Origin of the sequence: Janthinobacterium sp. 17J80-10 (genome assembly GCF_004114795.1) — a bacterium.
Classification (GTDB): domain Bacteria; phylum Pseudomonadota; class Gammaproteobacteria; order Burkholderiales; family Burkholderiaceae_D; genus Paucimonas.
On sequence record NZ_CP035311.1, the window covers coordinates 629,688 to 743,048 of the forward strand.

Sequence of the window (113,361 nt, forward strand, 5' to 3'; positions counted from 1 at the left end):
ATGATGTAGTCAAGAAGTTCGCCAAGCTGATCGATGTCGATCCGTGGATGCTGAACCCGTATTTTGCCAAGTGCGGCCAGATCGACTTTCATGAGCGCACCGGCGAGGAATGCCTGGCCGCCAGTGTCGACAGCGTGCTGGCCAAGATCCGCAAGAAATATAAAGAATACGGCATCAAGGAAACGCCTTTCGTCATTGTCAAGGCCGATGCCGGCACGTATGGCATGGGCATCATGACGGTGCGTGACGCTTCCGAAGTCAAGGATCTGAACCGCAAGCAGCGCAACAAGATGGCGGTGGTCAAGGAAGGCCTGCAGGTTTCCGACGTCATCATCCAGGAAGGCGTGCATACGTTCGAGCATATCAATGACGCCGTGGCCGAGCCGGTGGTCTACATGATCGACCGCTATGTGGTCGGCGGCTTCTATCGCGTGCACGCCGAACGCGGCATCGATGAAAACCTCAATGCGCCGGGGGCGCACTTTGTGCCGCTGGCGTTCGCCCAGCAACATGCCTTGCCGGACCTGAAGGCCAAGCCTGGCACCACCGCCCCGAACCGCTTCTACATGTATGGCGTGGTGGCGCGTCTGGCGCTCCTGGCAGCTTCGCTGGAGATGGAAAAGACCGACCCGAACCCGGAAATTTATTAATGAAAATTGCTTTCCTCGCCGACCACCTGTCGAGTTTCAAGACGTACAAGGATTCGACCTATGCCATGATGGCCGAGGCGGCATCGCGCGGTCATGAGATCCATGCATTCGAGCAGGCCGACATGGCGCTCGAAGCCGGCAAGGTTTCGGCCAATGCAGCGCGGATTGCATTGACCGGGGATGCCGTCGACTGGTACCGGGCCGAGCCGAAAATTGCGCAGCCGCTGGCCGCCTTTGATGTGGTGGTGCTGCGCAAGGACCCGCCTTTCGACATGGAGTACGTGTACGCCACCCAGTTGCTGGAACTGGCGGAGCAGCAGGGCGCGCGCATCGTCAACCGGCCCGCTGCGGTGCGCGACCATAACGAGAAGCTGGCGATTGCGCAATTTCCGCAATTTCTCTCGCCGACGCTGGTCACCAGCGACATGGCGCGCCTGCGCGCTTTCCATGGCGAACACCAGGACATCATCCTGAAGCCGCTCGACGGCATGGGCGGCGCCGGGGTTTTCCGGGTCCGCGACGATGGCCTGAACTTGGGCGCAATTACCGAGACCCTGACCCGGCACGGTAGTGTCACCATCATGGCGCAGCGCTATATCCCCGAGATCGCCAAGGGCGACAAGCGCATCCTGCTGATTGGCGGCGCAGTGGTGCCATTCAGCCTGGCGCGCATCCCTCAGGCCGGGGAAGTGCGCGGCAACCTCGCCGCCGGCGGCACCGGTGTGGCGCAGCCATTGTCGGCGCGCGACCAGGAAATTGCCGAGGCGCTGGCGCCGGTGCTTTCACAACGGGGCTTGTTGCTGGTAGGATTGGATGTGATCGGCGATTATTTGACTGAAGTGAACGTGACCAGCCCCACCTGTTTCCAGGAAATCCGCCAGCAAACCGGATTCAATGTGGCAGGCATGTTCATCGATGCGCTGGAGCAGCGCGGCTGATGGCCGCGCCGGCGCCAGACCGCCCCCTGTCTTGACCAAACACTTATGGTAGGTATTCTTCTTCTGACGCATGCGCCGCTGGGGCAGGCATTCATTGCCGCGGCCACGCACGTGTTTCGCGCGCGCCCGGAGCGCCTGGAGGCAATTGATGTCGTGCCGGACCAGGACACGGCGGAAGTGCGGCGCCTTGCTGCCGAGGCGATCGCCCGCTTGAATGATGGCAGCGGCGTACTGGTGATCACCGATGTCATGGGGGGGACACCGTCGAACTGTACACTGCCGTTATGTGAGCCCGGCCTGGTGGAAGTCATCGCCGGCATCAGTTTGCCAATGCTGCTGCGCGCGCTGACCTATCGCAGCGATACGCTGGACGTGGTTGTGGAAATGGCATTGGCGGGGGGGCAGGGAGGCGCAGTGCGGGTGGATAATCGCGTACGGCTGTCGCCAACCTAGTGCAATTGCAGCAAAGAGTCGTTAAGGTGAGGGTGGTGCGTGCGGCCAGCTGATCGAGATGGCCGCGGTACCCGATAAATTAAAATTAGAGTCGACATGATCCAGAAAGAAATCGAAATCATCAACAAGCTCGGCCTGCACGCGCGCGCATCGGCCAAGCTGACGCAGCTGGCGGCAAAATACAAGAGCGAAGTCTGGATGAGCCGCAATGCCCGGCGCGTCAACGCCAAGTCGATCATGGGCGTGATGATGCTTGCCGCCGGCAAGGGTTCGGTGGTGACGCTGGAAACTGACGGGGCTGATGAACAGGAATGCCTCGACGCCCTGGTGGTCCTGATCAACGACAAGTTCGGGGAAGGCGAGTAGTTTAAAAATATGGCTTCGTTTACCCTCCATGGCATTCCGGTTTCGCGTGGCATCGCGATTGGCCGCGCGCATCTGCTTGCGCCGGCTGCGCTCGACGTCAAGCATTACCTGATCGCCGAGGAGCAGGTGGAAGCTGAAGTCACCCGCCTGCAGGATGCGCTGGCCACCGTGCACAAGGAATTGCAGACCATCTGGAACGAGCTGCCCAAGGATTCGCCTGCCGAACTGGGTGCCTTCCTGGATGTGCATGCGCTGATCCTGTCGGATCCGATGATTGCGGAAGTGCCGCTCAATATCATCCGCAGCCGCCATTACAACGCTGAGTGGGCGCTGGTGACGCAGATTGATGAATTGTCGGCGCAGTTCGACGAAATCGGCGATGCTTACCTGCGCGAGCGCAAGGCCGATATCCAGCAGGTCGGCGAACGCGTGCTGAAGGTCCTGACCGGCACGGCGGTGGATTTGCCCAAGCCGCAAGGCGACGAATCGGCGGCCAAGATGATCGTGGTCGCACACGACATTTCGCCTGCGGATATGCTGCATTTCAAGAATGGTGCCTTCGCCGGATTCGTTACCGACGTCGGCGGCCAGAATTCGCACACCGCCATCGTCGCCAGGAGCCTCGATATCCCTGCAGCGGTCGGCATGTTCAATGCCTCGGCGCTGATTGCGCAGGATGACTGGGTCATCGTCGATGGCGATGCCGGCGTGGTCATCGTCGATCCGCCGCAGGTGGTGCTGGACCAGTACCGCGACCGCCAGACCAAGCTGCTGCGCGAGCGCAAGAAGCTCAGCAAGCTGAAAAAGACGCCGGCGGTCACCCGCGATGGCACCGAGATTACCTTGTTGGCCAATATCGAGTTGCCCGACGATTGTGCCGCCGCCATGGAAGCGGGCGCGTCCGGTATTGGCCTGTTTCGATCCGAATTCCTGTTCATGGGACGCTCCGCGTTCGTCACCAAGCTGCCGAGCGAGGATGAGCAATACGAATCCTATCGCAAGGCCGTGTCGATCATGAAGGGGCGGCCGGTGACCATCCGCACGCTCGACATCGGCGCCGACAAGCCGCTCGATGCCGCCGAGCAGACTGCGTTGAATCCGGCGCTGGGCTTGCGCGCGATCCGCTATTGCCTGGCCGAGCCGCAAATTTTCCTGATGCAGTTGCGCGCCATCCTGCGCGCCTCGGCCCATGGCCCGGTCAAGATTCTCGTGCCGATGCTTGCGCATGCCTTCGAGATTGACCAGACCCTGGCCATGATCGCCCAGGCCAAGCAGCAGTTGCGCGACGCCGGCAAGAAATTTGATGAAGCTATCGAAGTCGGCGCCATGATCGAGATCCCGGCCGCTGCCCTGGCGCTGCCGATGTTCATCAAGCGCATGGATTTCCTGTCCATCGGCACCAATGACCTGATCCAGTACACCCTGGCGATCGACCGTGTCGACCATGAAGTCGCGCACCTGTACAACCCGCTGCATCCTGCCGTGCTGTATCTGCTGTCGTCCATTATCGCCGCCGGCGCCCGCGAAGGCATTCCGGTGGCTGTGTGCGGCGAAATGGCCGGCGACACCAAGCTGACGCGCCTCTTGCTCGGCATGGGCTTGCGTGAATTCTCCATGCATCCCACCCAGCTGTTGCCGGTCAAAAATGAAATCCTCAACAGCGACCTGACGATCCTCGGCATGCAAACCCGCCGCATCCTGCGCACGACCGACCCGGTGGCGATCACCGAGGCGGTAGCGCAACTGGGCACGCTTTAGGCTTAACTGACTGCCGCATTCCTCTGCGGCAGTTTTCGTGGAGCTGTATGACGGCACAATAAAAATGGCAATTTGGCAATTCAGTGTTGCAAATGTGCTATTTTCACGTTTTGTCGCCACTAGGCTTGCCGCCCTCCATGCCCACAATTTACGCATTAAAGCCAAAATTCCAGCAAATTCTGCGTCCGCTGACTAGCTGGCTGTATCGGCTGGGCATCAGTGCCAATGGCGTGACGGTCTTTGCATGTACTGCTTCCGCAGCCTACGGTGCCTGGATGGCGCTGCTGCCTGGCAGCCGCTGGCCTTTCCTCGCGCTGCCGCTGTTCATGCTGGTGCGCATGGCACTGAACGCCATCGATGGCATGCTGGCGCGGGAATTCGGACAGCAAAGCCGACTGGGCGCAATCCTTAACGAGACCGGCGACGTTGTTGCGGATACGTGCCTGTTTGCACCGTTCGCCTTGCTTGCAGGCGTAAATTCAGGCATAGTGGCGTTAGTTGTATTTTTGTCAATTTTAACGGAATTCATTGGCGTGCTGGGCCAGGTCACTGGCGGCGGTCGCCGCTACGACGGTCCGCTGGGTAAGAGCGACCGCGCGTTTCTGTTTGGCGCCTTGGGCTTGCTGATCGGCGCCGGGGCGCCGGCTCTGTCATTCCTGAATCCGGTATTGGTGCTTGCCGCTGTGCTGCTGGCCTGGACCTGTATCAACCGCGTGCGCCAGGCACTGCGACACGCGCCATCCTGAAGGGGAAACACAAGCCATGTTGAACCTGCTGCAACTTGCTTTTGGCGGCATCGTCGCCGTTTTGCTGATGGCCTCATTCGTTACCTTTGCGCTGATCCGCACGAATCCGGGGAAAAATTACATCGAACTCAAGCTGCGCATCCAGACCTGGTGGTGGCTGGTGGCGATCCTGTTTCTTGCCCTGACCTTCAATCGCACGGTCGCGGTCGTGCTGATGGCAATTGCCAGCTTCATGGCCTTCAAGGAATTCCTCTCGATCGCACCGACCCGGCGCGCCGACAGCAGCGTGCTGTTGCTGGCATACCTGTCGATCCCGCTGCAGTACCTGTGGGTCGGCATGGCCTGGTATGGCATGTTCATCATCTTCATTCCCGTGTATGTCTTTTTGCTGCTGCCCATGCGCATGGTGATGATCGGCGAGACCCAGGGATATTTGCGTGCTGCGGGCACGATCCAGTGGGGCTTGATGACCACGGTCTTCAGTCTGAGCCATATGGCTTACCTGCTGGAGTTGCCGCAACGGCAGGGCACGCATGGCATGATCAGCGGCGAGATGCTGGTGTTTTACCTGCTGCTGCTTACGCAAGGCAACGACATCGCACAATACTTGTGGGGCAAGATGCTGGGCAAGAACAAGGTCATTCCCAAGGTCAGTCCCAACAAGACGGCAGAAGGCTTACTGGGCGGGATGTTTACCACGACTGTCCTCGCCTGGGCGCTGGCGCCCTGGTTTACCCCGATGAGCCCGCTGCATGCGCTATTGTCCGGCGTACTGATTAGCCTGTTCGGCTTCATCGGCGACGTGGTGATTTCCGCGGTCAAGCGCGACATCGGCATCAAGGACGCCGGCAGCTTGCTGCCTGGGCACGGCGGCATACTCGACCGTCTCGATTCCCTGACCTACACCGCGCCGCTGTTTTTTCACTTCATTTATTACCTGTACTACTAAGCATGGGTAACCTGTTCCGTGCCGGCTTGCGCATGCTGTTTGCAGTATGTATCGCCTATCCTGTGGTGCTGCTGTGGCTGGGCATTAACGTGCGCCACCGCGAGCGCCTGCCCTTGAAGGGGCCGGCCATTGTCGCCGCCAACCATAACAGCCACCTCGATATCCTGACCTTGCTATCGCTGTTTCCCTTGCTGGCCATACCGCGCGTGCAGCCGGCGGCAGCGGCCGATTATTTTTTCAAGAACCGCTGGCTGAAATGGTTTTCCCTCAACGTGGTCGGCATCATTCCAGTGGTGCGTGGCGGCGGCGTGACGGGCGATCCGCTGGAAGCCTGCTACCGCGCGCTGGAAGCAGGCAAGGTCCTGGTAATTTTCCCGGAAGGCACGCGTGGTGAGCCGGAGCAGATGGCGGAGCTGAAGTCCGGCATCTGGTATCTCTCCAAGCGCTTTCCGCAGGCGCCAGTTGTGCCGGTGTACATGCACGGCCTGGGAAAATCGATGCCGAAGGGGAGCTGGATTCCCGTGCCGTTTTTCGTCAGTGTCGCCGTCGGCCGCCACCTGCACTGGAACGAAGGCAAGGATGTCTTCATGGCGTCCTTGCGTGAGCGCTTGCAGCAATTAAAACAAAAAACCCACGTCATTTGCGAGGAACCATGACCACATCCCCCCCGAACGTCCGTGCATGTCAGGAAAGCCATTTCACCTCCTTTGACGCCACCCCTCTGTTCTATCGCCACTGGCCGGCGCGCGGCAATGCTGGAGAAAAAAAGGCCGTCGTGCTGTTCCATCGCGGCCATGAGCATGGCGCGCGCATGGCGCATCTGGTCGATGAGCTGGATCTGCCCGATTGCGCCTTCTTCGCCTGGGACGCGCGCGGCCTGGGGCGCTCCCCCGGCGAGCGCGGCTATGCCGACAACTTCGGCGCGCTGGTCAAGGATGTCGATGCTTTCGTGCGCCATATCGCCCGCGCCTATGACATCCCGGTGGAAAACATCACAGTGGTTGCGCAAAGCGTCGGCGCGGTGGTGGTGTCGGCCTGGGTGCACGATTACGCGCCAAAGATTCGCGGCATGGTGCTGGCCTCGCCGGCGTTCAAGGTCAAGCTGTACGTACCTTTCGCGCGGCAGGGACTGGCGTTGCTGCAGAAATTCCGCAAGAAGTTCTTCGTCAATTCCTACGTCAAGGCGAAGTTCCTCACGCATGACCCCGCGCGCATCGCTTCCTACAACAGCGATCCGCTGATCACGCGGCCGATTGCCGTCAATATCCTGCTGGGACTCTACGATACCGCCGAGCGCGTGATCGCCGATGCCGGGGCGATCCATGTGCCGACCCAGCTGCTGATTTCCGGCGCCGACTGGGTGGTGCACCACAAGCCGCAGCACACGTTCTTTGAGCGTCTGGGCAGCACGGTCAAGGAGTGCCACGTGCTTGACGGCTTTTTCCATGACACCCTGGGCGAGAAGGACCGGCATCTTGCGGTTGCCAAGGCGCGCGACTTCGTCCAGCGCTTGTATGCCGCGCCACATGCCATGCCGCATCTTGGCGACGCCGATCGCAGCGGCCCTGCCAAAGAATTGCACAAGCGCCTGATTAATCCGCCATCGTCGCTGGCAGCCCGTGCCTATTGGGCCATGTCTCGCTTCTGGATCGGTGTGGGCGGCAAGCTTTCCACCGGCATGGGCGTGAGCGTGGCCACCGGCTTCGATTCCGGCAGCACGCTCGATTATGTCTATCGCAACCGCAGTCAGGGCCTAACACCCATCGGCAAGCTCATCGACCGCATCTATCTCGACAGTATCGGATGGCGCGGCATCCGCATCCGCAAGCAGCATCTGGAACTGGTGATCGGCAAGGCAATCGAGGCGCTGAAAGCCAATGGCAAGCCGGTGGCCATCACCGACATTGCTGCCGGCCATGGCCGCTATATCCTCGAGGCGCTGAGCGACCGGCCCCAGCAGGTCGACAGCATCCTGCTGCGCGATTACAGTGACATCAATGTCGATGCCGGCCGCCGCCTGATCGCCGAAAAAGGCTTGCAGCAGTGCGCGCAATTCCAGCAGGGCGACGCTTTCGACCGCCAGTCGCTGGCGGCAATTACCCCGCGGCCGACGCTGGCGGTGGTGTCGGGGCTGTACGAACTCTTCCCCAGCAATGACCTGATCCGTGCCTCGCTGGCCGGCCTGGCCGACACTACCGATGCCGGCAGTTACCTGGTCTATACCAACCAGCCCTGGCATCCGCAGCTGGAGCTGATCGCGCGCTCGCTGACAAGTCATCGCCAAGGCGAGCCCTGGGTCATGCGTTGCCGTACCCAGGCCGAGATGGACCAGCTGGTGGAACAGGCCGGCTTTGAAAAGCTCGATCAGTACACTGACGAGTGGGGCATATTTACTGTGTCATTGGCGCGCAAGAAAGCGGCTTGATGACGTCGCTTGCAAATGGCGCAGGCAGCACCGCCACTGCCGAGGCCGGCGCCACTGCCGAGGCCAGCGCGGTGGCGCCGGCCTCGGCAGTGGCGCGCCCCTGGCGGCGTGCGTTGGCCTGGCTGGCGTTTCTCGGGCCTTTCTTTTTTATTAGCTATGGCTTCGCCAACTGGTGGGCCGGCCAGCTGGCGCAGGTGGAATCGGTGGTATTCGGCTGGGAGCTGCATATCCCATTCCTCGATTGGACCATCCTGCCCTACATGTCCATCGATGCCTTTTATGCGGTCTCGCTGTTCGTGTGCGCCACCCGCGCCGAACTGGATGCCCATGCGCGGCGCCTGTTTGCCGCCACCCTGATTTCAGTTGCCTGCTTTTTGCTGTTTCCCTTGCAATTCAGCTTCGCGCGGCCCGAGACCAGCGGCTTCAACGGCATGCTGTTTGATATCCTGACCGGCTTCGACAAGCCCTTCAACCAGGCGCCGTCGCTGCACATCAGCCTGCTCTTATTGCTATGGGTGGTCTATGCGCGCCACCTGCGCGGCGCAGTCTTGTGGCTCTTGCATGTCTGGTTCGCACTGATTGGCATTTCCGTGTTTACCACCTTCCAGCATCACGTCATCGACGGCTTTACCGGTTTTGCGGTTGGCGTCATCTGCCTGTACCTGTTTCCCGATGCGCCGCTGGCATGGTCGCGTCATGGCAGCGAGGACGCGGGCGTGCGCCGCCGGCTACAGCGTTATTACCTGACCGGCGCCGCGCTATGCCTGGCGCTGGCGTATGGCTTGCGCGGATGGGCTTGGCTGCTGCTGTGGCCGGGCGCAGCACTATTTCTGGTGGGCCTGGCCTACGTGCATTTCGGTCCTGCAGTCTTTCAGAAGCGCGACGGCTGCCAGAGCCGGGCTGCGCGTATTTTGCTGGCGCCGTACCGGGTTGGCGCCTGGCTGTCGTCGCGGTGGTTCACGCGCGCCGGTGCGCCGAGCGCCGAAGTGGCGCCCGGCATCTGGATCGGCCGTGCACCGGGCGGGGCCGACTGGCGGCATTTCCAGCCGGCCGGTATGCTCGACCTCACAGCGGAATTTCATGCCGGCGCCAATGCCGCGCGCCTGCATCATCGCAACGTGCCGATGCTGGACCTGGTGGCGCCCACGCAAAGCGAGTTGCGCCGTGCGGTGGCCGCGCTCGACGAGCTGCATGCGCGCAATGCACCCGTGCTGGTGCATTGCGCGCTGGGCTATTCGCGCAGCGCGTTGGTCGTCGCCGCCTGGTTGCTGCGGCGCAATCTGGTGCAATCGCCAGCGCAGGCTATCGCCAGAGTGCGCGCGACACGGCCGCAGATCGTTTTGAATCCGGCGTTCGAGCAGGCGCTGGCGGAGTTCGCCCGTGGATGATGCGGGCGCACGCGAAGCAGCGACTCTGACGGCATCCGCATCGCAGGTGCCGGACGAAACGGTGAGTGCCGGCGTGCTGAGCGCTTTTCTGCGAGCCGGCAGGGTGGTCGATCATGCATCTTCGCTATTGTTGCTGGCATTGACGCTGTTGTCTTTGGCGCAACCGGTCGGCACTGTGCATCTGGCCTTCCTGGGAATTGCGCTGGCACTTGCCATGGCCGAAAAATACTATGCCTGGCGTGTTGCCCTGGATGACCGGCTGTTTGAGGTTTTGCTGCGTCATGCGGGGCAGGCGCAGCAATTCGATGCCGCGCTGGCGCACATGCTAGGCCGGCAGGCGCCGGTTGGCGGGCGTTCCCTGCAGGGGCGCTGTCAGGGCGCGCGCCGCCTGCTGCTGCGCCAAGCGCTGTGCCTGGGTGGGCAAGTGGTCGCGACTGCAGTCATCTTTCTGCTGCAAATCGCAAAAATGATGCCGCCGGCTTGACAGTGTGGTTTGACGGCAGCAGCCGACTTGGTTATTCTTACGAGGTGGCGCCGATTTGATATCAGCTTGCGGGCGCATGATAAATACGGCTAAAGCGTGCTTGGTACAAGTTCGAATTTAGCCCGACGCGCATGGCGCTTTCGGGCTTTTTTATTATCTAAAAATGACATCCATCGGAATCGTCTCGCCGCAGTCGATGCAGTTCAGTGAGCCGCTGCCGCTTCAGGGGGGCTCGTCGCTCTCCGGCTATACGCTGGTGTATGAAACCTACGGCAAGCTCAATGCCGACCGGTCCAATGCCGTGCTGGTTTGCCATGCCCTGAATGCCTCGCACCACGTGGCGGGTTATTACCTGAACGACAAGGGCGAAAAGGTCATTGGCTGGTGGGACAACATGGTCGGCCCCGGCAAGCCGCTTGACACCGACAAGTTCTTTGTCATCGGCGTCAACAACCTCGGTTCCTGTTTCGGCTCGACCGGCCCCATGCACATCAATCCGTCCACCGGCAAGCCTTATGGCGCCAGCTTTCCCGTCGTGACGGTGGAAGACTGGGTCGATGCCCAGGCACGCCTGGCCGATGCGCTCGGCATCGAGCAGTTCGCAGCCGTCATGGGCGGCTCGCTGGGCGGCATGCAGGCGCTGGCCTGGAGCCTGCGCTACCCCAAGCGCGTGCGCCATTGCGTGGTGATCGCCTCGACGCCGAAGCTGTCGGCGCAGAACATCGCCTTCAACGATGTCGCGCGCCAGGCAATCCTGACCGATCCCGATTTCCACGGCGGCGACTTCTATGCGCACGGCGTGGTCCCCAAGCGCGGCTTGCGGGTGGCGCGCATGATCGGCCACATTACCTACCTGTCAGACGACGACATGGCGGAAAAATTCGGCCGTGACCTGCGCTCGGACAAATACCAGTTCGATTTCGGCATCGATTTCGAGATCGAATCCTACCTGCGCTACCAGGGCGACAAGTTTTCCGAATACTTCGACGCCAATACTTACCTGTTGATCACCAAGGCGCTGGATTACTTCGATCCCGCGCGCGAATTCGATGGCGACCTGGCGCGCACGCTGGCCTCTACCCAAGCACAGTTCCTGCTGGTGTCGTTCACCACGGACTGGCGTTTTTCACCGGCACGCAGCCGCGAGATGGTGCGGGCCCTGGTCAACAACAAGCGCCGGGTTTCCTATGCCGAGATCGATGCGCCGCACGGCCACGACGCCTTCCTGCTGGAAGACGCACGCTACCTGCGCACGGTGCATACGTATTACGACAGGGTGTGGCAGGAAATCGCCGCCGGAGGTGCCGCATGAATTTTGATGAATTGCGCCGCGAGCGCCCCGACCTGGCCTTCATCGCCCACTGGGTGGCGCCGGCCTCGCATGTACTCGACCTGGGTTGCGGCGATGGCGTCATGCTCGACCATTTGCGCAGCGATAAGGGTTGCAACGGCTATGGCATCGAAATCGATGACGACAAGATCCCGGTCTGTATCGCCCGCGGCGTCTCGGTGATCCAGCAAGACCTTGAAGCGGGTCTGGCCATGTTCGATGACAACGCTTTCGACGTGGTGCTGTGCCTGTCGGCGTTGCAAATGATGAAGGATGTCGAGGGCGTGCTGCGCGAAATTACCCGCGTCGGCCGCGAAGCTATCGTGTCCTTTCCCAACTTCGCCCATTGGCCGCACCGCCTGTCCCTGATCCGCGGCCGCATGCCGGTATCGAAGTCGCTGCCGTACGAATGGTATGACACGCCCAATATGCGGTTTGCCACGATCGGCGATTTTGCGGAACTTGCCAACAAGGTGGGGCTCGAAGTGCTTGAATTTATCGCGTTGCATGAAGGTAAGCCTATTGCCTTTTTGCCAAACTGGCGCGGCAGCCTGGCGGTATTCCGCCTGCGTAAAAAGAACGATTAAGATCCCTTCATGAGCCAGCCTCCCGTTACCCTCCCGAACCCGCCGGCCCAGGATCATTCCGGCGCGCATAATCCAGGCGCAGCGATTGCGGCCGAAGAGGGCATGAAGTCCAAGGCGCGCATTCGTGACGCGTTCCTGCAACCGTCGGCCTGGACGCTCTTTTTCTTCGGCTTCGCTTCCGGGCTGCCCTTCCTGCTGGTGGCCGGCACGCTGGCCTACTGGTTGAGGGAAAACGGCATTACGTTGAAGGACATCACCATGATCGCCAGCGCGGGCATGGCCTATTCCTTCAAGTTCCTGTGGGCCCCGCTGGTCGACCGCCTGCGGCTGCCGCTGCTGGGCCGGCTTGGGCAGCGCCGCAGCTGGCTGCTGCTGGCGCAGGTCGCGGTGATGGTCGGGCTGGGCGCAATGGCTTCCGTGACGCCCTCGCAACTGGGGCTTTTCGTCGGTCTGACGCTGCTGGTGGCGTTTGCCGGCGCCACCCTGGATATTGTGGTGGATGCCTATCGCATCGAGATTGCTCCGGTCGAAGCGCAAGGCGCGCTGGTGGCCACCTATTCGCTGGGCTACCGGATTGCGCTGATCGTCTCCGGTGCGCTGGCGCTGGTGCTGGCCGACCATACCATCTGGCCCAACGTCTACCGGGCGATGGCCCTGTTCATGCTCGTGCCGATCGTGGCGAACCTGCTGGCGCGCGAGCCGGAAGTGCTGCGCGAACATGCGCAAAGCTGGGCCCAGGGCATGCGCGAGGGCGTGGTCGAGCCGTTTGCCGATTTCTTTCGCCGCTTCGGCGGGCGGGTGGGGCTTTGCATCCTGCTCTTCATCCTGCTTTTCAAGATTTCCGACCAGGCCCTGGTCGGGGGCATCATGGGACCGTTCTACCTGGACCAGGGCTTCACCAAGACGCAAATCGCCACCATTTCCAAGGTCTACGGCATCTGGGTGGGCATCGGCGGCGCCTTCCTCGGCGGCGTCGCGGTCGTGCGCTGGGGAGTCGAACGCGCGCTCCTGGCGGGTATCGTCCTGGGAGCACTCTCCAACCTGCTGTACCTTGGGCTGATCGGCGCCAACGGCGACGTGGCCATGCTGACCTTCGTGATTTCCGGTGAAAACCTGGCGCAGGGCGTGCTGGGCACCACTGCCGTGGCCTACCTCTCGGCGCTGGTGAACCAGCGTTATACGGCTACCCAATATGCGCTGTTCAGCTCGCTCATTACCCTGCCGGGCAAGGCGCTGGGATTTTATTCGGGCCGCATCGTCGAGGCCGTGGGGTACGCCCCCTACTTCTGGATCACAACGCTGGCAATCGTGCCTGCGATTGGCCTGTACTTCTGGCTGCGGCCGCGGGTCAGGCTGGATGGCGAAGCCGGCGCAAGTTGAGGAGTCATTGACATGATTACCCGGTTCCCGATTGACCGTTTCGCCAGTGCATTGGCGCTGCTGTGCCTGTTGGGTGTGGCTGCGCCGGGGCAGGCGCAGCCAGCCGCAGAAGAAAGCAAGGAAGAGGGCGTAAAGGTCGGCAAGATGTCTTCGCTGCGCAACCTGGTGCCGGAAGAACAGCTCGAAGCCGCCGCCACCCAGCAATACACCGCCATGAAGCAGCAGGCACAGCAACAGAATGCCCTGGCGCCGGATAGTCACCCCCAAGTACGGCGCCTGCGCGCCATCGCCGGCAAGCTGGTGCCGCAAGCCTTGCGCTGGAATCCCCGTGCCGCCGACTGGAAATGGGAAGTTAACCTGATCGGCTCGAAGGATGTGAATGCCTTTTGCATGCCGGGAGGAAAAATCGCTTTTTATACCGGCTTGCTGGAACGCTTGCAGTTGACCGACGACGAAGTGGCCATCGTCATGGGCCATGAAATCGCCCATGCCCTGCGCGAGCATGGCCGCGAGCGCGCTGCCAAGTCGGGATTGGCCAATGCCGGCGCCAAGCTGGCCGGCATTGGCTTGTCGGCGCTGCTTGGCATCGATGCTAACCTGACCACGGCTGCCACCGGCCTTGGGGCGAGCCTGACGATGCTGAAGTTTTCGCGCGACGATGAAACCGAGGCCGACGTGGTCGGGCTCGACATTGCTGCCCGCGCCGGCTATGACCCGCGCGCCGGCGTCGCCCTGTGGCACAAGATGGCCCAGCTCAGCCAGAGTGCCCCGCCACAATGGCTTTCTTCCCATCCGGCCGGCCAGAACCGCATCGCCGAGATGCAGAAGCATCTGCCGGCAGTCTTGCCGCTGTATTCCCGGGCAAAGGGTGTGGCGCAGCAGTCACTGCCGCCGTACCGCAGCAACGTCAAGGGCATCGCGCCTGTTTCCTGACAAGTTACTTCCGCAGCCGTCATGTTTTTGCGCCCCGGTCGGATGCAATGGAAGAGCCGGTCTCATGTCAATAGCGCAATTAATTATTGCCTTGGGGAAAATTAAGTCTCGGCGTATACTTCCCCTGACTTCAAGGCTATTCAGCCCCTGCCGCATTTGCCCAGTAAATTTTCCTTGTCATTTTCCCTATTGAGCATAATCGCAATGAAGATGGCTCCTCTAACCCAGAAATATTAAAAATGACTAATTTCCTGGCAATCCTGTCAGGCGGCGGCGTGATTCTGCTTATCGTTGCTTTTTTTCTGGTCGCAGGCAATTTCGCTGGCGCGTACTTATCGGCGCGACACCAGCATTTATTTCGCAACGCGCTATTCGTCGTGACTGCCATGGCGGTGCTCAGATTTCCGCTACAGGTAAATGGCGATGTATTGCTCGACCAGCGCGGCGCAATTCTTGCGGTAGCGGCAATATTTGGTGGTGGTCCTGCACTCGCGGCCACCGCGGCGGCGATGCTGGCATATCGCGCCTATCTGGGCGGTAGTGCCATGCTGGCCGGCTTGCTCGGCATTGTCTTCACTTTCCTTGTTTGCGGGGCCTTGAATTATTGGTGGCGTCGGCGAACCGGCACGCGCGCAGCCAGCATAGGCCTGATCGCCGTGGCCGGCGTCATGGCCGGCGTATGTTCGGCGTTGACGTTGTTGCTTGTGCCGCCGGTGGCAGGGGCATGGGCATTGTTTCAGCAGGAAGGGGCTAGCATGTTCCTGGTGCAAGTTGTTTCGACTTGCCTGTTCGGCTTCCTGTTGAAACTGCATGTCGAGCGTCAGCACAGCAGCGAAGTGCTTGCAGAGAAAAACATTGCCTTGCGCAACACGCTTGAACAAGCGATTGGCGCGCTGTCGATGGCCATGATGCATCGCGATCCCGGCGTGGCCAGCCATGAGAAGCGGGTTGCAGAATTGGCAGCGGCAATCGGCACCGAACTGGGCTTTGAGGGCGAGCGCCTGAAAGGACTGAAGCTGGCGGCATTGATACATGACATTGGCAAAATCCAGTTGCCCGCAGAGATATTGATGCGCCCACGCAAGCTTTCCGAGGAAGAGTTCAGCCTGGTCCAGCTGCATGCAGAAAATGGCTATCAGATTCTGAAAGAGATTGAATTTCCCTGGCCTTTGGCCGAAATCATCCGTCAGCATCACGAGGATTACGACGGTGGCGGTTATCCACGGGGGTTGGCGGGGGCGCAAATTCTGCTCGAAGCGCGCATTATCCGGGTGGCCGACAGCATGGAGGCCATGCTGTCGCACAGGCCGTTCCGCCGGGCCTACGATGTCGAATATGCAGCCGCGCGCCTGCAAGTGGGGGAACAGACATTGTATGATCCCGAGGTGGTGAAAGCTTGTCTGCGACTCGTTCGCGACCAGGGTTTTCCCGTGTCTTGTAATGAGCAAGCTGCCTGACCATGGATCAGTTACTGACCGCCATTGTGGGTTTGGACGATGCCGCTGCCGTCAGTTTGATCATGCATTCGCCGGGCGAAACGATTTCGCCGGATACGACGATGGGCGAGGCCGCCATGGCGCTGGACCGCCAGCAAAGCAGTAGCCTTCTGGTGATGCAGGCAGGCGAGATGGTGGGGATACTGACATTGCGCGACATGACGGGGGCATTTTGCAATGGCCATGGACCCGGTGAGCCGGTTCGCCAGTTCATGTCGCGCCAGCTGATTACGGTCGAGGAATCGACCAGCCTGGGCGCGGCAGCCTCGCTGATGGCCGAACGCGGTATCCGTCATCTGCCGGTGCTGGATGCGCGCGGCAAACTGGCCGGCGTGGTCAGCGGGAGCGATTTCCGCCGCTTGTCCGAAGCAGCCATCCGTGCCAGGGCGCTACAGGCAGGAAAACTGGAAAAAGCGCTTGAAGAGACGCTGGCGGCATTGTCAGCGGTACTGGAGCAGCGCGATCCCTATACCGCCGGCCACCAGAAGCATGTGGCCATGCTGGCAGTAATGATTGGCAAGGAACTCGGATTTGATCAAGGCCAATTGCATGCCCTTAGCCTGGCTTGTATTGTGCACGACCTTGGCAAAATCCAGGTGCCGGTCGAGATCCTGACCAAGCCGGCGCGCCTGAGCACAGCAGAATTTGCGCTGATCAAGCAGCATCCTCTGGTCGGCTACAACATCTTGAAGACGATCGATTTTCCCTGGCCAATCGCCGATATCGTCGTGCAGCATCATGAGGCGCTGGATGGCAGTGGTTATCCCTATGGCTTGAAGGGAGATCAGATCCTGCCGGAAGCCCGGGTGTTGACGGTCGCGGACATTGTCGAGTCGATGTCTTCAGACCGGCCGTACCGTGCCGCGTTGGGAATCGAGGCAGCAATCACGGAAATCACCCGCTTGCGCGGTAGCAAACTCGATGGCGATGTGGTCGATGCCTGTGTGCGGGTCTTGCGGCGTGGGGAATTTTCGCCTAACTTGCTCGGATTCGATACGCCGCAATATTAGACCGGCGCCTGAATGGGCCAGTCGTAATGCAGGATGAGCGGCGCATGGTCGGAAAAACGCGCTTCCTTGTAGATTGCCGCCGCCTTGCCGCTGGCGCCAATGGCGGGCGTGGTGACATGATAGTCGATGCGCCAGCCGACATTGTTGGCCCAGGCCTGGCCGCGGTTGCTCCACCAGGTATAGGCCTCGGCGGTTGTTTCCGGGTGCAGCAGGCGGTAGGCATCCACCCAGCCCGCTTCATCGAACACGCGCGACAGCCAGGCCCGCTCTTCCGGCAGGAAGCCGGAATTTTTCTGGTTGCTCTTCCAGTTTTTCAGGTCGATTTCCTTGTGCGCGATATTCCAGTCGCCACAGATGACCACTTCGCGCCCTTGCGCGCGCAGAGCCGCCAGGTGCGGCAGGAATACTTCCATGAAGCGGAACTTGGCTTCTTGCCGCTCCGGGCTTGATGAACCGGACGGGCAATATACGGACACGATCGAAAGATTGCCGAAATCGCATTGGACGTAGCGTCCCTCGGCATCGAACTCCGGATTGCCGAAACCGGTGATGACCGCATCCGGTTGCGTGCGGCTATAGACCCCGGTGCCTGAATAGCCTTTTTTCTCCGCATAATGGAAATGACCAAAATATCCCGGCGGATTCAGGAATGTGTCGGTCATGTCGCCCGCTTGCGCCTTCAATTCCTGCACACAGACGAAATCGGCTTGCTGCGCCGCCATCCACTCGAAAAACCCTTTTTTGGCTGCTGAGCGGATGCCATTCAGGTTGGCGGAAATAATCTTGATCATTGGAAATAATGCGCTTGGCAAGGCAAATAGGAACAGGCCGACAGCATACCTCATTGCAACAGTTCCCCGCAGGCACGCGCTTTGCATTCCACCCTGTATGGGACGCCTATATGCATTTACAATGCCGCTGTGCCGCCTTACCAGGCGGGTAAAAACGACAGAATTCGTCACTTCACACGGTTATCGAGGATATTTTGAACAATTTACGTCAGCAATTTATTGAATTCGCAGTTTCTGCAGGGGTGCTCAAGTTTGGTGAATTCATCACCAAGGCGGGCCGCACGTCGCCGTATTTTTTCAATGCCGGGCTGTTCAATGACGGCGCCAACCTTGGGCGGCTGGCCGATTTTTATGCGCAAACCCTGCTGGATTCCGGCATCGAATTCGACATGCTGTTTGGTCCGGCTTACAAGGGCATCACGCTGGCGTCGGCGACGGCAGTCGCCCTCGCCGCCAAAGGGCGCAATGTGCCGTTCGCCTTCAACCGCAAGGAAGCCAAGGACCATGGCGAAGGCGGCACCATTGTCGGCGCCAAGCTGCAGGGGCGGGTGGTGATCATCGACGACGTGATTTCGGCGGGCACGTCGGTGCGCGAATCGGTTGAAATGATCCGCGCCGCCGGCGCCACGCCCTGCGCAGTATTGATCGCCTTGGACCGCATGGAACGCGCCGGCAAGGATGATGCATTGTCGGCGCATTCGGCAGTACAGGAGGTGAGCCACCTGTACAACATGCCGGTAGTGTCGATCGGTAACCTGGCGGACTTGATGGAATTTATTTCGGGTGCCGGAGCCGACCCGCAGCAGGCACAGTACAAGGAGGCGATTGCCGCGTATCGCCAGCGCTACGGTGTGAACTAAAAACCTGATGATTTAACAATTGTTCATCATCTGGCCAGGAGCGTTGTTGCAAAATAAGCCATTCACAGGGGGGGTAATGCATAAAAATATCAAGAAGCTGGCCGGAATGTGTGCGTTGGCGGCGATGCCGCTCCTGGCGCACGCGGAAATCTATATTTGCAAGGATGCCAGCGGCAAGACGCTGACTTCTGATCGGCCGATCATGGAATGCCAGGATCGCAAGACCCGGGTGCTTGGCAAGAACGGCATGACCGCGCGTGAAATTGCGCCGCCCCTGACCGAGGAACAGCAGCGTCAGAAAGCGGCGGAAGATGAAAAGCGCAAGGCAGCGTCGGCCGTCGCAGAGGAGCAAAAGCGCCAGGACCGTGCGCTGCTGGCGCGCTACAGCAAGGAAGCCGATATCGAGGTGGCGCGCCAGCGTGCCCTGGAGTCGGTCACCGAGCAGGTCAAGCGCGAGGAAGCATCGATTGTCGCCACGGATAAAAACCTGCAGAAGGCGCGCTTAGAAGCCGCCGCACAGCCCAAGGGCAAAGTGCCGTCGAGCTTGCAGCGCAAGATCGACGATCTCGGGCAGGAAATCAGCGACAGTAAAAAATTGATCGCGGAACGTCAGGACGAGGCAAGCCAGATCAATGCCCGCTTTGACCAGGCGGTCAAGCGCTTCCGTGAATTGAAAAATGGCGGCGTAGCAAAGCTGGAGACAAGATAATACGGGAATGCTGCGGCACTCCCGGCAAGAAAAAAGCGGAGCGCCAGGCTCCGCTTTTTATTGCGCCTCACCGGGCGCTCAGGCGGTCAGCTTTTTCTTCAGCAATTCCGTCAATTGCGCCGGATTGGCCTTGCCGCGCGACGCCTTCATGGCTTGACCGATCAGGGCGTTGAAGGCCTTTTCCTTGCCCGCCCGGAATTCCTCGACCGATTTGACATTGGCAGCCAACACCTCATCAACAATTTTTTCCAGCGCGCCGGCATCGGAAATCTGCTTCAAACCCTTGGCTTCGATGATGGCATCGACGGCAGCCGGGTCGTCCGATGGCGCTTCCCACATTGCCGCGAAAATTTCCTTCGCAATTTTGTTGGAAATGGTGCCATCGGCGATACGCTGCAGCAGCAAGGCCAGTTGTTCGGCCTTCACCGGTGCCGCGGAAATATCCACGCCTTCGCGATTCAGTGTCGATGCCACGTCGCCCATGAGCCAGTTGGCGGCAGGCTTGGCCTGTTCGCGGCCAGTCTTGGCGACGACGGCTTCGAAATAGGTCGCCATTGCTTTCGACTGCGTCAGTACGGCGGCGTCATATTCCGGCAGGGCGTAATCGCGCGCAAAGCGCTCGCGCATGGCACCTGGCAATTCCGGCAAGGCGGCTTTGACGCGCGCGATCCAGTCTTGCGCAATCACCAGCGGTGGCAGGTCGGGGTCCGGGAAGTAGCGGTAATCCTGCGCATCTTCCTTGCTGCGCATGGAGCGGGTTTCCTTCCTGTCCGGATCGTACAGGCGGGTTTCCTGCACCACGCGGCCGCCATCCTCGATCAGCTCGATCTGGCGCCGTACCTCGTAATTGATGGCTTCTTCAAGAAAGCGGAACGAGTTCAGGTTCTTGATCTCGCAGCGGGTGCCGTATTCTTGTTGTCCGACCGGACGCACCGAAACGTTGGCGTCGCAGCGAAACGAGCCTTCCTGCATGTTGCCGTCGCAAATGCCCAGCCAGGTCACCAGCGCGTGCAACGCCTTGGCATAGGCGACCGCTTCAGCGGCGCTGCGCATGTCGGGTTCGGTAACGATTTCCAGCAAGGGGGTGCCGGCGCGGTTCAGGTCGATGCCGGTCATGCCATGGTAATCCTCGTGCAGCGACTTGCCGGCGTCTTCTTCCAGATGGGCGCGGGTCAGCGCCACGCTCTTCAATTCGGCCTTGCCATCCTTTTCCAGTACGAAGGAGACGCGTCCGCCTTGCACTACCGGGATTTCAAACTGGCTGATCTGGTAGCCCTTGGGCAGGTCGGGGTAAAAGTAGTTTTTACGCGCAAACACCGATTGCGGCGCAATCACTGCGTCCACCGCCAGGCCAAACTGGATGGCGCGTTCGACGGCGCCCTTGTTCATGACCGGCAAGACGCCCGGCAAAGCCAGGTCCACCGGACAGGCTTGCGTATTGGCGTCGGCACCGAAGGCGATCGGCGCGCCGCTGAAAATCTTGCTCTGGGTGGTCAACTGCGCATGCGTTTCCATCCCGATTACGACTTCCCACTGCATATGGTTTCCTCGCTGTATTCGCTCTGTCTGTATTTTTGGGCTTACACGCCGTCCGGACGGCGCGCGTGCCAGTCGGTCGCCAGCTGGTACTGATGGGCGACGTTGAGCAGCCTGGCTTCATCAAAGTAATTGCCGATCAGCTGCAGGCCGACCGGGCGTTTGCCATTCTTGTCGCCCTGGCCGAAGCCGCAGGGAATCGACATGCCTGGCAAGCCGGCCAGGCTGGTCGAGAGCGTAAAGATATCGGCCAGGTAGTTGGCCACCGGGTCGTCGGCTTTGTCGCCCAAGTCCCATGCCACGGTCGGCGCCACTGGCCCCATGATGACGTCGCAGGCCTGGAAGGCTTGCTGGAAATCCTGCGCGATCAGGCGGCGGATCTTTTGCGCCTGCAGGTAGTAGGCATCGTAGTAGCCGTGCGACAGCACGTAGGCACCCACCAGGATGCGCCGCTTGACCTCGTCGCCGAAGCCTTCGGCGCGGGTCTTGCAATACATGTCGGAGAGGTCCTTGTAGTCTTTTGCACGATGGCCGTAACGCACGCCATCGAAGCGCGACAGATTGCTGGATGCTTCGGCCGGGGCGATCACGTAATACACGGGAATCGACAGCTCGGTCTTGGGCAGGCTGATGTCGACCAGGGTGGCGCCCAGCTTTTCGTATTCCTTCAACGCGGCGCGCACGGATTGCTCGACGTCGGCGGCCAGGCCGGCGCCAAAATATTCGCGCGGCACGCCGATTCTCAGGCCCGCCAGCGGTTGGTTCAGGTTGCGGGTGTAGTCTTCGTCAGCACGGGAAATGCTGGTGGAATCGCGTTCGTCGAAGCCGGCCATGGCGTTCAGGAGCAGAGCGCAATCTTCGGCGGTCTGCGCCATGGGGCCGCCCTGGTCGAGCGAGGACGCGAAGGCAATCATGCCGAAGCGCGACACGCGGCCATAAGTCGGCTTGATGCCGGTGACGCCGCAGAGCGCGGCCGGCTGGCGGATCGAGCCGCCGGTGTCGGTGGCGGTGGCGCCGGGCGCCAGGCGCGCGGCAATGGCCGCCGCCGAGCCGCCCGACGAGCCGCCCGGAATCGCCGCTTTGTCCCAGGGGTTTTTAGCCGGGCCAAAGTACGAGTTTTCATTGGACGAGCCCATGGCGAACTCGTCGCAGTTCAGCTTGCCCAGCGTGACCGTGCCGGCCGCGTTGAACCGTTCCACCACCGTGGCGTCGAAGGGGCTGACATAATTTTCCAGCATTTTCGAGCCGGCGGTCGAGCGCCAGCCGCGCGTGACGAAAATATCCTTGTGGGCGATCGGAATGCCGGTCAGCGCAGTGGCGTTGCCGGCTGCCAGCCGGGCGTCGGCAGACTTTGCTTGTTGCAATGTCAACTCTTCATCGACGTGCAGGTAGGCATTCAGGTCGCTTTGCCTGATCCGTGCCAGATACAGGCTGGCCAGCTCGCTGGCCGAAATATCGCGGGCTTGCAGGAGCGCCGAGAGTTGTTTGATGGTTTTGGTATGCATGGGTCGGTCGTTGGCGGTTGCGGCTTATTCGATCACTTTAGGCACGAGGTACAAGCCGTCCTGGGTCGCTGGGGCCACTTGCTGATAGTCGTCGCGGCGGTTGGGCTCGGTGACCACATCTTCGCGCAGGCGCAGCGCCAGGTCTTGCTGGAGGGCAGCAATCGGGTGGTTGAGCGGCTCGACACCGGTCGTATCAATGGTTTTCATCTGTTCCACGAGGGAAAAAATGCCATTGAGCTTGTCGAGCGTGGCATGGGCCTCGGTATCGGTCAGTTCCAGTTGCGCCAGCTTGGCAAGGCGCTTTACGTCGGAGAATTCAAGTGACATGGTCGGAATGTGGTAAGCCTGGTAAGAAGTCTTGCCGAAGGCATTTTTCAAAAAGCAAAGAGCGTGGCAATCCAGCAAAAAACTTGCCTAAACTGTGCGTTTTCCGCACATTTTTGGTTTTTCCACGCGCTAATTCAAGCCAGATTATAAGGTAGAATGTCGGGCTAATACGCGATCGGTGTCGCTTGCCGACGGGCATCAGGTCGCAGACGGCCCGCCAAAGCGGCGTGGCGTCGATGCGATTTTCCGGATTTAATTTTATTAATTTGTTGCGCGCACTTTGCTTGCGCGTCAGGGCGAATACATGTTTGGATTTTTACGCGGCTACTTTTCGAACGACCTGGCCATCGATCTGGGCACGGCCAACACATTAATTTATGTGCGTAACATGGGCATCGTGCTCGACGAGCCGTCCGTAGTGGCGATTCGCCAGCAAGGCGGCCCGAACGGCAAGAAAACCATCCAGGCCGTGGGCAAGGAAGCCAAGCAAATGCTGGGCAAGGTGCCGGGCAACATTGAAGCGATCCGCCCCATGAAGGATGGCGTGATCGCCGACTTCACCGTCACCGAGCAGATGCTGAAGCAGTTCATCCGCATGGTGCACGACTCCAAGCTGTTCAAGCCTAGCCCGCGCATCATCATTTGCGTGCCGTGCGGCTCGACCCAGGTCGAACGCCGCGCCATCCGCGAATCGGCCCTCGGCGCCGGCGCCTCGCAGGTCTACCTGATCGAGGAACCGATGGCGGCGGCAATCGGCGCGGGTCTGCCGGTGTCGGAAGCGACCGGTTCGATGGTGGTCGATATCGGCGGCGGCACGACCGAAGTGGGCATCATTTCGCTGGGCGGCATGGTCTACAAGGGTTCGGTGCGCGTCGGCGGCGACAAGTTCGATGAAGCCATCGTCAACTACATCCGCCGCAACTACGGCATGCTGATCGGCGAGCAAACCGCCGAGGCGATCAAGAAAGAGATCGGTTCGGCCTTCCCGGGCTCCGAAGTCAAGGAAATGGAAGTCAAGGGCCGCAACCTGTCCGAAGGCATTCCGCGCTCCTTCACCATTTCGTCCAACGAGATCCTCGAAGCCTTGACCGACCCGCTGAACAACATCGTTTCCGCCGTCAAGAACGCGCTGGAGCAGACGCCGCCGGAACTGGGGGCCGATATTGCCGAGAAAGGCATGATGCTGACGGGCGGTGGCGCCCTTTTGCGCGACCTCGACCGCCTGCTGATGGAAGAGACCGGCCTGCCGGTGATCGTCGCCGAAGACCCGCTGACGTGCGTGGTGCGTGGCTCGGGCATGGCGCTCGAGCGCATGGACAAGCTCGGCTCGATCTTCTCTTACGAGTAAGGCGGCAGTACGTTGATCGAGGCGCCGCGCAAAACTTTATTCGCGGCAACTTGTCCAAGACGTGTCGGAAATGTCAGGCGGGTGCGTCCCGCCTGTTTTATTGTAAGTCCGTTAGATTGTCGTTTCTCTAATCCGTAGATGGAATACAGCCCACCGCCACTGTTCAAGCAAGGCGCCTCCGCGCGCGCCAAGGTGGTGATCTTTTCCCTGATTGCCATTGTCTTGCTGGTGGCCGATGCGCACTGGCAGACGCTCGGCGCGATCCGCCAGGTGGTTGGTACCGCCCTTTACCCGTTGCAGCGCCTGGCCATGATGCCACGCGATGCCGCATATGGCGTGGGGGAGTATTTTTCTTCTCTTTCCCGCACCCAGGAAGAGAACCGGCAATTGCAGCGCCAGCAGGTACTCAATTCCCAGACCCTGCAGCAGGTACAGTTAATGGCCGCAGAAAACGCCCACCTGCGCCGCCTGCTCGGTGCCAGCGAGCGGCTGGCCGTAAAGTCCCTGATGGCGGAAATCCTCTATGATGCGCGCGACCCTTTCACGCGCAAGATCGTGCTCGACCGTGGTTCGCAACAGGGCGTCAAGGCCGGCCAGCCCGTCATCGACGATACCGGCGTGGTCGGGCAGGTAACGCGGGTATTTCCCTTTACCTCCGAAGTCACGCTGTTGACCGACAAGGACCAGGCCATACCCGTGCAGGTCGTGCGTAGCGGCTTGCGCAGCGTTGCCTATGGTCGCGGCCAGTCGGGAGCGCTCGATCTGCGCTTCATGCCTGCCAATGCCGATATCCGCAAGGGCGACGTGCTGGTGACTTCCGGCATTGACGGCATTTATCCGGCGGGCCTCGCGGTTGCGCGGGTGTCGCAAGTCGAGCAAAAATCCTCGGACGCCTTTGCCAAGATCGTTTGCCAGCCGGCTGCAGGCATCGACAGCAACCGCCAGTTGCTGATCCTGCTGACCGAATTCCAGATGCCCGTGCGCGAGCCGGCGACCACGCCGACGCCGGCATCGTCCAAGGGCGAGGTGAAATCCGCTGCAAAAGCTGAAGTCAAGCCGGTGCCCGGCCAGCCCGCCCCGGCAACGTCGACGCCGCCGGCAACCCCGGCAGCAATCTCGCCCAGGACGCCGCCGGCAGTACCGGCTGTCAAGCCTGGGGCAGTTGCGCCGGCTGGACCAAACAACCCCGCGCGGCCTGCGGCACCGACGCCAGTCGTCAAACCTGCGGCAGTCGTCAAACCGGCGCCGGCACAGCCCGCGCCCGCGCCCGCGCCGGTCAAAGCGCCACTGCCAGTGGAACCCCGACCATGAACCAGCCGCATTACATCCTGTTGCCGGCCAATCCGCTCTTTATCTTCCTGAGCCTGGTGGTAGCCTTTCTGTTGAATATGTTGCCCTGGGGTACATGGATCGGCGTGCCGGACTTTGTAGCATTGGTGCTGGTGTTCTGGAGCATTCATCAGCCGCGCCGCGTTGGTATTGGGGTGGCATTTTTCATGGGCATCCTGATGGATGTACACGACGCCACCCTGCTTGGCGAGAATGCGCTGTCGTATACCTTGCTGTCCTATTTCGCGATCATGATCCATCGCCGCGTGCTGTGGTTCCCGATCGGCATCCAGGCTTTGCACGTGTTGCCCCTGCTGCTGCTGATGCAGATCGTGCAAGTGGTGGTGCGCGGGATCGTCAGCCAGCAGCTTCCAGGATGGTTTTATTTCGTGGAAAGCCTGGTGGCGACCCTGTTGTGGCCGGTGGTAAGCTGGCTGTTGCTGGCGCCACAGCGCCGCGCCGTCAACCGCGACGACACGCGTCCGATCTGAACGACGATGCTTGCTTGCCCATTCCGCCACGTCGGCATATTGCATGGTCACTGCGGTTCCGGCCGCATGTATTGGCATGACTGAATTTAAGAATACCGAACGCGAACTGCATTTTTTCCGCCTGCGCCTGTCGGTGGTCGGTGTGTTCGTGTTCATTTGTTTCGGCCTTCTGTTTACACGCCTGGTCTGGCTGCAGGTATTCCGGCACAGCGACTATGTCGCCCAGGCCGAAGACAATCGGATCTCGGTGGTGCCGGTGGTGCCCAATCGCGGCCTGATCATCGACCGCAACGGCGTCGTCCTGGCGCGTAACTTTTCCGCCTATACGCTTGAAATTACGCCCTCCAAACTTGGCGCGCCGCTGGAAAAGGTCATCGATGAATTGTCGGCGCTGGTCGATATCCAGCCCAAGGATCGCAAACGCTTCAAGCGACTGCAGGAAGAAAGCAAGAATTTCGCCAGTGTGCCGATCCGCACCCGCCTGACCGACGAGGAAGTTGCGCGCTTTACTGCGCAGCGCTATCGCTTTCCCGGTGTCGAGATCCAGGCACGCCTGTTCCGCCAGTATCCGATGGGCGCAACCGCATCGCATCTGATCGGCTACATTGGCCGCATCAGCCAGCGCGACGCCCAGAAGATCGAGGAATTGCCTGATGAAGAAGCCGCCAACTATGCCGGCACCGATTACATCGGCAAGGAGGGCGTGGAAAAGAAGTATGAACAGATCCTGCATGGCAGGACCGGTGACGAAGAAGTCGAAGTCACCGCCGGCGGGCGTGCGGTTCGCACGCTCAAGCGCAATGCGGCCACGCCTGGCCACAATCTGATCTTGTCGATCGATATCGAATTGCAGAAAATCATCGAAGAAGCTTTCGGCGACAGGCGCGGCGCGCTGGTGGCCATCGAGCCGGCAACGGGCGATATCCTCGCCTATGTATCCATGCCGACGTTCGACCCCAACCTGTTCGTTGACGGCATCGACACGCAGAGCTGGGATGAGCTGAACACCTCGGTCAACAAGCCGCTGTTGAACCGACCGCTGATCGGCACCTATCCGCCAGGGTCAACCTTCAAGCCTTACATGGCGCTGGCGGCGCTGGAACTGGGCAAGCGCACGCCCAACCAGGCCATCTCCGATCCGGGCTATTACTGGTTCGGCAACCACAGATTCCGCGACGACAAGGTGGGCGGCCACGGCATGGTCGACATGTACAAGTCGATTGTCCAGTCGTGCAATACGTACTATTACATGCTGTCCTCGGACCTTGGGATCGAGGCAATCCATGATTTCATGAAGCCGTTCGGCTTTGGCCAGCTCACCGGTATCGACCTGGAAAACGAGCGGCGCGGCGTGCTGCCTTCGCCTGCCTGGAAGCGCGCCAGCTACAAGCGGCCCGAGCAACAGAAGTGGTACGCGGGCGAAACGGTATCGATCGGCATTGGCCAGGGGTACAACTCATTCACGCCGCTGCAATTGGCGCACGCCATGGCCAATCTCGCCAACAATGGTGTCGTCATGCGCCCGCATCTGGTCAAGGTGATCGAAGACAGCGTGAGCAAGGAGCGCAAGCCGACCGTGCGCGGCGAAAGCTACCGGATTCCGCTCAAGCAGGAAAACATTGACTTCATCAAGCACGCGATGGCCGGCGTGCCGAAGGAAGGCACTTCCGCGCGCGCATTCGCCGGGGCCGGATACGTCTCGGCAGGTAAAACCGGCACGGCGCAGGCCATCGGCATGAAAGCCAACGAAAAATACAATGCGACCAAGATGGCGGAATTCCACCGCGACCACTCGCTGTACATCGCCTTTGCGCCTTACGACCAGCCGAAGATCGCGCTGGCGGTGATTGTCGAGAATGCCGGCTTCGGCTCGGCTGCCGCTGCGCCGATCGCGCGCCGGGCCATCGATTACTATCTGCTTGGCAAGCGTCCAAACGAGACGGACAAGCAGGCCGACATCAAGGCCAGCGAACCGCAAGTCGACCCGCATGGCCACGTCAGCGGAGACTGATTCCTTATGTATTCCCCCGATTTCTCCGGCAAAAAAAGCATTTGGGCCACGCTCAAGCCCTACGTGAACGTTTTCGATGGCACGCTGCTGCTGCTCGTTTGCCTGATCCTGGCTGTCAGCACGGTCAACATGGTGTCTGCCGGCTCCGGCTTTCCGGGCCGTCTGGAAGACCATTTGCGCAATATCGCCCTGTCTTTCGTCATCATCTGGCTCGCCGCGCTGGTGCCGCCGCAAATGCTGATGCGGCTGGCCGCGCCGATTTACGCGGTTGGCGTCGCGCTCCTGGTTGGGGTGGCGCTCTTCGGCATTATCAAGCTGGGGGCGCGGCGCTGGATCAATGTCGGCGTGGTGATCCAGCCATCCGAAATCATGAAGATCGCCATGCCGCTGATGCTGGCCTGGTGGTTCCAGAAGCGCGAAGGCACGATCTCGTGGCAGGAGTTCATGGTCGCCGGGGTGTTGCTGGCCATTCCCGCGGCACTGATCATCCGGCAGCCCGATCTGGGCACGGGCACCCTGGTGACGGCCGCGGGCTTTTACGTCATTTTCCTGGCAGGCCTGTCATGGAAAGTCCTGGGGGGGCTGTTCATTGCCGGCGCATCTTTCATGCCGATCGCCTGGAACATGTTGCATGACTACCAGCGTCATCGCGTCATGACCCTGATCGATCCGACCACCGACCCGCTCGGCAAGGGCTTCCACATCATCCAGTCGATGATTGCCATTGGTTCCGGCGGCATGACAGGCAAAGGCTGGATGAACGGCACGCAGGGGCATTTGCAATTCATCCCGGAACGTACTACCGACTTCGTCTTTGCCGTGTATTCCGAAGAATTCGGCCTGATGGGCAATATGCTCTTGCTGGTGCTCTACCTGCTGCTGATCGGCCGGGGTCTGCTGATTGCCGCCAACGCACCCACGCTGTTTTCCCGCCTGCTGGCGGGCGCGCTATCGCTGATGTTCTTTACCTACGCCTTCGTCAACATGGGCATGGTCAGTGGCATTCTGCCGGTGGTCGGCGTGCCGTTGCCCTTCATGAGCTATGGCGGCACGGCATTCGTGACGCTTGGCCTCGCGGTGGGCATATTGATGAGCATTCATCGTCACCGCAAGCTCATGCAGAGTTGATTGCCTGTCATGGCTTTGCCATGACAGCGCATGTGCCATACAATCTCCCTTGCTATATGGCAAAAAAGCCAGGTCCGGCGCGTCTCGCGTGCTGCGGCCTGGCGTTATCAATGCGGCCTGCGGCTGACGCGCTCCTGCGGATGGGCGTCAGGTTCCGGCATTACGATCAGATCAGGGAGAGCGCCATGCCGGCGAATCGAATCAGGAATGCCGTCGCGCGACGGCAAATTGCGAATGTATTGCCGGGGATGCTGTGTGCATTGGTCCTGGCAGCCTGCGGCAGCTTGCCGCAGACGCCTGCAGATCAAAGTGGCGCAAAGACGGCGCCGACAGCGGCGTCGAAGCGGCCGGGATTGCCGCCGGCCGGCTCGGGGCGGGGCGGTTATTATCAGGACGATGGCCCCGGCGACGCCGAGCCGGAGGGCTTGCTGGCAACGCCCGATGCCGAGCCAAAGGTGGAGCCGTATGCTAAAAGCGGTAATCGCCCGTATGTCGTGTTCGGCAAGACTTACACCCCGTTTCTCGACGAACGGCCATTTCGTCAGCGTGGGCGGGGCAGCTGGTACGGCAAGAAATTCCACGGCCAGCGCACTTCGTCCGGCGAGCCGTACGATATGTACAAGATGACGGCGGCACATCCGACCCTGCCAATTCCATCCTATGCACGCGTGACCAATGTTGCCAACGGCCGCCAGGTGATCGTGCGCGTCAATGACCGCGGACCGTTCCATTCGAGCCGGATCATGGATCTTTCCTATACTGCGGCACTCAAACTCGGCTATCTGCAGCACGGCAGCGCTGAACTGGAAATCGAGCGCCTGCTGCCGGAAGAGGTTGAGCGCATGTCAGTCAGCCGGCCGCCAAAATCCGCTGCAGCGCCCGATGCCGTGCGCGACACGCTGCAGGCGGCCGCGCCTGCAGCGCAACCAGTGGCTGTGCAGGCTGTGCAGAAACCCGAAGTGGCGGTGTTTTCCGTGCCAGTCGCAAATGCCGTGACTTCCGCTACCGCTTCCGCGACGTCTGCGGGCGAGTCAGGCAATGCCGTGGCGGCCGGCGCGCCCGTACCGGGTGGATTCTATCTGCAACTGGGCGCCTATTCGCAAGCGGAAAGCGCGGAAAGCGCCCGCGCGCGCCTGCAGAAACAATGGGACGGCACGTTGCCGTCGATTGAAGTCCAGCCGGGCGGCGCCGTGTTTCGTCTCATGAGCGGGCCTTTCGCCAGTCGCGACGAGGCAGACGCCATTGCCCAGAAGCTCATTGAAACGGGCTCGGTCAAGTCCCTGGTGGTGCGGCGCTAGGCTTCCTTGAGTTGCAGGGCGCGTTCGTAAAGCGCATTTTTTTTCTGTCCGGTGATCTGCGCCGCCAGCGCGGCAGCCTGCTTGACCGGGCACTCAGCCAGCAAGATCTTCAGGATGCGCTCCGCCTCGGCTGCGCCTTCCTCGGGCGCGTGCGGTGCGCCTTCCAGCAGCAGCACAAACTCCCCCTTTTGCCGATGGCTGTCCGCATCAAGCCAGGCCAGCGCCTGGCCCAGCGGGCAGCGGTGGATTTCCTCGAACAGCTTGGTCAGCTCGCGCGCCAGCACGACCTGGCGCGCCGGACCAAAGATTGCCGCCAGTGCCGTCACGGTATCGACGATGCGGTGCGGCGCTTCGTACAGCACCACGGTTGCGGTTTCGTGGCGCAGGCTTTCCAGCACGGTATCGCGCTGCTTCGCCTTGGCCGGCAGGAAACCGATGAAATGAAAGCGGTCGTTGACAAGGCCGCTGGCCGCCAGCGCCGCCAGCACTGCCGAAGCGCCGGGCAGCGGCATCACCCGCAGGCCGGCCGCGCGTACGGCATCGACAATGCGCGCGCCGGGGTCGGAAACGGCGGGTGTGCCGGCGTCCGACACCAGGGCGATGCGCTGGCCCGCCTGCAGGCGGACGATCAGCTTGTCGGCAATCTCGCGTTCATTATGTTCGTGTGCCGCCAGCAAGGTCTTGGACAGGCCGTAACGCGCCAGCAGTTGTGCAGTATTGCGGGTGTCTTCGCAAGCGACGGCATCGGCAAGGGCAAGTACATTGAGTGCGCGCAAGCTGATGTCGCCGACATTCCCGATTGGTGTTGCCACCACATATAATGTGGCGCCCGGGTAAGTTTGCCGGGCGATTTCATCCTGCAGGGGCAGGGCGGCAGCCGGGTCGCTGGCATGGTTCAGGTTGTTCGATGGGGTGCTCATGAGGAGACGCTATGTTGGACAAGGCGGTAAAAACGGTGTTGCTGGGGCTGGTGTGCGGATTGTGCGCGCCTGCGCTCGCAAATACAACTACAAATGCTGCGGCCGCGTCCGATGATGGGGCCGCCGCGCCTGCCAGAACCCGCATTGCCATCGTCTTGCCGACCTTGTCCGATACCTTCAGCACGGCGGCGCAGGCGCTGCGTGCCGGCTTCATGGCGGCGCATGAGCGTGAGCCGGACGGCATCGAGGTGACTCTGGTCGAGAGCGCCGATGGCGCCCAGAATGCGCTGTCGGCCTACGAGAGTGCGCTGGCGCAGAATGATATCGTGGTCGGTCCGCTGGCACGCGCTGACGTCGCGGCGATTGCCCGGAGCGGCAAGGTGGCCAAGCCGACACTGACTTTGGCGCCGGCTGATGCCGACATTGCGCTGCCGGCGCAGGCGCTGGCAATCGGTCTGTCGATCGAGGATGAGGCGCGCCAGCTGGCCACGTGGGCCGGCGCCGGCCGAAAGCAGGCCAAGGCGGTCGTGATTGCCGGTGGCGTTGCCTGGCAGCGCCGCGCTGCCCGTGCCTTTGCCGCGCAATGGCAGGAGCTGGGGCTGGAGGCGCTGCCGGTCGAGATTGCCAGCAGCAGCGGCTACCTCAGCGCCGCCGGCCTGGAGCAAGTGAGAAAGCGCCTGATGGAGGAAAAGCCCGCAGTCGTGTTTTTCGGCCTGGATGCCTTTCAGGCGCAGCAGATGCAACTGGCGCTGCCAAAGGGCTTGGCGCCGGCGCCGCATACCTATGGCACGTCGCAGCTCAATCCCTGGAACGCCGCCGACTGGCGCAGCGCCGAGAAGCGCATCGAAATGAATGGCGTGCGCCTCCTCGATCTTCCCTGGCTGCTGCAACCGGATCATCCGGCGGTCATGGTCTACCCGCGTCCCGTGATGGAGGCCGACCGGCGTGCCAACCCGGACCTTGATCGCCTGTATGCGCTTGGAATCGATGCCTACCGCGTCGCGCGTGAAATCGCCGCGCATCGCACAGCCTTCGAACTCGATGGCGTCACCGGACGCCTGTCCGTCAATTTCGCTGCGGGCAATTACCGCTTGCGCCGCGCCGCCCAACCCGCCGCCTACCAGGATGGCATGGTGGCGCCGCTGCCGCGCATGCCCTGAAGGAGGCTGCGTGAATACGCCGGAGGTGCCCAGACGTTCCCAGACTTCCATGCAGGTGTCGGGCCAGGCCGGCGAAGATGCCGCGCTGGCGCACTTGTCGCGGCAGGGCTTGACGCTGGTGACGCGCAATTTCCGCTGCAAGGCCGGCGAAATCGATCTCATCATGCGCGAGCAGGATTGCCTGGTATTCATCGAGGTGCGCCAGCGCGCAAGCCGCGACTTTGGCGGCGCGGCGGCCAGCGTGACTCCCGCCAAGCAGCGCCGCCTGCTGCGCGCCACACAGTATTTCCTGTTGCGTTACAAGACGCTGCCGCCTTGCCGTATCGATGTGGTCGCGATCGACGGTGGCAACCTCACCTGGCTGAAAAACGCTATCGAAGCCTGAGGTGATGCCGACGGCTGCGCAAATGCGAAATGCAAGTCCGTTCATCAACACTTATAATCCCCCACCATGAGCAATCGTATACTCGGGCACTTCCAGGAAAGCGCCGAACTGAAAATCCAGGCCGCCTCGGCATTGGTGCAACCAATTGCACAAGCTGTGGAACTTATGTTTGCGGCATTGTCTAATGGAAACAAGATACTCGCGTGCGGCAACGGCGGCGCGTCGGCCCACGCCCAGTATTTCGCAGCTGCCTTGGTGGGCCGCTTCGAGCGCGAACGCCTGCCCTTGCCGGCGATGGCACTTGGCGCAGATGCCGCAGTCTTGACGGCGGTGGGCAATGATGCCGGCTTCCACGAGGTCTACAGCAAGCAGGTGCAGGCCTTCGGCCAGCCAGGCGATGTGTTGCTGGTGATATCCGGCAGCGGTGACATGGCCAACCTCAGCGCCGCAGTCGATACCGCTCTCGAACGCGAAATGCGGGTGGTCGCGCTGACCGGCAGGGATGGCGGCGCCATCGGCAAGCAAATCAGCGATGCCGATGTGCATATCTGCGTGCCGCATGAGCGCGCCGCGCGGGTGCTGGAAGTGCATTTACTGACGATTCACTGTTTATGCGACGGTATTGACGTCGCGCTTTTTGGAGGAGATACGGATGATTGAATGGAAAGCGATGCGACGGCCACTGGCCGCAGCCCTGTTGTGCGGCATGGTGGCCACCGGTTTGCAAGGCTGCCTGGCATTGGCTGCGGGCGGCACGGTGGTGGGCACGCTGTCGGCAACCGATCGCCGCACGCTGGGCGCGCAGACCGAGGATCGCGGCATCATGCTGAAGGGTGAGACCCGGATCGGCAAGCTGGTAGGGGATGCCGGTCATGTCAACGTCAACAGCTTCAACCGCAAGGTGCTCCTGACTGGCGAAGTGCGCGATGCGCAGATGCGGGATGCCGCCGAGCGCGAAATCGCTGCGGTGGAAGGCGTTGCCGCGGTGGTCAACGAACTGGAAATCGCTGCCCTGTCCAGCCTGACTTCGCGCTCCAACGATTCCCTCATCACCGGCAAGGTCAAGGCCTCCTTCGTCGACGCCAAGGATTTGTTTGCCAATTCCTTCAAGGTCGTCACCGAGCGCGGCACTGTCTACCTGATGGGCCGGGTGACTGAACGTGAAGCCACGCGTGCAGCCCAGGTTGCTGCCGGGGTGTCAGGCGTGCGCAAGGTAATCAAGGTGTTCGATTACATCAGCGAAGACGAACTCAAACAGATGTCGATGTCGAACCAGCCGCAAACAAGATAATCCGGCGGTCCGTAGCAAGGAGCGAGCATGCGTCGTAGATTTCTCAGGCATTTCATTGTCGGCGTCTTGGCGCTGGCTGGCAGCGCCGGCGTGTCGGCCGCTGCGCCGGCACCGGTGCAGGCAGCCGGGCAAGTGAAGGTGGTTTACCACCTGGTGGAAGGCAATAGCCAGGCGCAGCGCGCTTTGGGCAATATCCGCAACCATTTGCGTGCCGCCCCCCAGGACAGGATTGTCGTCGTCGCGCATGGCGAAGGCATCCGCTTCCTGCTCAAAGAGGCCGTGGATCGCAATGGCAAGCCTTTTGACGATGATGTGGCGGCGCTGGCTGCCCGGGGCGTCGAGTTCCGTGTCTGCCGCAACACGCTGGCCTCGCACGACGTGTCTGCCGAGCGCCTGTTGCCGCAAGCCAGCCTGGTGGAATCCGGCGTGGCGGAAGTTGCGCGGTTGCAGGCTCAGGAAGGCTTCGTTTACCTGCGTCCCTAGCCGGCTGGCAAGCACGGGCGGAACGACACCGCTATAATCAGCCGTTCCCGCCGATTTCCGCACTCAACGATCATGCAAACCCATTCCCCAAGCCCATTGCCAAAAGTTGTCTGGATCAAGCTGCTTGCCGGATTGATAGTGGTTGCCCTGGCGGTGGCCGGATATTTTGCATTTTTCAGTCAGCACAAAGCGCCGGATGTTACTTTTGTCGATTTGCAGGGCAACAAGCTGAGCACGCAAGAGTTGCGCGGCAAAGTCGTCATGGTGAATTTCTGGGCCACCAGTTGCACGACTTGCGTCAAGGAAATGCCGCAAATGGTCGAGACCTATAAAAAATACCAGGGCCGCGGCCTGGAATTCGTCGCCGTGGCAATGAGTTACGATCCACCCAACTACGTCGTCAACTTTGTCCAGACCCGCCAGTTGCCTTTCAAGGTTGCATTGGATGTCGAGGGCAAGCTGGCCAAGTCCTTTGGCGATGTGCAACTGACTCCCACCACGTTCGTGATCGACAAGGATGGGCATATCGTCAAGCGCTACCTTGGTGAACCTGACTGGAAGGGCTTGCATGCCCTGCTCGAGCAGTCGCTCACCTGAAGTCTTGCAAGGGTGACGGCGTATGCGCCGTATGCCTTCCAGCCTTGCCGCGCAGTCAACGATGTTGACCGCGCGGCAAGGCTGTTTACTGCATCAATAAAAACATAGAACCTTCTGGCAACAATGCTACAATGAACATTATCAATTTAACATTTTCGCAGTGAAATGTTAATTCGTTATCTTACTCGCCGCGAGTGATCAAGCACGCATGACTGGCGCCACCCCCTCCCTACCCAACAGTGCCAGTTTCCGGCAGAGATTACTTGCTGGCATGACTGTGCTGGGCTTGCTGGTGGCGGGAGCGTTGGCCTGGAAAATTTACGCTTCGGATGCGGAGCGGCAGCGGATCGCCAAGGCGCAGACGCAAAGTCTGGTCAAGGCCGTCGAAGAGCATGTCCTGCATACGATCCAGCTGGCGGATATTTCCCTGAATGGTTTTGCCAATGCCATCAAGGCAATGCCGTCCAGCCAGCGTGGATCCGCAACGGTCGTCGGCGCGCTGCTGGCAGCCAATGGGGCAAGTTTTTCTGCCAAATTCCAGGTCCTTTTTATCGATGCCGACGGCATCGCCTTGGCTGCCTCCGATCCGGTGCTTGTGCACAGCACCTCACACGCCCATCGCGATTATTTTCAGTTTCACCGCAGGCGCGACGCCGGCAATGGCCTGTATGTCGGCAAGCCGGTGATTGCCAGGGAGGATGGTCGACGCGTATTTTTTCTGAGCCGCCGCGTAGAATCGGCTGAAGGAAAGTTCGTTGGCGTGATTGTGGCGCGCATGGATGCCAGCCGTCTTGCCGCCGTGTTCGACAGCATGCGTTCCAGCCAGTATGCCTCGGTGGTGCTGGCGCACAGGGGCGGCGCCATCATTGCCCGCGCACCGCACTTCGAGCAAACCTTTGCCGCCGGCGTCGCCCAGACCGATCTGTTCGAGCGCACGGCGGGGGCGCCTGCCGGCAGCGGTATATCCTCGGGAACGCTGGATGGCCAGACGCGGTTTTACAGCTATCGCGCGCTCGAAGACATGCCGCTACTGGTGTCGGTCAGTATTGCCAGCCGCGAGTGGGAAGAAGCCTTGCGGCGCGATGTACGGATCGGCCTGGCTGGACTGGTACTGATGGCGGCGCTGATGTTTGGTGGCGGAACCCTCGCGGTGCGTTCGTATGCCCGCCTGGAGCGCAGTGAAAACAGTTATCGCAGACTATATTCATCACTGCGCGATGGGGTCGTGCTCATCGATTGCGCCGATTGCATCGCCGAATGCAATGATGCGTTCCTGGAAATTGTCGGCTATGACGCACAAGACATTATCGGCAGCGACTTTTTGCCGTGGTCGCCCGACCAGTGGCGCACGGGCGGAGCGCGCAAAGAGCAGGATTTGAACACGCTGGATCAGTATGAAAAGGAATGCCGGCGCAAAACTGGCGAAACGATTTACCTGAACATCAAGCTATGGCCGATCAATTACAGTGTCGGTGGCAACGCCCTCATGATGCTGGCGCTGGTGCGCGACGTTACCGACCAAAAGCGTACGCAGAACGCCTTGCGCCAGGCGCATGACGATCTGGAGGTCAAGGTGCTGCAGCGTACTGCGGCGCTGGTACGCACCAATGAAAAGCTCAAGACGGAAATCTCCGAGCGCAAGCTGGTCGAGGAAGAGCTGCGCAAATCCAAGGACGTGTTGCAGCAGTTGAGTGCGCACCAGGAGCGCATCAAGGAGATCGAGCGCAAGCGCATTGCACGGGAAATTCACGACGATCTGGGGCAAAGCCTGCTCGCCTTGCGCATCGACGTCTCGATGATGCACGCGCGTACGGCAGAAACGCATCCGAAGCTGCATCGCAAAGCCAACACGGTGCTGGAAAACATCGACGGCGCCATCCGCTCGGTCAAGTCCATCATCAACAACCTGCGTCCGGCCACGCTGGAGCTAGGCCTCGACGCTGCCATCGAGTGGCAGGTCAAGGAGTTCGAGCGCATCAGCGGGATTCGCTGCCATCTCACCCTCGATACCACGGGTATTTGCTTTGATCGCGATGACGAACGCGCGCTGGCACTATTTCGTATTTTGCAGGAGTCGCTGACCAATATTGCCCGGCACGCCCAGGCAAGCGCGGTCACCGTTATGTTACGCGTTACCGGCAGCCGCCTGTGCCTGCGCGTGACCGACAACGGGATCGGAATACAGCCGGCTGCCGGCGCCAAGCCGAATGCATTCGGCTTGGTGGGCATGCGCGAGCGCATCCATTCGCTCGGCGGTGCGCTGGATATTGAAAGCGGTGCCGGTCACGGCACGGTCATCACGGTATACCTGGAAATCAGAAAAGACCTCGTTGCTCGAACGAGTTGACCCGGATTGCTCAGTGGCGTCCGCGCATGCGGCGCGTGGTATCTCCCGGCCAGTCCTCGTCCCCCGCTGCGGAAATATCTTCTTCGACGTCTTCGCCAAATTGTTCCAGTCCATGGCTGTAGACGGCCGAGCCGATGCTGATGAACCGATAGAATTCATCCTCGCTCAAACGGTCCGAGACATCAGCCAGCATTTGTGCCATGAGATCGGAAATGCTCAACAGGTCGGTCTGGGTGCTTTGATGGTTCCTGCGCATCATGAGCGCAAGTATCTGCGACTTGTTCATGGTGTCTCCTCGGGCTCGGGTAAATTATTAGTATAGGAGCCATTCTGGATCAGGCAAGCAGAACGAAGTTTGATGTTCGACGAATTCCGGCGACGGCTATTTGGAATTGTTTTAAAGTAACAATTTTTGGAGGAAAACCGATCGTCCTGGCTGGCTCCCCACGCCGGATAGCGAAGCGGGCAGGGTGGAATTTCAGGCCGGCATGCGGCATGTGACGGCTACGCGCTGACTTGGCATTGCATCGGCTGGCGCTGCGCCAGGTAATGTCGCAATATCGCCTGCTCGACTTTCACACGCTCATTCGGCCTGCAGGTATAGCGCAACGACAGCGTCGCTTGCTTGACGTCGTTCAGTTGCAGGATCACTTTTGGCTCAGCCGAGGGCAAGTCCACCATTTCGCGCGATTCGATGCGCTGGAGGTGGGCATCGGCTTCTGCCATCCAGGCCGCACAGACTTCATGTGCGGCTTTCAGCAGCGCCTGTTCGAGGGCGATCAGGTCTTCCGCCGGATCGGCCACGACTTTCAGCAGGTGCACGACATAGGCGCCCGTGGCCGTCAGGTTGCGCAAGGGCTTGACCAGGAGGAGCGAGTGCGGCAGCGTCACGGTACGGCTGGTGACCTGGCTGCCTTCCTGCGCTTCCGACAGCGTGGTGGTGAGCAGGTCCGTGTCGATCACGCGTCCTGAAATGCCGTCGAGCTCAATGAAGTCGCCTACCCGGTACAGGCGCGACACTGTCAGGAAGGCCGAGCCGAGCAGGTTGGCCAGGAATTCCTTGCTGATGATGAGCATCGCGCCGGCCACAGCCGCCAGCGACAGCGCCGCGCCGGCAATCTTGGATGCCCAGATCGTGCCGACCACGATCACCGCCGCGAGCAATACCAGGTTTTTCAGCAACACGAAGTTGCCGCGCCGGCGCGCCAGCTCCACGCTGTCGCCGGCATACAGGCGGGCATGCTTCTGGATCAGTTTCATCACAAAGATCGTGATGAACAGGGTGACGAGAGTGGCGATGATGCGCCCCATTTCGTAGCGGCCGAGGAATTCAAATTCAGTCATGTGTTTTTTCAGGGGCGGATGGCGCCATGGATTGCCGTTTCAAGTGGTTGACCAGGAGTTTTGCCGCAACCGGCAATGCGTCGAAGGAGCGCACGCAGATTTTCAGTTCACGCCTGGCCCAGGGCTCGGTCAGGGGAATGGCGCGCAGGCGCAAGGTCCTGGTATATGTTTTGGCAACGCCTTCCGGCAGGATGCCGATGCCCAGGCCCGACCCCACCATCAGGCACAGGGCGTCATAGCTGGTCACCTGGATGCTGAAGCGCACCAGGCGCCCAAGCTCGCTGGCGGCATTTTGCAACTGCAGGTTGATGGTGCTGCCGGTATGTAAGCCCACATAATCGTACTCGAGCGTATCGGCAAACGAAATAGTCTTGCGCGCCGCCAGCGGATGGTCGGCCGGGGTGATCAGCACCAGCTTGTCTTCATGGTAGGGAAAGACTTCCAGCTGATGGCCATGCGGCTGCATGATGAAGATGCCGATATCGGCGGCGTTTTCGGCGACTGCCTTGGTGACGGCCGTGCTGATTTTCTCTTCCAGGTTGACCTGGATTTGCGGATATTCGGCCAGGAAGGATTTGATCTCGCCCGGCAGAAACTGGGTGATCGCGGAAATATTGGCGAAGATCCGCACATGCCCGCGCATGCCGCTGGCGTATTCCTGCATCTGCACCGCGATGTCATCGAGTTCGTGCAGGGCGCGCCGCGCCAGTCCCAGCAGGGCAATGCCGGCCGCGGTCGGCTCGATGCCCTTGTTGGTGCGGTTCAAAAGTTGCGTGCGCAGTTGGGATTCGAGTTCGCTGATCCGCTTGCTGACGGCAGCCGCGGCGATGTGCTCGCGTTCGGCGGCCGCCGCGATGGTGCCTTCTTCCAGCACGGCGATAAACAATTGCAATGAAATTGGATCAAGTCGCAGCATGGCGCGCAATTCCCGATGGAGTTCATATTGCTGCAGCACAACGCATGCAGCACGACAGCTGGAGGCAGGGTAGCGCCGAGTAACGATCACGGTCATGCCCACAGCGCATTATGCCATCGAGTAAGTTTCATTATGGTACCGACGCTAGTGTCCAAAGGCCATTGCCAGTTTCTGAAAGGCCGTGACCAGGGGCGTCGCTGCATCGTTGCGGCTGGCCAGCATCAATTGCATGACGGCCGAGGCACCCGAGATCGGCCGGTAACAAACGCCCTTGATGCGGATGCACTTGAACGACTCGGGCAGGATCGAGATGCCGCAGCCTGCGGCGACCAGGCCGATGATGATCGACGGCTCGCGCGCTTCCATGGCGATCTTTGGCGAAAAGCCGGCTTCGCGACACAGGCGCAGGATTTGCGGATACGTGCCGGTGCCGACATCTTGCAGGAACATCACAAATGCTTCTTCCGCCAGGTCGCTGATCGTGATCGTCGCCTTTCGGGCGAGGCGGTGATTGACTGGCGCAACCAGGGTCAGCGGATCGTGCTGCAGGGTGGTCAGGCTGATCCCTCGCGGAATTTCGGCGGCCGGCGGGCGGATGAAGCCGATATCGAGCTGACGCTGGTCCATGGCGTCGATCTGCCGCATCGTCACCATTTCCTTCAGGGTGAGCGTGACATTCGGAAATTGCTTGCGGTACGCGTTGATCACGCTGGGAAAAAGCGGCATGAACAGCGTCGACGGTGTAAAGCCGATGCGCAATTCGCCAATCTCGCCGCGTTCGGCCCGCCGCGCCGTGTCGGTGGCGGCTTCGGCCAGCGCCAGGATGCGGCGCGCGTCTTGCAAAAACAGTTTGCCGGCTTCGGTCAGGCGCACCCACCGGCGCGACCGGTCCAGCAGCCGGGCGCCGACTTCCTGCTCCAGCGCCTGGATTTGCTGGCTCAGGGGCGGCTGGCCGATGTGCAGCCGCTCGGCGGCGCGGGTGAAGTGCAACTCTTCCGCGACCGCGACGAAATAGCGTAAATGGCGCAGTTCCATTTTTCTGTTATCTGTTTTAAATATAAAGAGTGCTTCTAATATATATTGGACTGAATGAGACGGCAAATCTACGATGGCGGTGTCGCACCTCAAAACACCAAGGAAACACATGGAAGTCCCCTCCATCGCCATGCCATCGGCACGCATTCGCGCCGGCACGCGGGAATTTCGGAAATCCAACCGTGCCATGTTCCTTGGGGGCTTTTCAACGTTTGCCTTGCTGTATTGTGTGCAACCCCTGCTGCCGTTGTTTGCGCGGGAGTTTGCGCTGTCGCCGATGCAAAGCAGTTGGGCCTTGTCGGCGTCCACCGGCGCGCTGGCAATCTGTCTGCTGGCTGCCAGCGCGGCATCGGACCGCATCGGCCGCAGGGGCCTGATGTGCCTGGCGTTGATCGTGTCTGCCGTGCTCAATATCGCCTGCGCCCTGGTGCACGACTTTGCGCAACTGCTGGTGCTGCGGGCACTGTTGGGGCTGACGCTGGCCGGTGTGCCGGCCGTGGCGCTGGCCTATCTTGGCGAAGAAATCGACCCGCCTTCGCTCGGCTATGCCATCGGCTTGTATATCGCCGGTACGGCCCTGGGCGGCATGACCGGCAGGGTCGCCACAGCCTTTCTGAGCGACTATCTGTCATGGCGCGCCGCGATGGCCATCATCGGCTGTGCGACATTGCTGGCGGCGGCCGAATTCTGGCGCAGCCTGCCGCCGTCGAGGCATTTCAAGCCGGGCGTACTGAACCCGCAAGCGCTCCTGAGTGGCGCGCGCCAGCATTTTCAGGATGGCGGGCTGCCATGGTTTTTTTGCCTGGCGTTCCTGTTGATGGGCTGCTTCGTCAGCCTCTACAACTATCTCGGCTTTCGCCTGGCGGATGCGCATTTCGGCTTGAGCCACAGCGAGGTCAGTCTGATTTTCGCGCTCTATCTGATGGGCATGTTCAGCTCGGTCTGGATGGGCAGGCTCGCTGACCGCTTTGGCCGGCGCAGTGTATTGTGGACCGTGATTGCCGTCATGCTGGCAGGCTTGCTGCTGACCCTGTCCGATTCGCTGGCGCTGATCGTTGCCGGCATCGCGTTGTTTACCTTCGGTTTCTTTGGCGGCCATTCCATCGCCAGCAGCTGGGTAGGGCGGCGCGCCAGGGCGCCGGCAGCGCTGGCGTCGGCCCTGTACCTGTCCTTCTATTATCTTGGGTCGAGCCTGGTGGGGTCGTTTTCCGGCTTCATGTGGCAAAGCCGGGGCTGGGATGGCGTGGTCGCAGTGCTGTCAGCGTGCCTGGCCCTGTCATTGCTGGTGGCCTTGCGCCTGCGCAAGCTGGCGCCGCTCGCTGCCTGATGTGCCATCGCGTTTCGCGATGGCAGCCTCGCAAATGATTGCTTTTTCCGACACGCGCGCATTCGTATGATGCATCTATCGTAACCGGGCATTACCTGCCTGGGCTTGATGGGACATCGACAATTCGCCATGACTGAGCAAACCAATCCAAGCAACAATACGCCGGCACCATTGCAGGGCGTCAAGGTCGTCGAGATCGGCACGCTGATCGCCGGCCCGTATGCCGCCAGCCTCCTGGCCCAGTTCGGCGCGGAAGTGATCAAGATCGAGTCCCCCACCGATGGCGATCCGTTGCGCAAGTGGCGCAAGCTGCACAACGGCACATCGCTCTGGTGGTATTCGCAAAGCCGCAACAAGAAATCCGTCACGCTCAACCTGAAGTCGGCAGAGGGCCAGCAGATCGTGCGCGACCTGGTCAAGGATGCCGACATCGTGATCGAGAATTTCCGTCCGGGCACCCTGGAAGGCTGGGGGCTGGGCTGGGAACAGCTCTCCAAGATCAACCCTTCCCTGATCATGGTGCGCGTCTCCGGCTATGGCCAGACGGGCCCGTATCACAAGCGCCCCGGCTTCGCGGCAATCGCCGAATCGATGGGCGGCCTGCGCGGCCTGGTCGGTTATCCGGACCGTCCGCCGGTGCGCGTGGGCGTGAGCATCGGCGACACCCTGGCGTCCTTGTATGGTGTGATCGGTGCGATGATGGCCATGCACCACCTGAAGGTCAATGGCGGCACCGGCCAGTTCATCGACGTGGCCCTGTACGAAGCCGTGTTCGGCGTGATGGAAAGCCTGATTCCGGAATATTCCGCTTTCGGCTATGTGCGCGAGCGCACCGGCTCCAGCCTGCCCGGCATTGCCCCCTCGAATACCTACCTGTGTCGCGATGGTCGTTACGTCATCATTGCCGGCAATGGCGATGGCATTTTCAAGCGCCTCATGCAGGCCATGGGCCGCGCCGACCTGGCGGAAGATCCTGCCCTGGCGCGCAACGACGGCCGCGTGCAGCAGGTCGACATGCTCGACCAGGCTATTTCCGACTGGACTGGCCGGCACGATCTGGAAGAGGTTTTGCAAGTGCTGGAAGCCGCGGATGTGCCGAGCGGGCGCGTGTTTGATGCCGCCGATATCCACAAGGATCCGCATTACCGCGCGCGCGACATGATCCAGCCCTTCACTCTGCCGGACGGCAAGGAAGTCGAGTTGCCGGGCGTGGTGCCCAAGCTGTCGGCGACACCGGGCAAGACCAACTGGGTGGGGCCGGAACTGGGCCAGCATACCGACGAGGTCCTGAAGTCGCTCGGCAAGAGCGCCGAGGAAATTGCCGCGCTGCGCGCCCAGGGCGTCATCTGATCTGGTGACGGCATCCATCGCACAAAACGCACAATAGGAAACACCATGTTGTCTGCACATCTGCCCAAGCGGGTCCAAATCAACGACGTCGCCGTGCGCGACGGCTTCCAGAGCGAGCCGGCCTTCGTGCCGACCGAGGAAAAGATCAGGCTGATCGACCGCCTGTCGCTAACCGGCCTGGCCAAGATCGAGGTGACATCCTTCGTCTCGCCCAAGGCTATTCCCAATCTGCGCGACGCCGCCGAAGTCATGCAGGGCATCACACGCGTTGCCGGCGTCACCTACGTTGCGCTGGTGCCCAATGAACGCGGCTGCGAGCGCGCGCTGGAAGCGAAGGTCGATGAAATCAACCTGGTGATGTCGATCGGCGAAACCCATAACCTGGCCAACATGCGCATGACCTGCGAACAGTCGCTGGAACAGTTCCGCGGCGTCATGCGCCTGCTGCAGGGCAGCGCCATGCGCGTCAATGGCACCGTGGCGACTGCCTTCGGCTGCCCCTTCGACGGCGAGCAGCCGGTGTACCGCGCACTGTGGGCGGCGGAGCAGTATCTCGGCATGGGCATGCACAGCATCACGCTGGCCGACACTACCGGCATGGCGCATCCCAGGCAGGTCGAGCAAACCACGCGCGCCTTTCGCGATGCCTTCCCGGAGGTGCCGCTGACCCTGCATTTCCACAATACCCGCGGCATGGGCCTGGCCAATGCGCTGGCTGGCGCAGTTGCCGGCGCCACCAGCTTCGACGCTTCGCTGGGCGGCATCGGCGGCTGTCCCTTTGCGCCCGGCGCCACCGGTAATATCTGCACCGAAGACCTGGTGCACATGTTCGAGTCCTGCGGCGTGGCCACCGGGGTAGACCTGGATGCCTTGCTGGCGATAGCGCGCGATCTGCCGGCCATCGTCGGCCACGACGTGCCGGGGCAGGTGATGCGAAGCGGCAAGCGCACTGAGCTGTCTGCGCGCCCGCAAGCTTAAGACGGATAAACACATACGAGGATGAGACAAATGCAACTGCGCGACCCTTCCCTGCTGCGGCAGCAGGCATACATCGGCGGCGAATGGCGTGATGCCGCTTCTGGCGCCACCCTGGCCGTGACCAATCCGGCCGACGGCAGTGCGCTGGGCAGCGTGCCCGACATGGGGCAGGCCGAAACCCGCGAGGCGATCGCTGCTGCCGAACGTGCCTTGCCGGCATGGCGCGCGAAAACAGGCAAGGAACGCGGCGCCATCCTGCGCCGCTGGTACGACCTGATCCTGCAAAATACCGATGACCTGGCGTTGCTGATGACGCTGGAGCAAGGCAAGCCGCTGGCCGAAGCGCGCGGCGAAATCGCCTATGCGCTGTCATTCGTCGAATGGTTCGCCGAAGAAGCCAAGCGCGTCTATGGCGACGTTTTGCCATCCACCCGCGGCGACCAGCGCCTGCTGGCGTTTCGCCAGCCGATCGGCGTGTGCGCGGCGATCACCGCCTGGAATTTCCCCAGTGCCCTGGTGACCCGGAAAGTCACGCCGGCGCTGGCTGCCGGTTGCACGGTGGTGCTCAAGCCCGCGGAACTCACGCCCTATTCGGCGCTGGCGCTGGCGGCGCTGGCCGAACAAGCTGGCCTGCCGCCAGGCGTCTTCAATATCGTCACCGGCAACCCCGTGGCAATCGGCGGCGAACTGACGTCCAATCCGACGGTGCGCAAGCTGACCTTTACCGGGTCGACCCCGACCGGCCGCCTGCTGATGCAGCAAAGCGCAGCGAACATCAAGAAGCTGTCGCTGGAGCTGGGCGGCAATGCGCCCTTCATCGTGTTCGACGATGCTGACCTGGATGCCGCCCTCGAGGGGCTGATGCAGTCCAAGTTCCGCAACGCCGGCCAGACCTGCGTCTGCGCCAACCGCGTCTATGTGCACGAGGCCGTGTATGACGACTTTGCCGCGCGCCTGGCCAGGCGTGTGGCTACTCTCCGCGTCGGCAACGGTCTTGAAGACGGCGTCGAGCAGGGGCCGCTGATCGATGGCCGCGCCTTGCAGAAAGTGCAGCGCCTGGTGGGCGATGCAGTTGAGAAGGGTGCGCAGCTGCATGTCGGGGGCAACCCGCATGCGCTGGGTGGCACCTACTTCGAGCCGAGCGTGATCGGCCCGGTCACCCCGGCCATGGAAATCGCCCGGGAAGAAATTTTCGGCCCGGTGGTGGCGCTGTTTCGCTTCCGCAGCGAAGCCGAAGTCATCGCCATGGCCAATGACACCGAATCCGGCCTGGCCGCCTACTTCTACAGCGAAAACCTGGCGCGCGTCTGGCGCATGATGGAAGCGCTGGAATACGGCATGGTCGGCGTCAACACCGGCATGATTTCCAACGAGGTCGGGCCGTTCGGCGGCATCAAGGAATCCGGCCTGGGACGCGAGGGATCCAAGTACGGCATCGAGGAATTCATGGAGCTGAAATACGCCTGCCTGTCGGGCAATTTCACAGCCGCCGCATAAGCCGGCGCACAAGCACCAGACGGAGACAAGCACGACCATGACACAAGCAGCAAGCAATCCTTCCGAAACCTTCGATTACGTCATCGTCGGTTCGGGCGCCGCCGGCGCCATCCTCGCCAATCGCCTGTCCGAAGATGGCAAGGCGACTGTCTGCCTGCTGGAAGCAGGCTCGGCCGACTGGCATCCCTATATCCACATTCCGGCCGGCTTCATCAAGACGCTGTTCAATCCGGCATGGACCTGGCAGTTCCAGAGCGAACCCACCGACATGACCAACGGTCGCCGCATTCCGCTGCCGCAGGGGCGCGTTCTGGGCGGCTCGACCTCGATCAACGGCCTGGTGTACAACCGCGGCCAGCGCAACGATTTCGACCAGTGGGCGCAACTGGGCAACGCCGGCTGGAGTTATGCCGAAGTGCTGCCGTATTTCAAGCGCACGGAACGCCGCAGCGGCGGTGACGACCGCTACCGCGGGCGCACCGGCGCATTGCCGATCTCCGACATCGAATGGATCCATCCGATCAGCGAAGCCTTCATTGCCGGCGCCGAGTCACTGGGCATCCCGCGCAACCCGGATTACAACGGCGCCGAACAGGCTGGCGTCGGCTATTACCAGCGCACCATCCAGGGCCGCTGGCGCATGAGCACTTCGCGCACCTTCCTGTGGCCGGCACGCTCGCGCAGCAACCTGTCCATCAAGACCAATGCGCAGGCGATCCAGATTCTGCTGGACGGCAAGCGCGCCACCGGCGTGCGTTACATGAAGAACCGCGAACTCGCCAGCGCCCGTGACGTGCTGGCGCGGCGCGAAGTGATCATCTGCGCCGGCGCCATCAACACCCCCAAGCTGCTGCAGCTCTCCGGCATCGGTCCGGAAGCGCTGCTGCGCGACATCGGCGTGCCGGTGCGTCATCACTTGCCCGGCGTCGGCGCCAACCTGAGCGACCATTTCTCGGTGCGCCTGGTGGCGCGCGTCAAGAACATCGGCACCATGAACGAAATGGTCAGCGGCCTCGGCCTGGGTGGCCAGATTGCCCGCTGGCTGCTGGGGCGTCCCAACATCCTGGCGCTGAGTCCGTCGCTGGTGCATTTCTTCTGGAAATCGAAAGAGGGCCTGGCGCTGCCCGACCTGCAAGGCGTGTTTTCGCCGGCCAGCTACAAGGAAGGTTATGTCGGCATGCTCGACAGCTTTCCCGGCATGACGGCCGGGGTCTGGCAGCACCGGCCAGACAGCCGCGGCTATGTGCACGCGCGTTCGGCCGACGTCTTTGCCGACCCGCTTATCCAGGCGAACTATCTGCAGGACCCGCGTGACCGCGAAGTGCTGGTCAACGGCATCCGCCTGGCGCGGCGCCTGTTGCAGAGCCCGGCGCTGGCGCAGTACGTCGAATGCGAAACGCTGCCGGGGCCGGACAAGGTCGGCGACGATGAGTTGCTCGACTTTGCGCGGCGCTATGGCGTGTCTTCCTATCATTTGAACGGCACCGCGCGCATGGGACCGGCTGAGGATCCCATGGCGGTGGTGGATGCACAGTTGCGCGTGCACGGGCTGACAGGCTTGCGCGTGGCGGATTCGTCGGTCATGCCGACTATTCCCTCGGCCAATATCTGCGCCGCGACCATGATGATCGCGGAAAAGGCGGCGGACATGATCCGCGGCCGCGCTGCCCTGGCCGCAGAAGCGCTTCCGGTGGCAGCGTAGGGGACAACCGATTTAACCAGGCAGACCGGGATGCCTGCCGCAGCATTGCTGCAGGTGCAATCCGGCAATCAATCAGGCAATAACCACTTCATGGAGATGAACATGCAATTCAAACGTAAAGCAGTGGCGCTGGCAGTCGCAGCGACAACCGCCATGGGCGCAGCGGCGCCGGCCCTGGCCCAGATTTCCGGCGACACCGTCAAGATCGGCATGATCACCGACATGTCGGGCGTGTATGCCGACATTTCCGGCCAGGGCGGCATCGAAGCCATCAAGATGGCGATTGCCGACATGGGTGGCGCCATCAATGGCAAGAAAATCGAGATGGTCTATGCCGACCACTTGCAAAAGGCCGACATCGGCTCCAGCAAGGCGCGCGAATGGGTCGACCGCGACGGCGTCGACTTGCTCATGGCCGGCTCCAATTCCGCCGTCATGCTGGCGGTCGGCAAGATCGCCGCAGAAAAGAAAAAGGTCTTCCTCATCCCCGCCACCGGCACCGGCCGCATCACCAATGAGGATTGCAATCCCTACATGGTGCACTACGGTTACGACACCGTGGCAGCAGCACGCGGCACCAGTTCGGCGGTGGTCAAGCAGGGCGGCAAGAGCTGGTATTACCTGACGGCCGACTATGTCTTCGGCATGTCGCTCGAAGGCGATTCCGCCAAGGTGGTCAAGGCCAATGGCGGCACCGTGATCGGCGCGGCGCGCCATCCCCTGAATGCGTCGGACTTCTCGTCCTTCCTGATGCAGGCGCAGGCTTCCAAGGCGCAGGTGCTGGGCTTTGCCAATGCCAGCAATGACCTCGTCAGCGCCATCAAGGGCGCCAACGAATTCGGCGTGAACAAGACCATGAAGATGGCGGTGTTGCTGATGTTCATCACCGACGTGCATGCGCTGGGGCTGCAGCAGACCCAGGGCCTGTACTCGACCGACAGCTGGTACTGGGACCAGAGCCCGGAATCGCGCGCCTGGTCCAAGCGTTACTTTGCCGTGATGAAGCGCATGCCCACCGCCCTGCATGCCTCGACCTACTCGGCTGCGATGACGTACCTGAAAGCGGTCAAGACGCTGGGCACGGACGACAGCGACAAGGTCATGGCGTACCTGAAGAAAAACCCGGTCAACGACATGTACACCAGCAATGCGATGATCCGCGAGGATGGCCGCCTGATGAGCGACCTGAAGCTGATCCAGGTGAAGACGCCAGCGGAATCGAAGGCGCCGTGGGATTACTACAAGATCGTGCAGACGATTCCCGCAGCCGACGCCTTCACCACCAAGGCCGAATCCAAGTGCGCCATGTGGAAGTAATGCCGGCATGGCGTCGCGCCTGCGTCGCCCCATGAAAAATGGCACCCGCGGGGTGCCATTTTTTTCGTTCGGCCGGCCGGTGCTCGCGGGCAGGGCTGGTTATCTTCAATGCAGCTTCTTGGGGTGCAGCAGTTCCAGCAAATCGGTCTGGCCATGGATCGTTTCGCCCTTGCCCAGCGTGCGTACGAAGTTGGCCAGGCGGTCATCCTTGATGAAGCTGGCCGACGATTCCGCTTCCAGCAATCTCGCCGGATCCTGTGGCCGCGCCACGGCGAAGCCTTGCACGTAATCGACGCCGATTTCCGCCAGCGTTTGCACCGTGGCATGGTCTTCCGCCCACTCGGCAATGGTTTTCATGCCAAGGTTCATCGCCAGGTTGACGATCGCTTCCACGATGGCCACGTTGGTCGGGTGCTCGTTCATGTTGACGACGAAGCTGCCGTCGATTTTCAGTACGTCGGCAGGCAATTCCTTCAGGTAGGAGAAGGATGTATAGCCGGCGCCGAAATCATCCAGTGCGACCTTGACGCCGTAGCTGCGCACCTTGTCGATGAAGCGCCGCGTATTGTTGAGATCGTGCAGCGCGACGCTTTCGGTAATCTCGACGCACAGGCGTCCGGCGGCGCGGGGGTTATCCGCCAGCATGGCATACGCATCCTGCACGAAGCGCTCGTCGTTGAGCGATGCGCCGCTCAGGTTCATGCAGACAAAGCGGGTGCGGCTCAAGCGGTCGTAATGGCGGTCGATCCAGTCCAGCGTTGTGGACATCACCCAGCGGTCCACCACGCCGGTGCGGCCGCTGTTTTCGGCTGCCCCGATGATGCGGCCGGCCGGGATGATGCTGCCGTCGGCATTGCGCATGCGCAGCAGCACTTCGAAATTGAGCGACTCGTGCGGCGTTTTCAGCGACATGATCGGTTGCATTTCGAGGAACAGTCCTTCCAGCAGGCTGTTGCCGGAAAGGCGCTCGACCAGTTTCAGCTCGGCTTCGCGGTCATGGAACGCCTTGGCGTTTTTCTCGTACACCACCAGGCCTTCGTTATGGCCGCCCTTGGCTTCGCGGCAGGCGCGGTCGGCGTTGGCCAGGGCATCCTTGATCTGGGTGCCGGCGCTGATGTCGATCAGGCCGATGGAAACGCCGACCTGGAATGCCTTGTCGCCGATGCGGTAGGGTTCGGTGCTGACCGCGCCGATGATGCCGCGGCAAGTCCAGGCCGCCGGCTGCATGGTGGTGTTGGGCATGACGATGACGAATTCGTCGCCGCCGACCCGGCCGATAAGCTGGGTGCCGGTCAGCATGCCGGAAATGCGCTCGCACACCTGGCGCAGCACCTGGTCGCCGGTGGTGTGGCCATACAGGTCGTTGATCAGCTTGAAGCGGTCGAGATCGAGATACGCCAGTGCCAGCGGCTTGCCGTCAGCCAGTTGCGTGGTCGCGGATTCGTACATTTGCTCGATGCCGCGGCGGTTGTAGACACGGGTCAGGGGATCGTTCAGGGCCATGAAGCGCAAGTTCTCGTCCGCCTTGGATTTTTCCGTGACATCCTGCAGCCATCCCTCGATCTTGCCACGCGACAGGGCGGCCTTGACCAGGTAGCGCTTCTGCTCGCCATCGGTGCCCTGCGCACGGCTCCTGATTTCCAGCTCGGCGCCATGGCCCACATGCACCTGGTCGAGCAATTGGCTCCAGGCGCCGTGGTCAAAATATTGTCCCCACTGGTTGTATTGTGGCGCCATCACGTCGTATCCCAGCATGGCTAACAGCGCCGGGTTGGCGTTGAGGAACCGCCCCTGCAAGTCGAGGGTGAACAGGCCGATCGGCATGGCTTCATAGTTGTGGCGCAGTTCCGCCTGCGCTTCCAGCCGTTCCTGGTGCTCGCTGCGCATTTGCGCTGCCAGCGCAAGCGAGGCCAGCAGGCTTGAGGACAGCGCGGCTGTGACACTGTTGACGGTGCCGAGCATGCCTTTCCAGCCGAACGCCGCCGCCAGCACTTCGTACAGGCTCGCGCCCAGGGTGATGGCAATCGAGGCGCTGTACCAGATCGCCACCGGCGAGCGGGCGATCAGCAGGATGCGGATGAGCAGGAACACCAGCAACGGCACGCCGACCAGGGTGCTGATCCAGAACACCGGCAAAAATTTTGCATAGGGCATGATCAGCGCCAGCGGCAACAGCAACACGCAAATCCATTGCATGCCCTGCATCAGCCAGGCGTAACCCACCCTGGGTAAATCATCCCGGAACAGCGCCTTGAACAGGCTGACGGTCGCAATGAAATACACGGTGATGGTCAGCAGGCGGCTTTGCTGCATCCACTCGGGCGGAATGGTTTGCCCAAGCCACTGGAAATCCCATCCCGCCGAAAGCGCGCCGACCCGGAGATTGACCAGCAGCCAGGCCGAGAACAGCAGGTAAGTGCCGTCGCGGTTGAGCAAGGCGGTGACGAGCATGAACAGCGCCAGGACAATCATGCCGCCTTCGAGCAGTCCCGAGTGGCGGTGGAAGGCCAGCATATTGGCATTCAATTGGGCCGCAGGCCATTGCGCCACCGTCAGGCGCGCCGGCCCCACGAAACTGGCCTGGCATAGTACGCGCGAAGATTGCAGCGATGCATCGAGGCCCAGCGCGAAGCCGGCCTTCGCGCCTGCCAGCGCGCCTTGCACCTGGTTGCGGTCGGCGCGCCCGAGTTCCTGCAGGTTGTCGGCATCCCAGCAAGCGGTCTTTTGCGCATGCCGCGACGGCAGTTCGATCGCCACGGCAGGTGCGCCAGGCGTACGTTTCAAATCGAATGCAAACCAGAAGGGCGTCTCTGCCAGTTTAGTGTCAAACATGGCGGTTTCCGCCTTGCCGTCCAGGCGGGCGAGCGCTTGTTGCGGTGTCAGTTCGGCGCCGGCATCGGCGATAACCCGAAACGCCAGCGCCGTGGCGTTACCGGCAGCAGGGTAATGTGACTTCCATGCGAATGCCGCCGTCACCGACAGCAAGGCGATCAGGATCGGCAGCGCGTACGCCGCAAAGTAATACAGGATTTTGTCCAGCGCAGCCTGGACGTAGCGGTGTCGGTGCGACAGCGCTTTGAAAGCGGTAGTCATGGTTGTGGGTCCCCATCTCTACCGCATCTTAGCTTAATTTCACACTTTATTTCTGTGATGTAACATTTTGGTGCGTATATTTAGTGGCCTGCTAGCAACACTGTTTATATTGGAACAGGCCAATGCCGCATCCTCACTTACTGCAGTTGCGACACATGCTTGTTGCCGATGTCGATGTCCGGGTGGCGCGTGTGGAAAATAAAATTGGTCAAGGGGTGTTTCGCCAGGTTCCAGCGTTCTTCCGCTGTGGCGACTTCAAATGACAGCACGCGGTGAGGCATGTTATTGGCGTGCCGCAGCGGGATATATCCCATGCCTGGATACACTTCGGAAAACAGCAGGCGGTCATACTGGCGGTCGATCGGTGAGCGGCCGGCAATGACCATCCAGTCGATGCCGTTTTCCACGCAATACAGGAAGTACGCCTTGAACAGCACGGTCTTGACGTTGCGGCCGATCTTCTGCTCGGTGACGCCAAGCCGGGTGGCTTCGGCCAGCGACTTGTTTTGCAGCCAGGCCGGCAATTCGACGGACTGTTCCAGGCTCAACGGGTTGTACCAGTTGGTCTGGATGCGCATGGTGCCGAGCGGCGAGCCGTCGAGCTTGGACTCGGCCAGCAGGATGGCAACGCCGCTGTCGCGGTCGTTCGGTTCGGCCATCTTGAGCGATTCGGCGAAACTGGGAACATGACGGGCATAGGCGGCGTAGCGGATTTGCAGTGCCTTGCTCAATTCTTCCTGCGTCTGCACCAGCCGCACTGTGAAGGGCAGGCGCTCTTCCGCGGTGGGTGCCGGGCGCGAGAGCGGCGCCTGCAAGGTGCGGTACTCGATATGGTGCGGAGAAAGGAGGGATGTATCCAGTTGGGTATCCATGGCGCGGTTCCTGGGGAAGCAGTGGTTAATGCAATGCATCGTAGCCCGTGCTTACCTCTTTGATAATTTGGAAAAGAGCAAGTAAACCCAGTCAGTTTCGGGGTTCGTGCCAGGCACTGGCGGCGGCGGGAGAAATTCAGCCTTTGCGCATGGCTAGCGCAATGCCGGCCAGGGTCATGCCGATTGCGGCGGCTTCGCGGCCACCGAGCGGCTCACCCAGCGCCAGCGCGGCTGCACCTACACCGATGACCGGCGTCAGCAGGGTGGCGACGGATGCGGTGGCTGGCGGCAATCGGCGTAGCGCCGCGAACCACGTCAGGTAACACACCGCCATGGGTACAATGGTCATGTAAATCATTACGCCGATGCCGGCGGGGCTGATGGCACCAAAATCTGGCTTTTCGACCAGCAGGCCGTACATCAGCATCGGTGCGCAACCCAAGGCCAGTTGCCAGGCCAGGCTGGTCAGGGGGGGCAACGCCAGCGGCGCCACTGCGACCGTTCCCAGGGCGAACAGGATGGCGGCACCCAAGGCAAACAGGACGCCCGGCAGCTTGTCGACGCCGAGCGCCAGTTCATGGCCGCCGAACAGCAGGCCAACGCCGCCAATACACAGGGCCAGTCCGCCAAGGCTGGTTGCACTGGGGCGCTTGCCGAGTAGAGGCCAGGCCAATAGAGTCGCCCAGACCGGCATGGTATAGACCAGCAGCGCTGCTTGGCCGGCGTGCAGCCAGCGCATCGACAATGTCGAGAACCCCATCCACGCGAATACATTGATAAAGGCGCTGACAACGAGCCGGATGATTTGCGCGCGGGGCACGTGCAGGGATTGCCCAAGACAAGCCGCAATACAGGCGATCGCCATGGCTGCGATCACGCCAGCGCAACCCCGGGCAAACAGCGGAGGCCATTCGGTCAGGAGAAATTTCATCGCTGGCCAGTTCACCCCCCAGCCAATGGAGGTGATGGCAAGGCAGATCAAGCCAATCGAACGGGGTTGCAGCTTGGGCAAATTCAGGCCATGCGAATTAGTGAACGGAAAGGTGTGTGCTGAAACATTGCAGCATAGCAGGCGCTGTTCGCATATGGTAACCGGTGGCGAGGATGTTTTCCAATTTTAATGCCTTTGTCTTGGGATGCTGCTGTGCGCAAGCCCTGGATGCTTGCGATTTTTTGAACACGCCAGGAACTTATTTGCATACTTTCCCTACGAAAGACATAGGCAAGGAATCTCTCTCCTGCGAGGTGCTTGATGGTTCGATCTGAATATGAGGCGTACAAACTCGAAATCCTGGTCGAAGCCGCGTGCCGTTATACGCTGGTGATGGATCTGCTGTCCCTGATACATGACATGCGCAATGGCGAGCCGATCAACTTTGCTGAATCGGAATTGATCAACACCGCCAGCGTTGCCGCACTTCTCGCCCGCGCAGAACGTCTCAGCCAGGGCATCGACAGAACCTAGCCCCGCCTCTTCACCCGTTGCACCATTTCACAAGCCGCGGCAAGCCTGCTAGACTTGAATACGTGAAATAAATGCGTGAAAAGCCAACCGGCTGCGATTCGGCTGACCGTTGCCTTGCGTGCGCGTGCCGCCAAAATGAACCAGGGAGGATGGATTGACTTCAGGCGTGAATTTCGACGGCATCGATGAGCGGTTCTTTGTACATGGCCGTATGGAGATCCTTGCCCTTCTGAACGAGTTTATTTATCGACACGAACCATTTCACGTGCATTTCGGCGTCGCCGAGCGCATCGTCACGCACCTGCTGGAGGCGCGCGATCAAGCCCTGGTATTCGAAGTCGCCGAGGTTGCGGCGGCCAATCAGCGTCTGGCGTCAGCATCGTCCTGCACCTTTCTTGCCTGCCCGGATGGCATTCGGGTGCAGTTTGCCGCAGGGCCGGCACAGCCAGTGTCCTGGGGCGGCAGCGCCGCGTTCAGTGTGCCGCTTCCCTCCCGCCTGGCGCGGCTGCAGCGGCAAGAGAGTTTTCGCGTGGTCTTGCCGCATGCTCAGGCGCCGCAGGTATCGTTGCATGCAAGCGATGGCACTCTGCTGGGTGCGTGGCCCTTGCACGATCTTAGCGCAGGCGGAATCAGCGTGGCGCTCAACAGCCAGGTCGAACTGGGACTGGCGCCGCAGGTCGCGCGCGTGCACCTGGTTCTTGACGGCCATGGCATCATCGACAGTGCGGTGAATTTGCGCCACGCAACCGCTCTGACGCAGGGGCGCGGCGGCATGGCATTTCGCATCGGGCTGGGTTTCTCGGGTATGCCGGATGCAATGCGGGTGGCGATCCAGCGTTACATCATCGATGTCGAGCATGCGCGCCGCAACGCTCACGTGTCCTTTGGCACGGAGGGCTGACATGCTGCCCTCACTGAGCGACGACCAGATCGAGGACCGCTATTTCCTGCGCGGCCGCATGGAAATCCTCAGCGTTCTCAATGACCTCATTCATTACCGCGAGCCCGTGACCGTGTATTTCAATGGTGGCCGTGATTTTTTTCAGACCATTCTGCTGGAGGCGCGCGCCGATGCGCTGGTGTTTGACCTGAGCGGCGACCCGGAAGCCAATCGGCGCCTGCCGGCCAGTTCCACCTGCCTGTTCGTGTCCCACCTTAATGGCATTCGCGTGCAGTTCATCGGGGCCCAGCCAGAGCGTTTATCGTGGGGTGGCAGCGAGGCGTTCCGGGTGCCACTGCCGGAGCGCCTGGTGCGCGTGCAGCGGCGCGAGAGTTACCGCATCCTGCTGCCGGTCGCCAAGCCCCTGATGGCCAGGCTGTTTGCCGAGGATAACGGCGCGGTCGGCGAATGGCCGGCACACGACTTGAGCGTGGGCGGCGTGGGCCTTGCCGTAATTGGCCAGCCGCCAGTCGAGGCGGGTCAGGTAATTGCCCGCCTGGCCCTGAAGCTGCCCTTGCCCGTCACAATCGATTGCGCCGCGCAGGTGCGTCATGTCACGCAGATCGCCGAGCGTCAGGAGGGGGATCGCTATCGCATCGGCTTGTCGTTTGTTGATTTGGCGCCGGCCGCCAGCGTGGCGATACAGCGCTATATTACGCGGATCGAGCATGAACGACGCGGCCTGGACACTGGCGGCGTGGGCGGCTGAATCACGCCGCACGCAGTTCCCAGCAATCGGTTGGCGTGCTCGCCTGGCTGGTTTTGACCAACCACTCTTTCTCAAGCAACACCAGTTCCGTTTCCAGCGCCGCGCTCGTATGAGTGTGGACATTTGCCGCGACATCGCCCGGCATGCGTTGCCGGAACGCCCGTTGAAACCATGTCAGCACCGCCGGGCAGTGCACTCCCGAACTCAGGTCCACGACAAACAAATGAAATACATCCTTGCGGTAAGCCAGCGAGGCTTCGCTGAGTATCGCGGCGACTGCCGGCGCAGTTTGCTCGACTTCGTATTCCATCCCTATTTTCTGCTCGTAAGCATGCTCTTCCCTGAAATTTTCCAGCATTTTTTTCAACGTCACCAGCCATCCTTCCCAGCACAAGAGCGCCGGGTCTGTCGCGCCGGACAAGTTGCCGCCGGAGCGTGCTTCCTTCATCATTTTCATGTGGCCTTCCGATGATTCGACCCAGTCCTGTACCGCCGGCAGCCATTCGCCGAACTTGCCGCGACTTTTGAGCAGAGCATGCTCGACCACTTGCTCCAGTCGTTGGCGCTCCAGTGCCGAGGCGAGTGTGGCGCCGAGGTACAGTATGCGCCCGTCGAGCACCTGCCGAGCCGGTTCCAGCCGCATCTTGCCCAACTCCAGCCGGCAGTCCGGCGCCACGCCCATGACAAGGTGGTCCGGGGCGGCAACGCCGATGCGGCGGCAAGTCTCGTGTACTAGCATCCATAGAGACGGCGCATCGTGCGCCGTGACCGGCTTGCCGGTCCGGGTCTTGCTGAAGCCGCGCCACAGGCGCCAGGCCGCAAGCACATGCGGCGGCACGCGGATGACCGCAATAATGCCGATGATGACGGCCAGTTGCAGCCCGACAGTGTCATTGCCCCACCAGATATGCGGAACGAACCAGACCGTCATGGCAGCAATCAGGCCGCGTGTCATGACCATCGCCAGCGTGAGCAGAAGGCCGATTGCGCCGAGCCATGAGGCATTGCGCAAGATCCTTTCCTGCCAGCGCGGTGGCCAACCGGGCAAGCTTGCCGTGAGTAGCATGAATTTCGGGATGAGCATCAAGAGGCCCAGCGCCAGCCAATGCGTGAATGTCGCCGGTGCGTAAAGCGCGCACATGCCGGCGCTACTGGCCTGGCAGACATCGGCGAGCGAATGCACTTGGCCCGGATTGGAGCGGAGCCAGTCCAACTCCAACTTGTGCAAGGCTTCGCCGGCCCAGTACCATGCCAACAGCGGAATTGGTACCATCAGCGCAAGATAACGAAAAGGGCTGAAGGGGACTGGCTTGTGAATGGCAGAGCGCGAATAATCCTTGCGCGGATCGACTTCCCGGGCATCTAACATGGCTTTATCCCTGGCATCTCATGTCACCGCGCTGTTTTTGCCGCATCGGCCTGCTGCTGTGGTTCACGCGCCAGGTGCCGCTTCATGAATGCAAACGTCCGTTCCTGCGCTTCCTGGGTGGCGGCAGCGTCGAAGCTGAAGGTCATGCGGTCGCCACGGAAAGTCATGGTCGACCTGCCGCTGACTTCGGCAAGATCCCAGCCATGCACAGCCTGTGGAAAGACATACCATTCAACTGGCGCGCCGCCGGCTTGCAATTCCTGCAGATGAGGCACGCAGTCATAGGCCGGCGTGTAGCTGTCTTCGCCACCCATCAGCAATAGCAACGGCGTATCGATGTCGGGCCGCAGGAAGTCGAGTTCCCGCTTGGCATAGCGGGCTGACATATAGCATAAGGGATACCAGGCGACACTGGCGGCATAGCGTTGTTGGGCCGTATACGGATCAGAAGACTTTTTAGAGGCCAGCATCAGCGCGATCGTGCCGCCCTGGGAAAATCCTGCGACGGTAATGCGCTGCGGATCGACTTGCGGGACCTTGCTCAAATAGTCGAGCGCATCGTAGGCGTCCTTGAGGCGCCGTGCCATGGAAACCTTCAGGGGCGCAACGCAGTTGGTGAGATGGCCGCGCATGCTGTCCAGCACCATCACCGCATAGCCTTGCGCAAGGCCGGCCTCGACCCGCTTGCGCATCCTGTCGCCGATTCTGCCGCCGCAATCCGGCAGCAGCACCAGCGCCGGGAAAGGCCCTTGCCCGGCCGGCTTGAACACCGCGTTGCCCGGTGTGCCGAACATGCCCAGTTTGCCCGCCTCGTTTTCGAAGTGCAAATCGTCTCCGGTGGCCCGCACTTCCTGCGCCTGCTCCCGGAAGTATTCGTCGAACTCATGGGCTGCAGTCGCGCTTGCCGCTGGCTGCAGATGCCGCTGCTCCTGCCAGGATCCGCCATCGCCATAGAATACCCAGCGGCCATCTGCCTTGTGCAGGCGAGCGCGCGCCGGGATGGCACCGGCCTCTGTCTGGACTTCGCCGCGGATATGGGCAAAGTCGCCGTCTTGGCGCAGTTCCTTGACTTGCCACTCGTAGCGCCGCGTATGTGGAAACAATTTGCGCATGGCAGCAAGATCCTTTTGGTTGGTTACCCGAAAGGCGGGATGGTGCAGCGCGAGCGCGGCTTCCAAATCATTGCCGGCCCAGGCGGCGCCATTGGCATCCAGCAGTTGCCGGATCTCCGCCGGAACAGGGACATTGGCCCTGGGATACATGTGCAGCTTGTGCGTACCCTCGGTGTCGAAAGACATCGCCAGCGCGCGGCTGGCTGGGGCGAGCAGTTCCTTCCAGGGACTGGCCTGCGGGTTGACAGTCATCCAGCCATAGCCGCTGCTGGCACGCTTGGGAAACGCGGGCGGGGTGATGACTGCCTTGTTTTCAGCGCCATCCTTGCCCAGGACGAGCCAGTCGTCGCCATTTTTTGGCCAGTCATCGCGATAGGTCGAGGACTTTCTGGTGATCACGCCTTCAAATCCGATATCGGCAAGCGGCGCGCCATCACGCCGCAAGGCGATGTGCCACTGCCGGGCGATGCTGCGGCGAATATCGATATCTGCAAGAAATTTGGGAAAGCCGATGGCCTTGCCTGATTCCACCGCCAGCCAGTCGGATTCCGGCATGGCGAGGATGTGCCAGATGTTTTCCCCATCCTTGCTCGCCAGTATGCTCAGCTGCGCCATCCTGTAAGGGCTTTGCGGCGCGCCCATGCCTTGCCAGTCGGCGACCGACACCCTCACGTAGGGACGCTCAGGCAGGGTGTACCCTGCTGGCAGGTGGCGCCGGTACGTATCCAGGTCGCGCGGCGTGAAATCGGCCACGACATGCGCTGCCCGCTGGTACAGGCTGGCTTCCTCGTATTTCTGGTTGCCTCGCAATTTCCACTGGCCCGCTTCCCGCACCAGTGTTGACCCCGCCTGCAACGGCAGCAACTGCAAGTCCGGCGCCAGTACGCCTTTCTCGGAAAAGCCATAGGCGCTCACTTCCACATGGTCGGGATAGGTGCGGAACTCGACTGGCCTAACATCAACTTTGCCCAGGTGCTGCCGGTTTTTTTTCAGGTGGGCGAGAAACGCTGTGCGATCCATGCCCTGGTGAAGAAAGTCCTTTGACAGCAATTGCGCCACTGCGTTGGCATCCGGACTGGCGTAGGCATGGCCAAGCTCGCGCAGCAACCGGCCGATGTCGTCCGGCACGGCAATTGCCGCCGGGGCGCTGCGGCGGGTCGGCAATTGATTTGCATCGAATTTTATTTGCGTCAAAGTTACGCCGCCAATGACGAGCAGCGTGCCGAGCACCGCCAGCGTGCGCCGGCTGAAAGGCAAGGCATGCCGACGGCCATTCAGCAAGGTCCCTATCGGCGTGTAGCGTACCAGGAGATGGTAGCTCAGCAGGCACACTGTCGTTGTGGCTGCCATGTTGATGGCCATCTTGGTCAGGGCGCCATACGGCGCGTCGTACAGCAGCACGCCAAAGCCGACCGTGGCCGTCATGTGCACCAGATACACCCAGTACGAACTGTCTGCAATATAGGCCAGGAAGCGGTTTTGCGCCGGCAGGTAGCGCATGAACAGGCCGATCAGGGCGAAACTCCACAGCCAGCTGGCACAGTGATACAGGAAGGCCATTCCGGCCCAGGCGTAGGGTGCCGCATGCGCTTGCTTGAGCAGGACATCGTAGACGCCCATGGCGACAATGAAGAAAGCCAGTCCTGCCGCCAGGTAGCGCCAGCAATGCTGCATATACGATGCCAGCAGCCTGTCCTGTTGCCGGTACAGGTAGTAGCCGAAGACGAAGAACAGGCCGTTGTGGATCAGCTCGGTGGCGCGCGGCAGCAGGGAGCCGTCCGGCGCGACGATGCCATTCCAGTAAAATGCGCCGGTTGCCGCCAGCGGCAGCGTCAAAACCAGAAACCCCCACCAGCGCGATGCCAGGAAGTACCACGTCGCGGCGATGCGGTCTCTTGCGCGGGCGGGGATATGCCGCGCTGCCAGGCAGCACAGGGCGGTGAGGGCGCAAAACCACAGCAGGTAATACAAGAACCACAAATGCATGGTATTGAGCAGCGGGCCATCGGGAAGCTGCGGCGGCTGGCCCTCGGCGTCGAGCGGCATCAAGGCCAGATACTGCATGATGAGGGCGCCGGTGCCGATGTAGACCAATGGCCAGAACACCAGAAAGGGCAGGCCGATGCGGCGCAGGCGGTGCTTGAGCATGCCGCCGTAGTCGCGCCGCGCCACCAGCAGCGCGACAAAAAAGCCTGCCAGGATGAAAAACACCGGCATGCGGAAAGTGTGGATGACGGCCATCGCCAGGTTGGCCGCGGGCGTGGTTTCCGGATCGCGCCAGGGCAGCGGGGATATGCCGACCATGTGATTGACGGCGACATGCAGCACAACGCCGAGCCACATCATGATCGCCCGCAGGTTGTCGAGCGAATGGAAACGTTGTGCCGTGGTCATGGATCAGCCTCACTTGTATTGTCTTGCATTTGTGCCAATGAGTTTAAACGTTCACGTTAAGTGACGGTCAAGGATTGCAAGACGGGAGCGATGGAGTGTTGTTGCGATGCTACTCTGGCAATCGGTGCGGTGAGCCTTTGTTTAGCCCGGAGAAGAAAGTCGGACGGCGTGCGGCTGGCTTTTCGAGGCAAAATCGATTGACGAAAAAAACGCCGGCTTAAAGCCGGCGTTTTTTATTTTTCCATCATCACACTTTATTTTTCCATCGTCACCCCGGCGCCATGCGCCTGCTGGTCTGCGTGGTAGCTCGAACGCACCATCGCGCCTACAGCCGCATGCACGAAGCCCATCTTGTAGGCTTCATCTTCGAACATCTTGAAGGTATCCGGATGCACATAGCGGCGCACCGGCAAATGGTCTCCTGACGGCATCAGGTACTGGCCGATGGTCAGCATGTCGACGCCGTGCGTGCGCAGGTCGCGCATGACTTGCAGGATTTCGTCGTCGGTCTCGCCGAGACCCACCATGATGCCCGACTTTGTCGGGATTTCCGGATGCAGTTCCTTGAAACGCTTGAGCAGGTTCAGCGAGTATTCGTAATCCGAACCGGGGCGCGCTTCCTTGTACAGGCGCGGCACGGTTTCCAGGTTATGGTTCATCACATCCGGCGGTGCTGCCTTGAGGATTTCCAGGGCGCGGTCCATGCGGCCGCGAAAATCCGGCGTCAGGATCTCGATGCGAGTGTTCGGCGACAGTTCGCGCACGCGGCGGATGCATTCGGCGAAGTGGCCGGCGCCGCCATCGCGCAAGTCGTCCCGATCCACCGACGTGATGACGACGTAATTGAGCTTCAGGGCCGCAATCGTCTTGGCCAGGTTTTCCGGCTCGTTGACGTCGAGCGGATCCGGGCGGCCATGGCCGACGTCGCAGAAAGGGCAGCGCCGGGTACACTTGTCTCCCATGATCATGAAGGTCGCCGTGCCCTTGCCGAAGCATTCGCCGATGTTGGGGCAGGAGGCTTCCTCGCACACTGTCACCAGCTTGTTGGCGCGCAGGATATCCTTGATTTCATAGAAGCGCGTGGTCGGCGACCCTGCCTTGACGCGGATCCAGTCGGGTTTCGGCAGGCGTTCTGCCGGCACGATCTTGATCGGGATGCGCGCGGTCTTGCCGGCGCCTTTTTGCTTCTCGTTCGGGTTGTAGGCGGGCGCGGCTTGCGCGTCGTTCTTGTCGTTTGCGTTGCTCGGATTGCTGTCCATGATGTGAACCACGCTGCAGATGGTGATTCCGGCAGGGTTGTTGCCGGAGGCGCCATCGCGGGCGTGCCTATCCTTTCAATCGTTCCAGTAGGTTGTGAGTGAGTGCTGACTGTACTTCGGCCAGGGGCGCGGCAACACCCAGGGTTTTCATGTCCACGGTTTTCAATCCCGCATAGCCGCAGGGATTAATCCAGGAAAAAGGCGCCAGGTCCATGTCGACGTTCAGCGCCAGTCCATGGTAAGTGCAGCCGCTGGCGCGTACCTTCAAGCCCAGCGCGGCAATCTTGGCGCCTTGCCAGGGGCCTTGGGCGACATAGATGCCGGGCGCGCCCGCCTTGCGTTCGCCATCGAGATTATACGCCGCCAGGGTATCGATGACGGCTTGTTCGATGGCGTGCACCAGTTCGCGCGCATACAGGCGGCCACCGCGGCCGCGCTTCAGATCCAGCAGGAGGTAGGCAATCGCCTGGCCGGGGCCGTGATACGTCACCTCGCCGCCGCGGTCGGTCTGTACCAGTGCAATGCCGTGGGCATTCAGGACATGCGCCGGATCGGCACCCAGGCCCAGCGTATATACCGGCGGATGTTCGACAATCCATAATTCGTCGGGCGTTTCGGCATCGCGCCCATCGGTGAAGGCGCGCATGGCGGCAAAGCTTGGCGCATAGTCAACCAGGCCGAGATGGCGCACCAGCACTACAGCACCACCTTGACCATCGGGTGCGAGGACAGTGCGCGGTAGAGGTTGTCGAGCTGTTCACGGCTGGTGGCGCGCACGGTCACAGTCAGCGCAAGGTAATTGCCCTTCGAGGAAGGGCGCATTTCCATTTTGCCGGCGTGGAAACTCGGGTCGTGCAGGGTGACGACTTCCACCATGGTCTGGGCAAAGGCATCTTGCATTGCGCCCATGATCTTGATGGGGAAGTCGCTCGGGTACTCGATCAGGCTGTCGGTTGGCTGCGGCATGGCATTTCTACAATCTATGGTCGTTCCGCAGCTATTTTACGCCGTTCTTACTGCAGCCACAGGCGCATGGCATCCCATGCACGGCCGAATATGCCGGCCTGGCTGATTTGTTCCAGCGCGAGCACCGGCAACTCGGCGACCGGCTTGCCATCGACCACCATTTTCAGGGTCGCGACCTGGGCATTCAGGTCGATTGGTGCCACCAGCGGGTCCTTGCGTTCCAGTACCGGCTTCATCTTGGCGGCGGCGCCCTTGGGTACCGTCACATAGACGTCGTGGTTAAAGCCGATTTTCAGCTGGTTTTTCGACCCTTTCCAGACTTGCGGCGTATCCACCGCCTGGCCCTTGGCGTACAGCTTGACGGTGTCGAAGTTCTGGAAACCCCAGTTGAGGATCTTCTGGCTTTCCTGCGCGCGCATCTGGTCGGAAGTGGTGCCGATCATGATCGAGACCAGGCGGCGGTCGCCGCCCACGCCCGGGCGCTTGGCCGTGGAAATCAGGCTGTAGCCGGCGGCTTCGGTATGGCCGGTCTTCATGCCGTCGACGGACGGGTCGAGCCACAGCAGGCGGTTGCGGTTGGGTTGGGTAATCTTGTTATAGGTATAACTCTTGGTCGAGTAAATCTTGTAGAGCTCGGGGAAGTCATTGATCAGGCGCGTGGCCAGGATCGACAGGTCGCGCGCGGTCGAATAATTGTCGGGGCTCGGCAGGCCGTGCGCGTTGGCAAAGCGAGTCGATTTCATGCCCATCTTCTGCGCTTCCTGGTTCATCAGGGCAACGAAGGTTTCTTCGGTTCCGGAGACTGCCTCCGCCAGGGCGACGGCGGCGTCGTTGCCGGACTGGACGATCAAGCCATACAGCAGGTCGTTGATCTTCACGGGCGTGGCCGGGTCGATGAACATTTTCGAGCTGCTCGGATCGACTTTCCAGGCGCGCACCGACACGTTTATGCTCTGGTTCAGGTCGAGCCGCTTGTCGCGGATCGCGGCGAATGCCAGGTAGGCCGTCATGATCTTGGTCAGCGATGCGGGCTCGATGCGCAAATCCGGTTCATGGGTGGCGACGACCTGGTTGCTGGTGGCGTCGAGCAGCAGCCAGGACTTGGCGGCCAGGGTCGGTGCCGGCAGGCTTTGGGCGAAGGAGGGGGCAGCAAATAGCAGGCTGGCGGCGCAGGCCGCAAATAGTTTTTTCATGGGTAGGGCGTTCAAACGAAAGGGAAGTAACAGCGGGGAATGCTGCATTATAGCCCCCCGCGCTTAGGTGAAAATGAAGCCGGACGCGGTTTGGTCTAGCGGTGCCACATTTCGACCACGAAATTCTTGATATGTTGCAATTTTCTGTGGAAAAAATGGTCGCAGCCGGGAATCACGATCACCGGCAAGTCTTGCGGGCGGGCCCAGTCGAGGACGTCACTTAACGGAATGGTATCGTCCTGTTCGCCATGGATGACAATGGTATTGGCCGGGACTTCGGGCACTGGCCACTTGCCGGCGGCAGTGCCGGTCAGGACCAGCCGTTCGGCCGGGCGGCCCTGGGCGGCGAGGCGCTGCTGCAATTGCGCCTGCACCAGTGTGCCAAAGGAAAAACCTGCCAGCGCCACCGGCAAGCCCGGGTACTGCGCCAGCACATGATTCAATAACAATTCCATGTCGTCGGTTTCGCCGCGGCCTTCGTCATGCACGCCGGCGGAGGCGCCGACGCCACGGAAGTTCATGCGCACGGCGACATAGCCGATGCCGGTGAAGGTGCGCGCCAGCGTGGTGGTCACCTTGTTATCCATGGCGCCGCCGAACAGCGGATGCGGATGCGCGACCAGCGCGATGCCGCGCGGGGCAGGATAATGATCTGCATCTGGCAGCTCCAGCACGCATTGCAGCGGGCCGGCGCCACCGGCCAGGGTAAACGGCTGATGGCGCGCGCTCATATCTTCAGGCGCTCGACGACCTTGCCGCCGACGAGGTGTTCGTCAATGATTTCATCGATGTCGTGGGTGTCGACATAGGTGTACCAGGTGCCTTCCGGGTAGACCACTAGGACCGGACCTTCCTCGCAGCGGTCGAGGCACCCTGCCTTGTTGATGCGCACCTGCCCCTCGCCTGACAGGCCCAAGTCCTTGATGCGGCGCTTGGCATGCTCCTGCGCCTGCTGGGCGCCCTTGTCAAAGCAGCATGGACGGCCTTCCTCGCGATGGTTCAGGCAAAAGAATACGTGGTGCTGATAATACGGTTTGTCGCTCATGGCGCGAAAGCTCCTGGCTGGCGTGAGCCGTACATGATACACCGCCCTCACTTGCGTTTCATGCGGTGCGTGGGATGCAGCAGGAACCAGAGCGCAAAGGCTGGCCACATCAGGGAGAGGAATTGTGCGGCGCCGTTAAAATTGAGGAATTTCCCCTGTACCCAGCTTTGCAGGGTGGCGGCGAAATACGGATTGCCCGGCAAGAGATTGACGAACAACAGGCTCACCGCCAGCATCAGCACGGCAATGCGCCGTTGCGCCACCGCCGGCGCAAAGGACAAGCCGAACAGCATGACGCCGCCGAACATCAGGCCGCCCAGTGCGCCCGGCGTCAGCCAGCTGAAAGCGTTGGCCGGGTTGAACAGCAGGGCATTGGCGAGTGTCTTGAAAGCCAGCGTCGCCGCCACCAGCAGCAGCGCCAGCGGCGCGCGCGGCGCCGCTGGCTTGAGCATCACCAGCAGCAGCAGCACTGCGCCAGTCATGCCGCAAGCCGTAATCGCCGTCTCTGCCAGCCAGTATTGCTCGACCGTGAGCTCGATGCCGGCGCGCAGCACGGCGGCCAGGTCGAAGGATTCGTCCAGCCATGCGCTGATCCATTCCGACAGGATGGGCGAGAGCTGGCCGTGGCCAAACAGGTAGGCCTGCGGATAGATTTGCGCCAGCGGCCAGAGCCCGGCAACGATCAGGCCCCGACCGGCGTCATCAAAGAACCAGTGCCGGCGCAGGCTTAAAAACCGGCTTTGCTCGAGAAAGGTCGGGGTCAGGAATACACCGGCGATGCCGCCGGCCAGACTCCCGGCAACGTTGGTATAGAGGTCGAGGTTGGACGACACCCGCGAGGGCAGGAAGGTCTGCGCCGCTTCCATCGAGCCCGACAGCAGCACGCCGGCGGTCAGCGCCAGCAAGATGGCCCAGGTGCTGCGTACATGCGGATAGGCGGCAAAGGCAACCAGGATGCCGAAGGGAATGTAGCCGACGACATTGGTCAGGGCATCGAACACTGTCCAGTAATGCGGCAGCGGGCCAAATAGAAATGCGTAGGGCAGGATGCCGTTGTCGCGCCAGCCGGCAAACGGAAACAGGCTGGCATAGACGATCAAGAGGAGATACATCAGCAGGCCGACCCGGGCGAAGGTCGAGGCTGCTGGCGGATGCTCCCGGGTGACAGACATGCCCGGCCTCAGCGCTTCAGGGGCTGGGTAGCCAGCCATGCCAGCATGTCGGCGATTGCGGCATCGCTGGCGCCGGCCAGCGCACGGGCGGCGCCGGCAGCGTCGTTGCTCGCCGCCGGCTGGCGCACGGCAAAATTCTTTTGCGCCACCAGCGTGCGGCCGTGATAGAGCGTGGCGCGCAGCGCGATGCTGCCGTAACTCTTCTCTGGCGACTCGAACACGTGGGTAAAATCGTCCGCCTCGATTTTCAGTAGCGCGAGGTTGCTGGCGCCATCGACAGCGGACACTGCCACGCCACCCGCCTGGACGATGCGTGCCTTCAGGCGCTGGCCAAACAGGTCGGCCGGCTGCATGATCCAGCGCTGCTGCGCATAGGCGCGCGGTTGCTGGGCATCTGCATACAGCAGACGGTAAAACATCAGCGGGCTGTCGAGCCAGGCCGCAGGCGTGATTTCGGCCACGCTGACGGCAATCGGCCGCTGCGCCGCCGGTGCCGTGGCGGCGGCAGGGCCAAGGGTGGGCAGGGGGCCAAGGTCGTACAGGTTGGCCGGCGACTGGCGGCCGCTTTGCACGGTGCAGCCGGCAAGCAGCAAAGCGCCGCACAGGAATGGCAAAAAGAGGTGGCGTACGAAGGTTTTTTTCATGGCGGGCGCAATGGGCATGGTCTTCAATTGTTTTCCGGCGCGACAAAACCGGATTCGCCCGGTCCGGGCGCGCGGCCGCTGACGCCGAACAGAATGCTTTGGGGCTGTTCGCGGAAAGTATCGATGGTGCGATTGAGTGCGCGCAGGGTCGAGCGGGCATCGTGTGCCAGCGGCAACGCTTCGGTTTCGATCCGGTTGGCGACAGCGCCGACCTGGTCGATGGTCGTGGCCAGTCGGGTGACCGTGCCATCCGGCCCCTGCAGGCTCGTCGTCAGGGTATTCAGGTTATTGCTCAAGGCGCTGACGTCGCGCGACAAGGCATTGATCGAGGCCAGCGTCTGGCTGGTCTGGTCAGCCAGCGCCGGCATTTTGGCCAGCGTCGGTTGCAGCTGGCGCGGGATGGTCTCAATCTGCTTTGCTGCCTCGCCGACGGACTGGAAAGCCGACAGGATCATTTTTTCGTTTTCCGGCGTCAGCATGCCATTGATGCGGCGGGTCAGCTCTTCGGCATGCGTGAGGATTTCCATGCCCTTGCTTTGCAGGGTGTCGAACAGGCTGGGGCGCATTTCGATGCGCGCCACCTGCTTGTCCGAACTGTGCAGACGCACGGGCTTGCTGCCGTCGTCATCGAGTTGCACATAGGCGATGCCGGTCACGCCCTGGTAGCCCAGCGTGCCGTAGGTCGATTGCGTCACAGGCGTGTCGGCCTGCACCCGCATGCGCACCAGGATCTGGCCGGGCACGTTGGGGTCGAAGTCGATGCTCTCGACCTTGCCCACATCCAGGCCGCGGTAGCGCACGGCAGCCTGCGGATTGAGTCCGGGAACCGACAGCTTGGTGGCGATCTCGTAGGGGATCGTTTCGGTTTCGTCGCGCCCCAGCCACATGGCGATTGCCACAGCGGCCGCCAGCAGCGCAAGCGTGAACAATCCAGCCAGTAAGGCATGTGCCTTGTTTTCCATAATCTCGCCTCGCTCTAACCGTTATGGGCGCGCTGTTTTGCCGCGCACCTGTTCGAGTGCACGCAGGCTGCGCTCACCCCAGAAATAATCCTCGATGAAGGGATGCTTTACTGCCATCACTTCCTCGCGCGTGCCGTCGGCAATCACGTGCTTGTCTGCCAGCACCGCGATGCGCGTCGATAGCGCATACAGCGTATCGAGGTCGTGCGTGATCATCACCACCGTCAGCGGCATCGACTTGTGCAGCGCGCGGATCAGTTCGACGAAGCTGTCCGACATGGCAGGGTCGAGGCCGGCGGTCGGTTCGTCAAGAAAGAGCAATTCAGGCTCCAGCGCCAGTGCGCGCGCCAGCGATACCCGCTTGACCATGCCGCCGGACAGGTCGGCCGGCATCTTGGTTGCTTCCGCTGGCGTGATGCCGACCTGGTGCAGCTTGAACAGGGCAGCGTCGCGGATCAGCGATTCCGGCAGCGTGCGCAATTCGCGCATCGGCAGCGCCACGTTGTCGAAGGCCGACAGCGCCGAAAACAGCGCGCCGTGCTGGAACAGCATGCCCCAGCGCTGGCGCAACTGTTCCAGGCGCGCGGCGTCGCCGTTTTGCATATTCTCGCCAAAGACTTCGACCGTGCCGCGCGCAGGCCGGTTCAGGCCGATGATCTGCCGCACCAGCGTGGTCTTGCCAGTGCCGGAGCCGCCTACCAGCGAAAGAATTTCACCGGCCTGCACCTCCAGGTTCAGGTCCTGATGCACGACATGGCTGCCAAAGCGGGTCCACAGGTTGCGCACCCGGATCACTGGTTCGGCGCCCGGCGGCGTTGCGGTAGGCGGATGCCCCTGCATCAGATCAGGCCCACGTCACTGAAGACGATGGCGAACACGGCATCGGCCACGATGACGATGGTAATTGCCGTGACCACCGAGATGGTGGTGCCCTGGCCCAGGCTTTCGGTATTGGGTTTGATGCGCAAGCCGAAATGGCAAGCCACCAGCGCAATCAGGATGCCGAATACCCAGCCCTTGCCCAGGCCAATCCAGTAATTCGCCAGCGGCACGGCGTCCGGCAGGCGCTGCACGAAATAGGCCGGCGACAGGTTCAGCTCCAGCTCTGCGGCGACCATGCCGCCGGTCAGGGCCATCGCATCGGTCCAGATCACCAGCAGCGGCATGGCCACAGACAGCGCCATGACTTTGGGCAGAATCAGGCGGAAACCGTGCGGCAGGCCCATGACCAGCATGGCATCGAGCTCTTCGGTAACGCGCATGACGCCCAGCTGGGCGGTAATCGCCGAGCCGGAGCGGCCAGCCACGAGGATCGCCGCCAGCAAGGGGCCGAGTTCGCGCACCACGCTCATGCCGAGGATATTGACGAGGTAAATGTCGCCGCCGAAAGTGCGTAATTGCTGCGCCGACAGGTATGACAGCACCACACCGATCAGGAAGCCGACCAGCGCCGTGATGCCCAGCGCCTGGTAGCCGGCGTGGTAAACGTTGGCCGAAATCTCCTTCCACGGTGCGCGACGCGGGCGCCGCAAAAGGGTGCCGATGTCCAGCACAAGTTGCCCCAGCAGCGCCAGAAATCCGAGAACATGGTCGAACAGTCCGCGCCATGCCTTCAGCAGCTCTGCCAGCGGCAGCAGGGATTTGTTGGCAGGTACTGGCAAGGCCAGCGTACCAGCCTCCTGCAGGCGGTCGAAATAGGCCTGGTGTCGCGGCGAGATGGCCAGGCCTGGAGGCACCTTGTTTCCCCAGGCATTCCATAGCCATTGCGCGCCGATATGGTCGAGCGCAGTCAGCCCCGACAAATCCCAGGCGCAAGCCTGCGGGGCAGCGTGTGCCTTCGATAAAGATGTTTGCAGGGCAGGTAATACGCCGGCTTGCGCCAATGCATGGACTTGCCATGCGCCACGGGCGCAAAGGCGAGAGGCATCGCTGGGATCCGGGGTCAATACCGGGTTTTCGAACGGGGGCATGCCTTGAGTGTAAGGGAGAATGGCAAAAACGTCATCTTGGGCAATATTTGTTACTAAATTTCGTTAAGGCAAGACTTTGCGCAGTGCTGTTTCGCCAATACCAATTTGTTGCATTAAAGTAAAGATTTTTTACCAAGCATTCAGGTAGTTGTGGTAACGTAATATGGCAAGTTGTATACAAGACAGATTATTTCCTGATTGCAAGGAAATGGCGGAGACATGGACAAGAGCGTGCTGCTGGTCGAAGACAATCCGGATGAAATCCTGCTCGCCAGGCGTGCATTCGCGCGGGCAGGCCTGGGGGAGAATCTGCGGATTGCCGAAGGCGGTGAAGCGGCGTGCCGTCTGCTGCTGCAAGACGGTGGCGATGCGTTGCCGGCACTGGTGCTGCTTGACTGGCAAATGCCGGGGATGGATGGGCTGGCGGTATTGCGTGCATTGCGCCAGGCGCGCCCGCAATCTGCAGGTGCTGCCCTTCCGCCCGTCGTGATCCTGTCTTCATCGGACGATCCGGGCGATATTGCCGCAGCCTATGCCGCCGGTGCCAACAGTTATTTGCGCAAGCCAGTCGATTTCGAAATTTTCGCGCAGCTGGTGAGCGATCTGCATCGCTACTGGCTCACGCATAACGTTTTGCCGGTGGCGCAGGTACGCACATGAAACGCACTCTGCTGCGCGTGCTGCTGGTCGAGGATGCGGACGACGATGCGCAATTGCTGTTGCGCCTGTTGCGCAAGGAAGGGTACGTTCCCGACTACCTGCGCGTAGACAATCGCCGCGACATGAGCGAGGCGCTGGCAAATTCGAACTGGGATCTGATCATTTCCGATTATGCGATGCCGGGCTTTACCGCGCATGACGCGCTGGACGTCTACAAGCATGCGGTGCTCGATATTCCGTTCATTATTGTTTCCGGCCATATCGACGACGTTTCCGCTGTGGCGGCGATGCGCGCCGGCGCCCACGACTATCTTTTGAAAGATAATCTTGCCCGGCTGGCGCCCGTCATTGCCCGCGAGCTTGATGAAGTGCGTGTGCGCATTGCCAAGCGCCGCGCCGAGCAGGAGCTGCGGTTTCATGCCTGCCATGATCCGCTGACGGGCCTGCTGAACCGCCGCGAGTTCGAGCGCGCCCTGGAGCATGCCTTGCGCGTGGCCGAGCGCGACTTGTCGCAGCACGTGCTGTGCTATCTCGATCTTGACCAGTTCAAGCTGGTCAATGACACCTGCGGCCATGTGGCCGGCGACGAACTGCTGCGCCAGTTGAGCGCCAGCTTAAGCCAGCGCATTCGTGCAGCCGATACGCTCGCGCGCCTGGGCGGCGACGAGTTCGGCTTGCTGCTGTCGAATTGCCCGCTCGACGACGCAATCAAGATGGTTGCCACACTACAGGAGTTGATCCGCGACTTCCGTTTCCAGTGGCGCGACGCCGTGTTTCAGATCGGCTGCAGCATCGGCATCACCCCGATCGGCGCCGACACGGCCGACGCCGGCGAGGCCATGAGCGCGGCCGATGTCGCCTGTTACGTCGCCAAGGAACAGGGCCGCAACCGCTACCACGTCTACCAGACCGACGATCGCGAGCTGGCGCAGCGGCGTCGGGAAATGCAATGGATTTCGTGCATCAGCGCGGCGCTGGAAAAAAATGGCCTGGCGCTGTATCAGCAGCCGATATACCGCATCGGGCAGGACGCTGCGCCGGTACTGGCTGGCCACGAAATCCTCTTGCGCATGGTGGATGAAGACGGCACGCTGATCCCGCCCAATGTTTTCATTCCGGCGGCCGAGCGCTTCAAGCTGATGGCGCTGGTCGACCGCTGGGTCGTGCACCGACTTTTTTCCGCCATCGCAGCCGGCCGGCTGCAGTGCGATCTTGGCGGCGATGACATGCCCTTGTTCATCAACATATCGGCCGCGACGGTCAATGACGCCGCTTTTTTCGATTACTTCCATCAGCAATTGGTGGAGTTCGCCATCCCGCCCCGCAAAGTGTGCCTGGAAATCACCGAATCTGCCGTGATCGCCAATCTTGCGGGCACGACGCCGCTGTTCGCACGTTTGCGCGAAATTGGCTGCCGGTTTGCCCTCGATGACTTCGGCAGCGGCCTGTCATCGTTCGGCTACCTGCGCCACCTGCCGGTGGATTTCGTCAAGATCGATGGCGGTTTCGTACGCAACATCGCCAGCAATCCGGTCGACCTGGCGATGGTCGAAGCGATCAACAAGATCAGCCACGTCATGGGTTTGCAGACGGTCGCCGAGTTTGTCGAATGCGACGAGGTGCTGCAAATGCTGGTGGCGCTGGGCATCGAATATGCGCAAGGCTATCTGCTGGGGCGCCCGCAAGTCGTTGTGGATGCCGGTGCATGAGCGTGCTTACGCCTGCTCCGCTCTATGGCCGCCGCCAGGCGATCGCCCGGCTCACCCATGCCTGCCGCCAGGTCAATCCGTCGCGGCCGGTATGGTTATTGGCAGAAGGCCCTGCCGGCATCGGCAAGACCAGCCTGGTGGGTTTTGTCAGGGTGGCGTTGCAACTGGCACCGACCCAGTTCGGCGCGGGCAAGTTCGAGCAATTCCACCGCCAGACGCCGTACGGCGCGCTGATCGTTGCCCTGCGCACGCTGCTGCAGGCGGTGATGGTCTTGCCGGAGCCGCAGCGTGTGGAATGGCGCGACATCCTGCGCGGCAACGCAGATACGCAGCTGGCGCCGCTCGCCGAAGTCTTGCCGGAACTTTCTTTCTTGCTCGGGCCGTTGCCGGTGCCTGCGGCATTGCCGCCGAAAGAAGCGCAGGAGCGCCTGGAAACGGCGTTTTGCCGCTTCATCGCTTGCTTTGCAAGAAGTGGTCATCCGCTGCTGTTGTTTCTCGATGACTTGCAATGGGCGGATGTGGGCACCTTGCGCCTGTTGCGCCATTTTCATGGGGACAATCCACCGGGCCACCTGATCGTGCTGGGCACGTTCCGCGACAATGAAGTAACCGCCCTGCATCCCTTGACGCAGTTGCTGGAGAGTCTGGAAAAGCAGCCGCTGTCACCTACCCGCATCCGGCTGGCGCCGCTGTCGGCCGCCGACATCGAGGAATGGCTGGCCGATGCTTATGGCATCGACTCGCCGGCGGCGGCGACATGGCTGCAGCAGCAGTCCGAGGGAAATCCCTTGTTTGTCGGCCAGCTGCTGGGCACGCTGCGCGAACGCGGCGTGCTGCATCGTGGCGGTGGCAGTTGGCAGTGGGATGCCAACTGCCTTGCCGAGGCGCACTTGGTGGCAAATATACTTGGATTCATGGAGGCGCGGCTGCGCGAACTCTCGCCGGAGCAGCAAAGCCTGCTGTCCTGCGCTGCCAGCCTGGGAACGGAATTCGGCGAGGATGAATTGATGTGCATCCTGGACTTGTCGCGCACGCAAGTGCAGACCGTTCTTGCGCGTACTGAAGAGGCGCAATTGACCGAGCATGTACGCGACGGCAATTGGCGCTTTGCCCACGACCGTATCCAGCAAGCCGCCTACCGGCTGCTGCCGGAGGCAGAGCGCCAGCAGCAGCATCTGCGCATCGGCCGCCTGCTGCTGGCGGCAACGCCGCCGCAGGCGCTTGATGCCGCCAGTTTCGACCTGGCGGCGCAATTCAATCATGCCGGCGCATTGCTGAGCACACCGGATGAACGCCTGGCAGTGGCCGATCTGAACTTGCGCGCCGGCCGCCGCGCCAAGGCAGCAGCGGCGTTCGAAGCCGCGCTGAGTTACTTCCGCGCCGGCCACGCCCTGTTGCCGCCGACCGCCTGGAACAGCCACTATCCGCTGATGTTCGCACTGGCGCTGGAAAGCGCAGAATGCGCCTATGCCACCGGCGAGCTGGCGCAGGCCAGCCGCTTGTTCGAAGAAACCCTGGCGCATGCGCGCGACCGCCTTGACCGTGCCCGCGTCTACGGCATCATGATCGTGTTCGCCCTCAACGCCGGCTGCGCGCGCGAAGCCTGGGAGCACGGCAGCGTGTGCCTGGCCGAGTTCGGCATTGATCTGGGCGGCGATGACGAGGCGCTGGCTTGCGCCATCGAGCGCGAGGAGCCGCGCCTGCGCCAGTCGCTGGCGGCGGAAGACCCGCAGCGCTTGATTGACGCACCTTCGGCTTGCAATGCCGAGCAGGAAGCCGTGGGCGACCTGCTGTTGCGGCTGTATGTTGCCGGCTACCAGCTGGGCAAGAATCCGTATGCCTACATCACGCTGCGCATGCTCGAATTCGGTCTTGGCACGAGGCATAAGCCAGCCCTGGCGTTCGGCATACTGAATTTTTCCGTCATCCTGATTGCGCGCCATGGCGCCTATGGCGAAGCCGAGCGGCACGCGCAAACGGCGTTGCAGCTGGCGCGGCAGATCGACGATACAAGACTGCGCGCGAAAATCGACTATACCTACGGCTCGATGGTGGCGCACTGGACGCGGCCGGTTGCGGTCGGCCTGCAGGCGCTGGAGCGCAGTTGCGAGCTGGCGATGGCCAATGCCGACAAAGTCTATACGGGGCTGGCCCTGAGTTTCAGTTTTCGTGCCCGCATCATGGCAGGCGAGACGGTGCCGGCGTTGCTGCAGGCATGGGAGCAGACCGCTCCCGTCATCCATCAGATCAATGCCGTGCCGATTGTCGCCATGTATGCCCTGAACCGCCAATGGCTGCGCGCCTGGCAGGGCGGCACCAAAGCGCCGGCCAGCCTGGCCGGCGAAGATTTCGACGTGCAGGCGTTCGAGGCGCAGCTGCAATCCCTGCCGGCGAAGTCGCCCTCGCACTGGTTCAGCTTGCTGCAGGCGATTCTTGCGTACATGCATGGTGATCTGGCACAGGCGCACCGCTTGATCGGTCAAGCCGATGTCCACCTCGACGCCGTGGCGGGGCAACTTGCCATTCCGGAGCATCATTTCTGGCGCGCGCTGATCATGCATGCGCATGGCGATGGCGAAGCCTTGCAGTCGGGCCTGCGCCTGATGGAGGAGTGGAGCGCCGCGTGCCGCGACAATTTTTCCAGCCGCGCGTTGTTGTTGCGCGCCGAGATGCTGCGTTCAGGTGCGCAGCTTGAGGCGGCGTTGGAGGCGTATCACGCCGCCATCGAATGCGCACGGCAACAGAACCACCTGCTCTTGCTGGCACTGGGACTGGAGCGGATCGGCGATTATTTTCTGGCGCTAAAGCTGAACCACCAGGCGCGTGCCTACCTGCAGGAGGCGGTCGGCGCCTACCAGGCATGGGGCGCCCAGACCAAAGTCCATCAGCTGCAGGCGCGCTATCCGGAGCATGCGGTGTTCCCAGGCCATGCCGACAGCGATGCGGTGGCAATCGCTTCGCAATCGATCCTGTCGGTACTGGGCGATATCCACCTCGATCGCCTCTTGCGCAGGCTGCTGCCGCTGCTGGCCCGTACCATCGGCGCCAGCCGGGTTGCTGCCTTTATCGTGCGCGAAGGTGAGTTGATGCTGGAAGGGCAGTATGCCCACGGCATTGGCGGTGACGATTATCCTTTGCCGCTGCCGCTGCAGCAGGCGACAGACTATCCGGCGCAACTGATTGCCGACAGCTGCGAATTGCGCCAGCCGATCATGCTGGGCTCGCCCGGGCAACATCCGCAATACGGCGCCATCGAATGCTGGCGCCGCCATCCGGCGGCCGCCTTGCTGTGCCTGCCTATCCTGCGTCATGGCCGGCTGCTCGGCGCCCTCTATCTTGAACGCTCGCAGGGCGAGTCGTTTGCCACCACGCTGTCGTTGCTGGAATCGCTTCTGCGCCAGCTTGGCACGGCGCTCGAGAATGCCCTGCTGTATGCGGATCTTGAACAGCAGATCGTCGAACGCAGCCGCGCGGAAAAGATTGCGCGCGAAGGCGAGCGTCGCTGGCGTGCATTCCTCGATCATGCCAGCATGGCAGTGCTGAAGCTGGACCTGGTCGGCACGATCGAATATGCCAATCCGTTCCTGTGCGACCTATTCGAGTATGCCGAGGATGAACTGATTGGCAAGGACTGGGCCCACGTACTGCTGCCACCCAACAAGCAACATGTCGGCGCGCAGGCGAATTTGCTGGCGCAATTGCAGGCACACGGCCACTTTGGCAGCTGGATCAAAATGTACACCAGGGCCGGACAGGAACGTCTGATCGCCTGGTCCAGTTCACTGCTGCGCGACCCTGATGGCCGGCCGCTGGGCAGCATCAGCATCGGCAGTGACATGACCGACCAGCGCCGGGCGGAACAGGCCCTGCGTGAGCTTAACGAAGAACTGGAACAGCGCGTGACGCAGCGTACCAGCGACCTCGCGGCCGCCAACCAGGAACTCGATTCGTTTGCCTATTCGATTTCACACGATCTGCGCGCGCCGTTGCGCAGCATCGACGGTTTCAGCCAGGCTTTGGCCGAAGATTACGGGCATAGCCTTGACGACGCCGCGCATGATTACCTGCGCCGGGTGCGCGGCGCTGCGCACCGCATGGGCGGCATGATCGATGCCATGCTGAGCATGTCGCGCCAGACGCGCGGCAGCCTGGTGACCGAAGATGTGGACCTGTCTGCCATGGCGCAGGAGGTGCTGGAAGAATTGTGCCAGCGCACACCCGGCCGGCGCGTGCGCATCAATGTCGCGCCTGCGCTGCGGGCGCATGCCGATGCCCGCCTGTTGCGCCTGCTGCTGGATAACCTGCTGGGCAATGCCTGGAAATACAGCGCCAGAGTGGACGTCACCGAAATCACCTTCGACGCCGCGCGACAGGAGGGCGCCACGGTGTACTGCGTGCGCGACAACGGCCCGGGTTTTGACATGGCCCGCGCCGGCAAGCTGTTTCATGCTTTCCAGCGCCTGCAAACCGACGTCGAGGGCCACGGCATCGGCCTGGCGACCGCGCAGCGCATTATCCATCGTCATGGCGGGCGCATCTGGGCAGAAGCCGAGCCCGGCCGCGGCGCCGCCTTTTACTTTACGCTAACTACCTGAACTGGCGGTTGCTGCCGCCGTTGACATGGATGATCTGGCCGGTCAGCGCGGCGCAATCTGCATGGGAAAAATGCACGACTTGCCTGGCGACTTCCCACGGTTCGATCAGTTTGCCGGTCTGGGTTTCCCTGACGAAGCCGTGCGTTTGCTCCGGGCTCAGGTCGGCAATGAATTCCGTCCGGGTAAGCCCCGGCGATATCGCCAGCACCGTGATGTCCGGCGCCAGTTCCATGGCCAGCGAGCGCGTCAGCGCTTCGACCGCGCCCTTGCTGGCGGCATAGTGCGCATTGAGCCGGGTGCCGAAGGCCGCCAGCGAGGCAATGTTGATGATTGTGCCAAATCCCTGCCTGCGCATGGCCGGGACGATCTCCCTGCACATGTACATGACTGAAAAGACATTGACGCTGAACTGCCGTTGCAGCGTCTCCGGCCGAATATCCTCGACGGCGACATGCTCGCCATCCTGCTTGGCGACGATGCCGGCGTTATTGACCAGCACATCGACGCGGCCACCCATCCAGTCGAGCGCTTTGCTGCAGGCCGCCTGGACGCTGGTCAGGTCGCTCACATCGGCTTGATAAAAGCGCGCCCGTTCATCGCCGAGTTCGAAGTTGATTCCCTCGGCCATTTCCTTGCCCGCTTCATCGATATCGAAGAAACAGGTGCGGTAACCTTCCTTGACGAACTTGTAGACGGTCGAGCGGCCGATGCCATTGACGCCGCCGGTCACGATGACGTTTTTCAGATGCATGCGTTCCCCCTCATTTGGCCGGCTGTTCCTGTGGCCTGGCACCGCGCGCAATCAGCAGCATGGACAAGGCAATCAGCGCCGCCGAGACATAGGTGGAATATTCATAACCCATCAGCATTGCCGAGGCCTCCGCGCCGGGCTGTGCCATGCGGAACTGTTTCGTCATGGCCAGGAGGAGGCTGCCAATGCCGGCGCCCAGGGCGGACCCGGTGGCAATCAAAAATCCGATCATGCCCATGAAACTGCCGCGGTTGCGGGCATCGGTGAGCGAGACGGCTTCGGTCTGCAGCATCGTCAGGCGAAAGGATTCGCCCGACATGTAGACAATCCCCGAGCACAGCGCGGCGTACATGATGCTTGCGGCAGTGGTCGGCGCATGCAGGATGCCGATCGACGACACTGCGACGCAGGCGCTGGCGACGATGGCCAGCTTGCGGCGGTTGACCCGGTCGGCGCAATGTCCCGCCAGCTGGGTCGCTGAAAAGGCGAAGACGCCGCCAAAGAAGTAGACGAAGATCAGGCCGTCGACCGAAATGGCCCGGTTGAGGATCAGCCAGGAAGGGAAATAGACGATATAGATGCCCGAGGCGACGTAGATCAGGAAAAAGATCGCGGCCATGCCGCGCAGGGGCGCGACGCGCAGCAGCTGGGCAAAGCCGGCAAATACCGGCGCCAGGCGTATGCGAATGTTCGGATTGGGCGCCGGCAGCTGCTCCAGGCGTACCAGTACCACGATGCCGGCTGCCAGTGCCAGCAGGCTCATGAAGTGGAATGCGGTGCGCCAGTCGAATCCATCCATGCGCGACAGCGTCAGGCCCGCCGGCACCGCAGCCACGACTGCCATGAACAGTGCGCTGGTGACCAGGCCCATTGCGCGGCCGCGCCGTTCCTGCGGAATATAGTCGCCGACCGCAGCCAGCGCGCTGCCCAGCAGCGGGCCGGCTGCAATTGCATTGAGGATGCGGAAGGTGTACAGCGATGCCAGATTCCAGGACAACGAGAACAGCAGCGTGGTGAGCGCGGTGGCCAACGTCGCCACGACAATCACGCGCTTGCGGCCGAACTTGTCCGACAGCGGGCCTGCAACCAGGGAAAAGACGCCCATCGTCAAGCCGTAGACGGTGACCAGATACCCGAGGTCCTCGATCGGCGTGGCGATCGCCAGCGCGACTTTGGTCAACAGCGGGGCGACCAGCATGTTGTTCGCATAACTGATGAAAGCCACCAGGAACAGCATTGAGGCGACCGGCCAGATGGACGATTGCACGGATAATTGCGCGCCGATGGCTTGTTTCATGAGAGAGTGATTTGGATTATTTGCAATAATGCAATATTGCATTTATCGTAACAATATAGCAAGAAAACTATTGGTTACCCGCTTGCGCAGCCGGGCAGTCCTTCCCGTGCAGGTATCGTGGGGATGCGTTTTGTTGCGGCAAATGCCGCTACAATGCGCAGCATGAATGTTTCCTTATCTGTTGACGCCATTGCCGCCGGTGCTGCCGCGGCTGATGTGGTGATCGACATCGTTGGCGAGACCGCCTCCACGAATGCCGACTTGCTGGCCCGTATCGGCCAGCTGCGCCAGCCGACCCTGCTCGTGGCGGAATCGCAAACCGCCGGGCGCGGCCGCGCCGGGCGTGCCTGGCTGTCCGGCGCGGGCGATAGCCTGACCTTTTCGCTGGCCTGGCCCCTGCTGCGGCCCATGCGGGAACTGGCCGGCTTGCCGTTGGCGGTTGGCGTCGCGCTGGCCGAAACGCTGGCACAGCTGGACGTGCCGGTGCGGCTGAAATGGCCTAACGACTTGTTGATTGGCGACGCCAAGCTGGCCGGCATCCTGATCGAGACTGCGCTGGAAAAAAACGGCGACCAGCAAGTCTGGGCCGTCATTGGCGTTGGCATGAACCTGGCGCTGCCGCCGGCGCTGGCGCAGCAGATCGGGCGTCCGGCAGCGGCGCTGTCGCCGGCGCTGGCGCAAGACCGCAACCATTTGCTTGGCCGCTTGCTGGGTGGCCTGGCAAACGCCCTGCGACAGTTCGATCGGGAAGGTTTCGCCGCATTCAAGGCACGCTGGAATGGCTTGCATGCCTGGCGCGGGAAAACCGTGCAAATCATTGACCAGGGCCGCGTTGAACGCGAAGGCGTGGCAACTGGCGTGGATGACCAGGGTTGTCTGTTGATCATGACTGAAAACGGCATGGCGCCGGTGCTGGCGGGCGACGTCTCGTTGCGCATGAAGGACGAAGGGGATGTAACACATGCTGTTGCTGGTTGACGCGGGCAATACCCGCATCAAGTGGGCGTTGATGCATTCCGCCCGCCTGGGCGTGGCCGAACTCGGGCACTGGGCCGGTTATGGTTCGGTGGGGCGCGAGGACATTTGCTTGATGGCCGATGCGCTGCAGGGCGTGAATATTTCGCGGGTGCTGATATCCAATGTGGCGGGAGAGGCAATGCGCGCCAGCCTCGAGCGCATGGTTTTGCGCGCCATGGGCATGAAGCCGGTACCGCTGACGTGGTTCGCTTCGCAAGCCGAACTGGCTGGCGTGAAAAATGGCTATCGTGATCCGGCCCAGCTCGGATGCGACCGTTTCGCTGCGCTGATCGGCGCGCGCGCGCTGTTTCCCGGCACGCCCCTGGTGGTTGCCACCTGCGGCACCGCGACGACAGTCGACGCCCTGGATGCTGATGGCCGCTTTCGCGGCGGAATGATCTTGCCGGGGCTGGGGCTGATGGCGTCGTCACTGGCACAAAATACCGCGCAACTGCCGCAAGTGCCGCAATATAATGTGGGTGAACTTCCCTTTGCCGACAATACCCGTGATGCCATCGCCAGCGGCTGCATCGCTGCGCAGGCCGGGGCAATCGGGCGGGCGGTCGCCGCGCACGCGGCACTGCTGCAGCTGGATGCCCCCCGCATGCAGTGCCTCCTTTCGGGCGGGGCCGCTGGCGCAATCGCCCCACATCTTTCCGGCCTCGTGCGGCAGGTGGACAACCTGGTGCTGATCGGCTTGCAGGCAGTATTGAACGTGACGCAATCATCATGCTGAAATTTATCTTCTTGATTCTCCTGCTGGTCAATGGCGGCCTGTTTGCCTATCACCAGGGCCATCTCGACGGCTTGCTTCCGGTGAGCCGAGAACCGGCGCGCCTGGCGCAACAAATGAACGCCGACAAGATCCACCTCTTGCCTGCCCCAGGCAAGCCTGTCACACCGCAGCCGGTGGCGCCGGCGGACCATCCCGCTGCCAGCCCGGCGGCCGGCCCTGCCAGCCAGGCCACACCAGTGGATGCTGCTGCCATGCCGGCGGTGGCAATGGCGGCTGCGTTGCCGGCGCCGCTGGCGGCAAATGCCGCTGCCGCCAAGGCGGAAGACGCGGCAAAGAAGGCCGACAGTGACCAGCCAGCCGAAGCCGACAAAAAGCCGGTGTTCGTCGCTTGCCTCGAGCTGGGAAATTTCAATGAAGTCGATGCCGGGCGTGTCGAGTCGAGGCTGGGGACGCTGGTGCCCGGCGCGCGCCTGTCGCGCCGCGTGATTCGCGAAGTCAGCAGTCATATGGTGATGATGCCGCCGCAGGGCAGCAAGGAAAACGCCGACCGCAAGGTCGATCAGTTGCGCAGCCTTGGTGTTACCGATTTTTACGTCATCCAGGACCAGTCCGAGATGCGCTGGGGTATTTCCCTGGGCATTTTCAGCAGCGAGGAAGCCGCCAGCAAACGCCTGGAACAGTTGAAGCAGCAGGGTGTGCGCACCGCGCGCATCGTTGCCCGCAATGCCGTCAGCAAGGTCGCTTTCCAGTTGCGTGAGCTTGACGCTGCCGGCCGCACCAGGCTCGATGGCCTCAAGACGGATTTTCCGCAGCAACAGCAGCGCAAATGCGCCTGAACCTCATTCAGCGGGCTGCGGCAGGCAATAGTGTCAGCAGGCAGGCACGACAAAGGCAGCCCCTTGTCTGTCCATCGCGATCGCCTGCCTTGTAATCTTCCAGGGCGGCAGCGGGAAGTGCCGGCACTTGCATGCACCAGCATGGCGCGTTGGCCGGGCCATCCGTCACCCCGCAGGAAAACTCGGCCCCGCAGCGCGCGCACCGGCTCATGACCAGGTATCGTCGAGGCTCTTCGCCTTGGGTTGATGGGTGCTGTCGAGCCGGCGCATGGATTGCCGGATCAGTTGCATCTGGCCATTGAAGTTGTGGCAGCCATCGCACAGCATGACATGCGCACGCAGGCGCGTGCGTTCCATCAGCGATAAATCCCGGTCCAGCGCCTCGGACGTCAGGCGGTGCGCTTCCTTGCAGGTGAGTTTGAATCCCATGATTATTTCTTTCCAGGCGCTACACGATTGCCGAACCAGTGCAAATCCAGGCATTCGCGCAGGCGCAGGCGTGCCCGATACAGAATGACCCAGGCATTGGCTGCGGATATGTCCAGTTCCTTGCAGATTTCCGTGGTGTCCAGCCCGAGCCATTCACGCATCATGAAAATGCGCGCGGTTTTCGGTGGCAGGTTTTCCAGACACAATTCCAACACCCGAAAGAAATCCTGCTGTTCCAGCGAGGCATCGGGATTGCCCCAGTGGCGCGGCCTTTGCAGGGGGTGGCCATCGGCGGCGAACAGGGCTTGCGCAACATCCTCTTCCTGCTCATCCTCGTCTGCCGCGAATTGCCGGGTACGCCCGGACTGGCGCAGGACATCGACGATCTTGTGTTTCATGATGCCGATCAGGTAAGTACGCAGGGACGACTGGCCGGTGTAGCCATCCGGCTTTTCCAGCACGGCCACGAGGGTTTCCTGCACCACGTCGTCGGCAGCGCTGTCGTTGCGCAACTGCAGGCGGGCGAAGCGCACCAGGACGGGGCGCAGGGATTCGAGTTGTTCGGTAATGGGTGTGAGCATATTGGTGCGATTGCCAGTTGGCCAAGAGACTAGCGGATTGGCTGGCGAAATACAAGAAATCGCCGGCAAAATCCGGCGCATTCGCTGTAAAATCGCGGGAATATTATTCCAGGACATGCCATGACCAATCACCACCCCGATCTCGCCAATGTATCGCCGCAAATCAAGGCCGAGATCCTTGCCCAGGCGCTGCCGTACATTCGCAAGTTCCACGGCAAGACCATTGTCGTCAAGTACGGCGGCAATGCCATGACCGAAGAGCACCTCAAGCACGGCTTCGCCCGTGATGTCATTTTGCTCAAACTGGTCGGCCTGAACCCGGTGGTGGTGCACGGCGGCGGCCCGCAGATCGACAGCGCCCTGAAGAAAATCGGCAAGCAGGGCAGTTTCGTGCAGGGCATGCGCATCACCGATGAAGAAACCATGGAAGTGGTCGAATGGGTGCTGGGCGGCGAAGTGCAGCAGGATATCGTCATGCTGATCAACCATTACGGCGGCCAGGCCGTCGGCCTGACCGGCAAGGATGGCGGCCTGATCCGCGCGCGCAAGATGCAGATGCCCGACCGCGAAAAGCCGGGCGAATTCCTCGATATCGGCTTTGTGGGCGAAATCGAAGCGATCAACCCGGCGGTGGTAAAGGCCCTGCAGGACGACGCCTTCATTCCCATCATTTCGCCGATCGGCTTTGGCGAAGATGGCCAGGCTTACAACATCAACGCCGACGTGGTGGCTGGCAAGATCGCCGAGATCCTGAAGGCTGAAAAGCTGATCATGATGACCAACATCGCCGGCGTGCAAGACAAGACTGGCAAGCTGGTAACCGACCTGTCGGCGCGCGAGATCGACGAGATGTTTGCCGACGGCACCATCTCCGGCGGCATGCTGCCGAAGATTTCCTCGGCGCTGGATGCTGCCAAGTCGGGTGTCAATACCGTGCACATCATCGACGGCCGCATCGAACACTCGCTCTTGCTGGAAGTGCTGACCGAACAGGCCTTCGGCACAATGATCCGCTCGCATTGATTACCTGGCTGTTCGACCTCGACAATACCCTGCATAACGCCTCGCACGCGATCTTCCCGGCGATCCACGCCAACATGAACGCGTACCTGGCGCAGGTGCTGGGCGATGGCGAAACGCCAGCCGATGCGGCGCATGTCGATGCCGTGCGTACGGCGTACTGGAAGCGCTATGGCGCCACACTCCTGGGCATGATCCGTCACCATGACGTGCGCGCCGACGATTTTCTGCGCGAAGCACACCGCTTTGACGACCTGGCCGGCATGATCCGCGCCGAACGCGGCCTGGCGCGCCTGCTCAAGCGCCTGCCGGGGCGCAAGATCCTGCTGACCAACGCGCCGCGCCGCTACTCGCATGATGTGTTGCGCCATCTTGGCCTGCACCGCCATTTTGCCCACCACGTGCCCATCGAATCCATGTGGGTACATCGCCAGTTGCGTCCCAAGCCGTCCAGGCTCATGCTGAAAAAGCTGCTGGCGCAGTACCGCATCCGTCCGTCGCGCGCCGTCCTGGTGGAAGACACGGTCGACAACCTGAAGTCCGCCAGGGCGCTCGGCGTGCGCACCGTCTGGGTGACCGGTTACATGTCGGCCAATGTCGCGCCAACGTCACGCGTCCTCGCTGCCCAGGGCGGCGGCGCGACAAAGCTACCCGCTTATGTCGATGTCAAAGTAAAATCGGTGCGACGACTTCCCGCCAGCCTGTCCCGGCTGCGCTAACCGCTGACAAGAACCGACGACACCATGGCCACCACCAAACCGGGCGAACGCAAGCTGCAGATCCTGCAAACCCTGGCATCCATGCTGGAGCAGCCCAGGGGCGAAAAGATCACCACCGCCGCCCTGGCCGCGCGACTGGAAGTGTCCGAGGCGGCGCTGTACCGGCACTTCGCCAGCAAGGCGCAAATGTTCGAGGGACTCATCGAATTTATCGAGTCTACCGTGTTCGGCCTCATCAACCAGATCACCGAACGCGAGGAAAATGGCCTGCAGCAGGCGCACGCGATTGCCGCCATGCTGCTCAATTTCGCCGAGCGCAATCCTGGCATGACGCGGGTCATGATCGGCGACGCCCTGGTCAATGAGGACGAGCGCCTGCAGGCGCGCATGAACCAGTTCACCGATCGCGTCGAGCTGGCACTGAAGCAGGCGCTGCGCGTGGCCGCCACTCAGGGCCAGGCCGACGAGGCGCAAGCTGCCGCCCGTGCCGGCATGATCGCCAGCTTCGTGATTGGCCGCTGGCATCGTTTTGCCAAGACCGGTTTTCGCCACGGCATGGCCGAAGCTGCGCCGGCGCAGCTGGCCATGCTGCTGGCGTGACATCGCCACCCTTGCCGTACCGCGCTTTCCTCATTGCCCTGATCTAGCGTATGTCCTGCTTCGCCCTGCTCGACAATGCCGGCGCCACCGACGCGCGCTCGCGCCTGTACACCGGCCATGTCGCCACGCTCGCCTGCGCCGATGCGGCGCAGTTGCCGGATTTTCTGGAACGCATGCAGCAGGCGCTGGCACAGGGGCGCCACGCCGTGGCGATGTTCGACTATGCCCTCGGCGAACAGTTGCAGGAAATCGCTGCGCCCGTTTCGGGCGCACCAGCGGGGGCGGTAGCGCAAGTTTTGCTCTTTGAGCATTGCTGCATGCTGACAGCCGGCGAGGTTGATGCGTGGCTGGCGCAACAGGAGCCCGTCGCGAGCGCAGCCGGGCGCACTGCCGGCATTGCCAACCTGCGCGCCAGCGTCGACGGGCGCCAATTCCATGATGCCATCGACCGCATTCACCGCTACCTGGAGTCGGGCGACACTTACCAGGTCAACTATACCTACCGGCTGCGCTTCGATGCCTGGGGCGAGCCTCTCGTACTGTACCGGCGCCTGCGCGCCAGCCAGCCGGTGCCGTATGGCGCCCTGGTGGCGCTGCCGGATGGCGGCACGATCCTGTCGTTTTCGCCGGAGCTGTTTGTGCGCAACGACGCTGGCGAACTCACTGCGCGTCCGATGAAAGGCACGGCTGCTGCCAGCGGCGACGCCGCCGAAGATGCGTTGCGCGCGCAGGCGCTGGCGAGCGACCCGAAAAATCGTGCGGAAAACCTGATGATCGTCGACTTGCTGCGCAACGATCTGGGCCGCATCGCGCAGCCGGGGTCGGTGCGCGTGCCGCAGCTGTTCGAGGTGAGCCGCTATGGCCAGGTGCTGCAAATGACGTCGACAGTGTGCGCCCGTCCGCGTGCCGAAGTCGACCTTGCGCAATTGCTGGTGGCGCTGTTCCCGTGCGGTTCGATTACCGGTGCGCCCAAGCGCCGCACCATGCAAATCATCCGCGAACTCGAGGCCGACCCGCGTGGCTTGTATACCGGTGCGCTCGGCTGGTTCGAAGCGACTGCCTTAGACCAGCACATCGGCAATTTCTGCCTTTCCGTACCGATCCGCACCCTGGTGCTGCAAGCGCCGCAGGGCGGCGTACGTGCCGGTGAAATGGGAGTCGGCGCGGGCATCGTGTACGACAGCGATGCCGCCACCGAGTATGCGGAATGCCGCCTCAAGGCGCGGTTCCTGACTGGCCTGACGCAGGACTTCGAATTGCTGGAAACAATGCAGGCAAGTAGCGCCGGATGTCCCTGGCTGGAGCGCCACCTGCAGCGCCTGGGCGCATCGGCCAGGTATTTTGGCTTTGCCTGCGATGCGGTGGCGCTGCGCGAGCATATCGGGCGGACCTGCGCGGGCCTGGCGCCAGGCATGCACCGCCTGCGCCTGGCCTTGCGCCAGGATGGCAGTGTGACGATACAGACGGCGCCGCTGGCGCCGCTGGATCAACCGGTCAAGCTCCTGCTGGCGCAGCAGCCCATGCGCTCGGATGACCTGTTCTTGCGGCACAAGACCACCGTGCGCGCAGCCTATGACGTGGCCTGGAAAGCGGCCGAGGCCCAAGGCGCGTTCGACATGCTGTTCCAGAATGAGGCCGGCGAAATGACCGAGGGTGCGCGCAGCAATCTCTTCATCAAGTTGCGCGGGCAGTGGCTAACGCCGCCGCTGGCTGCGGGCGTATTGCCGGGCGTGATGCGCGCAGTCTTGCTGGACGATCCGGCGTGGCAAGCCGTCGAAGCGCCCATTACCCTTGCGGACGTGCGCGCGGCTGACGAAATCGTGGTGTGCAATGCCCTGCGCGGCGCCTTGCGCGCCATCCTCTCGCCACAAAATTAGTTTCCCTAAAGACAGTCCCAAGTCGGCTGACTGGCATTTCGGCCAGTGGTTAATTTGACATTGTCGTTTTACCATCTGCGCAGGGTGGATAAAAAATCAAAATTCTGTCTCCCCGAAGAGCGATTCATAATAATCAGGAGACAGCAGCATGCAAAAAAGAATGTTCCCCCGCTTCGTCTTGACGCTGCTGCTGGGCGCCGGCATTGTGGCGCCAGCGTTGGCGCTTACGCCCGGCAGCGGTACCTGGGTCAAGGAAACCGCTACATATGGCACCCCGGACCTGAAAGATGCGTATGTATATGTGCCCAAGAATACGGCACCGCAAGTACTGGGCGGCAAGCGCGCATTGATGCTGAGCCTGCATGGCTGCGGCATGACTGCCTCCACCAGTGTGATCGACAAGCGTTTTAACTGGGAAACGACCGCAGAAAAATACGGCATGGTGGTGATCGCCCCGACCGTGCCGGCGGGCACCAGTTCCACCCGCGTTGCTGGCGGCTGTTTCGACTGGTTCGGCACTAATCATAACCGCAGCACGCGCGATGTCGTCCCGCTGATCAAGCTGATCGATGCCGTCAAGGCGCGCACCAATCTCGACATCGACTCCAACCAGATTTATGTCAGTGGCTTGTCCGCCGGTGCGGGTGAAACGCACGTGCTGGGCTGCTCCTTCCCCGAGTACTTTGCCGGCGTCGCGCCGAATGCCTCGCCCACCCTGGGGGCGGAAGCCGGCGACATTTCGGTAGCGCCAAAACGCAGCGCCCAGCAAGTGGCAGATACCTGCCGCGCCATCAACGGCAACCAGTTCAATGCCTGGCTTGATACGCAGATTTTTTCCACGGTGTATGGCGACAAGGATTACCTGGTGCTGCCGGCGCATAATGTGCGCAACCGCGACGGCATGCAAATCGTCTATGGCGCATCGACCGCCGCCGGCACCCAAACCGTGGCAGGCGGCGGCACTGCCGATCTGTGGAAAGACAGCAAGGGCCGGCTGCGCATCTCCAGCATGGTCGTGGCTGGCATGAGCCACGCCTGGCCGGCCGGTCCGAGCGGTGCGCAGACGACTGCCTGGGTTGACTTTACGCGGGTCGACTATCCCGCCTATGTCACGCAGTTTTTCTTTGAAAACAACCTGCGCGTCAACAAGTGGAAGATTGCCTGTTCCGTTGCCGTGCCAAGCGCCACCAGCGCGACAGTCTCGGCGTCTGCCACGGCAGCGAGCGGCGCAACGGTGGCCAGCTATCGCGTGGCCTTGCAGGGCAAGACGGCGGTCAACGATACGGCGGCAGGCAGCGGTGCCAGCCTGAAAAAGACATATAGCCTGGGTAACGGGATTTATGGCGGCAGCGTGACCGCGGTGGATTCCAAGGGCGTCGAATCGGAAGCCTGCCAGCTGCCGTCGTTCCAGGTCGGCGAACCCGACCCGTTCTATGCGCCGACGAATATCCAGGCCACCGGCATTTCTTCAAGCGCCATCAAGCTGACCTGGACTGCCGCAGCGGGTGCCACCGCCTATGACGTCAAGCGCGGCACCGTGACGCTGCGCGTGACTGGCACCGAAGCGACCGACACCGGCCTGGAAGCCGACAAGGCCTATACCTACACGATCACCTCGATCGGCGCTGCCGGCCCCAGCGCGCCTTCCGCACCAGTAACCGGCAAGACCCTTGCCGTCACTTACACGGAAAAGGTAACGGCAACCGTCACCGGGCATTACGCCGCCGGCCGCATCAACGTCAACCAGTACCTGCAGCTCGGCGCGAAATATGGCTACAACGCCTCGATGACGCTGTACAAGTGCGCGGGTGCCTGGACCAATTCTTCCAGCTGCGGTCCGCTGCAATAGTTTCTCCCTGGGTGCTGTCCCGGGCCATCCGGGGCTGCCCGTGCCTGATGTCAGGTTGGCCAGTCGGCGCAAGTCGACTGGCTTTTTTTATGTCTTGAATTTGAGCCGTGACTATTTCGAAAAAAGGCCGTTTTTCAACAGCTTGGCGTAGATGTTGATCATGCTTTCAATATTCGATTTGCGGGGATCGATATATTCATACTGGTAAAGCATTGTCATGTAGCTGCGCAGGCCCATCAGCATGAACACCAGAACGTCGATTTCTTCCAGTTCCCATCCAGCGATTTCACCCCGGCTGTGGCTGCGGATGAGCGAACGGCGGTAGCCGTCCTGGAAGCGCCGGATATGCTTGTGAAACGCTTCAGGCGCAAACACTTCGGCTTCGTTCAGGACGCGCAGAAAGCCGGGCGTCTTGCGGCAAAAATCGAAATAAGCTTCGATACGTTGCTTTTCGCGCTCGATGCCGGCCACGGAATCGTCAATGCGGCCGCGTATGTGTGCCAGCAAGCGCTCGCCCAGCGCAGGCAAAAGCTGGTTGAACAAATCCTGGCGGGATTCAAAGTAATTGTAAAAAGTGCCGCTTGCCAAGTTGGCCCGTGCCATGATTTTTGCGATCCCCGCGCCCGCATAGCCTTCTTCCCCCACGACTTGTACGGCCGCTTCAAAGAGTGCCAGGCGCGTGTCTTCTCCTTTGGCTTCGCGCGTGCGTTTCAGCTTGACTGGGGCTTGTGGTTTCATCTGACTTGTTGAATTGGCGAATAATGGTGAATGCGTCTGACATGCCGCGCATCAGGCGGGTATTTGCGCGTGAGGCATGATAGGGCAAATATCAGCGGCCGGTCCACTTTGGCGTGCGCTTCTCGAGAAAAGCGCTCGGACCCTCTTGATAATCTTCTGTCTTTGCAAGTTTCGCCAGTGCTTCATGTCCTTCCCGGTGCAAGCGCTCTTCAGGCCATGCCTGCGCATGACGCGCAATGCGCAGGCTTTCGCGCACGGCAAGCGGAGAGTTTTCGCAAATGCCGGAAGCCAGGCGGTATGCCGATTCGATTAGCTTGTCGGCTGGGACGACATCGTTGACGAGTCCCAGGGACAACGCCCTTGCCGCGCTGATGGGATTGCCTGTTGCAATCATTTCCAAGGCGATGGCGCGCGGAATGACGCGGGGCAAGCGGTACAGGCCGCCTTCCGTCGCCATCAAGCCGCGCTTTACCTCCGGCAAACCAAAAATGCTTGTGTCAGCCGCGATAATCATGTCGCAGGCCAACGCGATTTCCATCCCCCCGGCCAAGGCAGGTCCATTGACGGCGGCGATCCAGGTTTTGCTGCGCTGAAAATTCGCAAAGCCGGCAAAGCCGCCGCGCGGCGTCGACAGTTGTGCGACTCTGCCGTCGGCAACCTCCCGCAAATCTGCGCCTGCGGAAAAAGCCTTGTCGCCCGATCCTGTGAGGATCACCGCCCAGATATCCGGATTGCTTTCTGTGTCTTCCACGATCTGGCCCAACGCGGCTGTCAGCGCTCCGTTGATGGCATTGCGCGCTGCCGGGCGGTTGAGCGTCACCAGCAGGATGTGTTCATTCAGGTGCTTTTGCAATACGGGCGAATTGATCTGATCCATGGCTATCTTTCGTTTTGGAAATGAACCACTATTCATAAATATTCATGCGCAATGAATAATAACTTCTTAAGCTGTATTGGCAAAATAAAGAATTTAAAATAAAAATATGAATTTCCGTTCACTTTTATATCTTATGTGCTAAAGTGGATTTCATGTTGAGGTGAATCGGAGTTTGGTCGAGTGTCGCGACGCGATGTGGTCAGAATAGGTTGATGGAAATGAATGTCCAGGAAAAGCAAAGCATAGGTGACGTGCCCGCTGCTGGTTTCACGGTATATGAAGCATTCCGGGCGACCTGCGCCAGATGGCCGAATCGGGCCTTCCTGGCCATGAGTCCCCTGGCCGAACGGGAATATTTCCCGGAAGGCTATGAAATAACGTACACCGAAGCCTTGGCGGAAGTCGGCCAGCGCATTGTTGCCCTGCAGTCGGCAGGCTACGGCTTGGGGCATCGCATCGGCGTACTGGCGGAAAACCGGCCGCAGCATTTCATTTTGCAGCTGGCATTCAATGCGCTGGGCATTTCCATCGTGCCCTTGAATCCAGACCTGCGCGCGCCGGAACTGGCCTTCATCCTTGCGCATTCCGACCTCGACCTGGTGATTTCAATCGATGCGCGCCTGCCAGGCCTGGCAGAACTGGCGCATGCCTGTTCCAGGCAGCCACCGGTCGTCGCGCTGGCGTCGTTGGCCTATCCGCCGGCGCGCACGCCCAGGCGCGAAGGTGCGCTCGGCAGTGCAACCGAAGCGGGCTTGCTGTACACCTCCGGGACCACCGGCAAGCCAAAGGGATGCATCCTGAGTAATGAATACTATGAATTCCTGGGGAATTATTATGCCCGCGCCGGTGGCGTGGCCGAATTGAGGGAGGGGCTTGAGCGGGTGTTCAACCCCCTGCCGGTGTTTCATCAGAATGCAGGGATTTTTACCCTGATGGGCGTGATCATGTCCGGCGCCTGCTTTGTCATGACCGACCGCTTTCACTTGAACAGCTGGTGGCGTGAAGTGGCTGAAAGCCGGGCAACCGTCGTCCATTACCTCGGCGTCATGACGGCATTGCTCTTGAAACTGCCAGCGTCCCCCGACGAGCGTCGCCATGCCATACGCTTTGGCATCGGCGCCGGCATTGAGCCGGAATTGCATGCGCTTGCCGAGGCGCGTTTTGGCTTTCCGCTGGTGGAATTATGGGGCTCGACGGAGACTGGCGGCGGCTTCCTGGCCAATGCCGAACCCAGGCAAATTCACGACAAGGCAGTGGGGCGGCCCGGCAATCGCGCTGGCCATGACTTCGAGGTGCGCCTGGTCGACCAGAACGGCGCCGATGTCGTCGCAGGCGCGCCGGGCGAACTGCTGGTGCGGCGCCGCGGCAGCGATCCGCGCAGGGGCATGTTTTCCGGCTACCTGAAGGATGAAGCCGCCACAGCTGCCGCCTGGCGCGGCGGCTGGTATCACACAGGCGACGTGCTGCGCCAGGACGACAGCGGCATGCTGTATTTCGTCGACAGGATCAAGAACATCATTCGCCGCTCCGGCGAGAACATCGCCGCCGCGGAAATCGAAGCGGTATTGCTCACCCACCAAGACGTCGTAGAGGCCGCGGTGTTCGCAGTGCCGGATGCGCTGCGCGATGAAGAGGTCATGGCATGCATTGTCCCGTCGCAGGCGCGGGCCGGCGATGCGGCTTTTGGTGAAGAACTGTTCGAATGGTGTTTCAGCCGGCTGGCGTATTACAAGGCGCCGGGCTGGCTCCTGTTCGTCGATACGCTGCCAAAAACCAGCACGCAGAAAGTTCAGAAGGCGAATATTTTCGGCGGCAAGGAAGACCCGCGCCAACGCGCCGGTGTACTCGACTTCTGCTCACGTAAAAAGAAACAGCGCGCAAGCGCTTGAAGGAGGATATCCACATCATGACTGGCTTTGATCTCTCGGGAAAAACCATCCTGCTCACCGGTGCCATGGGCGGCATTGGCCGCGCAACCGCACAGGCGTTGATACACCAGGGCGCGCGCGTGATCCTGTGCGACGCCACCGCGCCGGATACGCAGTTCATCGCGTCGCTGGGCGAGCGGGCAAGCGGTGAGCGCTGCGACGTCACTGACCGGGCGGCCATCAAGGCGCTGGCGGCCCGGCACCCGCATGTCGATGGATTGGTCCTGAATGCCGGCATCCTGCCTTTCGATGACTGGATGGCGGACGATTGGGATGGCGCTTTCGACAAAGTGATGTCGGTGAATGTCAAGGGTCTCCTGAACTTTGCGCGGGTCTTCATGCCGCCAATGATCGAGCGCAAGAGCGGCAGCATCGTGGTGGTCGGGTCTGCCTCTGGCCGCATGGGCGGCATGCAGGCCGGGCCGCACTATGTTGCTTCGAAAGGCGCCGCGCACGCCCTGGTGCGCTGGCTTGCCCTGCGTGGCGCACCGCACGGTGTCGTGGTCAATGGCGTGGCGCCAGGCAGTGTCGACACGGCCATGTTGGCCGGCAAGCCATTCACTGCCGACAAGGTGCCTGCCGGCCGCATGGCACTGGCGGAAGAAGTCGCCTGGCCGATCGCTTTCTTGTGCTCGCCAGGCGCGGGATTCATGTGTGGCGCAATTCTTGATGTGAATGGTGGCCTGGTGTTTTCTTAATGCAGTAAAAATTGCCGCATAACGACGGTGTAATCACTAATGGAGACGATGATGAGAAACAAAAAAATCTTGCTTGCCCTGCTGACAGCCGGGCTGATGTCTGGCGTAGCGCAGGCGCAAACTACGATAAAAATTGGCGTTCTGAATGACCAGAGCGGCATTGGTTCGTCGCTGGGCGGGGCCGGGTCCATCCTGGCGGCCAAAATGGCGATTGAAGATTTTACGGCCAAGCACAAGAACGTCAAGGTGGAATTAGTGACGGCCGATCACCAGAACAAGGCCGACATCGGCTCCAGCCTGGCGCGCGAATGGTATGACCAGAAGGGCGTCGACGCCATCTTCGATGTGCAGACTTCTTCGGTTGCCCTGGCTGTCAGCGACATCACCAAGGCCAAGAACAAGGTCATGGTCAATTCCGGTGCCGGCAGCGCCGACCTGACCGGATCCAAATGTACCCCCAATAACGTCCACTGGACCTACGATACCTGGGCCCTGGCCAATGCGACCGGGAGCGCCCTGGTCAAGAGAGGCGGCAATTCCTGGTATTTCATCACCGCCGATTACGCGTTTGGCCATGCCCTGGAAAAGGATACCACCGCAGTGGTGACCAAGGCCGGCGGCAAGGTCCTGGGCAGCGTGCGCCATCCATTCGCTGCGCCCGATTTCAGTTCCTTCCTGCTGCAGGCGCAGGCTTCCAAAGCGAAGGTCATCGGACTGGCGACCTCCGCGGGCGACCTGGTCAACCTGATCAAGCAAGCATCGGAATTCAAGGTCCGCGAAAGCGGGCAGACACTGGCCGGCCTGCTGATTTTCATTTCCGATGTCGATGGGCTGGGTTTGAAAGCGGCGCAGGGCCTGCTGCTGTCGGAGTCGTTTTACTGGGACTTGAACGAGGGCACGCGCACCTGGTCGCAGCGGTTTGCGGAACGCCACAAGAACAAGATGCCGACCATGGTGCATGCCGGCGTCTATGCGGGCGTGACCCACTATCTCAAGGCCGCCACCGCGCTGGGCAGTTCTTCCGATGGCGCCAAGGTGGTGGCCAAGATGAAGGAAATGCCGACAGACGATCCTTTGTTCGGCAAGGGCGAAATCCGCATCGATGGCCGCAAGATTCACCCGATGTACTTGTTTGAAGTCAAGCGCCCGGAGGAGTCGAAAGGACCGTTCGATTATTACAAGATGATTGCCACGATTCCCGCCGATGAAGCTTTCCGTCCGCTGGCCGAGGGTGGTTGTTCCCTGGTGAAGTAAGCCGAGCGCGGCAAACGCCCGGGGCATGTGCTCCGGGCGAAAAAACGACTTGAATTTATATGACGACGAACACTTATCAGGATTACCGGACGCTTTCATTCGAGAGGAGCGGCCGTATCCTCAAAATCATTATCGACAGCCCGGAATCCAGGAATGCCGTCGACGATGCCTTGCATACCGACCTGGCACGGGTTTTCCATGAAGTCAACGACGATGCCGCCACCGATGTGGTCATCCTGACCGGCGTTGGCCGCTGGTTTTGCGCCGGTGGCGACATGACCTGGTTCCAGGACCTGATCGATGCGCCGCAGCGCTGGCACCACATGATCGTCGACGCCAAGCGCATCATCGACAGCCTGCTGGCGCTGGAAAAGCCGATTATTGCGCGGGTCAATGGCGCGGCGGCTGGCCTTGGTGCGTCGATCGCCTTGCTATGCGATATGGTCGTTGCGGTCGATACTGCGGTGATCGGCGATCCCCATGTGAAGATGGGCCTGGTAGCGGGAGACGGTGGCGCCATCATCTGGCCGCAACTGGTCGGCTTTGCGCGCGCCAAGGAAATGCTGTTGACCGGACGTATGCTGAGCGCAAAAGAAGCGGCAGCAATCGGCCTGATCAATTACGCGGTGCCGGCCGAGGAACTGGATGCAAAAACGGATGCGTTGGCAAACGAACTGGCAATGGGGGCGACCCTGGCCATCCGTTGGACCAAGACGGTGATGAATCTCGAACTGCGCCGCATCTCCGATTTGCTGACGGAGGCGGCACTCGCCTACGAGACGAAGACCAACTTCAGTGAAGACCACCAGGAAGCGGTGCGCGCGTTCGTTGAAAAGCGACAGCCGAAATTCACCGGGCGCTAGACCTCATGCCGGGAGTTGCCGGGAGTCGCTCCCGGCAGCAAATCGTCAGTCGCTCAAGGCCTGTTTCGCTGCTTCTTCCGGTGACAGCCCTTCATAATACAAGTCGGTAAACCACTCCACTTCTTCTTCAATGTGTTCCTGGGCTTGTGCGACAGTGGCGCCGCCGGCTACCAGAAAGCCTTCCACTTCGATGCACCACTTGATCAGCGCTTCGGCTTCCGGATCCAGTTGTTCTTTCTTGGCCATGATGTTCCTTTGTGATGCGACCGGCTCGGCAGCCGCTTGATTGGGGGAATCCTGATTACGATGCCTGGCGTGCGTGGCACACCGGGCAGTCCGGGTTGCGCTGCAGGCCGATGCACGTCCATTCCATGCTGCGCGCATCCACCATCAGCAATCGGCCCGCCAGCGGTTTGCCGATGCCCGCCACCAGTTTCAAGGCTTCTGCCGCCTGCATGGCGCCGATGATGCCGACCAGCGGCGCAAACACACCCATGGTGGAACATTGCACTTCTTCATATTCCTGGTGCGGCGGGAACAGGCAGGCGTAGCAGGGCGTGTCCGCGCCGCGCGGATCGAATACGCTGACCTGGCCATCGAAACGGATCGCCGCGCCCGACACCAGCGGCACCCGGTGCGCGACGCAGGCGGCGTTGATGGCGTGGCGGGTCTGGAAGTTGTCGCTGCAATCGAGTACCACGCTGGCGCTGCGCACCAGTGCATCCAGGCGTTCGCCGGCCACGCGCTCGGCCAGCGCGGCAATGCGGACGTCCGGATTGATCTGTTGCAGGGCATGCCTGCCTGACAGAACCTTGGGTTGGCCGACGCGCTCGGTAGTGTGCAGGATTTGCCGCTGCAGGTTGGTCAGGTCGACTTCATCGTTGTCGACCAGCGTGATGGCGCCGATGCCGGCGGAGGCCAGGTAGAGCGCGGCAGGGGAGCCGAGGCCGCCGGCGCCGATCACCAGCGCATGCGCTGCGAGGATTTTTTCCTGGCCCTCGATGCCGATGTCGTCGAGCAGGATGTGGCGCGAATAGCGCAATAGCTGTTGGTCGTTCATTACTCTGATGCTTGTCGGGACATCTTGCTAGTGTCGCACAAAATCCGGAATTGTCGCTCAAGTGGCGCGAGCCCATGATGTTTTGATGGAGCAACGAGTCAAGTCATTCTAGCCCGTTGGATTGGACCACTCATCCCAGTAAGCTTTCGAGAGTTCTTCCAGATCTTCCAGGCGCCAGAATCTGCCCGACTCATCAGAAACCGTGGCGGACTCCGCGTGAAATTCCAGCTCACCGCCGCAGTAAGGAAAGTTGGGAGAGGCCTGGTTGCAGACGACTTCGATTTTCTGGTTGCGCACTTCGCCCTGCAAAATAGCCAGGTGCGGCTGGAATATTTCATCGATTGCAGAAATGAATTTCGCCGGGTTGTCCGCGTTATTTGGCCAGGTATGGAATTGAATATCGCGGGCATCAAAAAGGCAGAGCAAAAATTTTGTATAGGCTGGATTGATTCTTTGGGCCAGGTATTTGATTTCAACGATCAGCAACAAGCCATCTTTACTGGCGAGGTGCGAAGCAATGACGCCATCGTGGAACATGGAGAAAATCTCGGCAATATTTTTTTGGCCTGAAATCATGGGGGGTCACTCCTCCGATGCAATCGCCCGATAGCTTACCGCTCCCAGCAGGGCCCCCACAATTGGCGCAAGCCAGAAGAGCCAGAGCTGAGAAACGGCCCAACTCCCGACAAAGAGCGCCACGCCCGTGCTGCGCGCAGGGTTAACGGAAGTGTTTGTGACAGGAATACTGATGAGATGAATGAGGGTGAGGGCAAGGCCAATGGCGATGGGCGCAAATCCGGCAGGCGCGCTTGTCCGTAGCGCCGAGAATGACCAGCAAGAAGAACATGGTCATAACGACTTCTGTAACGAGTGCGGCGAGCAGCGAGTACCCGCCAGGTGAATGCTCACCATACCCGTTGGAGGCAAAACCCTTGGCGACATCAAACCCGGGCGTGCCGCTGGCAATGACGTACAGCACCGCGCCCGCTGCGATTGCCCCCAGCACTTGCGAAGCGATGTATGGAAGGAGTCTGTTGGCAGGAAAGCGACCGCCAGCCCACAAACCGATTGACACCGCAGGATTGAGATGACACCCCGAGATATGGCCAATAGCGAAAGCCATTGTCAGGACGGTTAACCCAAAAGCAAGCGAGACGCCGAGCAGGCCGATACCCACTACCGGGAATGCCGCGGCAAGCACAGCACTTCCGCACCCGCCAAGAACCAGCCAGAACGTTCCCAGAAATTCTGCGCCGCATTGCTTCATGATTTATCCCTGTGATGACGAATTTGGATCCCGAGGCACGCAACACCGCGCTTACTGGCGGGTGCAGTTACGTGCGCAGAGCTACCGCTTTAGACTGCGTGACAAAGGACATCTCCAGCAGAATAAGAGTAAATTAATAATTTTGCAATATTCGCTCCTTGTCCGGGAACACATCAATCTCCCGACAATTTGCCCAATAAAAAAGGCCGCATCGCTGCGGCCTTTTTCCGGATCAACGGCGCTTATTTCTTCTCGCCGTTCTTTTCATCCTTCGGATCATTGATCGTATTTTCTTTCTTGCTTTCAACCTTTGCCTTGGATAATTGCACTGGCAAGCCTTTCAAGTGGTTGAGCGCCTGTGCCAGTTGGAAATCTTCCTTGCTGCCAAATTCCAGCATCTTGCGCTTCTTGGCCAAGGCCGCCAGGCGTTGTTCTTCTTCCAGTTCATCGATCACGTTCTTGGCGCCGGCAGCGGTTTCCTTGTCCTTGTCGTTGCGCAGGTGCTTTTGCAAATCCGACTCGTGCAGGCGCAAGCCATTGAGAATATCGCCGTCGGCATATTCATCCACCATCAGGTCAGGGACGATGCCCTTGGCCTGGATCGAGCGGCCGGTGGGCGTGTAATAACGCGCCGTGGTCAGCTTGACTGCGGTGTCGGCGGTCAGCTGGCGGATGGTTTGCACCGAGCCCTTGCCGAAAGTTTGCGTACCCATGATCGTGGCGCGCTTGTAATCCTGCAGGGCGCCGGCGACGATTTCCGAAGCCGAGGCGGAACCGGCGTTGACCAGCACGACCATCGGCACTTTTTTCACGGCTTCCGGCAGCTTGGACAGCGGGTCGCTCAGGGTGCGCGAGGCATAGAATTCGCGCCGCGCATAAAAGGTCGCCTTGGAATCCGGCAGCTGGCCATTGGTCGAGACCACCGCCACATCCTTGGGAAGGAAGGCGGCCGACACGCCGATGGCGCCCGGCAGCAGGCCGCCCGGGTCATTGCGCAGGTCGAGCACCAGGCCTTTCAGCTTCGGGTCTTCGGCGTAGATGGCGTTGATCTTGCGCGCCAGGTCATCCACCGTCGGTTCCTGGAACTGCGCCACGCGCAGCCAGGCATAGCCGGGTTCGACCACCTTGGACTTGACGCTTTGCACGCGAATTTCCTGGCGCGTGATGGTGACGATGATCGGCTTGTCTTCGTCCTTGCGGGCGATGGTCAGGGTGATCTTGGTATTGGGCTCGCCGCGCATGCGCTTGACCGCCTCGTCCAGGGTCATGCCCTTGACCGGGGTGGTATCCAGCCTCGTGATCAGGTCGCCGGCCTTCAGCCCGGCCTTGTAGGCGGGCGAATCCTCGATCGGCGAAATGACCTTGACGTAGCCGTCTTCCATGCCCACTTCGATGCCGAGGCCGACAAACTTGCCCTGGGTGCCTTCGCGCAGTTCCTTGAAGGCTTTCTGGTCCAGGTAGGCCGAGTGCGGGTCGAGCGAGGCCACCATGCCCGAAATTGCCTCGGTCAAGAGCTTCTTGTCCTCGACCGGCTCGACGTAGTCGGATTTGATCAGGCCAAAGACGTCGGCAAGCTGGCGCAACTCTTCCAGCGGCAGCGGCGAGGCGGCATTTTTCTGCGCCATGGCCTCGAATTGGATTGAGCCAGCGACACCCGCGACGAGGCCAAGGCCGATCAGGCCGAAATTCTTCAGTTTACTGCCCATATTTCACCTAATAGAAATCCACTCGAGGGGGTCAAAAGCGCGTCCCTGATGCCGCATTTCGAAGTATAAACCCGAACGTTCATTGCCGCCGCTGTTGCCGGCGCTGGCGATGGTTTCGCCCATGCCGACGGCGTCGCCGCTACGCTTCAATATTGCCTGATTGTAGCCATAAATGGTGAGGTATTGGTTCCCGTGATCGACAATGATCAAATTGCCAAATCCGCGCAGCCAATCCGAAAAGACGACCCGGCCTGCCGCCACTGCCTTGACTTCGGCCCCTTCAGGGGTGCCGATAAACAAGCCTTTCCAGGCGGGACCGTCATTGCGCTTGCTGCCATATTTGGCCAGCAATTCGCCGCGTACCGGCAGGCGTAACTGGCCGCGCAGGGCTGCAAATGCCGAGCCAGTGCCGCCCCCTTTGACAGAGGCTTGCGGCGTGAGTTCATTGCGGCCATAGGATTTTGTCGGCGGCTCGTCATCGTCGATGGCGTCCGGATTTGGCGTTTTATCGTGCGGCTTGCCCGGGCCCGTCGTGTTTTTCGCCTGCTGGGCGGCACGGCGCGCTTCGCGCTGGGCCAGGCGGCGGCGCTCGGCTTCTTCCTCGCGCTTCTTGCGGGCCTCGGCTTCGGCCTTTTGCTGTTCTTCGATTAACTGTGACAGGCGGGTGACCAGGCTGCCCAGGCGCTGTTCGTTGCGCTGGATACTGTCGACTTGCTTGCGCTGGGCTGTCAGCTTGCTGGACAGTTGCGCCAGCAGCGTCGCCCGCTTGGCCTTTTCCTTTTCCAGCACCTGTTTTTGTTCGCGCGCTTCCTGGGCGATTTCATCCAGTTCATCCTGGGCGTTTTGCGCCTGGGCCTGGTTGGCTTCGATTTCCTGCAGGTTGACTTGCAGTGTTTCCAGCAGTTTGGCCTGGGCTTGCGAAACGTAGCCGAGATAGCGCAGTTCGCGGTTGATGCGGTTGGGGTTGTCGCCGGAAAGCAGCAGCTTCCAGTGTTCTTCGCTGCCGGAAATATATTGTTGGCGTGCCAACTGGGCAAGCTTGCTTTGCTGCACATGCACGACGTTGTTCAGGCGATCGCGCTCCTTCGTCAATTCATCCAGTTTTTTGCGGGTTTGCTGCTGTTCCGAGGCGAGTTCATGCAGTGCGCGGTTGGCTTCCGAGATGGCTTTTTCGGATTGCGCCAGGCCGTCGGCGGCATTTTCCCGCGCCCCCTCGGTTTTCTGGATATCGCGTTTGAGTGCATCCAGTTCCTTTTTCAGGCCGGCGCGCTCGTTTTCGGCGACCTGTTTCTGCTTGGTGCGCTCGGTGATCCGCACCCCTTGCGCCGGCGCCGCGCCGGCATGCAATGCCAGGCCGAGCGCCAGGCCCATTGCGGCGGCCCGGCGCCAGCGCGCAGGCCTACCCGCCGCCCTCGGGTGGCGGCTAGCGCAGGATTGCAGGAGATGGCGCAACAATTTGCTTACTTGGCCTTGCCCTGGCTGGCGACTGCCTTTTGCGCGGCTTCGATGGCAGCGGCGTCGCCGAGGTAGTAATGGCGGATCGGCTGCAAGTCGGCATCCAGTTCGTACACCAGCGGCTGGCCGTTGGGGATGTTGAGCTTGACGATGTCCTCATCGCTCATCTTGTCGAGATACTTGATCAGGGCGCGCAGGCTGTTGCCGTGGGCGGAAATCACGATGCTCTTGCCGGCACGGATGGCCGGGGCGATTTCGTCATTCCAGTAGGGGATCACGCGGGCCACGGTGTCTTTCAGGCATTCGGTCAGCGGGATTTCCTCGCGCTTCAGGTCGGCATAGCGCGGATCGTTGTAGGACGTGCGTGGGTCGTGCGGCTCGAGCGGATTGGGCGGCACGTCGTAGCTGCGGCGCCACACCAGCACTTGCTCGTCGCCAAACTTGGCGGCGGTTTCTGCCTTGTTCAAGCCTTGCAGGGCACCGTAGTGGCGTTCGTTCAGGCGCCAGCTGTGCTTGACCGGGATCCACATGCGGTCCATTTCATCCAGCGCCAGCCACAAGGTGCGGATGGCGCGCTTGAGGACCGAGGTATAGGCCAGGTCGAAGCTGAAGCCGGCATCGCGCAGGAGCTTGCCTGCTTCGCGTGCTTCGGCAGCGCCTTTTTCAGTCAGGTCGACGTCGGTCCAGCCGGTGAAACGGTTGTCGAGGTTCCAGGTGGATTCACCGTGGCGCATGAAAACGATTTTGTACATGGTTATGGTCGGAATGAAAATGAAAACGGGGGAAAGGGTCGAGCTGGCCAGGGAAAACGGATTTCCAGTGGCTTTCCTGCTTCTATTTTATAATGGCGGGATTACTTAAAACCATTCAGGCGCTCGATTACCGTGAAATTCGTCATTGATAATATCTGGCTGTTTGCCGTTTTGCTCGCTTCCGGCGGCATGCTGCTGTTCCCGCACCTGCAAACCCGCGGCCGCAAGGTGACCTTGCTGGAAGCCACGCAAATGATCAACCAGGGCAAAACCGTGGTGCTCGACGTGCGCAGCAGCGAGGATTTCGCTGCCGGCCACATCCGCAACGCCATCAACATTCCCCTGAAAGACTTGCCGCAGCGCCTGGGCGAACTGGAAAAGTCGCGCTCGAAGAATATCATCATGGTGTGCCAGGCCGGCGTGAACTCGGCGCGCGCCAGCGCCCAGCTCGACAAGGCCGGGTTCAAGGAAACATACAGTCTGACTGGCGGTCTGACAGCCTGGCAAGGGCAGGGACTGCCTGTAGTTAAGTAACAGTGGAGGTTGCATGAGTTCGCGCGTTGTAATGTATAGCACCGCAGTTTGCCCGTATTGCGTCATGGCCGAGCGCCTTTTGAAGGCCAAGGGCATCGACAACATTGAAAAGATCCGCGTCGACCTGGACCCGCAGCAGCGCGTTGAAATGATGGAAAAGACCGGCCGCCGCACGGTGCCGCAGATTTACATCGGCGCCACCCATGTCGGCGGCTTCGACGACCTCGCCGCGCTCGACCGGCAAGGCAAGCTCGACGGCCTGTTGCAGGGCGCCTGAGCCGCTGGCGATCCGTCCCTGTTTCATCGGCTTTTGATTCAGATTTACCCTTGAGCGGGGGATGCGTGGGCATCTCCCTTTTTCAAACTTACGAAAGTGTTCCATGTCCGAAGAACAAAACCTGCAACCTGTTTTCCAGATCCAGCGCGTCTACCTGAAGGATCTCTCGCTCGAACAGCCCAATTCGCCGGCAATCTTCCTGGAGCAGGATGCGCCTGCCATCGAGGTGGCAGTGGATGTCGGCGCCGAGCCGCTGGCCGAAGGCATTTTCGAATCGACCGTGACCATCACCGTGACCGCCAAGGTGGGCGAAAAGGTGGCATTCCTGGTCGAAGGCAAGCAGGCTGGCATTTTCGAGGCGCGCAATATCCCGGCAGAGCAGCTCGATCCGCTGCTGGGCATCGGTTGCCCCAACATCGTCTATCCTTACCTGCGCGCCAATATCGCCGACATGATCACCCGCGCGGGCTTCCCGCCGGTGCATCTGGCTGAAATCAATTTCGAGGCGTTTTATCAGCAACGCCTGCAATCCCTGGCGCAACAGCAGGAAGAGCAGCAAAATGCTGCCGGCCTGGTGATGCCTGACGGCTCCGCCGCCAAGCACTGATCCGGACGCGGTTGGGGCAGGCGCCGTGCCGCATCCGGCATGGCGGCCTGCCCAAGTTTTTTACGGGAGTGGGGACATGAGACTCATGCGCTGCATGACATGCGCGGTAGTGTTGCTGGCGAGTGCTGCCGGTGCGCATGCGCTCGAATTCAAGTCGGTGGGCGCAGCGCCTGCCATCCTGTACGACGCGCCTTCGCAAAAAGGCCGCAAGGTGTTCGTGGCACCGCGCGGCATGCCGGTCGAGGTCGTGCTTACCTATGGCGAGTGGACCAAGGTGCGTGATGTCCAGGGCGATTTGTCCTGGGTTGAAACGGCTCATCTGCAGGCCCGCCGCATGCTCGTGGTCCGAGGAGCGAATACGCGGGTGCGGGCAATCGCGGACGACTCGGGCGTGCCGGTATTTACCGCCGATAAGGGCGTGCTGCTGGAGCTGGCCGATCCGGTCGCCGGTGGCTGGATCAAGGTGCGTCATCGCGATGGGCAGAGCGGATTCGTCAAGGCTTCCGAGGTCTGGGGCGAATGAGTACGCCCATGCAGATCACGATCCTTGGCGCCGGCGCCTGGGGCACGGCGCTGGCAATTGCGCTGGCGGCGCGGCATGATGTGGTGCTCTGGGGCCGCAACGCCGACGCGATGTCGGCTGCGGCGCGCGCCCGTGAAAACAGCGCCTACCTGCCGGGCCATCCCTTGCCGGACAAGCTCGAGGTGACTGCCGATTTCGCGGCAGCGCTGGCACATGCACAGGGTACACGCGGCCTGCTCATCGCGGCGACCTCGATGGCCGGCTTGCGGCCGCTGGCGCAGCAATTGCAGGGCAAGGCTATCCCTAACCTGGTGTGGTTGTGCAAGGGCCTGGAAGAGGGCAGCGGCAAGTTGCCGCACCAGGTCGTGCAAGAAGTTCTCGGCGCGGCCCTGCCTGCCGGCGTGCTGTCTGGCCCGTCGTTTGCGCAGGAAGTCGCCAATGGCTTGCCATGCGCGCTGGTGATCGCTTCCGCAGATGCGGGGCTGCGCGAGCAGGTGGTGGCGGCCGTGCACGGCCCCGCCATTCGCGTGTATTCGAGCGACGATGTGGTGGGCGTGGAAGTCGGCGGCGCGGTCAAGAATATCCTGGCCATCGCCACTGGCATTACCGATGGCCTGAACCTCGGCCTGAATGCGCGCGCCGCGCTGATCACGCGCGGCTTGGCGGAAATCACCCGGCTCGGCATCGCGCTGGGTGCGCGCGCCGAAACCTTCATGGGCCTGGCCGGCATGGGCGACCTGATCCTGACTTGCACGGGCGACCTCTCGCGCAACCGCAGGGTAGGCCTGGGCTTGGCGCAAGGCAAGCCCCTGGCCGTCATCGTTGAAGAGCTGGGTCATGTTGCCGAAGGCGTGCGCTGTGCCGCTGCCGTGCGCACCCTGGCGCGCCAGCTCGGCGTGGAAATGCCGATTGCCGATGCGGTGGCAGGCATTCTTTTCGACGGGCAGTCGCCTCAAGCGACAGTGACGCAACTACTGTCGCGGCATCCGCGCGAAGAGTCCTGCCCGGACTGAACGGCCGAAGCGGCTCAAGTGCCGCGCGTCAGCAGGATCGTCACCAGCAGGGACGCGTCTTCCTGTGCATGGAGGGCATGCGGCACGCCGCCCTCCAGATACACCATGTCGCCGCCACGCAAAACCTGGCGGTTGCCGTGCGCACTCAGTTCGATCCGGCCTTCGAGGCACTGGATGGTGATTTCGCCCGGCACCTGGTGTTCTGCCACCGTTTTACCCGCAGGCAGCACCATCCGCATCAATTCCAGTCCCTGCGATTTCAGAATGGCCCGCGATGGCGCCGATGACAGCTGTGTGCCCAAAGGGCGGATATCGATCAATTGGCCAGAAGTGGCGTGCGGTAGAGACATGGCTGCAAAATTCCCAGGGGCAAAAAGTGCATTGGATGCGCGTTGCAAGCCGCACTTGCATCATCCTAACGCAACAGCGCAAATCTGCCGGTGATGCACGACAAATTTGTCTTTTGGTTGCCTAGTCGTAATGCGCAAAAGTCGCTTATCTACGCTCAATTTCCCCGCATAAGCAGGAAAAACAACAAAAATGACGATTAACAATTGTTTGCAAACAAAATCGATAAAGAAATTGCGTTGCGGAAAATCTTGGGTAAGATGAATTACCCGATGGAAACAAAATTAATCCAATAAAGTGTTTCCAAGGAAAATCGCAGTCTTGTAACAAATAGAAAAAACACCTCCCAGCGGGTGAATAAGGAAGAGCTGGAAGGCAGTGCAAACAGGTTCATTCCAATAACACAAGAGACACGAGACGGAGACATCACCATGAAAGACGCATTCGCAACTGCTTTCAAACATACCATCCTGGCCACCGCATTGCTCGCACCGTTTGCCCTGCAGGCGGCCACGCCAGGGACGGGGGCCTGGTCGGGCAACCAGACTTGGGCTGCTGACGCCATGCACGGCGGCAACCTGACCGGTTACTATTACTGGCCGGCGACTCAGCCAGTCCATGCCAATGGCAAGCGCGCGCTGGTGCTGGTCTTGCACGGCTGCGGCCAGACCGCGCTCAACGATGTGATCAATAACGGCGACGGCGGCTTCAACTGGCAAGGCGTAGCTGACCAGTACGGCGCCGTGGTGCTGGCGCCGAATGCTACCGGCAATGCCGGCAACGTCCACTGCTGGGACTACTACGGTGACAGCCACACCCGAACCACTGGCCATAATGGCGTCTTGCTCGACCTGATCAATCGCTTCAAGAACGATCCGCAATACGAGATCGATCCCGGCCAGGTGTATGTGGCAGGATTGTCCTCTGGCGGTGGCCAGACCCAGTTGCTGGGCTGCCTGGCCCCTGATGTGTTCGCGGGTATTGGCAACAACGCCGGCCCGGCGCTGGGCACCACCTCCGGCCAGATCGGCTCGATCCCCTCTGGTTACACTTCGACGACCGCGAAAAACAAGTGCCTGACCCTCGCGGGCAGCAATTCCAGCTATTTCTCCACCCAGATCGCCAGCGCCATGTGGGGCACTTCGGATTACCTCGTCGGCCAGGCTTATGGTCCGCTGAACATGGAATCGATGCGCCTGGTCTACGGCGGCTCGTTCACCAGCGCCAGCGTCACGGTGGCCGGCGGCGGCAGCGGCACGCAGCATACCGATGCCAGCGGCAAGCTGCGCACCAGCCAGATCGCAGTCTCCGGCATGAGCCATGCATGGCCGGCCGGGGCAGGCGGCCAGAATGCCAATTATGTGGATAACACCCGGACCAGCTATCCGAGCTACCTCATGAATTTCTGGTTCAGCAATAACCTGCGTGCAGGCAGCGGCGGCGGCACCACCACGACGACCGCAGCGGGTACCACGACGACTACTGCAGCTGCAACGACCACCACGTCCACGGCGGCGACCACGACTACGACAGCGGCCACCACCACAACCACGGTCGCCGGCGGCGCCTGCTTCAACTCCAGCAATTACGCTCATGTCGCGGCTGGTCGTGCCTACAATAGCAGCGGTTATGCTTTGGCAAACGGTTCGAACCAGAACATGGGCTTGAACAATACCTTCTACACCAGCAAGCTGCGCCAGACCAGCACCAACTACTACGTCATCGACAGCACTTGCCCGTAAGCGCTATTGGCCGGAAAGTCGCGCACCGTCAGGTGCGCGCGTAAAAAAAAGCGGATCGAAAATGATCCGCTTTTTTTTTGTGATGCGCCAATGCAGGAAGAACGGGGGCGCCGCCCATGCCGGCTTTCGAGGGGAGGAGCGGGCTTAAAACAGCAAGCCGAGCAGCATGGCCTTGGCGACCGCCTGGGTACGGTTCCTGACCTGTAGCTTGGCAAAAATTTGCTCGATGTGATATTTCACATTCTTTTCGGTCATCTCGAGGATTTGCGCGATTTCCCAGTTGGTCTTGCCTTCGTTAATCCAGCGCAGGATCTGCTTTTGCCGGTCGCTCAGGGCTTCGTTGGACGCGGTCATGCGGCTGAATTCCTGCACCGTGGTCAGGGCGCGGACAAGCGCCAGGTGCAGATGGGGAATGATCAGTTTCAGGATAAAGATTTCGCGTTCGCCGATCTCGCCGGGGATGCGTGAAAAGATGAAATACGATGCCAGCGTGCGCTGCACGTCGAGGACGCCATGGGCGATCGTATTGCGTAACTGATATTTATTGAACACCCTGACCCATTCGTCGGGAAACTGCGCATCGTCGCGGCCGCTCTGGAACAGCACCGGCTCCTGCGCGGTACGCCAGCGCTGCATCAGGGGACTGTCGACGCGGCCTTCGGCCGTGGCCAGTTCATTGAAATAGGCGGGCGGATAATTGTGATGCAAGACCTTGTGCGCATAGCTACCCTTGGGGCTGACGCCGCCCACACCGCAGACCATCACATCCTGCTGCAGGACTTTTTGCACGTCGTTGTTCAGTAACTCCAGCAGCCCTTGTGAATCCTGGATTGTCGTCGCTCGCACGATAATATTCATCAGCAGGCCGGGATCGATTCCCAGCGCCGCCGCCTGATTGAGTGCGTCCGTCCCCTGTTCCAATTGGCCTGTCTCCGTATCCTGCTTATTATTTTATGGCATGCGCCTTCGGGCAACTGCCAGCACGTCCTGGTGCGACATTGTCCCGGGCATTGATAAGCCGCTTCCTTTTTTCTGTGCTTGTTGGCGCGAAAAACGGAAATCGAGACAGCGGGCCAAACGGCCAGTTTTTGTATTTTGACGTTAACTATGATGAATTCGCCAGAGTCGTGCAAGTCCTTATTGATTTCAAGCAAATATTTGTTGGTTGCTGTTACATCGCAACCGAGAATAAGGCTCCATGAAAAAGGCGGAGCAGGGGCCTCAGGAGCGGCTTGTGCCTGCAGCATCCGGCCCGGTAATGCCGGCATTGCCCGGCGCCGGCAAGATTTCACCCACCAGGAATTCCGGCCGAGCCTTGATTTCATCGAAAATCTGCGCCAGATAGGCCCCCAGCACGCCGATGCCAAGCAGGTTGGCGGAGCCGAAGAACAGCACCACGACGGTCATCGAGGTCCAGCCGGATACGGCGACATGGGTCGTCCAGGAATAGACCGCCTGCATCAGCAGCAGGGCGGCGGCCACCATGCCGAACAGGCCCAGGCGGAAAATCATCGACAGCGGCTTGGCGCTGTAGGAGGTAATCGCCGTGATCGCCAGGCGCATCAGTTGCCCGGTGCTCCATTGGCTGCTGCCGGCAATCCGCGGCGCGACGTCAAAAGGCAACGGCACGGTGGTGAACCCGGTCCAGACGGTCATGCCGCGGAAAAAGCGGACTTTTTCCGGGAAGGCCAGCAGGGCGTCGACGACGCGCCGGTCCAGCAGGCGAAAGTCGGAGGCGCCTTCCAGGTCGAGCCCGGTCAGGGTGTGCATCAAGCCGTTGAACAAGCGCGCATTCAGGCGTGCAAACCAGGTATCGGTGTCGCGGTTGGCCTTTTGCGCCGCGACGATTTGCGCCTCGCCCCTGCGCCACAATGCCAGCATTTGCGGCAGCAGTGCCGGAGGATGCTGGCCATCGGCATCCATGACCACCACGGCGCGTCCGCGCACGTGGCGCAAGCCGGCGAGGATGGCCGCTTCCTTGCCGAAGTTGCGGGAAAACCGCAAGCCATGCAGTTGCGGGTAGCGCGCCAGTTCTGCACGCAGGCGCTCCCAGGAGGCGTCGCGGCTGCCATCGTCCACCACCCAGACTTCATAACTGTCGCTGCAATGGGCCAGCTCCCCGAACAGTTGTGACAGAAAGGCAGCGATGCCTTCGGCTTCATTAAAAGCCGGAACGATGATGCTCAGTTCCGGCGCGGCTTGGTCAATCGGATTCATTTCAGTTCGTCCAGCTTTTTAGTCCAGCGGTTGTTCGGGTATTCCTCGCGCAGGCGCTGCGCATAAGGCGCAGTGGCTGCGCGCTTGCCGTCTTCCCACTCCAGCAGGATATAGGTATACAAGGCCTCGGGCAGCCAGAAGCCATGATAGCGGTCGATCAGTTCGCGGTAACGGCCCTTGGCTTCTTCGCGCTTGCCGGCGAGTTCGCTGGACTTTGCCGACCAGAACAGGGCTTCTTCCTTCTTGGCGGGCGGCTTGCGCATGGCATAGGCGCGCTGGAATTTTTCACTGGCTTCCGGGTATTTGCTGGCGTTCATCGCTTCCCAGCCCGCCAGGTAAACCTGTTCCGGCGAATTGAAGGCGAAATAGGTCCCGGCGACGCTCAGTGCCACCCAGGCGCCGGCGATCATCATCCAGGTGCGCGCCTGGATGGCGGTGTCGCCAGTGGCGGCTTGCACAGGTCTGCGCCGGCCGCGCCACAACAGGACCATGCTCAGCAAGAGTGCGGTTATGGTGGCAATCATGCCGAGCTTGCCGACCAGGGTATGGCCATATACCAGGCGGATTTCCTTTTCTTGCGGCACCACCAGCAAAAAGCCCGGGCCGGCGATGTGCAGGCTGCCTTTGGATGCCAGCTGCCAGCGCGGATGGTAGGCCATCTTGATCAGGTGCGGGCTGCCGATGGCCGAGGTTTCGAATACCAGTTCGTTGCGTTCCAGCGACACTTCCTTGACGACAGGCGCTGCGCCCTGGTGGGCTTGAATGGTCAGGTCCTTGCCGTAGACGGGCAGGTAGGCATCGAAGCGGCTGCGCGTGCGGAACCAGGCGAAAGCGTCCTGCATCCAGTCTGCCATTGGCCGCAGTTGCAGCGGCTGGGTGACCACTTGCGCCATGCGGCTGTCGAACGCCTTCAGGCGGTACAGTGCAAACGGATTGGCTTCGGCTGTCTTGACGAACAGTCCGCTGTTTTCAATGGCTGTCCTGGCCTCGTTGCTGCGCAGGAGGATGGTGTCGGCGTGCAGAAAATTCAAATGTTTTGCGGCGAAATCCGGATCCAGGCTGCCGCTGGGGAAGCGCACCAGCGGTGACGAGGGGCGGGCCGAAATTTCCGACTGCACCTGGTAAATTGCGGGTCCGAGTACGGCCGATTCCATGTACAGGCCTTCAAGTACCGGGCGGTGATTCAGGAACATCGGCAAGGCTTCCAGCGAGCGGGTCGAGCCGATGTCATTGTTGACCGGGTCGTGTTCAAAGGCCAGGCGCGGACTCCACAAGTTGCCGCTCATCGCCGGAATCAGCCGCGACAGATTGTGCCATTGCGGCTTGGCATCCAGGCCTGAATGGTTCCACAAGCCCCAGTCGGGCGCTTTCTGGAGATGCGGGCCGACCCAGGCAAGCATGCCCAGGCAGGCGGCGCCGGCCAGCAGCGCGCGCGCAGCCGCCAGGCGCAAGGTGGGTGCGCCGCCGGCACCGATGGCGGCGAGCGACTGACCCAGCAGCCAGCCGCAGGCAACAGCTCCCAGCAGCCACACCAGCGGAAAAAAACGAATATCGGCCACGCCCAGGCGGTCGCCGGCAATGAAGGCGACGGCGGCCAGGCCGGCGGCACCGATGAAATAACACAGTGCGCGGCGCTGGCCGCTTTCCCAGCCGCGTCGCACAGCCGGGAATGCCAGCAAGACAGCGCCGAGCATGCCGCCGCCCAGCACCGGCCACAACGTGGCTGGCAAGAGGTCTTGCCAGCTCGAGAGCGGGAACGAGGCATCGTTGGGGATGGTCAGGCCATGCATTTCCAGCATCGGCCACAGCCAGCCGCCTAGCAGGGCGAACGCCAGCGCATGACCGGCCATGAGCATGAACAATGTGCGCTTGAAGCGCGCCATGCGCGCCGCGCCTTCGCCGCCGCAGTCGAGCAACAGCAGAAAGCTGGAAAAGCCGAGGATCAGCAATGGAAAGCCATGCGAAAAGCCGCTGGCTGCTTCCAGTAGCGCCGCCAGCAGCCAGCCGCGCTGCAGCGTCACGGCGCGTGCCCACGCCATCATCGACAGCAGCGCAAACAGGATGCCGTAGCTGTAGGCGAATTCGCCGGCGAGGGTCGACAGCAGGTTGCCGCCCCAGATCGAATTTTGTTCATGTACCAGGAATGCCAGTGCGCCGACTGCGCCGAACAGCGCCGCCGGCCAGGCAAAGCCGAGCCAGCGCCGGCTGGCGGCAAACACGGCGCCCGGCATCAGCATGGCAGCCAAAAACGAACCCCACTTGAAGGCGACCGCCAGGCCGGTCAGCTTGGACAGCAGGGCAATGACGATGAAGGGCAGGGGGAAGTAATAGGACAGGAAGGGCAGGCCGCCGAATACTTCCGGCATCCAGGGCAGGATCTGTCCCGAAAGCAGCAGGCCGTCAGCGTACAGCTTGGCGTATAGCAGATGCGAAGCCGCGTCGCCGCCTGTTGGCCAGTTGGCGGAGTTGAGGAAGGCGACGCCGAGCAGCGAAGCGATCAGCCCGGCGCTGGCCAGCGTGAATAAAATATCGGCGATCCAGCCGTTGGCCGCCACCGTGGGCGGGAAAAAAGCGGGACGATTTTTAATCATTGTTTTATCAGGCTTGGGGACGGACGGGGTGCTTGCGCCGGGTTGCGGCAAGATGCCAGGCCAGCAGGGCTGCGCCAGCCAACAACGCCGCAATGGCGGCGATGCCGAATTGCTTGCTGCGGTCCAGCCAGGTTGCGCGCTGCTGGCGTCCAGGCACACGGCCTGAAGGCACGACTTGCGAGTAGAGGCCCTGGGCAGTTTCGTGAATCAGGAAGGCGACCGGCATGCCGCGGCCGAGGTCGAAGCTTTGCGCTGCGCCACCGGCTGGCCATTCGATGCGCACTGCATCGGGTTGTGACTGGGGCGCCACGGCCTCGGATAGCGAGGCGATACCTTCTTCCCGGGCCGCCACCAGCCAGCTGGCCTTGATTGCCGGGTTTTTCGGCGGCGTGACGTGCAGCCGGCCGTCGGTATAGCCAGCTTCCACGGTCAGGTCATCGCTGACCGGTTGCGCCCGGTCGAAGAAGGATATCTGTCCAAATTCGGCGCCGGCCTGGTCGAAGAAGCGCACCATCACCGGGCGCAGGGCTTCCAGGGAAGTCGCGCTGGCCGGGGCCGGTCGCGCCGGCCATGCGAGCTGATATTGCGCCTGCGGCTTGAATTCCATTGGCGCTGCGCCGCCGGGCGCTGGCTGCAAAACTTCCCATCGGCCGTCGTCCAGCAGACGCAATACGCTGGGCTGGAATGCCGGGCTGTCGCCCTGGTTGCTCAGCGTGAGTGTGTTGCCGGTAATGCTGAGGTTAAAAGAGATATTGCCCGCCTGGGCCGACAGCGCCAGCAGCAGGATCGGCAGCAGGGAAAGCAGGCGCAGCAGGGCGCGCGACAATTGGAAATGAGGCCTCATGCTTTTGGTGTAGTGTAGTTGGCATTTTGGACATGGACGGGTGTGCCATGATAGCAGCATGCCCGCCGCCCGCTGCTGCTATTTTCCATCGCGGACATGGAAAGTCCAGAACCGGTTGGCGACAAAACTCCACACCATGACCAGGGCGGTGGTGACGATCTGGGCTGCCAGGTAATGCAGGCCCAGCCAGTCGACGCCGATCCACATGAACAAGGTATTGAGCAGCAATCCGATTGCCGCAACGATGGCGAACTTGGTAACGCTTTCGGCATGCCGCTTGTTACTGCGAAACGTGAAGCGGTAATTCAGGCTGTAATTGATCCAGGCGCCCAGCAGCGCACCCGCTGCAGAGGCCGGCACGGCTGCCATGCCCGCGGCTTGCACCAGGAGAATCAGCAGGCCATAGTGACCAATCGCGGAAACGCAGCCGACGCCAAAAAAACGCACAAATTGTCGGAATAGATCAGCCATGCCGCCTGATTTTCCAGAAACATTCATGGGAAGAAAAGCCAAAGTTGGATTGAAATGTCGGGATTGGCCCGGCCGAACCTTCAATAGTATCCCGTGGGGCACTTTTTGGGAATTTGGACGTCTTAATATTGCAAAGATTCGTGGTGTATCAAGTACATCATATTCATGTTTTACATCAATTTTTCTGCAAATCACGTTTTAACCACCATTCGGCCAGTGTAAGAATGGCCACTTCGGCCTTATACTCGCCCACTCTACCGTTCCTTTTTTGTAATTAAAGTCTCATGGAGAATGCTTTGACCGTTTTTAAGAAGCAGACTGGTTTACTGCGCCGCGCGCGTGGTTTTACCCTGATTGAAATCATGGTTGTGGTTGTGATCATGGGCATCCTCGCCGCACTGGTCGTTCCCAAGCTGATGGGACGCACCGATGACGCCCGCATCATCGCGGCACGCCAGGATATTTCCACCATCATGCAAGGCTTGAAACTCTACAAACTCGACAACCTGCGCTATCCGACGACCGAGCAGGGCTTGCAAGCATTGATCGCCAAGCCCACTTCCGGCCCCGAACCGCGCGGCTGGAAAACCGGCGGTTACCTGGAGCGCTTGCCGAACGATCCGTGGGGCCATCCCTACCAGTACCTGTCGCCGGGCATGAAGGGGGAAGTCGATATCTTTTCCTTCGGCGCCGATGGCCAGCCCGGCGGCGCCGGTCCTGACGCCGATATCGGTTCGTGGGAATTGTAGGCCGCTTGATGAAGCAACCGCTGCAGCGCGGATTCACGCTGCTGGAATTGCTGGTGGTGCTGGTCATCGCCGGCATCATGCTGGGCTTCGTGACCCTGAATGCCATGCCGAGCCAGCGGCAGGCCTTGCAG

At 61.3% G+C, this 113,361-nt stretch carries 108 protein-coding genes and 1 pseudogene (2 of these 109 running past the window's edge); 64 read left to right on the forward strand and 45 right to left on the reverse strand.

Features of this window, described 5'->3' with window-relative positions; genetic code table 11:
* From gshA to EKL02_RS02780, 17 genes are all read left to right on the forward strand, one after another.
* On the forward strand, positions 1–650 hold the 3' portion of the coding sequence (gene gshA, locus EKL02_RS02700) for a glutamate--cysteine ligase (RefSeq protein ID WP_128900601.1). The gene continues 649 nt to the left of window position 1, outside the view; 650 of the gene's 1,299 nt are visible here — the last part of the coding sequence; the start codon falls outside the window, past its left edge; it ends in the stop codon at positions 648–650.
* On the forward strand, positions 650–1,588 hold the full coding sequence (gene gshB, locus EKL02_RS02705; RefSeq protein WP_128900602.1) for a glutathione synthase: 939 nt from the start codon (positions 650–652) through the stop codon (positions 1,586–1,588). Before gshA ends, gshB begins: the two co-directional genes overlap by 1 nt.
* Positions 1,589–1,633: 45 nt before the next feature.
* Positions 1,634–2,041: a PTS fructose transporter subunit IIA gene (locus tag EKL02_RS02710; RefSeq protein ID WP_128900603.1), complete on the forward strand. Its 408-nt coding sequence runs from the start codon at positions 1,634–1,636 to the stop codon at positions 2,039–2,041.
* A gap of 96 nt (positions 2,042–2,137) precedes the next feature.
* Complete coding sequence (locus EKL02_RS02715) at positions 2,138–2,407, forward strand: HPr family phosphocarrier protein (protein WP_128900604.1); 270 nt, start codon at positions 2,138–2,140, stop codon at positions 2,405–2,407.
* Positions 2,408–2,416: 9 nt separating this feature from the next.
* Positions 2,417–4,165 carry a phosphoenolpyruvate--protein phosphotransferase gene (gene ptsP, locus EKL02_RS02720; RefSeq protein ID WP_128900605.1) on the forward strand — a complete coding sequence of 583 codons (1,749 nt, stop codon included), beginning with the start codon at positions 2,417–2,419 and terminating at the stop codon, positions 4,163–4,165.
* Positions 4,166–4,302: 137 nt separating this feature from the next.
* Positions 4,303–4,911, forward strand: a complete 609-nt coding sequence (locus EKL02_RS02725) for a CDP-alcohol phosphatidyltransferase family protein (protein WP_128900606.1) — start codon at positions 4,303–4,305, stop codon at positions 4,909–4,911.
* Between the two features lie 16 nt (positions 4,912–4,927).
* Positions 4,928–5,860: a phosphatidate cytidylyltransferase gene (locus EKL02_RS02730; protein ID WP_128900607.1), complete on the forward strand. Its 933-nt coding sequence runs from the start codon at positions 4,928–4,930 to the stop codon at positions 5,858–5,860.
* Positions 5,861–5,862: 2 nt separating this feature from the next.
* Complete coding sequence (locus EKL02_RS02735) at positions 5,863–6,516, forward strand: lysophospholipid acyltransferase family protein (protein ID WP_128900608.1); 654 nt, start codon at positions 5,863–5,865, stop codon at positions 6,514–6,516.
* Positions 6,513–8,285 (forward strand): bifunctional alpha/beta hydrolase/class I SAM-dependent methyltransferase, encoded by a 1,773-nt coding sequence (locus EKL02_RS02740; RefSeq protein WP_128900609.1) that lies wholly within the window; start codon positions 6,513–6,515, stop codon positions 8,283–8,285. The genes EKL02_RS02735 and EKL02_RS02740 overlap by 4 nt, the downstream gene beginning before the upstream one ends.
* A complete protein-coding gene (locus EKL02_RS02745) occupies positions 8,285–9,673 on the forward strand; it encodes a phosphatase PAP2/dual specificity phosphatase family protein (RefSeq protein ID WP_128900610.1) in 1,389 nt (462 codons plus the stop codon). The genes EKL02_RS02740 and EKL02_RS02745 overlap by 1 nt, the downstream gene beginning before the upstream one ends.
* Positions 9,666–10,157 (forward strand): hypothetical protein, encoded by a 492-nt coding sequence (locus EKL02_RS02750; RefSeq protein WP_128900611.1) that lies wholly within the window; start codon positions 9,666–9,668, stop codon positions 10,155–10,157. Before EKL02_RS02745 ends, EKL02_RS02750 begins: the two co-directional genes overlap by 8 nt.
* A 163-nt stretch (positions 10,158–10,320) precedes the next feature.
* Positions 10,321–11,469 carry a homoserine O-acetyltransferase gene (locus EKL02_RS02755; protein WP_128900612.1) on the forward strand — a complete coding sequence of 383 codons (1,149 nt, stop codon included), beginning with the start codon at positions 10,321–10,323 and terminating at the stop codon, positions 11,467–11,469.
* Positions 11,466–12,074, forward strand: a complete 609-nt coding sequence (gene metW, locus EKL02_RS02760) for a methionine biosynthesis protein MetW (RefSeq protein WP_128900613.1) — start codon at positions 11,466–11,468, stop codon at positions 12,072–12,074. Before EKL02_RS02755 ends, metW begins: the two co-directional genes overlap by 4 nt.
* Positions 12,075–12,083: 9 nt before the next feature.
* Positions 12,084–13,454: an MFS transporter gene (locus tag EKL02_RS02765; protein WP_206732442.1), complete on the forward strand. Its 1,371-nt coding sequence runs from the start codon at positions 12,084–12,086 to the stop codon at positions 13,452–13,454.
* A 12-nt stretch (positions 13,455–13,466) separates the two neighbouring features.
* A complete protein-coding gene (locus EKL02_RS02770; protein ID WP_128900614.1) occupies positions 13,467–14,387 on the forward strand; it encodes a M48 family metallopeptidase in 921 nt (306 codons plus the stop codon).
* A gap of 239 nt (positions 14,388–14,626) precedes the next feature.
* Positions 14,627–15,844: an HD domain-containing phosphohydrolase gene (locus EKL02_RS02775; protein ID WP_128900615.1), complete on the forward strand. Its 1,218-nt coding sequence runs from the start codon at positions 14,627–14,629 to the stop codon at positions 15,842–15,844.
* A gap of 2 nt (positions 15,845–15,846) precedes the next feature.
* Entirely contained in the window at positions 15,847–16,893 is a 1,047-nt protein-coding gene (locus EKL02_RS02780) for an HD domain-containing phosphohydrolase (protein ID WP_128900616.1), read from the forward strand.
* Here EKL02_RS02780 and EKL02_RS02785 read toward each other — a convergent pair.
* Positions 16,890–17,684 (reverse strand): exodeoxyribonuclease III, encoded by a 795-nt coding sequence (locus EKL02_RS02785; RefSeq protein ID WP_128900617.1) that lies wholly within the window; start codon positions 17,682–17,684, stop codon positions 16,890–16,892. The genes EKL02_RS02780 and EKL02_RS02785 overlap by 4 nt on opposite strands.
* 194 nt (positions 17,685–17,878) lie before the next feature.
* Between EKL02_RS02785 and pyrE the strand changes: the two genes are divergently transcribed.
* Positions 17,879–18,544 (forward strand): orotate phosphoribosyltransferase, encoded by a 666-nt coding sequence (gene pyrE / locus EKL02_RS02790; protein WP_128900618.1) that lies wholly within the window; start codon positions 17,879–17,881, stop codon positions 18,542–18,544.
* 76 nt (positions 18,545–18,620) lie between these two features.
* A complete protein-coding gene (locus EKL02_RS02795; RefSeq protein ID WP_128900619.1) occupies positions 18,621–19,253 on the forward strand; it encodes a DUF4124 domain-containing protein in 633 nt (210 codons plus the stop codon).
* A gap of 78 nt (positions 19,254–19,331) precedes the next feature.
* Here the strand turns inward: EKL02_RS02795 and gatB are convergent, their stop codons facing one another.
* The 3 genes from gatB to gatC are packed head-to-tail and all read right to left on the reverse strand — an operon-like array spanning position 19,332 to position 22,621.
* Positions 19,332–20,792 carry an Asp-tRNA(Asn)/Glu-tRNA(Gln) amidotransferase subunit GatB gene (gene gatB, locus EKL02_RS02800; RefSeq protein ID WP_241687769.1) on the reverse strand — a complete coding sequence of 487 codons (1,461 nt, stop codon included), beginning with the start codon at positions 20,790–20,792 and terminating at the stop codon, positions 19,332–19,334.
* A gap of 41 nt (positions 20,793–20,833) precedes the next feature.
* Positions 20,834–22,294: an Asp-tRNA(Asn)/Glu-tRNA(Gln) amidotransferase subunit GatA gene (gene gatA / locus EKL02_RS02805; protein ID WP_128900621.1), complete on the reverse strand. Its 1,461-nt coding sequence runs from the start codon at positions 22,292–22,294 to the stop codon at positions 20,834–20,836.
* 24 nt (positions 22,295–22,318) lie between these two features.
* Positions 22,319–22,621 (reverse strand): Asp-tRNA(Asn)/Glu-tRNA(Gln) amidotransferase subunit GatC, encoded by a 303-nt coding sequence (gene gatC / locus EKL02_RS02810; RefSeq protein ID WP_128900622.1) that lies wholly within the window; start codon positions 22,619–22,621, stop codon positions 22,319–22,321.
* Between the two features lie 304 nt (positions 22,622–22,925).
* Between gatC and EKL02_RS02815 the strand changes: the two genes are divergently transcribed.
* The 6 genes from EKL02_RS02815 to EKL02_RS02840 all read left to right on the forward strand — a co-directional run bounded on the left by EKL02_RS02815 (position 22,926) and on the right by EKL02_RS02840 (position 30,226).
* Positions 22,926–23,969, forward strand: a complete 1,044-nt coding sequence (locus EKL02_RS02815) for a rod shape-determining protein (RefSeq protein WP_128900623.1) — start codon at positions 22,926–22,928, stop codon at positions 23,967–23,969.
* Between the two features lie 138 nt (positions 23,970–24,107).
* Positions 24,108–25,280, forward strand: a complete 1,173-nt coding sequence (gene mreC / locus EKL02_RS02820) for a rod shape-determining protein MreC (RefSeq protein WP_128900624.1) — start codon at positions 24,108–24,110, stop codon at positions 25,278–25,280.
* A complete protein-coding gene (gene mreD, locus EKL02_RS02825) occupies positions 25,277–25,789 on the forward strand; it encodes a rod shape-determining protein MreD (protein ID WP_128900625.1) in 513 nt (170 codons plus the stop codon). The genes mreC and mreD overlap by 4 nt, the downstream gene beginning before the upstream one ends.
* A gap of 76 nt (positions 25,790–25,865) precedes the next feature.
* Positions 25,866–27,800: a penicillin-binding protein 2 gene (mrdA, locus tag EKL02_RS02830; protein WP_128900626.1), complete on the forward strand. Its 1,935-nt coding sequence runs from the start codon at positions 25,866–25,868 to the stop codon at positions 27,798–27,800.
* Between the two features lie 6 nt (positions 27,801–27,806).
* Entirely contained in the window at positions 27,807–28,928 is a 1,122-nt protein-coding gene (gene rodA, locus EKL02_RS02835; protein WP_128900627.1) for a rod shape-determining protein RodA, read from the forward strand.
* Positions 28,929–29,113: 185 nt separating this feature from the next.
* Entirely contained in the window at positions 29,114–30,226 is a 1,113-nt protein-coding gene (locus EKL02_RS02840; protein WP_128900628.1) for a septal ring lytic transglycosylase RlpA family protein, read from the forward strand.
* On the opposite strand, the gene rsmI is transcribed toward EKL02_RS02840, so the two are convergent.
* Positions 30,223–31,146, reverse strand: a complete 924-nt coding sequence (rsmI, locus tag EKL02_RS02845) for a 16S rRNA (cytidine(1402)-2'-O)-methyltransferase (protein ID WP_128900629.1) — start codon at positions 31,144–31,146, stop codon at positions 30,223–30,225. The genes EKL02_RS02840 and rsmI overlap by 4 nt on opposite strands.
* Positions 31,147–31,157: 11 nt before the next feature.
* Between rsmI and EKL02_RS02850 the strand changes: the two genes are divergently transcribed.
* The 7 genes from EKL02_RS02850 (at position 31,158) to EKL02_RS02880 (ending at position 37,409) form a co-directional block, all read left to right on the forward strand.
* The gene (locus EKL02_RS02850) at positions 31,158–32,306 is read left to right on the forward strand and encodes a penicillin-binding protein activator (protein ID WP_128900630.1); all 1,149 of its coding nucleotides are present in this window, start codon (positions 31,158–31,160) and stop codon (positions 32,304–32,306) included.
* Between the two features lie 49 nt (positions 32,307–32,355).
* Positions 32,356–32,691: a YraN family protein gene (locus EKL02_RS02855; protein ID WP_241687897.1), complete on the forward strand. Its 336-nt coding sequence runs from the start codon at positions 32,356–32,358 to the stop codon at positions 32,689–32,691.
* Between the two features lie 66 nt (positions 32,692–32,757).
* A complete protein-coding gene (locus EKL02_RS02860; RefSeq protein ID WP_128900632.1) occupies positions 32,758–33,351 on the forward strand; it encodes an SIS domain-containing protein in 594 nt (197 codons plus the stop codon).
* Complete coding sequence (locus EKL02_RS02865; RefSeq protein WP_128900633.1) at positions 33,344–33,982, forward strand: BON domain-containing protein; 639 nt, start codon at positions 33,344–33,346, stop codon at positions 33,980–33,982. The genes EKL02_RS02860 and EKL02_RS02865 overlap by 8 nt, the downstream gene beginning before the upstream one ends.
* Before the next feature lie 27 nt (positions 33,983–34,009).
* On the forward strand, positions 34,010–34,465 hold the full coding sequence (locus EKL02_RS02870) for a DsrE family protein (protein WP_128900634.1): 456 nt from the start codon (positions 34,010–34,012) through the stop codon (positions 34,463–34,465).
* 72 nt (positions 34,466–34,537) lie between these two features.
* Complete coding sequence (locus tag EKL02_RS02875; protein ID WP_128900635.1) at positions 34,538–35,062, forward strand: TlpA disulfide reductase family protein; 525 nt, start codon at positions 34,538–34,540, stop codon at positions 35,060–35,062.
* Positions 35,063–35,270: 208 nt separating this feature from the next.
* Positions 35,271–37,409 carry a PAS domain S-box protein gene (locus tag EKL02_RS02880; protein WP_128900636.1) on the forward strand — a complete coding sequence of 713 codons (2,139 nt, stop codon included), beginning with the start codon at positions 35,271–35,273 and terminating at the stop codon, positions 37,407–37,409.
* A gap of 10 nt (positions 37,410–37,419) precedes the next feature.
* Here EKL02_RS02880 and EKL02_RS02885 read toward each other — a convergent pair whose 3' ends face one another.
* The 4 genes from EKL02_RS02885 to EKL02_RS02900 all read right to left on the reverse strand — a co-directional run bounded on the left by EKL02_RS02885 (position 37,420) and on the right by EKL02_RS02900 (position 40,704).
* Positions 37,420–37,695, reverse strand: coding sequence for a hypothetical protein (locus EKL02_RS02885; RefSeq protein ID WP_128900637.1), 276 nt, complete (start codon positions 37,693–37,695; stop codon positions 37,420–37,422).
* A gap of 218 nt (positions 37,696–37,913) precedes the next feature.
* Positions 37,914–38,753, reverse strand: a complete 840-nt coding sequence (locus EKL02_RS02890) for a mechanosensitive ion channel family protein (RefSeq protein ID WP_128900638.1) — start codon at positions 38,751–38,753, stop codon at positions 37,914–37,916.
* Positions 38,746–39,669, reverse strand: a complete 924-nt coding sequence (locus EKL02_RS02895; protein ID WP_206732485.1) for a LysR family transcriptional regulator — start codon at positions 39,667–39,669, stop codon at positions 38,746–38,748. Before EKL02_RS02895 ends, EKL02_RS02890 begins: the two co-directional genes overlap by 8 nt.
* Positions 39,670–39,813: 144 nt before the next feature.
* Positions 39,814–40,704: a LysR substrate-binding domain-containing protein gene (locus tag EKL02_RS02900; RefSeq protein WP_128900639.1), complete on the reverse strand. Its 891-nt coding sequence runs from the start codon at positions 40,702–40,704 to the stop codon at positions 39,814–39,816.
* A 109-nt stretch (positions 40,705–40,813) separates the two neighbouring features.
* Here EKL02_RS02900 and EKL02_RS02905 point away from each other — a divergent pair, with 109 nt between their 5' ends.
* From EKL02_RS02905 to EKL02_RS02930, 6 genes are all read left to right on the forward strand, one after another.
* On the forward strand, positions 40,814–42,031 hold the full coding sequence (locus EKL02_RS02905; protein WP_128900640.1) for an MFS transporter: 1,218 nt from the start codon (positions 40,814–40,816) through the stop codon (positions 42,029–42,031).
* Between the two features lie 129 nt (positions 42,032–42,160).
* Positions 42,161–43,381, forward strand: a complete 1,221-nt coding sequence (locus EKL02_RS02910) for a CaiB/BaiF CoA-transferase family protein (RefSeq protein ID WP_128900641.1) — start codon at positions 42,161–42,163, stop codon at positions 43,379–43,381.
* 45 nt (positions 43,382–43,426) lie between these two features.
* The gene (locus EKL02_RS02915; protein WP_128900642.1) at positions 43,427–44,359 is read left to right on the forward strand and encodes a hydroxymethylglutaryl-CoA lyase; all 933 of its coding nucleotides are present in this window, start codon (positions 43,427–43,429) and stop codon (positions 44,357–44,359) included.
* 30 nt (positions 44,360–44,389) lie between these two features.
* A complete protein-coding gene (locus EKL02_RS02920; RefSeq protein WP_128900643.1) occupies positions 44,390–45,856 on the forward strand; it encodes an NAD-dependent succinate-semialdehyde dehydrogenase in 1,467 nt (488 codons plus the stop codon).
* 37 nt (positions 45,857–45,893) lie between these two features.
* Positions 45,894–47,558, forward strand: a complete 1,665-nt coding sequence (locus EKL02_RS02925) for a GMC family oxidoreductase N-terminal domain-containing protein (RefSeq protein ID WP_128900644.1) — start codon at positions 45,894–45,896, stop codon at positions 47,556–47,558.
* 102 nt (positions 47,559–47,660) lie between these two features.
* A complete protein-coding gene (locus tag EKL02_RS02930) occupies positions 47,661–48,875 on the forward strand; it encodes an ABC transporter substrate-binding protein (protein ID WP_128900645.1) in 1,215 nt (404 codons plus the stop codon).
* 105 nt (positions 48,876–48,980) lie between these two features.
* On the opposite strand, the gene EKL02_RS02935 is transcribed toward EKL02_RS02930, so the two are convergent.
* The 3 genes from EKL02_RS02935 to EKL02_RS02945 form a co-directional block, all read right to left on the reverse strand.
* Entirely contained in the window at positions 48,981–51,968 is a 2,988-nt protein-coding gene (locus EKL02_RS02935) for an EAL domain-containing protein (protein ID WP_128900646.1), read from the reverse strand.
* A gap of 137 nt (positions 51,969–52,105) precedes the next feature.
* Entirely contained in the window at positions 52,106–52,840 is a 735-nt protein-coding gene (locus tag EKL02_RS02940; RefSeq protein WP_128900647.1) for a hypothetical protein, read from the reverse strand.
* A gap of 136 nt (positions 52,841–52,976) precedes the next feature.
* Positions 52,977–53,771: a DMT family transporter gene (locus EKL02_RS02945; protein ID WP_241687770.1), complete on the reverse strand. Its 795-nt coding sequence runs from the start codon at positions 53,769–53,771 to the stop codon at positions 52,977–52,979.
* 321 nt (positions 53,772–54,092) lie between these two features.
* Here EKL02_RS02945 and EKL02_RS02950 point away from each other — a divergent pair, with 321 nt between their 5' ends.
* From EKL02_RS02950 to EKL02_RS02960, 3 genes are all read left to right on the forward strand, one after another.
* Positions 54,093–54,305, forward strand: coding sequence for a hypothetical protein (locus EKL02_RS02950; RefSeq protein WP_128900649.1), 213 nt, complete (start codon positions 54,093–54,095; stop codon positions 54,303–54,305).
* A 154-nt stretch (positions 54,306–54,459) separates the two neighbouring features.
* On the forward strand, positions 54,460–55,206 hold the full coding sequence (locus EKL02_RS02955; protein ID WP_128900650.1) for a flagellar brake protein: 747 nt from the start codon (positions 54,460–54,462) through the stop codon (positions 55,204–55,206).
* Between the two features lies 1 nt (position 55,207).
* The gene (locus tag EKL02_RS02960) at positions 55,208–55,954 is read left to right on the forward strand and encodes a flagellar brake protein (protein WP_164931933.1); all 747 of its coding nucleotides are present in this window, start codon (positions 55,208–55,210) and stop codon (positions 55,952–55,954) included.
* Position 55,955: 1 nt separating this feature from the next.
* Here the strand turns inward: EKL02_RS02960 and EKL02_RS02965 are convergent, their stop codons facing one another.
* The 13 genes from EKL02_RS02965 to EKL02_RS03025 form a co-directional block, all read right to left on the reverse strand.
* Positions 55,956–57,323, reverse strand: coding sequence for a hypothetical protein (locus EKL02_RS02965; RefSeq protein ID WP_128900652.1), 1,368 nt, complete (start codon positions 57,321–57,323; stop codon positions 55,956–55,958).
* A 23-nt stretch (positions 57,324–57,346) separates the two neighbouring features.
* A complete protein-coding gene (locus EKL02_RS02970; RefSeq protein ID WP_128900653.1) occupies positions 57,347–60,829 on the reverse strand; it encodes an acyltransferase family protein in 3,483 nt (1,160 codons plus the stop codon).
* A gap of 254 nt (positions 60,830–61,083) precedes the next feature.
* Entirely contained in the window at positions 61,084–62,088 is a 1,005-nt protein-coding gene (gene lipA / locus EKL02_RS02975) for a lipoyl synthase (RefSeq protein ID WP_128900654.1), read from the reverse strand.
* 67 nt (positions 62,089–62,155) lie between these two features.
* On the reverse strand, positions 62,156–62,785 hold the full coding sequence (gene lipB, locus EKL02_RS02980; protein WP_128900655.1) for a lipoyl(octanoyl) transferase LipB: 630 nt from the start codon (positions 62,783–62,785) through the stop codon (positions 62,156–62,158).
* Positions 62,785–63,054 (reverse strand): DUF493 family protein, encoded by a 270-nt coding sequence (locus EKL02_RS02985; protein WP_128900656.1) that lies wholly within the window; start codon positions 63,052–63,054, stop codon positions 62,785–62,787. The genes lipB and EKL02_RS02985 overlap by 1 nt, the downstream gene beginning before the upstream one ends.
* Positions 63,055–63,101: 47 nt before the next feature.
* A complete protein-coding gene (locus EKL02_RS02990; protein WP_128900657.1) occupies positions 63,102–64,247 on the reverse strand; it encodes a D-alanyl-D-alanine carboxypeptidase family protein in 1,146 nt (381 codons plus the stop codon).
* Positions 64,248–64,342: 95 nt separating this feature from the next.
* Positions 64,343–64,978, reverse strand: coding sequence for an alpha/beta hydrolase (locus EKL02_RS02995; protein WP_128900658.1), 636 nt, complete (start codon positions 64,976–64,978; stop codon positions 64,343–64,345).
* On the reverse strand, positions 64,975–65,292 hold the full coding sequence (locus EKL02_RS03000; RefSeq protein WP_128900659.1) for an NAD(P)H-dependent oxidoreductase subunit E: 318 nt from the start codon (positions 65,290–65,292) through the stop codon (positions 64,975–64,977). The genes EKL02_RS02995 and EKL02_RS03000 overlap by 4 nt, the downstream gene beginning before the upstream one ends.
* 47 nt (positions 65,293–65,339) lie before the next feature.
* Positions 65,340–66,464, reverse strand: coding sequence for a VanZ family protein (locus EKL02_RS03005; protein ID WP_128900660.1), 1,125 nt, complete (start codon positions 66,462–66,464; stop codon positions 65,340–65,342).
* A gap of 8 nt (positions 66,465–66,472) precedes the next feature.
* Positions 66,473–67,126 (reverse strand): ABC-type transport auxiliary lipoprotein family protein, encoded by a 654-nt coding sequence (locus EKL02_RS03010; protein ID WP_241687771.1) that lies wholly within the window; start codon positions 67,124–67,126, stop codon positions 66,473–66,475.
* Positions 67,127–67,131: 5 nt separating this feature from the next.
* Positions 67,132–68,070, reverse strand: a complete 939-nt coding sequence (locus tag EKL02_RS03015; protein ID WP_128900662.1) for an MlaD family protein — start codon at positions 68,068–68,070, stop codon at positions 67,132–67,134.
* 21 nt (positions 68,071–68,091) lie between these two features.
* On the reverse strand, positions 68,092–68,910 hold the full coding sequence (locus tag EKL02_RS03020) for an ATP-binding cassette domain-containing protein (RefSeq protein WP_128900663.1): 819 nt from the start codon (positions 68,908–68,910) through the stop codon (positions 68,092–68,094).
* On the reverse strand, positions 68,910–70,040 hold the full coding sequence (locus tag EKL02_RS03025) for an ABC transporter permease (protein ID WP_128900664.1): 1,131 nt from the start codon (positions 70,038–70,040) through the stop codon (positions 68,910–68,912). Before EKL02_RS03025 ends, EKL02_RS03020 begins: the two co-directional genes overlap by 1 nt.
* Before the next feature lie 219 nt (positions 70,041–70,259).
* Here EKL02_RS03025 and EKL02_RS03030 point away from each other — a divergent pair, with 219 nt between their 5' ends.
* The 3 genes from EKL02_RS03030 to EKL02_RS03040 are packed head-to-tail and all read left to right on the forward strand — an operon-like array spanning position 70,260 to position 77,004.
* A complete protein-coding gene (locus EKL02_RS03030; protein ID WP_128900665.1) occupies positions 70,260–70,700 on the forward strand; it encodes a response regulator in 441 nt (146 codons plus the stop codon).
* Positions 70,697–72,409 (forward strand): EAL domain-containing protein, encoded by a 1,713-nt coding sequence (locus EKL02_RS03035; RefSeq protein ID WP_128900666.1) that lies wholly within the window; start codon positions 70,697–70,699, stop codon positions 72,407–72,409. Before EKL02_RS03030 ends, EKL02_RS03035 begins: the two co-directional genes overlap by 4 nt.
* Entirely contained in the window at positions 72,406–77,004 is a 4,599-nt protein-coding gene (locus EKL02_RS03040) for an AAA family ATPase (RefSeq protein ID WP_164931934.1), read from the forward strand. Before EKL02_RS03035 ends, EKL02_RS03040 begins: the two co-directional genes overlap by 4 nt.
* Here the strand turns inward: EKL02_RS03040 and EKL02_RS03045 are convergent.
* Together EKL02_RS03045 and EKL02_RS03050 are read right to left on the reverse strand one after the other, a co-directional pair.
* Entirely contained in the window at positions 76,997–77,755 is a 759-nt protein-coding gene (locus tag EKL02_RS03045) for an SDR family oxidoreductase (RefSeq protein WP_128900668.1), read from the reverse strand. The genes EKL02_RS03040 and EKL02_RS03045 overlap by 8 nt on opposite strands.
* Positions 77,756–77,765: 10 nt before the next feature.
* Positions 77,766–79,052: an MFS transporter gene (locus EKL02_RS03050; protein WP_164931935.1), complete on the reverse strand. Its 1,287-nt coding sequence runs from the start codon at positions 79,050–79,052 to the stop codon at positions 77,766–77,768.
* A 162-nt stretch (positions 79,053–79,214) separates the two neighbouring features.
* On the opposite strand from EKL02_RS03050, the gene EKL02_RS03055 reads away from it, so the two are divergent.
* Genes EKL02_RS03055 through EKL02_RS03065 form a run of 3 tightly spaced genes read left to right on the forward strand, consistent with a single transcriptional unit; the run spans position 79,215 to position 81,641 of the window.
* Complete coding sequence (locus EKL02_RS03055; RefSeq protein WP_128900670.1) at positions 79,215–80,030, forward strand: biotin--[acetyl-CoA-carboxylase] ligase; 816 nt, start codon at positions 79,215–79,217, stop codon at positions 80,028–80,030.
* Positions 80,014–80,805 carry a type III pantothenate kinase gene (locus tag EKL02_RS03060; protein WP_128900671.1) on the forward strand — a complete coding sequence of 264 codons (792 nt, stop codon included), beginning with the start codon at positions 80,014–80,016 and terminating at the stop codon, positions 80,803–80,805. Before EKL02_RS03055 ends, EKL02_RS03060 begins: the two co-directional genes overlap by 17 nt.
* Positions 80,799–81,641 (forward strand): SPOR domain-containing protein, encoded by an 843-nt coding sequence (locus EKL02_RS03065; protein ID WP_128900672.1) that lies wholly within the window; start codon positions 80,799–80,801, stop codon positions 81,639–81,641. Before EKL02_RS03060 ends, EKL02_RS03065 begins: the two co-directional genes overlap by 7 nt.
* Before the next feature lie 7 nt (positions 81,642–81,648).
* Here EKL02_RS03065 and EKL02_RS03070 read toward each other — a convergent pair whose 3' ends face one another.
* The 3 genes from EKL02_RS03070 to EKL02_RS03080 are packed head-to-tail and all read right to left on the reverse strand — an operon-like array spanning position 81,649 to position 82,651.
* Positions 81,649–81,852, reverse strand: a complete 204-nt coding sequence (locus EKL02_RS03070) for a cysteine-rich CWC family protein (protein ID WP_128900673.1) — start codon at positions 81,850–81,852, stop codon at positions 81,649–81,651.
* A complete protein-coding gene (locus EKL02_RS03075; protein ID WP_128900674.1) occupies positions 81,849–82,070 on the reverse strand; it encodes a zf-HC2 domain-containing protein in 222 nt (73 codons plus the stop codon). The genes EKL02_RS03070 and EKL02_RS03075 overlap by 4 nt, the downstream gene beginning before the upstream one ends.
* Positions 82,071–82,072: 2 nt before the next feature.
* Complete coding sequence (locus EKL02_RS03080) at positions 82,073–82,651, reverse strand: sigma-70 family RNA polymerase sigma factor (RefSeq protein WP_128900675.1); 579 nt, start codon at positions 82,649–82,651, stop codon at positions 82,073–82,075.
* A gap of 120 nt (positions 82,652–82,771) precedes the next feature.
* Here EKL02_RS03080 and argB point away from each other — a divergent pair, with 120 nt between their 5' ends.
* The 5 genes from argB (at position 82,772) to EKL02_RS03105 (ending at position 88,716) form a co-directional block, all read left to right on the forward strand.
* Positions 82,772–83,674: an acetylglutamate kinase gene (argB, locus tag EKL02_RS03085; protein ID WP_128900676.1), complete on the forward strand. Its 903-nt coding sequence runs from the start codon at positions 82,772–82,774 to the stop codon at positions 83,672–83,674.
* The gene (locus tag EKL02_RS03090) at positions 83,671–84,390 is read left to right on the forward strand and encodes a pyrimidine 5'-nucleotidase (RefSeq protein WP_128900677.1); all 720 of its coding nucleotides are present in this window, start codon (positions 83,671–83,673) and stop codon (positions 84,388–84,390) included. The genes argB and EKL02_RS03090 overlap by 4 nt, the downstream gene beginning before the upstream one ends.
* A gap of 24 nt (positions 84,391–84,414) precedes the next feature.
* Positions 84,415–84,990: a nucleoid occlusion factor SlmA gene (gene slmA, locus EKL02_RS03095; protein ID WP_128900678.1), complete on the forward strand. Its 576-nt coding sequence runs from the start codon at positions 84,415–84,417 to the stop codon at positions 84,988–84,990.
* Positions 84,991–85,040: 50 nt separating this feature from the next.
* Positions 85,041–86,867 (forward strand): chorismate-binding protein, encoded by a 1,827-nt coding sequence (locus EKL02_RS03100; protein WP_128900679.1) that lies wholly within the window; start codon positions 85,041–85,043, stop codon positions 86,865–86,867.
* Positions 86,868–87,015: 148 nt separating this feature from the next.
* Complete coding sequence (locus tag EKL02_RS03105; RefSeq protein ID WP_128900680.1) at positions 87,016–88,716, forward strand: PHB depolymerase family esterase; 1,701 nt, start codon at positions 87,016–87,018, stop codon at positions 88,714–88,716.
* Between the two features lie 111 nt (positions 88,717–88,827).
* Here the strand turns inward: EKL02_RS03105 and EKL02_RS03110 are convergent, their stop codons facing one another.
* On the reverse strand, positions 88,828–89,454 hold the full coding sequence (locus EKL02_RS03110) for a TetR/AcrR family transcriptional regulator (protein WP_128900681.1): 627 nt from the start codon (positions 89,452–89,454) through the stop codon (positions 88,828–88,830).
* Positions 89,455–89,545: 91 nt separating this feature from the next.
* A complete protein-coding gene (locus EKL02_RS03115; protein ID WP_128900682.1) occupies positions 89,546–90,331 on the reverse strand; it encodes an enoyl-CoA hydratase-related protein in 786 nt (261 codons plus the stop codon).
* 212 nt (positions 90,332–90,543) lie between these two features.
* Here EKL02_RS03115 and EKL02_RS03120 point away from each other — a divergent pair, with 212 nt between their 5' ends.
* Genes EKL02_RS03120 through EKL02_RS03135 form a run of 4 tightly spaced genes read left to right on the forward strand, consistent with a single transcriptional unit; the run spans position 90,544 to position 95,074 of the window.
* Positions 90,544–92,220: an AMP-binding protein gene (locus EKL02_RS03120; protein WP_128900683.1), complete on the forward strand. Its 1,677-nt coding sequence runs from the start codon at positions 90,544–90,546 to the stop codon at positions 92,218–92,220.
* A 17-nt stretch (positions 92,221–92,237) separates the two neighbouring features.
* The gene (locus tag EKL02_RS03125; RefSeq protein WP_128900684.1) at positions 92,238–92,957 is read left to right on the forward strand and encodes an SDR family NAD(P)-dependent oxidoreductase; all 720 of its coding nucleotides are present in this window, start codon (positions 92,238–92,240) and stop codon (positions 92,955–92,957) included.
* Positions 92,958–93,008: 51 nt separating this feature from the next.
* Positions 93,009–94,211, forward strand: coding sequence for an ABC transporter substrate-binding protein (locus EKL02_RS03130; protein ID WP_128900685.1), 1,203 nt, complete (start codon positions 93,009–93,011; stop codon positions 94,209–94,211).
* 59 nt (positions 94,212–94,270) lie between these two features.
* The gene (locus EKL02_RS03135; protein WP_128900686.1) at positions 94,271–95,074 is read left to right on the forward strand and encodes an enoyl-CoA hydratase/isomerase family protein; all 804 of its coding nucleotides are present in this window, start codon (positions 94,271–94,273) and stop codon (positions 95,072–95,074) included.
* A gap of 45 nt (positions 95,075–95,119) precedes the next feature.
* Here EKL02_RS03135 and EKL02_RS03140 read toward each other — a convergent pair whose 3' ends face one another.
* The 7 genes and pseudogenes from EKL02_RS03140 to gpmA all read right to left on the reverse strand — a co-directional run bounded on the left by EKL02_RS03140 (position 95,120) and on the right by gpmA (position 101,314).
* On the reverse strand, positions 95,120–95,320 hold the full coding sequence (locus tag EKL02_RS03140) for a hypothetical protein (RefSeq protein ID WP_206732443.1): 201 nt from the start codon (positions 95,318–95,320) through the stop codon (positions 95,120–95,122).
* A 55-nt stretch (positions 95,321–95,375) separates the two neighbouring features.
* Positions 95,376–96,134: a molybdopterin-synthase adenylyltransferase MoeB gene (gene moeB, locus EKL02_RS03145; protein ID WP_128900687.1), complete on the reverse strand. Its 759-nt coding sequence runs from the start codon at positions 96,132–96,134 to the stop codon at positions 95,376–95,378.
* Positions 96,135–96,242: 108 nt separating this feature from the next.
* The gene (locus EKL02_RS03150; protein WP_128900688.1) at positions 96,243–96,671 is read right to left on the reverse strand and encodes a hypothetical protein; all 429 of its coding nucleotides are present in this window, start codon (positions 96,669–96,671) and stop codon (positions 96,243–96,245) included.
* 45 nt (positions 96,672–96,716) lie between these two features.
* Positions 96,717–97,401 (reverse strand): annotated as a pseudogene (aqpZ, locus tag EKL02_RS03155) (aquaporin Z).
* Positions 97,402–97,643: 242 nt separating this feature from the next.
* The gene (locus EKL02_RS03160) at positions 97,644–99,107 is read right to left on the reverse strand and encodes a S41 family peptidase (protein ID WP_128900689.1); all 1,464 of its coding nucleotides are present in this window, start codon (positions 99,105–99,107) and stop codon (positions 97,644–97,646) included.
* Between the two features lie 3 nt (positions 99,108–99,110).
* Positions 99,111–100,478: a peptidoglycan DD-metalloendopeptidase family protein gene (locus EKL02_RS03165; RefSeq protein WP_128900690.1), complete on the reverse strand. Its 1,368-nt coding sequence runs from the start codon at positions 100,476–100,478 to the stop codon at positions 99,111–99,113.
* Between the two features lie 89 nt (positions 100,479–100,567).
* On the reverse strand, positions 100,568–101,314 hold the full coding sequence (gpmA, locus tag EKL02_RS03170; RefSeq protein ID WP_128900691.1) for a 2,3-diphosphoglycerate-dependent phosphoglycerate mutase: 747 nt from the start codon (positions 101,312–101,314) through the stop codon (positions 100,568–100,570).
* 132 nt (positions 101,315–101,446) lie between these two features.
* On the opposite strand from gpmA, the gene EKL02_RS03175 reads away from it, so the two are divergent.
* The 5 genes from EKL02_RS03175 (at position 101,447) to EKL02_RS03195 (ending at position 104,268) form a co-directional block, all read left to right on the forward strand.
* Positions 101,447–101,848, forward strand: a complete 402-nt coding sequence (locus EKL02_RS03175) for a rhodanese-like domain-containing protein (RefSeq protein WP_128900692.1) — start codon at positions 101,447–101,449, stop codon at positions 101,846–101,848.
* 13 nt (positions 101,849–101,861) lie between these two features.
* Positions 101,862–102,125, forward strand: coding sequence for a glutaredoxin 3 (grxC, locus tag EKL02_RS03180; RefSeq protein ID WP_128900693.1), 264 nt, complete (start codon positions 101,862–101,864; stop codon positions 102,123–102,125).
* A 103-nt stretch (positions 102,126–102,228) separates the two neighbouring features.
* Positions 102,229–102,732, forward strand: a complete 504-nt coding sequence (secB, locus tag EKL02_RS03185) for a protein-export chaperone SecB (protein ID WP_128900694.1) — start codon at positions 102,229–102,231, stop codon at positions 102,730–102,732.
* A 76-nt stretch (positions 102,733–102,808) separates the two neighbouring features.
* Positions 102,809–103,255, forward strand: coding sequence for an SH3 domain-containing protein (locus tag EKL02_RS03190; RefSeq protein WP_128900695.1), 447 nt, complete (start codon positions 102,809–102,811; stop codon positions 103,253–103,255).
* A gap of 8 nt (positions 103,256–103,263) precedes the next feature.
* Complete coding sequence (locus tag EKL02_RS03195; protein ID WP_128900696.1) at positions 103,264–104,268, forward strand: NAD(P)H-dependent glycerol-3-phosphate dehydrogenase; 1,005 nt, start codon at positions 103,264–103,266, stop codon at positions 104,266–104,268.
* Positions 104,269–104,282: 14 nt separating this feature from the next.
* On the opposite strand, the gene EKL02_RS03200 is transcribed toward EKL02_RS03195, so the two are convergent.
* Positions 104,283–104,618: a cupin domain-containing protein gene (locus EKL02_RS03200; RefSeq protein WP_128900697.1), complete on the reverse strand. Its 336-nt coding sequence runs from the start codon at positions 104,616–104,618 to the stop codon at positions 104,283–104,285.
* Positions 104,619–105,047: 429 nt separating this feature from the next.
* Between EKL02_RS03200 and EKL02_RS03205 the strand changes: the two genes are divergently transcribed.
* On the forward strand, positions 105,048–106,358 hold the full coding sequence (locus EKL02_RS03205; RefSeq protein ID WP_164931936.1) for a PHB depolymerase family esterase: 1,311 nt from the start codon (positions 105,048–105,050) through the stop codon (positions 106,356–106,358).
* Positions 106,359–106,502: 144 nt separating this feature from the next.
* On the opposite strand, the gene EKL02_RS03210 is transcribed toward EKL02_RS03205, so the two are convergent.
* The 5 genes from EKL02_RS03210 to EKL02_RS03230 all read right to left on the reverse strand — a co-directional run bounded on the left by EKL02_RS03210 (position 106,503) and on the right by EKL02_RS03230 (position 112,481).
* A complete protein-coding gene (locus EKL02_RS03210; protein ID WP_128900698.1) occupies positions 106,503–107,279 on the reverse strand; it encodes a LuxR family transcriptional regulator in 777 nt (258 codons plus the stop codon).
* 300 nt (positions 107,280–107,579) lie between these two features.
* Positions 107,580–108,575: a glycosyltransferase family 2 protein gene (locus EKL02_RS03215; RefSeq protein WP_128900699.1), complete on the reverse strand. Its 996-nt coding sequence runs from the start codon at positions 108,573–108,575 to the stop codon at positions 107,580–107,582.
* Complete coding sequence (locus EKL02_RS03220; RefSeq protein ID WP_128900700.1) at positions 108,572–111,166, reverse strand: 6-pyruvoyl-tetrahydropterin synthase-related protein; 2,595 nt, start codon at positions 111,164–111,166, stop codon at positions 108,572–108,574. Before EKL02_RS03220 ends, EKL02_RS03215 begins: the two co-directional genes overlap by 4 nt.
* Before the next feature lie 7 nt (positions 111,167–111,173).
* Complete coding sequence (locus tag EKL02_RS03225) at positions 111,174–112,010, reverse strand: hypothetical protein (RefSeq protein WP_128900701.1); 837 nt, start codon at positions 112,008–112,010, stop codon at positions 111,174–111,176.
* Positions 112,011–112,088: 78 nt separating this feature from the next.
* The gene (locus tag EKL02_RS03230) at positions 112,089–112,481 is read right to left on the reverse strand and encodes a GtrA family protein (RefSeq protein WP_128900702.1); all 393 of its coding nucleotides are present in this window, start codon (positions 112,479–112,481) and stop codon (positions 112,089–112,091) included.
* Between the two features lie 362 nt (positions 112,482–112,843).
* On the opposite strand from EKL02_RS03230, the gene gspG reads away from it, so the two are divergent.
* On the forward strand, positions 112,844–113,230 hold the full coding sequence (gspG, locus tag EKL02_RS03235) for a type II secretion system major pseudopilin GspG (RefSeq protein WP_241687899.1): 387 nt from the start codon (positions 112,844–112,846) through the stop codon (positions 113,228–113,230).
* Positions 113,231–113,238: 8 nt separating this feature from the next.
* Positions 113,239–113,361, forward strand: partial view of a type II secretion system minor pseudopilin GspH gene (gene gspH / locus EKL02_RS03240; protein WP_128900704.1) — the 5' end (the start) only. The gene runs 348 nt beyond the window's last position; only the first 123 of its 471 coding nucleotides appear in the window; the start codon lies at positions 113,239–113,241; its stop codon lies off the right edge, out of view.

Excerpts from the sequence above, each read along its gene's own strand:
- EKL02_RS02885 (WP_128900637.1), bottom strand. The coding sequence starts at position 37,695 with ATGAACAAGTCGCAGATACTTGCGCTCATGATGCGCAGGAACCATCAA.
- EKL02_RS02925 (WP_128900644.1), top strand. The coding sequence starts at position 45,894 with ATGACACAAGCAGCAAGCAATCCTTCCGAAACCTTCGATTACGTCATC.
- EKL02_RS02815 (WP_128900623.1), top strand. The coding sequence starts at position 22,926 with ATGTTTGGATTTTTACGCGGCTACTTTTCGAACGACCTGGCCATCGAT.
- EKL02_RS02930 (WP_128900645.1), top strand. The coding sequence starts at position 47,661 with ATGCAATTCAAACGTAAAGCAGTGGCGCTGGCAGTCGCAGCGACAACC.
- EKL02_RS03165 (WP_128900690.1), bottom strand. The coding sequence starts at position 100,478 with ATGGGCCTGGCGCTCGGCCTGGCATTGCATGCCGGCGCGGCGCCGGCG.
- EKL02_RS03060 (WP_128900671.1), top strand. The coding sequence starts at position 80,014 with ATGCTGTTGCTGGTTGACGCGGGCAATACCCGCATCAAGTGGGCGTTG.
- gatB (WP_241687769.1), bottom strand. The coding sequence starts at position 20,792 with ATGCAGTGGGAAGTCGTAATCGGGATGGAAACGCATGCGCAGTTGACC.
- EKL02_RS02875 (WP_128900635.1), top strand. The coding sequence starts at position 34,538 with ATGCAAACCCATTCCCCAAGCCCATTGCCAAAAGTTGTCTGGATCAAG.
- moeB (WP_128900687.1), bottom strand. The coding sequence starts at position 96,134 with ATGAACGACCAACAGCTATTGCGCTATTCGCGCCACATCCTGCTCGAC.
- EKL02_RS02910 (WP_128900641.1), top strand. The coding sequence starts at position 42,161 with ATGACTGAGCAAACCAATCCAAGCAACAATACGCCGGCACCATTGCAG.
- EKL02_RS03125 (WP_128900684.1), top strand. The coding sequence starts at position 92,238 with ATGACTGGCTTTGATCTCTCGGGAAAAACCATCCTGCTCACCGGTGCC.
- EKL02_RS02780 (WP_128900616.1), top strand. The coding sequence starts at position 15,847 with ATGGATCAGTTACTGACCGCCATTGTGGGTTTGGACGATGCCGCTGCC.
- EKL02_RS02855 (WP_241687897.1), top strand. The coding sequence starts at position 32,356 with ATGCAGGTGTCGGGCCAGGCCGGCGAAGATGCCGCGCTGGCGCACTTG.
- EKL02_RS02935 (WP_128900646.1), bottom strand. The coding sequence starts at position 51,968 with ATGACTACCGCTTTCAAAGCGCTGTCGCACCGACACCGCTACGTCCAG.
- EKL02_RS02775 (WP_128900615.1), top strand. The coding sequence starts at position 14,627 with ATGACTAATTTCCTGGCAATCCTGTCAGGCGGCGGCGTGATTCTGCTT.
- mrdA (WP_128900626.1), top strand. The coding sequence starts at position 25,866 with ATGACTGAATTTAAGAATACCGAACGCGAACTGCATTTTTTCCGCCTG.
- EKL02_RS02895 (WP_206732485.1), bottom strand. The coding sequence starts at position 39,669 with ATGCTGCGACTTGATCCAATTTCATTGCAATTGTTTATCGCCGTGCTG.
- EKL02_RS03005 (WP_128900660.1), bottom strand. The coding sequence starts at position 66,464 with ATGTCTGTCACCCGGGAGCATCCGCCAGCAGCCTCGACCTTCGCCCGG.
- EKL02_RS02795 (WP_128900619.1), top strand. The coding sequence starts at position 18,621 with ATGCATAAAAATATCAAGAAGCTGGCCGGAATGTGTGCGTTGGCGGCG.
- EKL02_RS03080 (WP_128900675.1), bottom strand. The coding sequence starts at position 82,651 with ATGCTCACACCCATTACCGAACAACTCGAATCCCTGCGCCCCGTCCTG.
- EKL02_RS02865 (WP_128900633.1), top strand. The coding sequence starts at position 33,344 with ATGATTGAATGGAAAGCGATGCGACGGCCACTGGCCGCAGCCCTGTTG.
- rsmI (WP_128900629.1), bottom strand. The coding sequence starts at position 31,146 with ATGAGCACCCCATCGAACAACCTGAACCATGCCAGCGACCCGGCTGCC.
- EKL02_RS02710 (WP_128900603.1), top strand. The coding sequence starts at position 1,634 with ATGGTAGGTATTCTTCTTCTGACGCATGCGCCGCTGGGGCAGGCATTC.
- gspG (WP_241687899.1), top strand. The coding sequence starts at position 112,844 with ATGGTTGTGGTTGTGATCATGGGCATCCTCGCCGCACTGGTCGTTCCC.
- EKL02_RS02990 (WP_128900657.1), bottom strand. The coding sequence starts at position 64,247 with ATGAAAAAACTATTTGCGGCCTGCGCCGCCAGCCTGCTATTTGCTGCC.
- slmA (WP_128900678.1), top strand. The coding sequence starts at position 84,415 with ATGGCCACCACCAAACCGGGCGAACGCAAGCTGCAGATCCTGCAAACC.
- EKL02_RS02740 (WP_128900609.1), top strand. The coding sequence starts at position 6,513 with ATGACCACATCCCCCCCGAACGTCCGTGCATGTCAGGAAAGCCATTTC.
- EKL02_RS02850 (WP_128900630.1), top strand. The coding sequence starts at position 31,158 with ATGTTGGACAAGGCGGTAAAAACGGTGTTGCTGGGGCTGGTGTGCGGA.
- EKL02_RS02785 (WP_128900617.1), bottom strand. The coding sequence starts at position 17,684 with ATGATCAAGATTATTTCCGCCAACCTGAATGGCATCCGCTCAGCAGCC.
- EKL02_RS03075 (WP_128900674.1), bottom strand. The coding sequence starts at position 82,070 with ATGGGATTCAAACTCACCTGCAAGGAAGCGCACCGCCTGACGTCCGAG.
- EKL02_RS03190 (WP_128900695.1), top strand. The coding sequence starts at position 102,809 with ATGAGACTCATGCGCTGCATGACATGCGCGGTAGTGTTGCTGGCGAGT.
- EKL02_RS03215 (WP_128900699.1), bottom strand. The coding sequence starts at position 108,575 with ATGAATCCGATTGACCAAGCCGCGCCGGAACTGAGCATCATCGTTCCG.
- EKL02_RS03230 (WP_128900702.1), bottom strand. The coding sequence starts at position 112,481 with ATGGCTGATCTATTCCGACAATTTGTGCGTTTTTTTGGCGTCGGCTGC.
- EKL02_RS03200 (WP_128900697.1), bottom strand. The coding sequence starts at position 104,618 with ATGTCTCTACCGCACGCCACTTCTGGCCAATTGATCGATATCCGCCCT.
- EKL02_RS02940 (WP_128900647.1), bottom strand. The coding sequence starts at position 52,840 with ATGGATACCCAACTGGATACATCCCTCCTTTCTCCGCACCATATCGAG.
- EKL02_RS03115 (WP_128900682.1), bottom strand. The coding sequence starts at position 90,331 with ATGGATCAGATCAATTCGCCCGTATTGCAAAAGCACCTGAATGAACAC.
- EKL02_RS02995 (WP_128900658.1), bottom strand. The coding sequence starts at position 64,978 with ATGAGCGCGCGCCATCAGCCGTTTACCCTGGCCGGTGGCGCCGGCCCG.
- EKL02_RS02755 (WP_128900612.1), top strand. The coding sequence starts at position 10,321 with ATGACATCCATCGGAATCGTCTCGCCGCAGTCGATGCAGTTCAGTGAG.
- EKL02_RS02730 (WP_128900607.1), top strand. The coding sequence starts at position 4,928 with ATGTTGAACCTGCTGCAACTTGCTTTTGGCGGCATCGTCGCCGTTTTG.
- gpmA (WP_128900691.1), bottom strand. The coding sequence starts at position 101,314 with ATGTACAAAATCGTTTTCATGCGCCACGGTGAATCCACCTGGAACCTC.
- EKL02_RS02945 (WP_241687770.1), bottom strand. The coding sequence starts at position 53,771 with ATGAAATTTCTCCTGACCGAATGGCCTCCGCTGTTTGCCCGGGGTTGC.
- EKL02_RS03015 (WP_128900662.1), bottom strand. The coding sequence starts at position 68,070 with ATGGAAAACAAGGCACATGCCTTACTGGCTGGATTGTTCACGCTTGCG.
- EKL02_RS02920 (WP_128900643.1), top strand. The coding sequence starts at position 44,390 with ATGCAACTGCGCGACCCTTCCCTGCTGCGGCAGCAGGCATACATCGGC.
- EKL02_RS02915 (WP_128900642.1), top strand. The coding sequence starts at position 43,427 with ATGTTGTCTGCACATCTGCCCAAGCGGGTCCAAATCAACGACGTCGCC.
- argB (WP_128900676.1), top strand. The coding sequence starts at position 82,772 with ATGACCAATCACCACCCCGATCTCGCCAATGTATCGCCGCAAATCAAG.
- EKL02_RS03110 (WP_128900681.1), bottom strand. The coding sequence starts at position 89,454 with ATGAAACCACAAGCCCCAGTCAAGCTGAAACGCACGCGCGAAGCCAAA.
- EKL02_RS03040 (WP_164931934.1), top strand. The coding sequence starts at position 72,406 with ATGAGCGTGCTTACGCCTGCTCCGCTCTATGGCCGCCGCCAGGCGATC.
- EKL02_RS02960 (WP_164931933.1), top strand. The coding sequence starts at position 55,208 with ATGCTGCCCTCACTGAGCGACGACCAGATCGAGGACCGCTATTTCCTG.
- EKL02_RS03050 (WP_164931935.1), bottom strand. The coding sequence starts at position 79,052 with ATGAAACAAGCCATCGGCGCGCAATTATCCGTGCAATCGTCCATCTGG.
- EKL02_RS03010 (WP_241687771.1), bottom strand. The coding sequence starts at position 67,126 with ATGCCCATTGCGCCCGCCATGAAAAAAACCTTCGTACGCCACCTCTTT.
- EKL02_RS03045 (WP_128900668.1), bottom strand. The coding sequence starts at position 77,755 with ATGCATCTGAAAAACGTCATCGTGACCGGCGGCGTCAATGGCATCGGC.
- EKL02_RS03020 (WP_128900663.1), bottom strand. The coding sequence starts at position 68,910 with ATGCAGGGGCATCCGCCTACCGCAACGCCGCCGGGCGCCGAACCAGTG.
- EKL02_RS03225 (WP_128900701.1), bottom strand. The coding sequence starts at position 112,010 with ATGAGGCCTCATTTCCAATTGTCGCGCGCCCTGCTGCGCCTGCTTTCC.
- EKL02_RS02950 (WP_128900649.1), top strand. The coding sequence starts at position 54,093 with ATGGTTCGATCTGAATATGAGGCGTACAAACTCGAAATCCTGGTCGAA.
- EKL02_RS03100 (WP_128900679.1), top strand. The coding sequence starts at position 85,041 with ATGTCCTGCTTCGCCCTGCTCGACAATGCCGGCGCCACCGACGCGCGC.
- EKL02_RS02745 (WP_128900610.1), top strand. The coding sequence starts at position 8,285 with ATGACGTCGCTTGCAAATGGCGCAGGCAGCACCGCCACTGCCGAGGCC.
- EKL02_RS03105 (WP_128900680.1), top strand. The coding sequence starts at position 87,016 with ATGCAAAAAAGAATGTTCCCCCGCTTCGTCTTGACGCTGCTGCTGGGC.
- metW (WP_128900613.1), top strand. The coding sequence starts at position 11,466 with ATGAATTTTGATGAATTGCGCCGCGAGCGCCCCGACCTGGCCTTCATC.
- EKL02_RS03025 (WP_128900664.1), bottom strand. The coding sequence starts at position 70,040 with ATGCCCCCGTTCGAAAACCCGGTATTGACCCCGGATCCCAGCGATGCC.
- EKL02_RS02970 (WP_128900653.1), bottom strand. The coding sequence starts at position 60,829 with ATGACCACGGCACAACGTTTCCATTCGCTCGACAACCTGCGGGCGATC.
- rodA (WP_128900627.1), top strand. The coding sequence starts at position 27,807 with ATGTATTCCCCCGATTTCTCCGGCAAAAAAAGCATTTGGGCCACGCTC.
- EKL02_RS03205 (WP_164931936.1), top strand. The coding sequence starts at position 105,048 with ATGAAAGACGCATTCGCAACTGCTTTCAAACATACCATCCTGGCCACC.
- EKL02_RS03120 (WP_128900683.1), top strand. The coding sequence starts at position 90,544 with ATGGAAATGAATGTCCAGGAAAAGCAAAGCATAGGTGACGTGCCCGCT.
- EKL02_RS03000 (WP_128900659.1), bottom strand. The coding sequence starts at position 65,292 with ATGAGCGACAAACCGTATTATCAGCACCACGTATTCTTTTGCCTGAAC.
- EKL02_RS02840 (WP_128900628.1), top strand. The coding sequence starts at position 29,114 with ATGCCGGCGAATCGAATCAGGAATGCCGTCGCGCGACGGCAAATTGCG.
- EKL02_RS02965 (WP_128900652.1), bottom strand. The coding sequence starts at position 57,323 with ATGTTAGATGCCCGGGAAGTCGATCCGCGCAAGGATTATTCGCGCTCT.
- EKL02_RS02860 (WP_128900632.1), top strand. The coding sequence starts at position 32,758 with ATGAGCAATCGTATACTCGGGCACTTCCAGGAAAGCGCCGAACTGAAA.
- EKL02_RS03140 (WP_206732443.1), bottom strand. The coding sequence starts at position 95,320 with ATGGCCAAGAAAGAACAACTGGATCCGGAAGCCGAAGCGCTGATCAAG.
- gatA (WP_128900621.1), bottom strand. The coding sequence starts at position 22,294 with ATGCATACCAAAACCATCAAACAACTCTCGGCGCTCCTGCAAGCCCGC.
- EKL02_RS02735 (WP_128900608.1), top strand. The coding sequence starts at position 5,863 with ATGGGTAACCTGTTCCGTGCCGGCTTGCGCATGCTGTTTGCAGTATGT.
- EKL02_RS03135 (WP_128900686.1), top strand. The coding sequence starts at position 94,271 with ATGACGACGAACACTTATCAGGATTACCGGACGCTTTCATTCGAGAGG.
- secB (WP_128900694.1), top strand. The coding sequence starts at position 102,229 with ATGTCCGAAGAACAAAACCTGCAACCTGTTTTCCAGATCCAGCGCGTC.
- EKL02_RS03065 (WP_128900672.1), top strand. The coding sequence starts at position 80,799 with ATGCTGAAATTTATCTTCTTGATTCTCCTGCTGGTCAATGGCGGCCTG.
- ptsP (WP_128900605.1), top strand. The coding sequence starts at position 2,417 with ATGGCTTCGTTTACCCTCCATGGCATTCCGGTTTCGCGTGGCATCGCG.
- EKL02_RS03160 (WP_128900689.1), bottom strand. The coding sequence starts at position 99,107 with ATGGGCAGTAAACTGAAGAATTTCGGCCTGATCGGCCTTGGCCTCGTC.
- gshB (WP_128900602.1), top strand. The coding sequence starts at position 650 with ATGAAAATTGCTTTCCTCGCCGACCACCTGTCGAGTTTCAAGACGTAC.
- EKL02_RS03220 (WP_128900700.1), bottom strand. The coding sequence starts at position 111,166 with ATGATTAAAAATCGTCCCGCTTTTTTCCCGCCCACGGTGGCGGCCAAC.
- EKL02_RS02765 (WP_206732442.1), top strand. The coding sequence starts at position 12,084 with ATGAGCCAGCCTCCCGTTACCCTCCCGAACCCGCCGGCCCAGGATCAT.
- EKL02_RS03030 (WP_128900665.1), top strand. The coding sequence starts at position 70,260 with ATGGACAAGAGCGTGCTGCTGGTCGAAGACAATCCGGATGAAATCCTG.
- lipA (WP_128900654.1), bottom strand. The coding sequence starts at position 62,088 with ATGGACAGCAATCCGAGCAACGCAAACGACAAGAACGACGCGCAAGCC.
- EKL02_RS02870 (WP_128900634.1), top strand. The coding sequence starts at position 34,010 with ATGCGTCGTAGATTTCTCAGGCATTTCATTGTCGGCGTCTTGGCGCTG.
- mreD (WP_128900625.1), top strand. The coding sequence starts at position 25,277 with ATGAACCAGCCGCATTACATCCTGTTGCCGGCCAATCCGCTCTTTATC.
- EKL02_RS02880 (WP_128900636.1), top strand. The coding sequence starts at position 35,271 with ATGACTGGCGCCACCCCCTCCCTACCCAACAGTGCCAGTTTCCGGCAG.
- mreC (WP_128900624.1), top strand. The coding sequence starts at position 24,108 with ATGGAATACAGCCCACCGCCACTGTTCAAGCAAGGCGCCTCCGCGCGC.
- EKL02_RS02890 (WP_128900638.1), bottom strand. The coding sequence starts at position 38,753 with ATGACTGAATTTGAATTCCTCGGCCGCTACGAAATGGGGCGCATCATC.
- EKL02_RS03195 (WP_128900696.1), top strand. The coding sequence starts at position 103,264 with ATGCAGATCACGATCCTTGGCGCCGGCGCCTGGGGCACGGCGCTGGCA.
- EKL02_RS02985 (WP_128900656.1), bottom strand. The coding sequence starts at position 63,054 with ATGCCGCAGCCAACCGACAGCCTGATCGAGTACCCGAGCGACTTCCCC.
- EKL02_RS02715 (WP_128900604.1), top strand. The coding sequence starts at position 2,138 with ATGATCCAGAAAGAAATCGAAATCATCAACAAGCTCGGCCTGCACGCG.
- EKL02_RS02725 (WP_128900606.1), top strand. The coding sequence starts at position 4,303 with ATGCCCACAATTTACGCATTAAAGCCAAAATTCCAGCAAATTCTGCGT.
- EKL02_RS03035 (WP_128900666.1), top strand. The coding sequence starts at position 70,697 with ATGAAACGCACTCTGCTGCGCGTGCTGCTGGTCGAGGATGCGGACGAC.
- EKL02_RS03150 (WP_128900688.1), bottom strand. The coding sequence starts at position 96,671 with ATGTTCCACGATGGCGTCATTGCTTCGCACCTCGCCAGTAAAGATGGC.
- EKL02_RS02905 (WP_128900640.1), top strand. The coding sequence starts at position 40,814 with ATGGAAGTCCCCTCCATCGCCATGCCATCGGCACGCATTCGCGCCGGC.
- EKL02_RS03130 (WP_128900685.1), top strand. The coding sequence starts at position 93,009 with ATGAGAAACAAAAAAATCTTGCTTGCCCTGCTGACAGCCGGGCTGATG.
- EKL02_RS02900 (WP_128900639.1), bottom strand. The coding sequence starts at position 40,704 with ATGGAACTGCGCCATTTACGCTATTTCGTCGCGGTCGCGGAAGAGTTG.
- EKL02_RS02770 (WP_128900614.1), top strand. The coding sequence starts at position 13,467 with ATGATTACCCGGTTCCCGATTGACCGTTTCGCCAGTGCATTGGCGCTG.
- EKL02_RS03055 (WP_128900670.1), top strand. The coding sequence starts at position 79,215 with ATGAATGTTTCCTTATCTGTTGACGCCATTGCCGCCGGTGCTGCCGCG.
- grxC (WP_128900693.1), top strand. The coding sequence starts at position 101,862 with ATGAGTTCGCGCGTTGTAATGTATAGCACCGCAGTTTGCCCGTATTGC.
- gatC (WP_128900622.1), bottom strand. The coding sequence starts at position 22,621 with ATGTCACTTGAATTCTCCGACGTAAAGCGCCTTGCCAAGCTGGCGCAA.
- EKL02_RS03070 (WP_128900673.1), bottom strand. The coding sequence starts at position 81,852 with ATGAGCCGGTGCGCGCGCTGCGGGGCCGAGTTTTCCTGCGGGGTGACG.